Here is a 115,343-nt window from a genome sequence, read left to right as displayed (position 1 = left end):
CGCACCGAACTCTTCCGGGAGCTTTCGCATACACAATCCCCGGGCACATTGTTTATCGCATGCTCGGACAGCCGCATCATCCCGGAACTGGTGACGCAACAGGAGCCCGGTGGGATGTTCGTCATTCGCAATGCCGGCAACATAGTTCCGTCATTCGGGGCTGAACCCGGTGGCGTCAGTGCGTCCGTCGAATACGCCGTTTCCGTACTTGGCGTGCAGGACATTGTGGTCTGCGGGCACTCCAATTGCGGTGCCATGACGGCGATCGCCTGCGACCATGATCTTGGCGGCCTTCCGGCAGTCAGCAATTGGCTGAAATATGCCGATGCCGCAAAGGCGGTAAACGGTTGCCGGCACTATCATTGCGAACACGATAAGATCGACGCCTTGGCCCACGACAACGTCATCGTTCAACTCGCCAATCTTCGCACGCATCCCTCCGTTGCCGTCGCCATGAGCAAAGGCGAACTGCGGCTGCACGGATGGGTCTATGACATCGAGAGCGGTCAGATAGACGCGCTTGATGGAGCCACAGGGATATTCGTTCCACTTGCGGACAATCCCGAGGCAAACGCCTACCCGAGCGGTGCGCCGCTCAGCTCGTCTCATTGAGCGGGCATCGGCAATCGGGTGTGATTTGATCTCCAGTTAGAAAGGAAAACTGAAATGCTGCAATCCCAACACAACCAGACCGTTCGCGGGGACCTTGCCGACAAGGCTGTCGCCAACAAAACAAAGAAAAACCTCTCCTGGGCTCAGCTGGCCGAGGGAACAGGTCTCTCGGAAGCTTTTGTCACAGCAGCGCTTTTGGGACAGCACCCCCTCCCGGCAGACATCGCCGAAAAGGTGGGGAAACAGCTCGACTTCGATGCCGACGATATCCTGAACCTGCAGACCATTCCCGTTCGCGGCAGTCTCGGTGGCGCCGTGCCTACCGATCCGACGATCTATCGGTTCTACGAAATGATCCAAGTCTATGGCACGACCCTGAAAGCCCTGGTTCACGAAAAGCTTGGCGACGGCATCATCAGCGCGATCAACTTCAAGCTGAGCGTCGAGAAGATCGACGATCCCGACGGCGGGCACCGCGCCGTTATTACGCTAAACGGCAAGTATCTCCCCACCAAGCCATACTGATGATTGAACTCGCCCTCGACTGTCGCTGGGTATTGCGACAGTCGAGGGCGATTGCGATCAGCACGCCGTCGTCTTGCATTTCCTCCGCCATTTCGACGAGCAGCCCTGTGAGAAGAGTTTTCAGCAACCGACGCTATACGTCTTCCTCGATGACCAATTCCGCGACCGCATCGGATTTCAGTATTGGATGCGGTCGCTAGATATGCCCAAGGCAATGCCCTTTGCATTAATCTGCAGCGGGGAAATCAAGCGTAGTATCATTGATGCGGTTGAATAGATTGGTGAAAGCAATGCTTGCTACCGCCATCGTGGCGTCGACGAGCTGCGGATCCGTAACGCCGGCCTCCTTGACTGCCGCCACAACATCAGCCGGAACTGTGCCGCTGGTCTTGAGCAGGTATAGGACAAACTTCGCCAATGCGTCATTTCGCACATCGCCCGACGGCTGTGCCTGGCGCAGCGCCAAAATCGCTTCGCGGCTCAAGCCGAACTTTTTTCCCAGCAGCGTGTGGGCGGCCAGGCAATAGTCGCAGCCGGTGGTCTGGCTGACGACCAGTTTGATGACTTCGATATCGACAGGGCTCAAGCTGCTCTTTTTGAGCGAAGCTTCCAGATTCAAGACCGCTTCCAGGGCAACCGGGCTATTGCCGCCAATTCCAATGTATGAATTCGGCACCTTGCCAACCGCACTTTTTACGGCGCTGAACAATTCGGCTGCCCTGCCAGTGGCTTCGGACAGCGCTATAGTATGGAGACGAGCCATGATAATTTCCTTTTATGCTACATCAGTGGGGAGGATTTGCGTCAGCCTGTTTGTTGACAGGAGAAGACTTGCGGTTATTCGCCACTCACCGTTTTGGCGATCAACGTCTCCGCTTTAGAAAAGCGTGCCAGTTGGTCATTGGTGAGGACCGTCGCATTTGTGATTGCGGCCGCAGGATGATAAGCGACCATGGTCCTTCCGCTGCTGTCTTCTCGTACCAGTACGCGCAGCGGTAGATCCAAAGCTAACGTCGGTGTTATCAACATCAGCGGCGTCCCTGATTGCGGGCTGCCATAGATGAGAACAATGGTCCGTGGCATGCTCAGGCCCGCTTGTGTCGCGGCGCCGCTGTGATCGATGCGCGCGAATATCTTCAAGCTGGCTTTCTCGAACGCATCGCTCAGACGATCCAGTGTGGTCGTGAAATCATAGGCGCTAGCCATTTCCACTATGCCCGCAGGACGTTCAATCATGGGCGTACCCCAAGCCGACAATTAAGTCTTTCATATCGATGCCTTTTTCGGACTAGAAAACCTTGCACCGCCACGATTATAATGTCGAATATCGCCTTCTTATGGGCCCTATAAGTACACGTTATGGAAGAACGCCTCGCACGATATTTAATCTCGGTGGTCGAACAAGGTAGCTTCACGCGGGCGGCCGAAAAGCTGCACGTTTCACAGCCCGCGCTGTCGCAACAGATTCGCCATCTCGAAGAACGCCTCGGCGTGAAACTTCTTGACAGATCCGGCAAAACAGTTGTCGCGACGGACATTGGCAAGGCCTATATCGGTCACGCCGCTCGGGCTCTGCGAGAGTTCGATGCCGGCAAGCGCGCTGTTCACGATGTCAGAAATTTGGACAGAGGCGACTTGCGACTGGCTTTTACACCGACGTTCGCCACCTACCTGATAGGGCCTCTGACCCACCTCTTCCTGAGCACCTATCCCAATATCACAATGACAGTAGACGTGCTGGCGCAAATGGATATTGAGGCGGGATTGATGCACGACCGTTTCGATCTAGGGATCGCTCCCAGCCATCCGGAGAGTGCCGAAATTTCCGGCACCTCCGTTGGCGAAGAACATCTCAACTGTGTTGTAAGCCCTGACCATCCCTGTGCCGATCTTCTATCGATCAATTCGGAGGTGCTCTCGACATTGAAGCTCGCGCTGTTTGATCGATCCTTCGCAACCCGCTTGTTCATCGACAAACATTTCCGCGCCAATCGATTGCAGGCGAAGATATCCGTTGAATCAAATTCCCTGGAAGCGCTGATGTCGCTGGTAAGCTACGGTGTATATGCGACGATCTTGCCGGCATTTGCTGGGAACCGGATTGCTGGGACACGATCGATACCCCTATCACCAGCGATCGCAACAAGACCCATCTGTCTGCTGAAACGCGCCGACGGATACCATTCTTTTGCAAGCATTGCATTCGAACAGATGTTCAACTCAACGGATTGGGCGTTGCCATCAACAAAATAGGCCGAGCCCGATAGCTTCAAGCTGGCTTGAAGGGAAAGGCGCCGCGGCTGCTGCTTTGCGACGTTGTCACGTTGTTGGCGTCTCTTTCATGCTACCCCTGCAAGCGGCGCAAAAGCACGCCCAGCCGCTCTTCTGACGGGCAATCCTCAAGGCCCAGCCGAATTGGGATACCGCCTCCGCCGCGGTTCCTCACCTCGCTCGGGCTGTCGCCAAACGCTCGCTTGAACGCGCGGCTAAACTCCGCGCCGTCACTGAAACCGCATTCTTCTGCGATCTGGAATATCAGGCGCCGATCCTTTGGATCCGCGAGCGCTGCATAGGCACTGAGCAGCCGGCGGTGCTGAATATAGTGCATCACTCCGCCAAAGGGCTCGAAGAGGTTGTAAAGCCGCGTGCGCGAGATACCGAGCTCCCGTCGCACCAACTCAGACCCAAGTTTCGGATCGAGCAACCGGTTCCGCACCAGCTGCCGCGCCCTTTCGAGAAGCACATTGGCGATCGGACCCTCGGCCGCTTCGATATGGTCGGCGGATGGCGACACGCACGCAAGGATCATCGCGCGTGTGGCTGCCGCGAGGCCAGGCAGATCGGCCTGGGTGAGCATCGGCAAACGGTTCGCCACATCAACAAGGTAGTCGGAGAACAATCGTCCCATGCCGGTGCTCAACGTGGAAAATTCCGCCGAGCCCAGCGTGGCCGCGGTTTCCAGGGAGAGGTCCCGCGGCACAAAGAGGATGAGCATCTCGCTCCTGTCGACAACGCCGGTAAAGCAGCCACCAAGGGAATGGATCTGAACCTCACCGGGACCCGCGGCAAACGCACTTCTTGCGGCATCAGTCCGGATCTGTCCGGACAGCAAAACAGTCATTGTCCAGTGATCGACCGGATCCCGCCGAACATGCCCCGGCAGGCTGGAAAATTCGAGGCTGTCAGTACCGATTTGGGCAAGGACAAGGCTGCCGAGATCCCAAAGCTTCTGTCGGCCCCCGAAGTCGGTTGTCGTTGGTTCGATCTCGGTTAGTTCAAGCATGGCAGCGAAGCTATTGCGCCACGCGGCAAACTGGTCCGATCGCGCCAGCCCCTCGGTCGAAAATTCAAAGGATGGCAAATACGATGCCCTCCCCATGACCGGCATCGCGCCCGCTGCTTCGTAAGCCGAGGTTTCGAGCCTCACATCGTCGAGTTGCCTCTCACGCAACGTGGCATGCGTCAGGACATCTTCGGTTGTCATCGCATCACCTCCAGTAGGCCGATGGCAGCACACGATCGGCCGGCTTCTGTGCTGGGGTCGTTGAGTAAGCGATTTGTTTTCCGCAGGTGTCTGAAGCGACCTTTCTTTTGCCCGGGGCAGATATTATTCCACCGGGGACCCCTCAGCAGTCGGCTCAGTATGTTACGACGTGCCCTCTCCGGCAGTCGCTTTGCCTCCTACCCGCAATTTAACCTTTTCGACCGCTCTTCTCAACTGTCAGATGCAGGCACGCTTATTAGCATCGCCCTACCGGAAACCTGGATACTGACAGTCGCGCCAAAATCGATCACTCGCGCGCCCGCAGGTCCCTGTTTCACGATCGGCTTCGGCGCGAAGATCGATTGTGCGGCATAGGGCAAAGTGAGTACGGGGATCCCGGTCAATGTCAGCGCCGCGGCCACCATCAGTGCTGTCCAGGCCACCAGCAGGCCGTGGCGGCGACGCGGCAAGTGGGCGGCGACGACCGGTCTACCGGCCTGCTGATACGAACGGCCGCACCCTCAGAAGCGCCAGATCAACGGCACGATGAACACGGCGACGACAAAGAACCAGATCAGCAGCGGCAATCCGAGCTTCCAATAATCGTTGAAGGCATAGCCGCCCGGTCCCATCACCATCAGGTTGGTCGGCGTTGCTATCGGAGTGAGGAACGCCGCTGCCGCTGCCACTGCGGTGCTCATGAGCACCGGACGCGGGGAAATGCCCATGGCCGTCGCTGCCGCCACGCCGATGGGGATGACGATCAGGGCAGTTGCAGTGTTACTGATCAGTTGCCCCATGACCGCCGTCAGGACGAACAATCCGGCGAGCAATGCGACAGGGCCGGCATCACCGACGAAGTTCACAAGGTGCTCCGCCATCAGCTTTGCAGCCCCTGTTTCCACCATGGCGGTGGAAAGCGGCATCATCGCGCCAACGAGGATCACGGTCGTCCAGCCGACGGCGCGATAGGCTTGCTCGACGCTCATGATGCCTGACAGGATGATCGCACCGGCGGCGAGTAGGCCGGCCACCGCTGGCGGCACAATGCCCGTGGCGAGAAGCAGAACCATCGCAAGCAGGATAATAACCGCCTGGCGCGCGCCCGGCCCCATCGGAACCGCCTGGCGGCGGACCAGCTCCGGCGAATTGACGACCAGGACGTCCGGATCGTTGAGGTGAACGTCGAGCGCTTTCCATGTTCCCTGCAACAGCATCGTATCGCCTGCCTGCAAGACGATTCCGCCAGCATCTTTGGTTGCGCCGCTGGGTTCAATTCCGGCCCCAGCGCGCTGTACCGCCAAAATGATCAGATCGCCGCTTTCGGTGACCATACCGGGAAAAACCGTCTCGCCAATGAGGCCCGAGCGCGGTGGGATGACGACTTCGGCAAGCCCTGAGCTGCGATTGAACAGCGTTTCCTCGCCCTGCCCGGCCGCCTTGTCGTTGCGGAATGCGAGGTGCATCTCCGCCGCAAACGCGGCAGCGGATTCCGCATCACCAAGAACCAGAAGATGATCTCCCTCGGCAATGAGTGGCCTGCGCAGCGGGCCGGCCGTCTCGCCCTCCTGAATGGCGACAAGCTGTAACCCTGGATGTGCGGAGAGATCTACCCCGGATGACGACAGACCCACTAAGGGCGAGCTTGCGCGCACGCGCATCTGGTAGATGCCACTCGAAAGGCCGTATTGCTCGACAAGTGTCTTGGCGTGGCGGCTAAAATCGGCAGGCATGGTCGCGCCATTACGCTCGGGAAGCAGCCGCTTTCCAAACAGAATGATGATGGCCATAGTGCCCGCCAGAAGTGGAACACCGGCAAGTGCAAATTCGAAGAAGCCGAAACCACCGACGCCCGCGTCGATGCCTGCCTCCGATACCAGCACGTTCACCGGCGTTCCCGTCAGCGCCAGCATCGAACCTGCATGTGCGGAAAAGACCAGCGGCATGAGCAGCTGCGACGAGTTGCGCCGGAGGCGAACGGCGATGACGACCACGACGGGCAGAAGCGCCGCGACAGCGCCGTTGACGCTGATGAGCGCAGTGAGAAGGGAGACGAGCGCCATCGTCAGGAAGAGAAGGCGCGTACGGCTTTCTTCGCCCGCGCCGCGGATGAGCAGTTGTCCGGCCCAGGCAGTCACGCCGGTGATCTCGAGCCCCGCGCTGACGACAAAGAGCGACGCGATAAAGATGACTGCGGGATCACCGAAGCCACCGAGCGCCTGGCCAAGCGTGAGGACGCCACTCGCCCATAGCGCCAACGCAGTCAGCATTGCCACAAAGACGACCGGCAGCTTGTTCCAGACGAACAGAACGACGGCAGCGGCGATGATGGAGGCTGTGTATGCTATGGGACTCAACCGCTCCGCTCCTCATTTGGTCCACTCGGACCGTCCAACCACACAGCCGCGCTGACCACGCAACGTCGCCTTACCCCACGCTTCCGGTGAACTCGCCGCGATCGCTCACCCGACTGCGCGCCTGAGGCGCCCAGGTCGCAAATGGATCGCAGGGGCCAGAAGACAAGCGGCCCCGCGAGGCAGCTAGTCGTCCATAGTCGCCATAAGGATGCCCAAGCGGCAGCCCTTCTCGTACTCCTTGAGATTCACATATTCCTTGATGGTATGAATTTCGGCCTGACCGGAACCGATGGTGATGGTGGGCACGCCGTGTTTGTCGAGCCAATTGGCGTCCAGGCCACCATTGGAGAAGATGTAGACAGGCTCGATGCCGAGAATCCCCAGCGCCCTGGCGGCGCGCTTCACGACCGGCGTGTCCTTGCCCAGTTCGAACGGCGGATAGGACGCCTTGTGGCTGAATTTCACCTCGGCCATGTCGCCCCGATCGTCCTTCACCTCGCTCCGGGCCTTGGCGAAGGCTTCCTTGTAGCCATTGGCGATTTTCGTCGCGAAAGCCGCTTCGGGGCTGCGCGCCTCCCCCTTGAGGAAAGCGTAATCCGTCACGACGTTGGTGGCGTCGCCGGCAGGCTTGTTGTCCTTGCCGCCGAAGATGCCGATATTGCTCGTGCCCCGGCCGTCCGGTTTGACCACCTTGCCGAACCAGCCGCTATGCTTCGCCTCGGCCAGCGCCATTGCACCGACCAGCGTGGCCGAGATGCCCTTCTCCGGTGCAACGCCCGCATGCGACGCCCTTCCCGTGATTTCGGCTTCCCAATTCTCCTGCCCGACCGCGCCAACGATCAGGTCCGAAGCCATTTGGCCATCGACATTGATGCACATCACCGCACCGTTGAGTTCGGCGGGATTGAGTTCCCGTGAGCCATGCAGCCCGCTCTCTTCGCGCACCGTGAACAGCAGGGTGATCGGCGGATGTGGCAGCTTGTGCTTGATGAGGGTCTCGGCGACAACCACAAGAAGGGCGACGCCGGTGCGGGCATCGCCGCCAAGCGCGGTCGTACCATCCGAGACGATCCGGTCGCCCTCGCGCCGCGGCTTGGCGCCAGCACAAAGCGGCACGGTGTCGAGATGCGTCGAAAAGAGCAACCGGGGTCCGGGTCGCGTTCCCGCAATATCCACGATCAGATTGCCCGTTTCGGTCGGTAGCGGAATGCGTTTGTTGACGTCGTCAAACCGAATGGCAGACTCCGGCACGCCGATTTTCTTCAGAGCGTCGGATACGGCAAGGCCGATGTTCTTTTCCTGTCCGGTGACGCCCTCCACCGAGAGGAACCGCATCAGATGTTCTTCCGCCGCGGCGACGTCGAGAGGAATAGAGTTGGTGCTCATGATGTCCATCCGATCATACGAGTGATTATTCGTTCAGGCTTGCAGCATCGACCGTCACAGGCCCCACGGCAGACCGAGGGCCTTCCAGACCGCAAAGAGACCGGTCCACAGCACGAAGATCAGCACGACATAGGGAAGCATCAGAGAAACGATCGTGCCGACACCCGCGGACTTGTCGTATTTCTGGGCGAAACCGACGACGAGCGCGAAGTATGCGTTGAGCGGGGTGATCGCATTCATCGGCGAGTCGCCGACGCGATATGCGGCCAAGACGGCTTCCGGCTCCACGCCGAGTTTCATCAGCAGCGGCACGAAGACGGGAGCGAAGATCGCCCATTTCGCAATCGCCCCGGTCAGCAGCAGGTCGATGATCGCAACCACGACGATGAAGCCGATCAGCAGCGGCAGCGCGCCGACATTAGCGGCCTGCAGCATGCCCGAAAGGCTGAGTGCCATGACTGTGCCGATATTGGTGTAGGTGAAATAGGCGACGAACTGGCTGAGAACGAAGAACAGGAAGATGGTGCCGCCCATGTTCTTGATCGACTTTTCGATCGCAGCGATCACTTCAGCAAGGGTTCTCATTGTGCCGGCACCAATGCCGTAGGTCCATCCCGTCACCAGGAAGACCAGCATGATGAGCGCGATCAGGCCGTTCATGAAGGGCGAATTGCCGATCAGCTCGCCGGTATCAGGATTACGAAGCGGTGCGCCGCTTGGGATGGTCAAAAGGAGGAAGACCACCAGAAGACCGATGAGTCCGTAGAGGGCGAACCGCAATCCGCGAGATTCCCGATCGGAGAGCGTCGCGCCCTGACTCTGAACACCGCCTTCCGCCGTTTGAGGATTATACTCTCCCAGCCGCGGCGCGATCATCCGGTCGGTAATGAGAGCGATCAAGACCGTCAGGAACAGCACCGACGCGATGGAAAACCAGACGTTGGACGCCAAGCCGATCGACCGCGCGGGGTCGACGAGATGGGCCGCGTCATTTGTGAATTCGACGAGGACGGCATCGAGCGGTTTGATCAGCATGTTGACCGTGAAGGCGCCCGCCACGGCAGCGAAGCCGAGTGCCAGACCGGCAAGCGGATGCCGCCCGACGGCCAGATAGGCGACGCCGGCAAGGGGTATCAGCACCAGATAACCTGCGTCAGCCGCTATACTTGCGAGAATACCGACAAACGCCAGGATATAGGTCAGCGCCCAGCGCGGCGAGACAACGACGAGCTTGTGGATCAGTGCCGTAACCAGGCCGGATTCCTCAGCGACGCCTGCGCCGATCATGGCGGCGATCATCAAGCCCACCGCTGTGAAACTCATGAAATTGGGAACGAGCGATGAATACAGAAAGCGGAGGCCCTCCACGCTCAGCAAGCTGTTTATCGCCGTCGACGCCCGCTCGATCTCATGCGTGTCCGGATTGATCCGCTCGAAGCTGACCGCCGCTCCAAAAGCGCCAAGCACGGCCGACAGGACGATGACAATGCCGATGAGAATCAGGAAGATGACCACAGGATGGGGAACCATGTTTCCCACCTTCTCGACGCCGTCGAGAAATCTCTGCATCGCGGTCTTTGGTGCGACATTGGCAGTGGCCATGTCTTCCTCCGTAGTGCCAAAGGGTGCGCCCCGGGAGGACGCCGGAATTGAAGTTCGCTTGGGTGCGCGTTCCTGACGGTGGTTGAACCCCGAATTGGCATAACCCTCAGTGCGCAGCCTAATGTTTTCTCCGGCCACCCAGGATGCCCCCGGCCCGGAGGCTATCATTCAACACCAATCACTTCTCAGAGGAGCGGACGACAGGAGTCGTGAAGAAAATATCCGCGTCGCACAACCCATGTGAACGACCACTGGTTTAGGCCGCTGGCCGCGGAACACATCACTCGTGATTGCGCGACGCGCCGGTTCAGCGTGGGCAGGGCGCGACATACTGACGACCGTTACGATCTCGGAACCGGCATTGCCCGGGCCGACCGGCGACATTACCGATGACAGCCCCGGACGCGCCGCCGATCGCCGCGCCAACGGCCGCACCTCGGACATTGTTCGCGACAGCGCCGCCAACGACTGCGCCAGTTGCAGCACCGATGCCGGCGCCCTGTTGAGTCGGCGTGCAACTCGCAAGCGCGAAAGCCGCCAGAAAGCACAGCATCAACTCCTTCATCGCTCCCCCCTATGTGACGCTCAACAGATCTGAACGTCGCAGAAAAGCCCATGTACAGCATCGTCTAAATATAATGTCGCTGAAGACTGCCTGTGATCAGCATAGAATCCCGAAACCAAGCTCTGGGTTCAAAATTTCGAAGCGCAACTGCAGCAAGGAAATCTTCAAGGGCCTGATTCGTAAACTGTTCGCCGGGGCTGGACTACGCCGCTTCGGGTGTACAGCGATCAGCGTGCGGTTTTGCCCTTTCGTTTGTGAAAGAGTCCACGTTTGCTCAGGCTTCCCGGCAGCATTCCGGATGCGCACAATCGAGGAGCGCATTCAGTTCTGGCCTGTCTCCCGGAACCGCTGCGCGAAGACTGACTTCAGGCGGTTGATTTCGGCAGGTTGCCAGCCTGTCGGGTCTGTCACCGCCAGCCACGCATCGATGTAATGTTCCGGCGCGTAGACGTGGCCGTATCCCATCGGCGAGGTTGTCGCGATCATCGCGTCGAAGGCGAGCTGCAGCATCGTGACGACCGGGAACCAGCGCAAGCTCGGCGACACGTCGGGTCCCCGTGGGGATTTCAGCCAATCCGGCATTCGATAGAACGAACGGACATCGAAGAATGTCACTGCATCGCTGGCGTATTGCAGGAAAACAATTCTGATCGGCCCCCAGGCCGCGCCGGGAATGTTCAACGCGTTTTCCTGATTGGTGAATCGGATAATCGAACCGTCACGAAACCGCGGCAGCCAAGCAGGCGAACCGGGGTTTCGATTTGCCGTCACGAATGCCCATGTCCCGCTCGGAAAGGGCGGCCCGCTCCACAACGCGCCCTGGAACGGATCGGCAATGACGTCGTAAAGATTGGCCGAGAGTTGTGAATTCATGGCTCCGAGACTGAGGCCGTGCAGATAGAGCCTTGGGCGGTGGTCGTGCGGGAGCGTTGTCCAGTAGCCATAGACTTCCCTGAACAAGGCGTGGGCCGCATCCGCGCCGTAGCCTGGCTCGACCATCAGCGACAACCAGCTTGCGAGGTAGGAATATTGCAGTGCGACGCTCGCGACGTCGCCGCGATTGAGATATTCGACGGTATCGATGGCAGCCGGATCGACCCAGCCGGTTCCCGTCGGAACGATTACGATCAGAATGGAGCGGTCGAAAGCACCATCCCTCTTCAGCTCCGCCAGCGCCAGCTTGGCTCGCTCTTCCGCTGTTTCGGCGGAGTTCAAACCAACATAAACTCGGATCGGCTCGGTCGCCTTCGTGTTCAGGAATCCACCGATCTCGTCACCGGTCGGGCCGGAGGAGATGAAATGCCGGCCCTGTCGCCCAAGCTGCCTCCAATCGATGAGCGACGCCGCACTGCCCGTCTTTGCCGGATCGGTCGGCATCGGCATGTCGTCGTCGATCAAGGCGTCGAGCTCGCGGAACGAGGTGTCTGCCATCCGAAGGCCGGCCCTGAACAGCACGCCTTCAGCCACGGACCAAAAAAGGATGATGGCCAGGAATGTGCCGACTGCGATGGCAATCCGCCTTGGGACGAAGCGCTGCAGCCACTTGTAAGAGAAAAGGAACGTGTACTTGAACAGACGGCCGACGACCACGAGCGCACAGAAGACCGCGAGAGCTACGGCGATCAGCTTGACCGGATCGGCCGAGGTGACGGGGTCGAGCCCCATGAGGTCCCGGACCGAGTTCTGCCAGGAAGACGCCTGCCAGAGGAAGAGCGTTGCAATCCCGATGCAGAAAACTGCGGCGACTACCTGCCACGTTCGCCCGAAGCCAACCCGCGACGGAAGGATCTCGAGATAGGCCCAAAGCCAAACGAGGAACACGCCGATGGCGTAGCCGAAGGCTGCGCAGCTTCCCGAAAGAGCGCCCTGGATAAGAGGAGACCGTGGCATCAGGCTCGGCGTCAGCGATAGGCAGAAGAAGAGCGTGCCTACAATCAAGCCTGTCGTCGAAAACGATCGGGTGAGTGCCAGAAGGTATCGTTTCAATCGGCACTCTCCTCGCTGGAGCGTCGCTGGCCCGCGACCGCGAAAACGGCCTGCCCCGCCGCGCTCTGGCCTATATCGAGCGGCTTCCGGCTAGCATGACAACGTTTCCATCGAGATCAAGTTTTATGTTGCTTTAGATGTTCATCACGGAACCCATGATTGCACTTCCGGCTGCTCAGGCGCTTTTCAAAAGAGGCATCTATGTTGATCCGAAGGGGCCGACATTATGCCTGTGCAATCTCAACGAGGATTGAAGAGAATAGCGGACAACGTCCTCAACCTGCTTGGTGGTCGCCGCTCGCTTTTAAAGCTAGACTTTGCAAGGAATGGAATGTCCTTCTCGAAATGCAGTAAGCTACTGCTGCATCTTGTCGTTACCGATTGCCATAAAATACCGGAGTTGTTGAACTGCGGTATTTATCTAAACTGCTACAAGCACCTGATTTTCATCTCGGGATTTTCTCCTATTTGGACGTTGGGAGAGTCGGCGCAGGGGGTAAGGCTATCGGCATGAGGTCGGCGGTTGCTTGATTCCGACGATCTCAAGGGCCGAAATCTAGGCGGGACGAGGCGTGCATGGCGACAGCAATTGCCATTCTCGGCGGCGTCGGGCTGTTCCTGCTCGGCATGACCGTCATGACCGACGACCTGAAGGCATTGGCGGGATCCGCGCTGCGCACCGTCCTCGGCAAGGCGGCGTCGACGCCACTTTCGGGTGCCTTCTGGGGCGCTATCGTCACGCTGCTCGTGCAGTCGTCGAGCGCGGTGACGATGACGACGATCGGCCTCGTCAGTGCCGGGCTTCTGACCTTTCCGCAGGGGCTCGGCCTCGTGTTCGGCGCCAATGTCGGTACGACGGGAACGGGCTGGCTGGTGGCGTTGATCGGCGTGCGCGTCTCGCTTTCGGCCTATGCGCTGCCGATGATCTTCATTGGCGCGCTGGCCAAGTTGCTGGGGGGCGGACGGATCGCGGCGGCGGGCGGCGCCGTCGCAGGCTTCGCGCTGGTGCTCTACGGGCTGACGACGCTCCAGCAGGGCATGGGAGGCCTTGCGGAGAGCCTGCATCCGTCTGACCTGCCTGCGGTGCTAGGCGCGCCGGGGGTTGGCTGGATCTCAGGGTCCGTCGGCCTCATGACCCTGATCGTCGCAGGCTTGGCGATGACCGCGGTCATGCAGTCCTCGACGGCTGCCATCGCGGTCACCATTTCGGCTTTCTACGCCGGGGCGATAAGCCTGGAGCAGGGCGCGGCCCTGATCATCGGCCAGAACATCGGGACAGCGACCAGCTCCGCATTGGCGGCAATCGGCGCGAGTGCCACGGCGAAGCGCCTCGCCCTCGCCTACGTATTGTTCAAGGTCATAGCGGCGCTCATCGCGATTATCGCTTTTCCGCTGACGGCGCAGCTGATGAGGGCTTTCGCGGCATCGGTCGACGGGATGACGCTCCTTGCCGCCTACCATACGGCCTATAACGTCGTGGGGGTCGCGGTGCTCCTTCCGGCGACGCAGTGGTTCACCCGTATCGTAGAGCGGCTCCTGCCCTCCAAGCAGACGGCGCTTCAGAGCGCGCTCGATCCGAGCGCGCTCGCCAGTCCGGTGATCGCGGTGGAGACCGCCCGGCGTGTCGTGGCGGACGTCCTCACGACAACCGCTGCCTCGGTTTCCGGGGCGCTTTCGGCGGGGGCCGGCCCCACAGCGCAGAGCATTGCGGCCACCGCCGCGCTCGAAGAGGTGCGGGACTTTCTTTCCGAATTGAAGGAGCCGCCCGAGACGGAGGCCGAACGGTTCCGCATGACGAGCACGCTGCATGCGCTCGATCACGTCTCGCGCCTCGTGGAAGTCGTGGCGGAAAGTGGGCTCTCAGGACAACCGGCCGGAGTCCCCCATGACCTTCGGGCCGCCGAACTGTGCAGACAGGCCATGCGCGCGGCACAGGCCGTTGCCGGCTCCATAACATCGGAAGCCGCCCTCGGCCCGCAGGCCGCATCCATCGGCTGGAACGTTTCGTCCGAGGTGGAGGCGGCGCTTGCCGAGGTAGAGGGCGCATCGAGGAAACTCGACGCGCTGCAGCGGGATCATCACGCCGTGACCCTCGCCTCGGTCGCCGCGGGAAAGTTGACCGCCGCGGAGGCGTTCACGCGGATCGACGGCGCCCGGCGGCTCGATCGGATCACATATCATGCCTGGCGTTCGGCGGCGCATCTCCTCGGCCGCGGTACGCATCACAATCTGAACCCGTGGCACCAACCCGAGAGCACCGTGAGCGAAGGCAACGATGATGAGCCCAGCTGAGACTGCAGCTTCAGGCCGAGCCCCGGGGCTTTAATTTCAGATTACCGGCAGCCGCCATGGCAGAGAATAGCAAACAGTAATCTGTTGACAGTTTTCAATTCTTCGCTACATTTTCGCTAACCAATTCTCAGATACGCGGAGTCCGATGTCTGCGAACACTCGGGAGGTGTGATGGCGTTCTTGAAATTGCAGGGCCTTACCAAGAGCTACGGTTCCTTCTTGGCTGTAAAAGGCGTCGATCTGTCCGTCGAAAAGGGAAAGCTTGTTTGCCTGCTGGGGCCGTCGGGCTGCGGCAAGACGACGACGTTGAGGCTGGTTGCCGGCTTCGTTCCGGCCACCGGGGGCGAGATTCACGTCGGGGGAAAGACCGTTTCGTCCGCGAAGTCGACGGTGCCGCCGGAGGGGCGGAACATGTCGATGATCTTCCAGAGTTACGCACTATGGCCGCATATGACGGTCTTTGAGAACGTGGCGTATGGCCTTACCCTGCGCCGACTGTCGAAAGCACAGATCGCCGAAAGCGTGCGGACAATTCTGTCAGCAACGCAGCTCCTTGCACTGGAAAGCCGCTACCCGGGAGAACTGTCCGGCGGCCAGCAGCAACGCGTGTCGCTGGCGCGCGCTCTGGTCATCAAGCCGGAGATCCTGTTGCTCGACGAGCCGCTATCGAACCTCGACGCCAATCTCCGCGAGGAGATGCGGTTCGAGATCCGCCGGCTGCACGACGAGTTCCGCTACACCACCGTCTATGTGACCCATGATCAGGCGGAAGCCATGACGACGGCTGACATGATCGTCGTCATGAATGACGGCCGTATCGAACAGGCGGGGTCGCCGGAGGACATCTATGAGCGGCCGGCAACCGAGTTCGTCGCTCGTTTCATCGGCGGAACCAATATCCTGACGGGGACGCGCCGTGACGGCGACACCGTTGGCTGCGACGGTGGTCTGGTCTTGCGCTGCGGCAGCGGCAGTCCTGCGCACGAGGGGAGAACGGCCGTTTCGATCCGCCACCACGACATCGAACTGTCATCGGTGCGGCCCGCCGGAGAGACCAATGTGACGGTCGGTACCGTCACGCGCCAAATCTATCTCGGTTCGCACCGAGACTATCTCGTTTCGATTGCTGGTGGAGAAGTGGTGCGCACCGTCGCGCCGGTCAACGTTGCGATCCCGGTCGGCCAGGAGGTTTGGCTGACGTTTCCACCAGAGAAATGCCGGGCGCTCGCGTCGTAAAAAAGGGAGGAAGTAGATAATGTGGAAGAAAGCATTCGCAGGGGCGCTTTTCGCCTCGGCATTGATGGCGTCGTCCGTCGCCTTCGCCGAGGCACCTGCCCCTTACGCCGTGACGCCGGAGCTCGAAGCCGCGGCCAAGGCCGAGGGCAAGGTGGTATTCTACACCGCAACCGACGTGGCGGTCGCCGAGAAGCTCGCCGAACTGTTCAAGACCAAATATCCAGACATAGCGGTTCAGGTGGAGCGCGCCGGCTCCGAGCGCGTATTCCAGCGCATCGGCCAGGAATATTCGACCGGGATCTACAATGCCGATGTCATCGAGACGTCGGATGCAGTGCATTTCGAGTATTTCAAGCGGCAGGGCTGGCTTGCGCCCATGGTTCCGCAGGAAGTGGCCGATAAATGGCCGGCGGATGAGCGTGATCCGGACGGCAATTTTGCCGCCTACCGTGCGCATCTGTCGGTCATGGCCTATCGAAGCGACCTGCTCAAGGAAGAAGAAGTCCCGAAGTCCTGGAAAGACCTTCTCGACCCGCGCTTCAAGGACAAGATGGTGAAGGCACATCCGGGCTATAGCGGCACGATCATGACTTCAACCTTCGTGCTCAGTCAGTTGCTCGGCTGGGACTATTTCGAAAAGCTCGGCACGCAGAACATCATGCAGGTACAGTCGTCGACCGAGCCTCCGAAGAAGCTTGCCCAGGGAGAACGTGTGCTTGAGGTTGACGGCAACGAATACAACATCTTCCGCCTGATCGACGAAGGCAAGCCGATCAAGATCGTCTATCCCGAGGAAGGCACGCCGCTTGCCGTCGGCAATGCAGCAGTCTTGAAGCAGGCGCCCAACCCGAACGCAGCCAAGCTTTTCTACGCGTTCCTGTTCTCGCTGGAAGCGCAGCAACTCAACAGCGACTTCGGCGGCCTGCGGTCGTTCCATCCAGACGTCAAGGAAAAGGCTGACCGCACTCCGCTGTCGAAAATCAAGATCCTGCATTCCGACCCCGCCAAGCTCGAGCCTGAAATCCAGGCGATCAAAGCCAACTACGAAAAGTATTTTGGGACGTAAGCCATCATGACCAGTAACGCTCAGGTTCAGGGTCGGCGCCGCGGCATCGACCTTTCGTGGCCCACCTTCGCACTGCTGACTCTCATCCTGAGCGTCCTGGTTCTGTTGCCATTGTTCTGGCTGGCCTATTACAGTTTCCGCAGCGATACCGACGGCTCTGCAACCCTCGACAACTTCGTCACCCTGGTTGCGGATCCGACTCTGCTGCGGTCCTACGGGTTGGCGTTCGGCATGGCGCTTGCCGTCGGCATCCTCGCCTGCCTGATCGCAACGCCGATGGCCTGGCTGGTTGCCAGAACCGATCTGCCGGGACGGCGCATTATCCGCATGCTGGTGACGGCATCCTTCGTCACGCCGCCGTTCCTCGGCGCCATCGCGTATGAAATCCTCGCCGCACCGAATAGCGGCATCGTCAACATTGTTTATCGACGCATTTTCGGCCTCGATTCCTCGGCCTATCTCGTCAACATCTACACCTTCGGCGGTCTCGTTTTTGCGATTGCCTGCTTCACCTTCCCATACGTCTTCACGCTCGTGGCCAACGCCCTCGACCGCGTACCGTCGGATCTCGAAGATGCGTCTTCGATCCTCGGTGGAAAATCAATGACGACGCTGCGGAGGGTGACCATCCCGCTGGTGTTGCCGGCTATGCTGGCCGGAACGCTGATCGCCATACTCCAAGCACTGACGATGTTCGGTTCGCCGGCGATCCTGGCGTTGCCGGCCGGCTTCCATGTCATCACGACCAAGATCTGGAGCCTCTTTCAGTTTCCGCCGCGCCTCGGGGTGGCTGCTGCAGCCGCCCTGCCGCTGCTGATCATTACCATCCTTCTTTTGCGGACCCAGAAGGCGATTCTCGGGCGCAAGGGTTATACCGTGCTTGGCGGCAAGAGCGGAACGCCGCGGATCACCAAGCTCGGACCCTGGACGTGGGTCGCCACCCTCTTCGTCTTCTGCATCCTCAGCCTGACGATCATCCTGCCCTACCTGGCGATCCTGAAGACGGCGTTCACGGGGACGGTGGGCGATCCTATCAATTTCAGCACACTGACATTGCGCCATTGGCGGTTCGTGCTCTTCGAATTTTCGGCGACGCGGCTAGCGCTTTGGAATACCTTCCTGCTCGGCTTCCTGACGGCCACCGCCGTCACGGCGATCGCGCTGATCGTCTCCTATCTGGTGATCCGCCGCTCGTTGCCCAATTCCAGCTTTCTCGGCGTTCTCGCCACGGCGCCGGTTGCAATTCCCGGGATCGTGCTCGGTGTCGGGCTTTTCCTCAGCTATGCCAATCCGACGTTTCAGCTCTACGGGACGATCTGGATCCTGCTGATAGCCTTCATGACGATCGAACTTCCGGCAGGCTACCAGCAAATGTCGTCCGCCTTCTCCGGCGTTCATCCCGAATTGGAGGAGGCCGGGCGGATCGTCGGCGCCTCGCGGCTGAGAACGCTATGGGACATCACCGCGCCGCTGCTTCGCACGAGCGTCGTGGCCGCATGGTGTTTCGTCTTCGTCGGTACGATCCGCGAGCTTTCCGCGACAATTCTCCTGACCACGGCCAACACCAAGCTCGTTTCAGTGATCATCTACGATCTGAACGAGAGCGGCGATCTCGGGGCAATATGTGTTCTCGGCATTATTCTCCTTGCGGCATCATTTGCCGTTGTTTTTGTCGCCAACCGGGTTCCTGTTCTCGGCGGTTCACAGATGAATGCGCGGGGTTGAACGATTTGCGGGTTCCTTTAAAGACTGCAGGTCCCGGTTGTCGGCAGGATCGCCAACGACGGGAATTGCTGATAAATGGAAGTCGTAGGAGCAGGCCGGCAGGCTGCAGCGCCTACTCCTTCTCTATGGACCCTTAACGATGGCCTGCTCATGTCGGACTTAACAAACCTACCGCCCAATCTATCCGCGATCGATTTCCTTCGCACTCGTTCGCTGGCGAACGTAGTCCAGGCCGAAATCGAGCGGATGATCATCGATGGCGAACTGAAGCCGAACGAGCGCGTGAATGAAAACGGCCTGTCGCAGCGCCTGGGTGTGAGCCGCGGGCCGATCCGCGAAGCCTGCAGCGCACTGGCCGCGATGGGTCTCATCGAGATCATCCCGAACCGCGGCTTCTTTATTCGCGCCTTGACCAACGACGAGGCCCAGGATCTTTCAGAAGCGCGCGCCGGCGTCTTCGGCTGCATGGCGATGATGCTTGCCGAGCGGATTACCGATGCGCAGATTGCCGTTCTGCGGGCGCTGTTGCAACGCATGGATGAAATCGTCGAGCTCGGCGATGTGCATATCTATTATCCCGTCAACCTCGAATTCCATAAGCAGATCGCTCACATGGCGGGAAACAATCGCCTGGAACTCATGTACCAGAGTTTCGTCCGCGAGCTGCACATACAGCGCTACCGCGCGCTTTCGAGCCATGACGTGCTGCAGATCTCCAACCAGGAACATCGAGCGATCGTCGACGCGCTCGAGGCTCGCGACCCTGTTCGCAGCCTGATCGCCGCCCGCACTCATATCCTCAACGGGATCGTCCGGACCCGCCAAGCCGGTCCTTGATGAGCCACGCGTCCGGCCGCGTTTTTTAATTCAATCCCAGCCACGTTGCGCGCTTCGCGCATCGAATATCCTTGCCCAGTTTTGTAAACGAAAAACTGTTGACAATTGACAATTGCCAACGCACTGTCGCCGGAGAACTACTCTTCTAGAAATGCGACAGGAGGAATTGGGATGGACCAGAACAAAGCGGCGGATGTGGCACTGACGAAATATGTTGCCGAATTCGTGGTTGGTACGAAGTTCGAGGAGCTTTCGGCAGAGGTCGTGGCGCTCGGCAAGAAATCGATACTTGACGGCTTCGGTCTGGCTCTTTCTGGTTCCGTTGCCAAAAGCGGTGAACTGGTCCGTCGCCATCTCGACGATCTCGGCCTTGCGAGAGGCACTGCGACCGTCATCGGCGGCGGCCGCAAGATCGCGCCTCGCTTTGCTGCATTTGCCAACGGGGTTGGGATCCACGCCGATGATTACGACGACACGCAGCTCGCTGTCGCCAAGGACCGAGTCTATGGCCTGCTGACGCATCCGACGGCTCCGGCGCTGCCGGCAGCATTCGCAATGGGAGAGGTGCTCAAATCCTCGGGCAAGGATTTCTTGCTGGCCTATCATCTGGGCGTTGAAGTCGAGTGCAAGGTTGCCGAGGCGATCGCGCCGCGCCACTACCAGACAGGCTTCCATGCGACCGCTACCTGCGGGACGTTCGCTGCGGCCGCCGCCAGCGCACGGCTGATGGGCCTTGATGTCGACACCACCTTACGGGCGTTGTCCATTGCCGGTAGCCAGTCCGCCGGCTTGCGCGAAAACTTCGGGACGATGACGAAACCTTTCCATGCCGGGCGTTCATCGGAAAGCGGCGTCGCCGCGGCGCAGTTTGCCTCCTACGGCTGGACAGCCACGCCGCGCATCCTCGAGGCGCCCCGCGGATTCTTCGCGGCTGCGGGTGGTGGCTATGACCAGAATGCCATCTTGGGCAAGCTCGGGGCTCCCTGGACTTTCGCCAATCCCGGCATTTCTATCAAGCCGCATCCATCGGGCTCGCTGACGCATCCCGGCATGACGGAAATGCTACGGTTGATCAAGGAGAACGGCATCCGGGCCGAGGAGGTGAAACGCGTCCGCGTCGGCACCAATTCCAACATGCCCAACGCGCTGATCCATCATCGTCCCAAGGATGAACTACAGGCAAAATTCTCCATGGAATTCTGCATGGCGATCCTGCTGCTCGAAGGCCGTGCCGGCCTCAACGAATTCACCGACGCAGCCGTCGAACGCGAAGATGTACGCGCAATGATCGAGAAGGTTGATTTCGTCATCGACGACGAGGCGGAAGCAGCGGGCTACCACCTGATGACGACGCTGATCGATATCGAGCTCAACGATGGTCGCAAGATCTCCGGTCGCGCCGATTTCGGCAAGGGCAGCCCGGCATTCCCGATGAGCTACGACGAAGTGGCCGACAAATTCCGCGAGAATGCAGAATTCGCCGGCATGGCCAAGAGCAAGGCAAACGAGATCGTCGAACTGGTCCGCAGGCTCGAGGCGTTGCCGTCCCTCGACGAGTTGTCGGCCCGCCTGATCTCCGTCGCTTGACGCGATCGACATCGCGATGCCGAATTCGGAACTATCAGGCAGCGGCAGCGACTCATATGTCTTCGGCCGCACCATTATACGGATCGGTCTGGCAATCCTGATCGGCATCGCGGGCGCTTTCGTCGCCAAAGGCATCGCGATGCCTCTTCCCTATCTGCTTGGTCCGCTGCTGGCTTGTGGCATGGCGGCGATTTTGGGGGCTCCCATTGCGCCGCTTCCCTATGGACGGGAACTCGGCCAGGTTGCCGTGGGCCTGGCGATCGGGCTCCGTTTCGTGCCGGCTGTACTTGTCGCCACTGCAACGCTGTTGCCGTTTATGTTGCTTTCGACTGTTCTGATCATCGCCGCCACCATGGTCGCGGCTCTGATGATCCGCATGCTCGCCGGAATCGACGGCAAAACCGCGTTCTTCGCGACCGCCGCCGCCGGTCTTGCCGAGATGGCGGTCGTCGCGCACCAGAAGAACGCCGACAGCGACACTGTCGCCGTCGTCCATCTTATCAGGGTCACCTCGATCGTCACGATCGTTCCGTTCCTTGTGACGCTGTTCGGCGAGGATGGAGGCATTCAGCCGGTGACGATCCCGTTCCACGCCGACGCCGCGCCGCTGATCGCCCTCTTTGTTGTCGCTGCCGTTGCGGCATTTCTGGCGCGGCGGTTGAAACTGCCGAACACCTGGCTTCTTGTGCCGGCGATCATCGCGGGCATCGTTTCAGGGTTCGGTTTCGGCCCCTTCACCATTCCGTCGATCGTTCTCACCATCGCCCAGATCGTCATCGGCATCTGGCTCGGATGCCGTTTCCGGCGCTCGTTGCTTGGGCAATTGTCGAGGGTGACGATGTCGGCACTCGTCACCACGACCTTCCTACTGGCGATCGCCACCGGCATCGCCTGGGTGCTTTCCGCCGCCACCGGCCTCTCCTTCGTGACCAGCCTGCTCGCCGTCGCCCCGGCCGGTGTCACCGAAATGGTGCTGACAGCGGCAGCGATGCATCTCGATGGCGCCACCGTCACCGCTTTCCAGATCACCAGGATCGCCGTCGTCATGACGACGATCCTGTTCACCCTTCGGATATTCGAAGCTCTTTCGCGCCGTATCGACGCCTCCTGCAACTGAAAGGACTGCTCTTATGACACACCATCTCGTGATCGGGATTCTGAACGGCGATGATATCGGCCTGGAAATCGTGCCGGCCGCCGTCGAGGTCACCCAGGCTGCCGCAGCCATGACCGGCCTCAAAATCGACTGGCGACCGATGCCGATCGGCAGGACGGCGCTCGATACGATCGGTTCGACCTTTCCGGAGGGTACGATGGAGACGCTCGCCAAGATGGACGGCTTCATCCTCGGCCCGATCGGCCATCAGGCCTATCCTAAGGTACCGGGTGCCATCAATCCGCACCCGATCATGCGCAAGGGCTTCAACCTCTTTGCCAATGTCCGGCCAACGAAATCCTTTCCGGGCCTCGGTGCGATCCATGAAGGCATCGACCTGGTGATCGTGCGCGAAAACAACGAGGGCTTCCAGCCGGACCGCAACGTCGTGGCCGGCTCGGGCGAATTCCGCCCGACGGAGGACGTGACGATCTCGGTGCGGGTCATTACCCGGCTTGGGTCATCGCGCGTCGCGCGCGCAGCGTTCGAGATTGCCCAGCAGCGCAGGAAGCGGCTGACGCTGGTTCACAAGGACACCGTCTTCAAACTCGGTTGCGGCATGTTCGTCGAAGAATGCCACCGCGTGGCGCAGGAATTCCCGGATGTCACCGTCGACGAGGTCATCGTCGATACGATGGCAATGCGTCTTATCCGCGACCCGCAGAGTTTCGACGTCATCGTGACCACCAATATGTTCGGCGATATCCTGACGGACGAAGCGGCCGGCCTCGTCGGCGGTCTCGGCATGGCGCCGGGCCTTTGCATCGGCGACGGCAATCTGGCAATGGCCCAGGCGACCCATGGCTCCGCGCCCGATATCGCCGGCAAGGGCATCGCCAATCCCTTTGCGATGATTGAGTCAGCCCGCATGATGATCGAGTGGCTGGGCCATAACCGCAAGATCCCTCAAGCTGTCGAGGCAGCATCGATCATGCAGAAGGCGATCGCGACGGCGCTTTCAAACCCCGCGACCCGCACACGCGATATCAAGGGAACCGCTGGCACCGCCGGAATGACGCAGGGGATCATTGCAGCCCTCGGCTGACGCGTCTTGCTGATGCGTCTTCCATCGGCTGGCATTACCGACGGAAGACGCGACATTCATCAACCGGCCGGCAGCGGATCCCGTCCATTGAAGAACTTCCAGAATGCATCGTAGATGAGATCGGGCCGCTGTTCGGCGGGATAGTGCCCGGTGGGCACGGCCCAGCCTCGCAGATCAGGTGCCCAGGGCTTCCACGCGTCGAGCGGCGCAAAATGGCGGCCGCAATGGCTGTTGGAGCCCCAGAGAACCAGCACCGGGCAATCGATCGTCCGCTTCCCGTAGTCGGCCGTATCCATGGCCAGGTCGACGCTGACGGTGGCGCGATAATCCTCGCACACTGCATGGATCTGTTCCGGCGTCGTGCAGCGCTTGTATTCCGCCATCGCTTCTGGGCTGAAGATCTCGAGGCCGACGCCTTTCTTGTTGAGCTTGTAGTCGATGTAATAGCTGAGGTCGGCCGTCAGCAGTTTTTCCGGGAATGGCGCCTTCTGGGCCATGAAGAACCAGTGGTAGGCTTCCAGCCCCCAACCCAGCGTCACATTGGTGAGCGCATGATGCGTGGGGACGATGTCGAGGGCTACCAAACGGTCGATCCGCTCGGCGAAATCGAGGGCCATGCGGAAGGCTACCCGGGCGCCGCGATCATGTCCGGCAACTTGGAACCGCTCGAAGCCGAAATGCGACATGACGGCTGCGTTATCCTCACCCATGGCCCGGAACGAGTAGCCGGAATGATCCTCGCTGCCGTCAGGCTTCGAACTGTCGCCATAGCCGCGCAGGTCGGGTGCGACGACGGTGAAGCTCCTGGCAAGCGCAGGCGCGATCTTGTGCCAGCTCACATGGGTCAGCGGATTGCCGTGGAGCAGAAGCAGCGGTGGCCCCTCCCCGCCGATCGCCACGTTGATCTCGGCGCCGGCGGTCCGCACGCGCTCATATCGGAACCCATGCATCAATTTGCCCTTCTCTTCGAAGAACGAAGGCATTTCAGATATCGGCCTATTCGGGGGCAACCGCATCATATTCTCCTCTTGTCTAACGTCGACGAAACCGGAAATCATAAGATCATGTCACGCTCATTTTGGTAAACTGTCAACAATTTATAATTGACAATCTTGGGAAATCCCGGCATGCGAATAACAAATGCACCATCAGTGCAAGGAGTTGGTCAATGAAGACGTATGACATCGCAGCCATTCCCGGCGACGGAATCGGAAAGGAAGTGGTCGCTGCGGGACTTCGCGTCCTTGAGGCGTGCGCTGCCCGCGACGCTCACTTCGAACTGAGGGTCGAGAATTTCCCTTGGGGCTCCGATTACTACAAAGCCAATGGCGTCCTGATGCCCGAGGGCGGCATCGAGCGCCTGAAAGCCTTCGACGCGATCTATTTCGGTGCGGTCGGCGCCCCCGATGTGCCCGATCATCTGACGCTCTGGGGATTGCGCCTCGCCATCTGCCAGCCATTCGATCAATATGCCAATGTCCGTCCAACCCGTATCCTGCCCGGCATCCAAAGCCCCCTCCGGGACGTTACGGCCGACGATCTCGACTGGGTCATCGTCCGCGAAAATTCGGAAGGTGAATATGCCGGCCAGGGCGGCCGGTCGCATCGTGGCCTGCCGGAGGAAGTGGCAACCGAAGTCTCGATCTTCACCCGCGCCGGCGTCCGCCGCATCATGCGTTTTGCCTTCGAACTGGCGCAATCGCGTCCGCGCAAGCTTCTGACCGTCGTCACCAAGTCGAATGCCCAGCGCCACGGCATGGTGCTCTGGGACGAGATCGCCCGTGAGGTCGCCGCCGATTATCCCGATGTCACCTGGGACAAGATGCTCGTCGACGCCATGACGGTCCGCATGACGCTGCAGCCGCAATCGATCGATACGATCGTTGCGACAAACCTTCATGCCGACATTCTCTCCGACCTGGCGGCTGCGCTCGCTGGCTCGATCGGCATCGCGCCGACGGCGAACCTTAATCCGGAACGAAAGTTTCCCTCGATGTTCGAACCCATTCACGGTTCCGCCTTTGACATCACCGGCAAGGGTATTGCCAATCCCGTCGGCACCTTCTGGTCGGCGGTGATGATGCTGGAGCATCTCGGCGAACCGGCGGCGGCGGCGCGGGTGATGCGCGCCATCGAACGCGTCACCGCCGATCCGTCGCTGCACACGCCGGACCTCAAGGGCACCGCCACGACCGAGATGGTGACGGACGCCGTGTGCGCCACCATCCTCGGCGACAATGAATGAGGAGACCGACATGCCGTCCAATCGTCTGAAGATCGCCGTCATTGCCGGCGACGGCATCGGCAAGGAAGTAATGCCCGAGGGTTTGCGCGTCCTCGAAGCGGCCGCTGACAAATGCGGGATCGATCTCGCGTTTGACCACTTCGACTTCGCCTCCTGTGATTATTACGCCGCGCATGGGCGGATGATGCCGGAGGATTGGAAGGCGCAGATCGGCGGGCACGACGCGATCTTCTTCGGAGCCGTCGGGTGGCCGGAAACCGTGCCGGACCATATCTCGCTCTGGGGCTCGCTTCTGCAGTTCCGCCGCGAGTTCGACCAGTATGTGAACCTACGCCCCGTGCGCCTGATGCCCGGGGTTCCATCGCCGCTCGCCGGCCGCAAACCGGGCGATATCGACTTCTTCGTCGTGCGCGAAAACACCGAAGGCGAGTATTCCTCGATCGGCGGCAAGATGTATCCCGGCACCGAGCGCGAAATCGTCGTGCAGGAAACCGTGATGAGCCGCGTCGGCGTCGACCGGATCCTGCGTTACGCCTTCGAGCTTGCCCGGAGCCGGGGCAAGAAACATCTCACCTCTGCCACGAAGTCGAATGGCATTTCGATTACCATGCCTTATTGGGATGAGCGCGTCGAGGAGATGGCGAAGGCCTATCCGGATGTTCGCTCAGACAAATATCACATCGACATTCTGTGCGCGCATTTCGTGCTCAATCCGGATCGCTTCGACGTCGTCGTCGCCTCCAATCTTTTCGGCGACATCCTCTCCGATCTCGGTCCCGCCTGCACCGGCACGATCGGCATAGCGCCCTCAGGCAACATCAATCCGGAGCGCAATTTTCCGTCGCTGTTCGAGCCGGTCCACGGCTCCGCGCCCGACATTGCCGGCAAAGGAATTGCAAATCCCATCGGGCAGGTCTGGGCCGGAGCGATGATGCTCGACCACCTCGGCCATCCCGAGGCAGCGGCAGCCATCGTCTCTTCGATCGAGACCGTGCTCACCAATCCCGCTTCGAGGACCAGAGATCTTGGCGGCAGCGCCGACACGGTGACCTGCGGCAAAGCCATTGCCGAAGCGCTCCTGGCGACATCCCTTCCCGCTCCTCAAACGTCGAGGCAATCATGAGCGCAGAGCTTCCCGTCATCGCCCTCACCCCAGGCGATTGCACCGGCATCGGGCCGGAGCAGACAGCCCGTATTCTTCACGACGGCCGGATGCTGGAGACTGCCCGTATCGTCGTGGTCGGCGATATCAGGGTGCTCGACCTCGGCATGCGGCAGGCCGGTGTGCGCCTTGAATACCGGCGCTATGACAGCCCCGCGGCCATCGACTGGTCGGACAAGACCATACCGATCATCGACCTGAACAATACCGATCCCTCTCTCTATCCGCCGGGTGTCGGCAGCGCCGAGTCGGGCCGCGTTACCGGCGAAACCCTGGCGCGGGCGATTGATTTTGCAAAGGCCGGAGAGGTCGACGCAATTTCCTTCGCACCGCTGAACAAGCGTGCGATGTACGACGGCGGATGGCGTTTTCCGGATGAGCACAAGATGTTCGCCCACCTGCTTGGCCATCGCGGCTATTTCAGCGAGATGAACGTGCTCGACAATCAATGGATGTCGCGTGTCACGTCGCATGTGCCGCTACGACAGGCTGTGGATCAGATCGACCGTGCGGCGATCGAGAATGCCATCCAATTGTCGGTGTCGATGATGCGCAAGGCCGGCATCGTTTCGCCTCGCCTCGCCGTCGCTGCCCTCAACCCGCATGCCGGAGAAAACGGACTGTTCGGAATGGAGGAGATCGAGATCATCCGCCCGGCGGTCAAGGCCATGGCTGCCAAGGGGTTCAATTGCGAAGGGCCGTTCCCATCAGACACCGTCTACCTGAAAGCATTCGCCGGCGATTATGATGGCGTGCTTGCCATGTACCACGACCAGGGCCAGATCGCCACGAAGATGCGTGGCTTCAACCGCGGCGTCACGGTGACCGCCGGGCTCGACACCATCTTCACCACGCCGGCGCACGGCACGGCCTTCGACATCGTCGGCAAGGGCATTGCCGATACGGGTGCATTCGAGAACGCCATCAGGCTGGCAAGCAGGCTCGTCCAATTCAAGCGGCTCGCCGCCTAGAAGCCCAGGAGATTGGGCGCGGCCGATGCTGCGGCTGCACCCAAGCCGCCGAGGATCAGCAAGATCAAGACCGGGAATTTCGGGATCCAATAGAGGATCGCGCCGGCGAGGCTGGCGATCACCACCGCGGGCATGCCGCCATCGGCCACGCGGAACAGCGAGATCACGCCGGCGATGATCAGGCCGACGCCGACAGGCGCCAAACCCTCGCGCATGGCGCGATGCCATTTTTTCTGACGATGTGTATTCGTCAAACGAAACACGGTGTAGCAAAGCAGCGACGACGGCACGAAAAGCGCCAACGATGCCACCAGCGCTCCGAGCCAGCCCGCAACCTTCCATCCGATGACTGTTGCCAACATCATCCCCGGCCCGGGCGCCGCCCTTGAGACCGCGAAGAAATGGATGAAATCGGATGCGCTAATCCAGCCGTGCACATTGACCGTCTCGTTCTGGACGCCGGCGATGATGGCACCGCCGCCGCCAATCGAGGTCAATGAAAACGGGATGAAAACCAGGGCCAGGCCGATGAGCAGATCGTCACGCATGTCAGCTCCTCCGCCAGGCCATGGCGACGCTGATCGGCGCGATGGCAAGCGCCACCGGTAGCAGCGGCCACTGAAGCACGCCGACCAAAAGGGCGGTCACACCAATGATGGCCACCGACGGCGGAAACCGCATGGCGCGGCGAACACCGTGAACGCACATCATCAGCAGCAGACCGATTGCTGCAAAGGCGACACCATCGGAAATGACTGGCAGCAGTGCATAGCCGGCAAACAGATCGAACAGTCTATAAAGCGCAACGACCGCGAAAAACGGACCGACGAGGAAACCAACGACGCATACGGCGGCGCCCAACGGTCCGCGCAATTGCTCGCCGATGCAAATCACCAGGTTGACGACATTGGCTCCGGGCAGCATCTGCGAAATCGCCAGACTGCTCGAAAAATCCTCTTGGTCAATCCATCGTTTGCGGAGCACGAATGCCTGATAGATCCATCCCGAAAGGCCGCCGCCGAAACTCAAAACGCCAATCCTGAAGCAAAGGAAAAACAGAGCAGCAAGGCTTGGCCGCGGAGAGGAGAAGGTTGGCTCGGATAAAGACATCGGGCAATGTCCGTCACTAATAGGTTGGGACGCAGGACGCGGTCATCGTTCGGAGAACGGCCGGCGGCCGCCATGGTCCGTCTTCCGACCGAGTCTCGCTTCGGTCTTCAGGGCAGGAACGCCCCCCCATTCACATGCAGGGTCTGTCCGGTCGTGAAGCGAGCATTGGCGCGGGCGAGATAGCGGACCGCCGCGGCGACCTCCTCCGGCGTGCCGCGACGCCCGACCAGCGTGCGCGTCGTCTGGTGGTGCGTCGGCTCGGCGCCTGTCGACGTATGCTGGCGGTTGGTGTCGATCATCCCGGGGGAGACGAGGTTGACGGTCACGCCACGCGGACCGAGCTCGTGGGCGAGCGCCTTCGTCAGTCCGTCGAGCCCCGCTTTTGCCGAGATGACATGGGCACGATGCAGTGCGCCCATGTATGCGGTGAGGCCGCCGATATTGACGATCGTCCCCTGCTTGCTTGTCAGCAGATGCGGGATAGCCGCACGGCTCATGAGGAAGGCGCCGTCAAGGGTGACGCCCATCACTTCGCGCCAGTCGGCAAAGGAAAGCGCCTCGACCGGTGCCTCGCGGCGGATGGCAGCATTGTTGACCAGAATATCGAGGCCACCCAAAGTCTCGACCGTCTGGCTGACCAGCCGCGCGGCATCCTCCTCCTGCGACACGTCGCCTAGCAATACCGTCGCCGGGCTGCCCGCCGCCTCTATTTCGCGCGCCACCGCTTCCGCGGCCGCCCGATCCGACCGGGCAACAATCGCAATTGCGGATCCTGCTTCCGCGAGCGACAGGGCAATCGCCCTGCCTATATTGCGCGAGGCGCCGGTGATGAGGGCCACGCGGCCTTTCAGTTCACGATTTTCCCGCATCGCGCCGCTCATGCTCTTGCCGCCGAAAGATCGACACGACCGCCGTCCGCGAGCCGGTCGAGCCCCTTGCGCAGAGCCTCGATCGCACCACCTGAAAAGCCGCCGAAGCGGAGATTGGCCTCGAATTTCGACAGCAGTTCGCTGTCGGGCAGAGGCTCTTGGGCGCCGCCACGCATATGAGGCTGGTGGAATTCGCGCACGGTCCCGTCTTTCAAAACTGCCTTGAGATGTCCGGTAAAATTGCGCGGATAAGGATCGTTCGGATCGATCTCATAGGAGACCTTTGCCGCCAGAGCCCTGACCGCAGGGTCTCTCACCCGCTCGTCGGTGAATTGGCCAAGGCCTGCTTCTCCGTCGATGAAGCCGACGGCCAGGCAAAAAGGCGTCGAGAATTTGCCGGCGTAACCGTTCGGCGGCCGATGTTTTTCAGCAAGCGGCTCCCAGAGGCGGTGAACGGTGCCCTCCCCCACATTGCAGGTTATGGATACGATGTCCTCGGCCTTTACACCCGAGGCCGCCAGCTTCTTGGCACAATCGATGAACGGCTGCGTCATCGTCCCGCAGGCATAGGGTTTGAAGGCGAGGGTTTCGAGAATCCAGTCCTCCCCAAGACCATCCAGCAACCGGCTGAAATCCGGGACCTTCGAAGGCGCAAAGGCTTTATATATGCCATTGACGCCTTCAAATACCGTCAGTGGACCAATGAAGCCGCCTTCGGCCATCAACGCGGCCCGGAGGCCTGCCTGTGCCGCGGCGCCGGCGTGCAGACGCTTTGTCGAACTACCGTCAGCCAGATATTCGATGATGCCGGAGGCAAGGCTTCCGGAGATGCCGAGCGCCCGTGCGATCGTCGTCGCGTCGAGGCCGAGTGCCGCGCCGACGGCGGCGGCGGCGGCCGGTGCACCGAAAATGGCGGTCGGGTGAAAGCTTGCCTTGTGTGTCGCCTGCGGCGCGACCAGGCTCATGCGGCACATGAGTTCGGTGCCGACAGCAATGCCGCGCATGACGGCGCGGCCATCGAGGCCGCGTTTTTCGGCGATCGCCAGGACCGCCGAGACGATGACTGCGCCCGCATGAATCGGCCCCCCTTCGAAGGTGTCGTCGTAGTCCTCGCCATGCGCGGCAGTCCCGTTGACGAGAGCGGCGTCATATAAACCAAGTCCCTTGCTATGACCGAAGGCCGTGCAGGAGCCCTCGTCGACGGCACTGCAAAGAGCCGCCCGGACATAGTCCGTATCGCGCGCAGCGATCGCAAGTGCGATGACATCGAAGACGAGGCGACTGCAGACGGCAGCTGCCGCAGCCGAAGGGGATGACGTGGCTGCAAAGGCCGCGAGCCTGCTTGCCACAGGCGTCGATGTCGGAGCGGCTACATTCATGAATGGGCTTCCTCTAGTTTGCTCTTGCGGACATCACGAAGTTCGCGGCCGAGCGAGAAGATGACGAAGATAAGGGCGAGGGACAACAGGCAGACGGCGATCGGGTCCTGCAGGAAGATCATCAGGTCGCCGCCAGACAGCACCAGCGAGCGCCGGTAGCTGGACTCGACCATGTGGCCGAGGACGACGCCGAGGATCATCGGCAGGACCGGGAAGCGCGTGAGCCGCATCAGGTAGCCAACCAGCCCGAGCACCAGCGCAATCCCAAGGTCGAACAGGCTGTTGTTGAGCGTGAAAATGCCCGACAGGATCAGCGCGAAGATGAAGCCCGAGCGATAGTGCCTGGGTCGGTTCACCAGCCAGATGCAGGCCGGCAGGATGAGGATACCGATGCCGATCTGGGCGATGATGGCGATGAACGAGCCGACATAGATGCTATCGATCACCTGAGCGCTCTGTTCGAAAAGGCGCGGGCCGGGAATGAGGCCGTGCATCAGCAACCCGCCCAGCAGAACGGCAGTGGAATTGGAGCTCGGAATGCCGAAGCTCAAGAGCGGAATGAGCGCGGTGCTTGCGACGGTATTGTTGGCCGCTTCCGGGGCAGCGACGCCCTCTTCCGATCCCTTGCCGAACAACTGCGGCGTTTTCGACCAGCGCCTCGCCTCGTTATACGACATGAAGGCGGCGATGGAGCCCCCGCCGCCCGGCGTCAGACCTTCGAACAGTCCGAGCACGCAGCCGATGAATTGCGAACGCTTGAGCTGGTTCATCACCGAAAGGCTCGGCAGCTTGATCTTGATGCTGGCATTCAGCTTCGTCCCGGCAATCGAGCCCGATTGGCTCATCAGTTCGGTGAGTGCAAAGAGACCAACCATGACGAGGACCGGTTCGATACCGCCGAGCAAGTCAGGAATATCGAAGGTAAAGCGCGTGACGCCGGAGATAGGGTCCGTTCCGACGGTCGAAATCATCAGACCGACGGTGGCGGCCGAAAGTCCCTTGATGAGCGATCCGCCGCTCATGGAGGCGATGACGCTGAGGCCGAGGATGCCGAGACCGAAGTAGGACGCCGGCGTGAAGGCGAGCGCCAGCCAGGATAGCGGCTCGGTTAGCAAGATGAGCATGGCGAGCCCAAACAGGCTGCCGACGACGCCGGACATCAGAGAGATGCCAAGGGCCTCGCCTGCGCGGCCTTGGCGGTTCATCTCGTAGCCGTCGATGACGGTTGCGGCGGAAGAATTGGTGCCGGGCGTCCTGATCAGGATCGCCGGGATCGAGCCGCCATATTCGGCGCCGATGTAGACGCAGGCCAACAGCGCAATCGCCTGGGCCGGGTCCATCGTATAGGTGAATGGCAGTACGAGCGCCATGGTGATGGAGGCCGAGATACCCGGCAGTGCGCCGCCAAGAATACCCCAGGTGAGGCCGGCGATGGCGACAAAAACGAGCGGCGTTTCCGTCAAAAGGTGGATGATGTCCCAGAGTGTGGTCATCAGAACAATCCTTGAAAAATCAAGCCCATCGGCTGGTGGACCCCGAGCAATTTGACGAATACCGCCCAATAGAAGACGCCGCCGCCGATCGCCGCTGCGACGACCACCCAGGTTCGAGGCGCACCTTCGTAGAGAGCGACGGCCCCGATCATCAGCGCCGTGGCGATGATGTAACCAACGAAGGGCAGCAGGAAGATATAGGCCGCCCCAAACAGCAGGAAGCCGATGGCGCGCGGCAGACGGGCGTTGTCGTCCTCGTCGTCGGAGCCCGCCGCCGCGGCTGTCCGCAACCGGGCAACCAGCAGCGCCCGGGCGATGAGGATGACGGCCAGAATCGCGAGGATGACGGATAGGACCTGCGGCAGACCGCCGGCACCCACCTCATCTGACAAAGTGCTGTCGGCGATCTGCGTTGACCATGTGTAGTAAGTGCCGGCGATCGCAAGCAACACTACGCCGCTGATAAGATCTTTGTTCATGAGATAGCCCTCAGGTAAAAAATTGGGCCGGCGAGCCGGCCCATGCCTGTTACTTGATGGCGCCCGTCGACTTCAGGAACTCTTCTGTCGTGGTGGCAAAATTGTCGACGAAACCGGAATATTCCTTGTGCCCGATCAGCTGCGGCACCAGCACTTCGGCTGTATAGGCCTTCTGATAGTCGGGATCGGCGAGGAGATTTTTCACAGCCTCATCCCAGATCGCTGCCGTTGCGTCAGGAATGCCTTTCGGGCCGGCAAGGCCGCGGAACTTCACGAGCGTGACGTCGAAGCCCAGTTCCTTGACCGTGGGGACATCCGGCTTTGCCGCAATACGCTCCGGATTGAACGTGGCAAGCAGGGTGATCTTACCGGCATCGAGCTGCGAGCGGACCTCTTGAATTTCGCCGATGCCGATATCAAGCGTGCCGTTGAGCACATTCAACATCATGTCGCCGCCGCCCTCATGGGTGACGATGGCTGGCGTCACGCCAGCCGCACGCTTCAGCTGCTCTGCAGCCTGACGTTCCAGCGAAGCCGGATTGGCGGCGCCCCAGCGGCCACGTTCCTTCTTGGCATGATCAATGACATCCTGCAGGGTCTTGTAGGGACCGTCTGTCCGCGTATAGATCACCTCGCTGTCGAGGAAGATGTTTACCAGCGGCTGCATGTCCTTGTAGGTGCTCTGCGGCTTGCTCATCAGCGAGGTGTAGATGTAGGTCGGCGTCGTCGCGTAGAAGACGCTGCCGTCGGCGTCGGCCGAGGCCACACGGGCCATCGCCTTGGCGCCGCTACCGCCCTGGATATTTTCGACGACGAAGGTGGCGTCGATGTATTTGCCGAGGTATTTCGTCATCTCGCGTAGGAAAACGTCGCTGCCGCCGCCCGGGCTCGAATGCGTGACCAAGGTCACAACCTTGGCCGGATAAGGCAGCGGGTCCGCCTGAGCCGAGGTGCCGCACAGAAGGCCCATCGCGGCCATTCCAAATGCCGCTTTTCCGAGCAATTTCATAAATTTCATGTCCTCTCTCCCCTTTTAAATGCCGTTTCTCCCGTAACGGCGCTCCCTCTAGTCTTAGTTATTCCGCGGTGAACTCCTCACGACATGGCTTGTCGCATCGTCACCGCTGATCAGTGATATGAGACGACCGATATCGGCACCGGCATCGATGCCGCGCATCAGCGCCAGCAACTCGTCCTGGGCGCCGGTATTGATGACGCCTTCGGCGCACATGCGGAACTTGCCATCGAGTTCGGCATCGCTGACCGGATTGGAAGGCCCGCCGCGGTAACGCTCGTCCGCCCATTGCACAAGCGTCCGCCCATCCTTGGTGAGCACCTCGATGCGCGAGCGGATCTTGTCGTAGCCGAGAGCATCGATCTCGAGATCGTTGATGACGTCTGTGCGCGCCTGCAGATCCTGCATCGCCTCTCCGGAAACAAATGCGTCCTCGAATTCGTGATGACTGGCGCGGCGGCACAGCACGATCATGGCGAGCAAGGCCGGCATCGAGAATTTCGCCTGCAGATGGTTGCGAGCAATCGGATAGCGGATCGGCTCGATGATATTCTTGCCGGCAAAGAAACGGATACGGTCGACCTCTTCGGCCTTCAGATCGTGATCGAGAACCAGCTTCAGCATGGCATCCATCGACTGATGTGTAAGAATGCCGGAGGGATAAGGCTTGACGCTGACACCCGGAGTGACAATCGTCAGCGGCGCACCGAAGCCTGCCTTTGCCTTTTCGGCATCGAAACCCTCGCCCATTACGGAAAAGAAACCCCAGGTTCCATCAAGCGCTGCCGGATCGGCCTCGAAACCGCGCGAGGCCAGCAACGCGGCGGTGATACCGTTTTCGCAGGCACGGCCGACATGCAGCGGCTTCGTCATCGTGCCGAAATTGACGCGGATGCCTGCAGCAAAGCTCGCTGCCAATCCGAGCGCGTGAGCGAGCTTGTCCCCTTTCAGGCGTAGGAGTTTGGCCGCCGCGGCGGCGGCGCCGAACGTGCCGACGGTACCGCTTGTATGGTGGCCGCGGCGATAGTGGCGCGGCGTCATCCATTCGGAAATCTTGCACTCGACCTCGAAGCCCACCTGGAAGGCGAGCATGAGGTCGCGGCCATCGACATTGCCGAGCGTGCTGCCGACCATCAACGCTGCCGTGAGCGGTGGAACGGAGGGGTGCGTCAGCAACCCGTAGACATGGTTCGGATCGTGTGAAACTTGTGTATCGTCCCAGTCATGGGCGTGTCCGGCGGTGCCCCAGACGCGGCCGGCAAGCGCCGCCGGCACCCTTGTCGCACCGGCGCCCGGCAGTGGCGCGTCGCCGCGCCCGCCTTGGGAAAGTGCATCTTCGATAAGGATCCGCACCGACGGCTCGCGGCTGCCTGCGAGATAGAGCCCGAAGGTATCGACCATGCAACGGCGGCCGATGACGAGGGCTTCACCCGGCAAATCAGCATAGGTCGTGCGCTCGATGAAACGTATGGCCTGGGCCGTAATGTCGGATATGGTATTCACGCGTTCAGGTCTCCTGGTTCTCTATTTTAGATTCGGGGCCGTTGACATCAGCCGCTCTTTAGCCGCCTCGACATGTCGCGCATGGGCGAGAGACGCCCTCGCCGGATCGCGCGCAGCGACGGCGTCGACCATGGCGTGGTGCTCCTGATGCGACGCATGCATCGAATCGCCGAGCATCAGGTTGCGGGCGCGGTAGAGCCGGAGTTGCTTGACCAACGTCATATATTGCTGGGCCAGCGTCGGATTGCCGGCGCTGACGACGATGAACTCGTGAAAGACAAAGTTGATCTTGACGTATGCTTCGAAATCGTTAGCGGCGACGGCCGTATCCATCTCGGCGATGAAGGCCCTGAGCTGATCCACTCCCTCATCGGTGATACGCTCGGCCAAAAGTTTTCCGGCAAGGCCGAAAAGCACGGCACGGACATCATAGATATCGCGGGCCTGAGCCGCAGTCAGACGCCGAACGAAGAAACCGCGATTTGGTACCTGCTCAACAAGTCCGGACGAATCCAGGGAGCGCAACGCTTCTCGCACCGGGCCGCGGCTGATGCCGAAGCGTAACGCCAGCTCCTTCTCGTTGACGTGATCTCCAGGCGCAAATTCGCCACCGAGAATGACACGCTCGATTTCCTGCTCAAGCAACGTCGGCAGAGAGTTAGATCGAAGAATGTCGATTGCATTCAGTGTCATTTTGGCCATCCCTTTACAGCCGTGTAGTATGCCGAATGTCAATTGTCAACAATTGTAGTGTGGTGACTGCAGGGGCGGTGTCACGTTCAAGGTCGCCGAGCGGCTTGGTATCCATTGAGTCAAGATGTCGAGCCCCGTCAAGGAGCGGTTTCGTCGAACCAATCGCATGATCAACCCTGGTTCGGTTGCGCCGCTTGGAAAGGAGAGCCGCATCGCGCAGACTTGGCACTGATTGCGGAATCCGGCGCATGCAATATTGCTCTGGCGCCGCGAGAAATCCTGCGCGAGCATCCTCTCTAGTTAAGGTGCAAGCCTATGGAGAGGCTGCTGCGCTCGGAGACTTCCGACCGTTTCAAACTCTTCCCACGAGGTAGCGGCAGGAGCGGCGGCGCCACCGAAGGCATAGACGATCTTCCCGCGCATTTCACGAACGTCGGATTCTACGGTCTGGCGGCGTTCACTGCGCGCCGCCTCGGTTGGCGGCTTGGAGCGGTCGATGGAAAAGCGAGCGAGAAGCGCCTTGAGGCCGGCAGCTTCCCGGGCAAGCGTGTGCCTTGCGGCCGTCGATTGCTCCACCATGGCCGCATTCTGTTGCGTTCCCTGATCGATGGAATTAACGGCATTGTTGATTTCGCTCAAGCCAACCGACTGCTCTCGCATCGCCTCGACGATCGCTGCTACATGCCGATTGATTTCCTCGACCTCGGCGGCAATACGGTCGAGCGAGGCACCGGTCTTGTCGACGAGCTCGACACCTGTGCGGACCCTGTTCGCCGGAAGCCGAAATCATCTTCCTCGCGGCGCAATGTCATCGTCTCCCCGTCAACTCCCAGTTTCTGCAGATCGATCATTTTGCAAGCTGCTTTCGAGCTCACTACGAAAGCGCGGATCGTCGACTGTAGCGTGACAAGCCGGGGCGCATGCTGGCGACGGCGGGCAAGTTTTCCCAGTCGACCAGCATGACCGTTTCCTCAGACGCTCGCGATCAGCCCGCCGTCGACACGGATAACGGAGCCCGTCAGATAGGAAGCGCGGCTGCTCGCCATGAAGGCGACCACGTCGGCATATTCCTGCGGATCGCCATAGCGACCGACTGGGATCGACGCGGTGCTGGCCGCCGAGACATCCTCGACCGATTTGCCCTCGCGCTTGGCCTTCTGCTCGTCGAGGAAGGTGATGCGCTGGGTCGCGACCCGGCCGGGCAGGACGATGTTGACGGTCACGCCGTCCCGGCCGACTTCACCGGCAAGGGTTTTCGACCATCCAAGAAGCGACATGCGCAGGGAATTCGAAAGGCCGAGGTTGGGGATCGGCGCAACCACGCCCGAGGAGGTGGAGGTAATGATGCGGCCCCACTTCTTCTCCCGCATCTTCGGCAGCACCGCGTCGCTGATCGCGATCACCGACAGCACCATGCTGTCGAAATACTTACGCCAGCTTTCGACGCTCTGGCCGGATACCAGCGTCGGCGGCGGGCCGCCGGTGATGTTGACCAGAACGTCGACCGAACCCAGCTGCTGTTCGATGGCGGCAAGATTGGGTTCGATGGCGCCAAGGTTGGCCAGATCCCATTCGAGCGCCATTGCCGACCCGCCGTTCGTGCCGATGTCGGCAACGGTCTTTTCGGCGGCTTGCCTGTTGATATCGGCAACGGCGACCAGCGCCTGTTCCCCGGCAAGCGTCTTTGCGATCGCACCGCCAAGGCCGCCGCCGGCCCCCAGCACGAGGGCCGTCTTGCCCTTCAATCCAAGATCCATGGTCTGTTTCCTTTCGGTTGCTGTACACTTCGTATCCGGCGTGATGCGTCACCCGGCCATCCATCCGCCATCGACCATCAGGTTGACGCCGGTGATGTAGCTCGCCATGTCGCTGGCGAGGAAAACGGCCGCACCCGCCACGTCCTTCGGCTCGCCGAGCCGCGGCCAGGGCGTGCGCCGGCGCGAATAATCGAGCGCACCGGGATCGTTGGCGACACCGGGCTTGCCGGTGACGATTTTCCCCGGTGCAATCGCATTGCAGACGATCAGATCGGCGGCATGGTCGACGGCGATCTGGCGCGTCATCTGAACAATCGCGCCCTTGCTCACGCCGTAAGGAAAGTCGCCGGGACTGGCGACCATGCCGTGCTGTGAGGAAATGTTGATGATCCTGCCGCGGGTTTCGCCGATCGGCTCCTGCGCCAGGAACTGTTGGGCAGCGCGTTTGCAGCAGTAGAAAAAGCCGGTGACATTGACGGCAATGATGCGGTCCCACTGCTGCGGCGAGGTGTCGATAAGATTTGTCGACGTATAGATCGCGGCATTGTTGACCATCACGTCCAGCCGGCCGTACCGCGCGACGGTTTCTGAGATCAGTGCGTCGACGTCGCTCCAGCTCGATATGTCGGCCTTGATGAAAGTTCCCTCGCCGCCACTTGCGCGTATGCTCTCAAGCGTCGTTTCTCCCCCTTCGATCGGCGTCTCCGTCACGTCGGCGATGACGACGGTTGCGCCCTCTCGCGCATAACGCAGGGCGATCGCCCGACCAAGACCCGAGCTCGCGCCGGTCACGATAGCTATCTTGTCAGCAAGCATGGTCATTGTCTTTCCTTCAATCGGCACTGCGGACCACTTGGCCGCGGTTAGGCAATGCGAGCACGCCGTCGCTAACGATGCGCTCGCCGCGCAGGAAGACATCCGTCAGCTTGCCGGGGATGCGCCAGTCGTCGAACGGCGTGTAGGTGGCACGGGAGGCTTGTTCGGCATTGCTTATGACCGTCGAACCATTGAGGTCGACGAAGAGGATATCGGCGTCACAGCCGACGGCGAGTGAGCCCTTGGAACCCAGTCCGAAGCGCCGCGCCGGAGCGTAGGAACACATGCGCACAAGTGCGGACGGGCTGATCACCCGCTCGCCAAGCAGCTTGAACATGACCGGCAAAAGCGTTTGCAGACCTGGCATTCCGCCGGGGATATCGGCAAACGCAGCGTAATGAGCCGCCTTTTCCTTTGCACTATGCGGCGCGTGGTCGGTGGCCATGATATCAATAAGACCCTCCGACAGCGCCGCACGCAGCGCCTGGACGTCTTCACGGTCCCGCAGCGGTGGCGAGCCTTTAAGATTGGCGCCGACCGCGGCATAGTCAGCCGCTGTAAAGAACAGATTCTGTGGTGTCGTTTCGACCGTCACATCGGCCATGTCCCGCAGCCGCCGCCACGTTTCGACCCCGAGCCGCGAATTGATTTGCCGGACATGAACGCGAGCGCCGGTTTCGGCGGCAGCCAGCACCGCGCGCGAAATGCCGCCGGCTTCGGCGAGAGGCGGCCGGCTCGAAAGAAAAGCGCCGATATCTCCTGCGCGATCGCGCGACGCGCTGCCAAGCAGGATTGATTGGTCACCCGGTGAGATGCCGATGGTCGTGTTGTAACTCGCGAGACGGCGCAATGTCTGCGTTACGGCGTCGAGGCTGTCGAACATGAACTCTGCCGGTACGTCGGCGGTGAACAGCTCGAGCGACACCGGCGCGAGTTTGAGGAGTTCATCCAGCCCCTCAAGAGATTTCGATATGACGGCCTGAAACCCGACATCGACATGCAGGCGGCCTTCGGCGATAGCTATCTTCTCCGATAACTGAGCAGCCGTTGCTGTCCAGGGATCGTCCGTCGGCATATCGAGAATCGTGGTCACGCCGCCAAGAGCGGCAGCACGGGTACCGCTTTCGAAATCCTCCTTGTGCGTCAAACCCGGTTCCCGCAGATGCGCATGGGCGTCGACAAGTCCCGGCAACAGGTGCCGTCCGGTTGCGTCTACGAAGGATCGCGCCATCGGGCTATCGCCCGGAGTAAAGAGAGCGGCAATGCGGCCGTCATTGATCCCGATATCAGCCCTTCTCTCGCCATCAGCATTTACGACGATGCCGCCGATAATAACTGTATCGAACATGTGCCCTCCCGCTGGCCTACCAGAGACCCGCAAGACGCGGTTCTTCGTGGGTGACCACCTCGATGAGCGCGGCTTGGCCGGTCTCGACCTTCTGCAGAGCGCGCCGCAATGCCGGGCGCAGATGCTCCGGTTGCGTCACGCATTCGCCATAGCCGCCGAGCGCCTCGGCGATCGGCGCATAGCCCCCGGTCACACGGTTGGCGCCATACTTGGTCGTTGCAACGGGCATGCTTTTCGCGTAACCGCCGAGCACGTTGTTGCGCAACAAGATCGTTAGGACCGGCAGGTTGCAGCGCACCGCCGTTTCGAAATCGATGCCGACCATGCCGAAGGCCGACTCGCCCATCAGGTTCACGACCGTCGCCTCCGGCCGGGCGAGTTTCGCGCCGATAGCAAAACCGAGGCCGCTACCCAACTGGGTCGTCTTACCCCAGCCGATATAGCTGCCGGGGACGCTTGCCACATAGAAGGGGCAGAACTGATCACGCGGATTGCCAGCATCATGGGTGACGATCGACCTCTTCGGATCGACCGCCTGCATGATCTCCCAGACTACGCGATAGGGCGAGATCGGCGCCGTATCGGCCGTCAGCAGAGGCATCCATTTGGCCATGAAAGCAGCCCGCACTGCCGCGATTTCGCCTGCGATCTGCGGACGTTCGGGCAGCGGCAATCGATTGGCCCTTATGTGGCCGATCATCTGCTTTAAGACTGATCGGATATCGCCGACGATGCCCTGCGCGATCGGGTAGTCCTTGCCGAGATCGGCATCGTCGAGCGTGACCTGCAGGATGACCTTATCGTCCGGGATCGGCAGGATGTAATAGGAGCGCGTTAGACTGCTGCCGAGCGCCAGCACGACGTCGGCTCTTTCGAGGAAACGATCGACAGTTGCCGGCCGCGCGCGGCCCGCCGTTCCGAGCGCCAGCGCATGGTCTTCCGGAAAGCCGCTCTTGCCGTTCGGCGTCGTCATGACCGGGATATTCAGCAGTTCGGCAAACTCGACCAGTTCTTGAGTGGCGGACGCGGACAGGACGCCCTGCCCCGCCAGGACCACAGGATTTCTGGCGGTGAGAAGTGTCGCGACCAGCTCCGCGATTTCACCATTGTCTGCCTGTGGCACGCTGCGGCGCGGCCGCTGGTGAAGCGACGGTGAGGCGTGAAGCGTTTCGGTAAGCAGGTCGACCGGCAGTTCGAGCAGGACAGGGGCCGGCTTGCCGTTTCTGACGCGAGAGATCGCCGCGTGCATCAGTTTCGGCAGGTCGTCCACCCTGGTTGCCGCTTCGCACCATTTGGTGATGTGGGTGAAGTTGCGGCGGGACTCGAAGTTCGGTGCCACGGCCTCCGAGCCGCGCGGATAGCCCGTCGGCAGGAAGAGCATCGGCACACCGTCGTTGAACGCCTGGGCAATCCCGGCAAAGGAGCTCTCAGCACCCGGACCATATTGCACGGTCACGACGGCCAGCTCCTTTCCGGCCGTCGCACGCGCATATCCTTCCGCGATGTTGATCGCGACGCGTTGCGTGCGGGCTATGATCGGCGGAATATCCATCTCGGCGGAGGCATCGAAGAGCTCGCTTGCCGGAAAGCCGATGATCTGCTTGACGCCCTCTTGCTTCAACACGCCGGCGACATATTGAGCGCCGCTCATGCCTTGCATCTGAGTGTGCAACCGTTCTTCCGGCTCTGCTTGCGTGCCTTCAGCCATGGCGAGAAAAGCCCTCGTGGTTTGCCAGCCAGTGACGGGCAATGTCCTCGCGGCGCATGAAGGCCGCGCCCGGAGTCTTCTTCACGTGCTCGATGACCTCGCGGAGGCCGGAGGCGCGGTTGGGCTGGCCCATCCAGCGGGCATGCACGCCGATGGTCAGCATGCGCCCGCCGGTCTCGTCGGCCTCACCGATCATGTAGTCGATTGCCGAACGGCAATCCTCGGCAAAGTCGCGCGGATTGCTGTAGCCGGGTGCGATCAGATAGCGGCTGTCGTTCAGGGTCTTCGAATAGGGCACGACGAGAAGCTTCGTACCATCGTGATCGAGGAAGTAGGGAAGGTCGTCATTGCATGGGTCGGAATAGTAGAGGAAGCCGCCTTCTTTCACGATCAGATCGCGGGTGTTGACGCTCGGAAACGAGCGGCAGTTCCAGCCAAGGGGCCGCTTGCCGGTCAGCTTCTTGTAAAGTGCGATCGCTTCATGAAGCTGACGCTCCTCCTCCTCGCGGGGCATCGTCGAATATTCGCTCCAGCGAAGACCATGGCCGAGAAGATCGTGACCGCGTGCGTTCATCCATTCGATGACCGTTGGATTTCTTTCGAGCGCAACAGCGCAAGCTGAGATCGTCACCGGAATGTCGTAGCGATCAAACAACCGCGCCAGGCGCCACACGCCGGCGCGGCTGCCATATTCGAAATGCGTCTCGGTGCCGAGGTCGCGTACCGGAGGGCTGTTCGGGATATTGTATTCGCCCCAATTGTCGTTCCGGCCGTCTTCGAGCCAGGAATATTCCGAGCCTTCCTCGTAATTCAGCACGAGGTTGATGGCGAGCTTGGCCCCACCCGGCCAGGTAATCACCGGCGGCTTCGGGCCGTAGCCCACAAAATCGCGCAATTGATCTTTTGTGACAGCGGTCATCACTTTCCCTCGCTTTGAAGTTCGTTTTCGATGATCCAATCCATGTAGTCGTGGAAGGACTGCCTGGCGCTGCGCGGCCGCCAGCTCGTGTCCCGCTCGATTCGAGCGATGTCGTAGGCGCCCCACATGCCGTCCTTCAGCGAAACGTCCTGAATGATATTGGCGGTCTCTGCCGGGCTGACTTCAATTTTCAGGCCGGGCGCACGTTCCATCGCCCATTCAATGACATCGCCTATGGTGGACGTTTCGCCGCTTCCGATATTGTAGTGGCGGTAGCGAAGGCGCTCCGCGAACAGGAGCGCGATGATCGCTTCGGCGACATCGGTCGAACTCAGGTAATCGCCGACGGGCTCCAGGCTGTTCGGCCGGATGGTCTCACCGGCAAGGGCCATATGGGCGACCCGGTTGGGGACATGCCGGAGATTGCGGCTTCCCGTCACGCGGTCCATTGGTCCGTAGACCGAGGCGAGCCTGACCGATGCCGCCGACAGGCCGAACAGATCGGCATAACGGTTGACCACCATCTCGGCGGCAAATTTGGAAATCCCGTAAAGCGTCAGCGGTGCGACGTAGCCATCTTCCGGCAGGGGCTCTCCCGTCCAGTCCGGACCGTGATGACGGTAGATCGCACCGGAACTCACGTAGACGATGCGCTTCAGATTGGCCTGCCGACGCGCCCATTCGAGGATGTGCACCGTGCCCATGAGATTGACGTCGACGATCCGAGCGGGATCCTCGGCCTCCGGCTGACGCTTCGCTTCAGCCGGACTTCCCCGCGAGATCGGGGTAATGGTCGCACCATGCACGATGTATCGGATGTCGTAGCTGTCGAGCGCGTCTGCCCATTGGCTCGGATCGCAGATATCGCCGGTAATTACCGAGAGGCGGTCACGAACTGGCGCGAAATAGCGTTCCGCCATGGCATCCAGACCGGCGCGATCCAGGATGACGACGCGCGCCTTGGGATCGCGGTCAAGCCATGCCCGGGCAAGGACGCTCATAACGAAGCCGGTGCCGCCGGTGACGAGAAGGGTCATCTTAAAATCCATCAAAGATTTCAACAACAAATATCAGCGTGTCGCGTAGCCGCCGTCGGCCAGCAGATCGGTACCGGTCACGAACGAGGCGTCTGACGACAGAAGGAAGGTAGCGGCGGCAGCGATTTCGTCGGGCTTGGCGATGCGCCCCAGCAAATGCGCCGGCCCGAGACTGACATTGGCCGTATCGAGATCGGGCCATCGCTGCAGCAGCCTCGGGGTTGCGACAGCGCCCGGAGAGAGACTGTTGACGCGAATGCCATCGGCCGCGTGATCAACCGCCATGGCTTTGGCCAGATGCACGAGGCCTGCTTTGGCGGCGCAATAAGCGACGGCCTTTCCGACCGCCACATGCGCAAATTGTGATGCGATGAAGACAACCGAACCGCCGCCAGCGGCAACCATTGCCGGAAGCGCATGCTTGCTGGCCAGAAAAGCGCCGGTCATGCTGACGTCGACCTCGAGCCGCCACTGCTGTTCAGGCAGACTGATGACGGTGCCATCGAACGATGGCGCGGCCGCATTGTGCACCAGACCATCAAGGCGACCGAACCGCACCAACCCGGCCTCTACTGCGGTGTGAACCGACCAGCTGTCAATGACATCGCATCGAATGCCGATCGCCGCTGATCCCAATTCCTCGGCGAGTGCCGTGGCTCCCTCAAGAGAGTGATCGGCGCAGATTACGGACGCTCCCTCCCCCACACAGCGGCGCGCGATCGCTGAACCGATGCCGCTTGCCGCGCCGGTTAGGAAAACAACCTTGCCTTCGAGGCGTGACGCGAGCGCAGTCATGATGCGAGAACCTTTGAAAGCCCCTGTTGCGGCGGGAACGGCCGCTGGCGCGCGATAAATTGACCGCGGCCGGGTTCGGCAAGAATCTTGCCGTCGTCCCAGACGACGTCGCCGCGGGCGATTGTCATGATCGGCCAGCCCTTCACGACCTGCCCTTCATAAGGCGTGTAGTCAGTCGCGTGATGCAGCAGCGAATTGCTGATGGTCACGCTGCGGTCCGGGTCCCAGATCGCGATATCGGCATCTGCGCCGATAGCGATTCTGCCTTTGCGAGGATAGAGACCGAACAGCCTCGCCGGGGCGCCTGCCGTCAGGTCCGCGAACTTCTGCAGTGAGATCAGGCCGCCGTTGACGCCGGCTGAAAACAGCAAGGCAAGACGCGTCTCGATCCCAGGGATGCCGTTCGGGATTCGATGGAAGGGCGTCCCCGGACCGCCGGCGATCTTGTCGGCATAGCGCCAGGGCGAGTGATCCGAGGTGAAAACCTCGAGCGTACCGTCGAGAATGCCCGCCCAGATCGCCGGCTGGTTGGACTTGTCGCGCGGAGGCGGCGTGCAGACGCATTTGGAGCCGGACAGATCGTGCGTGTCGATGTCTTCGGCCGAGAGGAAGAGATATTGCGGGCAGGTCTCGGCGTAGATAGGCAGCCCACGCGCCTTGGCGCGGCGGATTTCCTCGACGGCGCCGGCCGCCGCCACATGGCTGACGAGGATCGGGGTCTCGATCAGCTCGGAGAGGCTGATCGCCCGGAAGGTTGCCTCACGGTCTCCGATTTCCGAATGCGCCTTCTCGTGATAGCGAAGCTGGGTCTTGCGAGCGGCGATGAACTTTTCAGTCAGCCAGCGAATACAAGCATCGTTCTCGGCATGGACCATGACCATTGCGCCTTGCGAGCGGGCGAGGTCGAGGACATTGAGCACCTCATAATCATCGAGCTTCAGACCGTCATAGCTCAGGTAGATCTTGATCGAGGTACAGCCTTCCGCGATCAGGCCAGGAATTTCGTCGCGCAGCACCTCGGCCGAGGGATCGCCGACGATCAGGTGGAAGCCATAGTCGATACGCGCCTTTGGGCGGGCGCGTTCATGGTAGTCCTCGACGATTTCTCTGAGCGACTGACCGCGCATCTGCATGGCAAAGGGCACGACGGTCGTCGTACCGCCGCAGAGCGCCGACAGGGTCCCGGTATTGAAATCATCCGCTGTTGATTTGCCTTCCCATGGCTGCTGGTCCATGTGGCAATGGCTGTCCACACCGCCCGGCAGCACCAAGCGGCCCTCTGCGGAGACCTCGCGCTGGCCTTTCGGCAGGTTCGGTTCAAGGGTGGCGATCACACCGTTTCGAATGCCGACGTCGATCTGCTTCGTGGCGTCAGGGAGAACGACGCGGCCCCCTCGAATGACCAGGTCATACGGCTGCTGCGAATTCATTCGGTTCCTCCCGAAGCGAGGCATGGTTTCACGCCGGCAGAGGAACGGCGCAGAAGATTGAAGCAGGCAGCAAGGGCAACCAGAAATGCGCTGCTGCCGAGAAGGATGAAGAGGGCTTGCGGGGCAAATATATCCATGAGGCCAGCCGCAGCGCCGGGCGTCATGATGTTGCCGATCGAGTAGAGCAGGAGCAGACTGCCGGATGCGGAAACCATGTGCCGGCTGTCGAGCTGGGAATTGGCATAGGCGATGCCGACAGGGTAGATCGTCAGCGCGATCGCGCCGTAGGCGAAAAACAATGCATAAAGAAGGCCTTGCGATCGCATGCCGAGCAAGGCGATCGTCGCGCAAAGGCATGCTGTTGCCAGTCCCTGCAAAAGCAGCAGCAGGCGACGATCCATTCTGTCGGACAGCCATCCTGCAGGTGCCTGGGCCAACATGCCGCCCATACTAAAGGCGGTGACGAGTGTCACGGCGGACGCCGCCTCGAGGCCGACCCGCTCGCCATAGATGGGCGTCATCGTATAGACGTTCATATTCGTCATGCCCGACTGAAACACGCAGACGACGGTGACCGGGGCGAGACGCACCAGTTGCCAGATGCCATATCGATCCGTCGAGGTCGTGCTTGCACCCTCGATCGGCGCGGGAAGAGGCAGAGCCGGCCAGCAACCGCCAAGGAAGCGGGCGTAGAAGAATCCCGAGAGGATCACCCCAAGCGCGATCAGGAAAAGATAGGGCGAACGCGGACCGGCTGCCTCGACGAACAACTGGCCGAACAAGACGGCAAGCGACGTCATCAGCATGTAGAGCGAGAAAAAGGCGCCTCGATTGCGTTGGTCGGCATAGAGGTTGATCCAGCTCTCGGAAATGACGAAAAGCGTTGCGATGGCAAAGCCGTTGATCAACCGAAGGCAAAACCAGAGCGGCATCGCAGGGGTCAGCATGTATCCGCATGTTGCGAAGGCTGCGAGCAATGCCATCGACAGGAAAGCGCGCTCATGCCCGAGGCGAGACACCAGAAAGCGGGCCGAAAGGCATCCTGCCAGGAAGCCAACCGGGAAAGCCGTCAGCAGCAGCTGGACAATACGGACGCTGATCGACGGATCGCTCAAGTGAAGTGAAACCGTCGTGGTCAGGAGTGCGTTGCCCGTGCCGATGACACAGATACTCGCCATTATGGGAATGATTGCCCGAAAGCGCGCGGCCGTGTGCCATGCTTCAGCGATCGACCTGCCGAATCCACGCATCGGTTAGGCCTTCCCGACCGGTGCAAGAACTGATGGACGTGCTGCGAGCTCGGCTGCCTCAATATGGCAGGCGATTTCGTGCGTTTCGGACATCCTTCGAACCGGCGGGGGTACGGTGTCGCAAATGGTTCCAACTTTGCGATGACACCGCGTGGAGAACCGGCAGCCAGCCGGCACGTTCACCGGGCTTGGAGTCTCGCCAGTCAGGCGAATCCGTTCCCGCGGCGCCTCGTCCGGATGCGGACTGCGGATCGCCGACAGCAGAGCTTCCGTGTAGGGATGCGCCCCTTCACCGAAGACTTCCTCCACCCTGCCCTGTTCCATGATCTTGCCCAGATACATGACGACGACCTTGTCGGCGACGTGGCGCACGAGGGCGAGGTCATGGCTGATGAACAGCATCGTGGCGTGCTTGTCATGCTGGATATCAAGCAAAAGGGTTACGACAGCTGCCTGCACCGAAACGTCCAGTGCCGAAACGGGTTCGTCGGCGACGATCAGCGACGGATCCGCGGCAAACGCTCGCGCGATTGCAATGCGCTGCTTTTGCCCGCCGGAGAGCTGGTTGGGCTTTCGGTCAGCGACTGCCGGTGACAGGCGCACCATTTCCAGGAGCTCGCGAACACGTTGCTCGATTTCCGCCTTCCCCTTGCGGATGCCGAATTTCTTGATCGAACGGCGAATGGAGAACGCAGCCGAATGGGAGGGATTGAGCGTGCTGTCAGGGTTCTGGAAAATCATCTGAATCTGCTGCAGCAACGGCCGGGGCCGATCGCGCGCCTGCAGCTCGGCGATGTTTTCGCCGGCCATGCGGATCTCGCCCGATGTCGCCCGGTCGAGACCGGTCACGATGCGGGCGAGCGTGGACTTGCCGCAGCCGGATTCGCCGACCAATGCAACGATCTCAGCTTTCCCGGCCTCGAAGGAAACTGACTCATTGGCCTTGACTGTCTTCTGATAGCCGATCGGATAGACCTTGCTGACGTCGGACAGCGAGATCGCGGTTGCTTTCGGTCGGAGATCGGACGCGGCCGGCGCCAAGGTTTGCACAGGGTCGGAAAGCTCCTGCCACCGTGCGCAACGGACCAGGTGATCCTCAGCCGCCGGCTCGAGGGCAAGGCCGGGCCGATCGCAGAGACCTGCGGCGAAGCTTGCGCAGCGCGGCGCAAAAAGACAGCCTTCCGGCCGTTCGGACGGCAGAGGAATATGACCGGGAATGGCAGCGAGGGTGCGGCTGCGCTTGTCGCCAGTGATATCGGGAATGCAATCGATCAGGCCGCGCGTATAAGGATGCTTCGGCCGACGAAAGACCTCGCCGGTCGTCCCCTCTTCAACCATTTCGCCTGAATACATGATCCCAAGGCGATCACAGCTCTCGGCAATGAGACCGAGATTGTGCGAGATGAACAGGAGGCTCGTCGAATAGCGCTGTCTCAGTTCGGCGATGAGATCGATCACGGCTGCTTCGACGGTCACATCAAGCCCGGTCGTGGGCTCGTCGAGCAACAGCAGGGATGGCTTGGCGAGCAACGCCATGGCAATGACCACACGCTGCTGCTGGCCGCCCGAAAGCTGGTGCGGGTAACGCTTCAGCATATCGCCGGGGTCGGGCAGGCGCACGTCGCCCAGCATGGCTTCCGCCATCGCCATCGCTTCCTGCTTGGTCGCTCCAAGGTGAAGGAGGGGCACTTCGGCAAGCTGTGCGCCGATCGTCTTCACGGGGTTGAGCGCGCTCATCGGATCCTGATAGACCATGGCGATCTGCCGTCCCCGGATCGACCGCAATTCCTTAGCCGATGCGCCGACGAGCTCCTTGCCGTTGAAGCGGATGCTGCCGTTGGCGATCACGCCCGTGTTGCCGAGATAGCCCATGATCGCCATGGCCGTCGTGCTCTTTCCGCAGCCCGACTCGCCGACCAGGCCATAGCTCTCACCCGCCTTGACACTGAAAGACAAATCCGGAATGGCGACCACCGTCTCGGCCTTACCGCGGAACTCGATCCGCAGGTTCTTGATGTCGAGAACAGGCGCACGGTCGATCATAGGCGTGACGGACATGGCCGCTCCTTGACGATTTGACGCTATAACATTCATGGCTTCCATGCCTCACGCATACCGTCGGCCAGCAGGTTGAAGCCGAGAACCAGGGTCACGAGCGCAAACGACGGGATGAGGGACATGTGCGGCCAGACATTGAGAACCGTCACGCTCTCCTTCACCATGCCGCCCCAATCCGGGTTCGGTGGCGGCAGGCCGAGGCCGAGGAAGCCGAGGATACCGATCGTGATGATAGTGTATCCAATGCGCAGGCAGGCATCGACGATGAGCAGGCTACGGCAATTCGGCAGCAGCTCGACGATCATGATGTAGAGCGTGCTCTCGGCCCTTAACTTTGCCGCCGCGACGTATTCCTGCTCCTTCAGTCCGAGCACCAGTCCGCGTGTAATACGGCCGATTCCCGGCGCTGAGGCGATTGTCGTCGCTATGACGATATTGAGCACGGACGGACCGATATTGGCGATCAGAATGACGTAAATGACCAGAACCGGAAATGCCAGGATGATGTCCGAGAAGCGGCTGATCAGCACGTCGATCCAACCGCCATAGTAGCCGGCGACCATGCCCATCGTGATGCCGACGACCATGGCGACGGCGACCGACAGTGGTGCGACGGATAGGACCGTGCGGGCGCCGAAGATGAGACGTGAAAGCACGTCGCGGCCCAAGACATCCGTGCCCAGCCAATGCGCGGCGGACGGATAAGGATTGGCCATTGCCATGACGTCCGAGTCCGTCGGCGACGGGAGCGGAAGGATGGGCGCAAGCAGGGCCGCCAAGACCCAGAACAGGACGAGCGAAAGGCCAACGACTGCGGTGCGCGAATGGAAAATGCGCATCCAGTTGGGGCGAGCGGCGCGTTTCGGCGGTGCAACTACGGCTTCCGCAATATTGTCTTGAACAGCCATAATCTATCTCACCCGGATACGTGGATCGAGCAGCATGTAGCCAAGGTCGCCGAGGAGCTGCGTGATGACGGCGATAGCAACGGTGATCAGCGTGGCGGCCTCGAGGGTCGCGATGTCGCCGAAGAGGCTCGCATCGAGGATGAGGCGGCCGAAGCCGGGATAGGCGAAGACGAGCTCTGTGACGACGACACCGCTGATCAGAAAGTTGATCTGCAGCAGAAGCACGGTGAACGGCGCGATCATCGCGTTGCGAAGCGCGTGCCCGAGCACCATGCGGCGGGTACTCATGCCCTTCAGGACCGCGGTCCTGATATAAGGCCGCTCCATAACGCCGATCATCGAGACGCGGATCATGCGGGCCACATAGCCGAAGTCGTAGATGACGAGGACCGCGACAGGCAGCACGAACTGATAGGGAACGGCCCAACCGCCATCGTTGTTCAGGGGACTGGTGCCGGGAAGAACCGGCCAGAGGATCACGAAGAGAGTGACCAGGAAGACGCCTGACGCGAATTCGGGAATGGACGTGAACGTGATGCAGATGACTGACAGTGTCCGGTCGAGCGCGCCGCCCTCCTTCAGCCCTGAGAGGATGCCGAAGATGATCGACAGCGGCACGATCAGCAGAAATGCCAGTCCAGCGAGGATAGCGGTATTTCCGAGGCGGTCCCAGATCACGTCGTTGACCGGCAGCTTGTTCAGCGTCGAATAGCCGAAATTGCCGAAATACTGCGCGCCGCGGGAATCCTTGAAGTTCAAACCGGTGCTCGGATCCTGCAGCGGATCCGGGATGGCGCCGACCAGTACGCCAAGCCAGCGTGCGTAGCGCACCGGCAAAGGATCATTTGCCTTCAATTTTTCGGTAAGAAGGTCGACCTGCTGCTGGGTCGCGAAAGGACCGAGCGATTTGCGCGCGACGCTGCCTGGAGTGAATTCACAGACGGCGAAGACGAGAAACGACGCACAGAGCATCGTCACCAACATCATCACCAGTCGTTTAAGGAGGAATTTCGCCATAGCCGGAGGAATCCGAATGTCTAGGCACAGCACCCGACCACGCGAACGCGGCCGGGCGCCGGCTGGGAGATTACGCCGAGATCGCGTACTGATGCGCGAAGATGTACTGCGAAGGGTGCAGCTCGAAGCCCTTGACCTTCTTGTCCATGACCGTCGAGAAGACGCGCCAGAAGGGCTGAACGATCGGACCGTCGTCCTGCATGATCGCCTCGATCTTCGCCATGACCTTGCTGCGCTCCTTCGGATCCAGGATGCCTTCTGCTTCCGTGAGCAGCTTGTCGAACTCCGGATTGGAATAATTCGACTCGTTCCAGGCCGCGTTGGAGCGATAAGCAAGCGCCAGGGTCATGATCGCCAGCGGGCGATGGCCCCAGGCCGTCAAGCTGAAGGGAGCGGTCGTCCAGACTTCCCAATACTGGGCGCTTGGAAGCGCCTTGATATTGATCTTGACTCCGATGTCCTTGAACTGCTCGGCAAGCACCTGCGCCGTATTGAGCTCCCAGATCGGGTCCGGACGAGTGACCATGTCAAACTCGAAGCCGTCCGGGTAACCAGCATCAGCAAGCAGCTTCTTTGCCTTTTCGATGTCCCGCGGATATTTGGGAAGAGCTGCATATTCGGGATGCGACGGGGCAACGTGGTGATCTTCGGCCGGAATGCCGGCGCCCAGAAGCGCAGTCTGGATGACCTTGTTACGATCAATCGCATAACGCATTGCCTGGCGCACGCGCTTGTCCTTGAACTGCTCGATTTCCGGATGCATGCGGGCTACGACAGTCTGGGTCGTTTCGACCTTATAGACCGTGACATGCGGGAAGTTTTGCATCGAATTGATCTGGACGGCGTCGGCTTCTGACAGGCCATCGACCTGCTTGGAGGCGATCGCCGCGATACCGGCGCCCGGGTTGTCGCCAAGGTCAACATATTCGAAGGTTTCAAGATAGGGACCCGTGCCCCAATAATCCGTGCGGGCTTTGTATTTCGCGCCCTTGCCGACAACATATTCCGTCAGAGTGAACGGGCCTGTGCCGTTGGCATCCGGGCCGAAGGTTCCGTTTTCAGCCGGGTCGATAATAGCCATCGGGTAATGATAGAGATGCTCGGGGACCGCGATCTGCGGCGTGGAACAGTTGAGACGAACGGTGTAGTCGTCAACCTTCTCGATGGCGTTGTCCGCCCAGAGCTTGCTCGACTTCTTCGGATTGCCCTTCTCATCCTTTTCGCCCGTTTCGTATTCCTGGACGAGATAGCCGGTAAAGAGGCCAAGCATCGAGGAGCCGATCGCGGGATCACACACGCGCTTCAGGTTCCAGATAACGTCGTCAGCCGTCAGAGGCTTGCCTTTGCGCCATTTGACGTCCTTCCGGACATGCAGCGTCCAGGTCTTCAGGTCGTCGCTGACTTCCCACTTTTCGAGGAGATGAGGATGGGTGATGTTGTTGCGGTCGGTAAATGTCAGATATTCGCAGACCTGACGAATAACGTTCGACTTCTCTGCAAAGTCGGCGAGATGAGGGTCTTTGATTTCCATGCAGCGCATGCCGATGCGCAGGTTGCCGCCCTTCGGCATATCGTCAGCTTTCGCCGCGGTATCGGACATCGGGACGCCTGCCAGGGCGTAGGCTGCACCCGCGGAAACGCCGAGAAGAGTGGCCTTGCGGAGAAATTCGCGGCGGCCGATCGAGCCGTTCGACATCTGGTCTACGAGCGTGGGAATGTAGGAATGCTGCTTCTTATCCAAGTTAGTGGTCTCCTAGTTCGTGCATAACTGTTCCAATTTTTATTGGTGGGACCGGATCGGTGATTGCTTCACCGGGCGCGGTCACAGCGGACTTTGTGTCCGTCAGCCGTTCCGTCTTTTGGAAAAGTAAAACGGCACGAACCTCTGTCATATGCATCGACTCGACATCCTTTGTGCGCGAATCGACATTGTTCAGGCTCCGAGCATCTCCCGCCGTTTCTCTTCCTTTCTGGTCGCCGCGGGACTTTCGCGAAACCGCTCGCGATAGAACCGGCTGAAATGAGAGGCAGACTGATATCCGCAGATTTCGGCGATTTGGCTGATTGCCAGTTCCGTGTAGACAAGCAGCTCGCGCGCACGCTGCATTCGCAATTCAATGTAAAACTTTGAAGGGCTTTTCCCGAGATTGGAATGAAACAGGCGCTCCAGCTGTCGAAGCGAAAGCGCCACACTGTCAGCAAGATCGGAAATCTCGACCGGCTCGCCCAGACTGCCTTCCATGCGTCGGATCACGAAGGCCAGCTTGGTATTCTTTATGCCGAATCTGTCCTCAGGCGACATGCGCTGCACGTCATCCTGCCTGCGGATGCGCGCATGGTTGAACTGATCGGAGATCAACGATGCAAGCTCGCGACCTTCAACGGCCGCGATAAGGTAGAGCATCATGTCGAGGGTGACGGTGCCGCCAGATGATGTGAGAAAGCGGCCATCGATGGCGAAAATGTCATCGGTGGCCAGGCAGTTGGGAAACTCGCTGCGGAAGCTTGCAAGCGATTCCCAGTGGACCGCGCAGCGACGCCCCTCGAGCAGGCCGGCTTTTGCCAGGAAGAACACGGCGGTGCTGACCGCACCGAGGACGCAGCCTTCGGAATAAATTCGGCGCAGCCAGGCGAAGACATTGGTGTCGTACGCGTCGGCATAATTGATCCCGGCGCAGAGGATGATGATGTCACATCGTGGCGCCCGGGCGATCGGCGCATCGGCATCGAAGCCAAGTCCGCTGCTCGACTTCACGTGAGCACCGTCGGCCGAAAGCACGACCCACTCGAATGCCTTTCTCTTTGTCAGCCGGTTGCCTTGGCGAAGCGAGTCCAGTGCGGCAGCGAAGGTCATCAGGGGAAAGTCGGGAACGAGATAAAAACCGATGCGGATCGGCCGGCGGCTTTGTGCCAGCTGTTTCAGGCTATAGGTTTGCTCAGGCATCTAGAGATTCCAAACTTCTGCGCGGCCGAATTGCCAAAGATCTGCTGGCGGATGCGTCGGCCTCTTTGTTTGCCGCAGCATAGGAGCCCGGCTTATCTGTGACCATCACACGAGCGCAAAGCCATCGCCAGTGCATAATTTGCGGATGAACCGCGGTGTTGCTGGCACCGCCGCTAAGCGCCGGAGAGAACAAAGTTTCCAGTAGTTTTGTACAAAATAGTCTTTGTTTTGAGTGGAATAGCTCTTGTCGCAAACTGGACTGGCCGGTACCTTTATCCCACTGTTTTTCCGCCACCACTACCATCTGCCAGAGGAGCAACGCCTCCCGTTAATTATGGAACGATCGCTCTATAACGAGGGGGCAGGCCTGCGAGAGTTGGCATCGAGACGCGCGATGGGATGCGCATAGGCCAGCCGCTACAGAGATCGTTTGCCACTACCGCCGTCCGCCTATCCCGACGCGCAAAGGTCGCCGTGTAGCGCACTGAATGCCGTATGTTTCGATCCCGATTTTAGCGAAACAGCAGCAGCGAGAGCAGGCAGGATGCGCGGCTACAGTGTCCTGCCGCAAAGGCATCAGAATTGGGTGTTCGTCGTCTGTGTGATCGACGACCCTGTCAACCAGCGCGGGCGAGAGGCCTGCCTAACGGGGATGAAAAGATGAACGATGGCCATAACAATAGTTCACAAGAAGGCACCACTCGTAGGGATGTGCTCCTGGGTGCCGGTACTGTGGCCGCCGCAATGGGATTTCAGGCGGGGTCCTCAAATGCAGCTGAAACAGCACAGGCCACTGCTACCCCGCAACCGATTCCGCCGGCCGACAAGGTGGATCTGGTTCACAAGAGAGCTCCTGTCAACGGCGTGCGACTGCATTATGTGACCGTGGGAACGGGTCCCGTTGTTTTATGCATGCATGGTTGGCCGCAGAACCACCGGGAGTTCCTTCCGATCATGGAGGCGTTCGCTGACAGATATACGTTCATCGCGCCTGACCTTCGCGGCTATGCAGATAGTGACAAGCCCTTTGACGGATACGAACCTGAAACCATCGCACGAGATATGATGGAATTGGTGGATGTGGAAAACGTGCAGAAATTTCACATCCTGAGTCATGATCTCGGAGGGCCGCCTTCCGTTGCGCTCGCCTATTTGGCGTCGGATCGAGCCCTTTCTTTGTCGACCATTGAAACACCGTTTTTCGGCCTGAGTTTCCCAGGTTACGTGGACCCGCGGGTTCCCTACTGGCATCTTGGCATGCACATGAACATGGACGTAACGCGATTTCTGGTCGAAGGTCGTGAAGAGCAGTATCTTCGGCATTTCTTCCGGGACTTCGCATACAACCCGGCAGCAATTCCAGAAGTTGAAGTGCAACGCTATGTAATGCAGATGCGCCAGCCAGGGAATCTCCGAGCCAGCTTGAACCATTATGGATACATTCCGCAAATGGCCGCGCAGACAGCCGAATTGACGAAGAAGAAACTTACTGTCCCAATGTTGGCATGGGGAGGCAGCAGTTCGTTTGGATCGCATTGTATTGACAGTGCAAAAGCAATTGCGACCTCTGCTCAAGGCGGCGTCATTGATGAATGCGGTCACTGGGTTTTTGAGGAAAAACCCCAATTCATCCGCGACGAACTCGAGAAATTCTGGGGGTCTATAAAATAGACGGCACACGGGCTGCGAGGCATTTTCTGATCAGGTAAAGGAATGAAGGAACTTCCTTCTCCGCTGCCGGCATCGGGATGCCTCCGCCATTTGCGCGGTCCGTCTCAACAATAAAACACCGTCTTTACCGGCGGCACGAGCGGCATCGGCCTCGAAACCGCTCGTTCGCCGAAGGTGCTGACGTCGCTGCGACAGACAGCAGCACCGCCGGTGGCTCCGTCTATTTAGTCAATTTTTTAAAGAAAATGCACAAAGGAACCACACCGTGACTCGTTCTTTCCGTCAGATCTCGCTTGGTCTTGTTCTTTCTGCGGGAGCGCTGGTCGTGCCGCTGATCGCAAGCACCCCGGCCGCTGCCGAGGTCAAGCCCTTCCCCGCCAGTTTCTCCGCGCAACAGATGCCGGTTACCGGCGGCACGCAATATGTCCGCATCGGCGGTCAAGGGCCCGCCGTTCTGCTGCTGCATGGTTTCGGCGACACGGGCGACATGTGGGAGCCGCTGGCCGAGGTCCTGGTCAAGGACCATACGGTGATCATTCCCGATCTGCGCGGCATGGGCCTGTCGTCGCACCCGGAAACCGGATACGAAAAGGTGGCACAAGCGCGTGACATTGCCGCCATTCTGGACCAATTAAAGGTTCAAAAGGTTGCACTAGTCACCCATGACATCGGCAACATGGTTGGCTACGCACTCGCGGCCCAGTATCCCGACCGTGTCACCAAATGGGTCGTTATGGACGCGCCGCTTCCTGGGCTCGGCACCTGGTATGTGCAACTGACCAATCCCAAGCTCTGGCATTTCAACTTCCGCGGTCCCGACACCGAACGCCTCGTGGCGGGTCGCGAGCGTATTCTGCTTGATCGCTTCTACAATGAGTTGTCGGCCAACCCCGCTGCGATCGACGACCAGACTCGCGACCACTACGCGGAGCTCTATGCTCGCCCCGGGGCGATCCATAATGCCTTCAGCGGACAATTCGCTGCTTTCACGCAAGATGGGGACGACAACAAGGAGCTGTTTGCCAAGCTAGGCAAATTGCCCATGCCAGTACTGGCGATCGGCGGCGATCATTCCTTCGGGGCATCCATTCAGTCCGAACTCGCGTCCGTTGCCAGCAATGTCCAGGGCGCTATCATAACCAATTCCGGTCACTGGATTATGGAGGAACAGCCCCAGCAGGCAATCGGCGTCATCGTTCCTTTTATCGAAAAGGAATAAGGTCGCGTCTTTCGCAAGCTGGAATGTCCTGATCCGCAAAGGAAGGATGTCACTCTTCCTCGTCTAGGTGACGGGGGAGAGTGCGCCGACCGAGCTATTGGGGGTTGTCGCCCCGGCGACCACGTTGTTGTAGCGAACCGTCTAAAGCTTTTGCTGATGCCGCCAGCTACCGGGAGTTATTCCGTATATCTGCTTGAATACTCTCGAAAAATGCGCCTGATCCGCAAAGTCGCACGCAGCGGCGATTTCGGCAATCGGCTGATTGCCCATGAGCATGCTTAGCGAACGCTGCGCACGATGCTCGAGCAGCCAGCGGTGTGGCGTTCGTCCCGCGGCACACTTGAATGCCTTTATAAAATAGCTGAGCGACAGGCCGCAGTGCGCGGCGACTTCGGTGACACGAACATCTCGTCCGGAGTTATCAGAAAGATAGGAGGTAGCCGCATTCAGCTGGCGCGCGGACAGTCCTTTTCGCCTCTGCATCGGCACATCCATGCCGCCGTAGTGCGATGCTATGTGCGTCTGTAGTGCCAGCATGACGTAATCTACAAACAGGCGGTCCGTCGGAGCCCCTCTTTCAAGGGCTGGCGCCAGCGCCTGCGCCAACGACCGCACGACGGGATCATCGAGTCCGCGATCATGCGTGTGGGCGGCGAAGCTCGGCTTGCCTTGCTCCCGCGCAAAATCCTCCAGAACCGATCTCGGGATACTGAAACGGACATTCTCAAAAGCAGAACCGTGCATTGCAACGCCAATCCTCTGTCAGGTCAGTGATTGCAGCAAAGACGTCTGAATGTGCGCTATAGTACATCAGATGCTTGCCACGGCATAGAGAGTGCCGCCCGAAATCGCGAGCCGGGTTATGGCCCAACAACCATCTGCTGGACAGCGCCTCGGTCGCCAAAGGGTCTTAGTGATGGCGTTATGGAACGACCGGACCACAATTGTCAACGGCAAGGTAACTAATCCATAGGTGTCGGTCTGCTCGGGCATTCCCTGCTCTCGCCCTTAAGAGCTCCTACGCTTTGAGACTTTAAGTTACGTGACGAAACAATTGCGCCAAGACCGGCCGTATTCCCCACTGACGGCTGTCTGTTTCGCCCGCAGTCCACAATTTGATTAAGCCAATATCCGTCGGCGATGCAGCCTTTCCGGATCGGCGCGCCATGCTAAAGCGGCCGCGCCGAATGGCACAGTTTTATCCTAATGAGAAACATTTCGCTCAATCGATTCCGTCCGAGTTTGACTAAGCTCACTGCTTTCTATCGAAGGGGATTGACCATGCCGACCAACGCTACTCCCACCCCCGGTTCGACGTTGATTTCACCGAAGGACCACACGCTGCTCATGATCGATTTCCAGTCGCAGATGTCGTTTGCGACGAAGTCGATCGATGCCATCATGCTTCGCAACAATGCCGCCCTGGTTGCCCACGCCGCTGCCGGTTTCGGCGTCTCGACAATCCTGACAACCGTTGCCGAGAAGACCTTCTCGGGGCCGATGTTCGACGAGATCACGAGCCCCTTCCCGCAGCAGAAGCTGTTCGACCGAACCTCTATGAATACCTGGGAAGACGCTGCGGTCATCGAAGAGGTTAATCGCATCGGTAAGAATCGTTTGGTCTTCTGTGGTCTGTGGACGTCGGTGTGTATTGTGGGGCCGACGCTGTCGGCACTCGACCAAGGTTTCGAGGTGTACATGATCACGGACGCCTGTGGCGATGTATCCGCGGAGGCTCACGAGCGCGCTATCGAACGGATGGCTCAAGCGGGCGTGCGGCCGATGACGTCGCTGCAATACCTGTTGGAGCTGCAGCGTGATTGGGCACGCACCGAGACCTACGAGATGACGACCGGCATTGCCAAGAAGTTTGGCGGCGCCTACGGCCTCGGCATCATCTATGCCAAGACCATGTTCGGCGTCTCCGAAGGACACTAATCCTCCCGAAATAGGTAGCTCGCCGCCCGCCCAGACTTTCTGAATGGTTCCTTGGATCGGAACCGCTCTAAGGAGAAAACCATGCAGAAGCCAAATACAGCCAGGTCGTGCGTATTATAGGAGATACAGCGCTTTAGACGGCGGGCGCGATTTTGTTGCGCATCGGAGGAAGTTCCCATGAAAGTCTACCTGCTCTCGCTAGGCGCCGGTCTGCTGGTCGGGGTGGTTTACAGTCTGCTGAACGTTCGGTCGCCGGCGCCGCCGGTAATCGCACTCGTCGGTTTGTTTGGCATTCTCATCGGAGAGCAAGCGGTGCCCTTGGCGAAGCGCGTGTTCTCGGGTGAACCGCTCAGCATATCCTGGTTCAACGCACACTGCATGCCACATGTATTCGGCGAGCTTCCAACCGGCGCGGGCCGCAAGCAGGCACAGGCCGGTCGCCAATCCGGGGAGACCGGTTGATGCCAATCCGTAGGGGTTATCGTGTTCGAGCTGGCCATGTCGCCGGAGCATTCGTGCTGGTCGCCCTTTATGATCTCCGGAAGCGACTGGTTTGAGGTGATGCGGAGACTATGACGAAGAACATGGAAACAGCCCCGCAAGCTCCTGCGCAAGGCGGCTTTGGCCCGCTCCGCCAGCCGGTTTTCGCCGTGCTTTGGGCAGCGAGTGTTTTGGGAAACACCGGTACCTTTATCCGTGACGTTGCCAGTTCGTGGCTGGTGACGGACCTTTCGGACTCGCCCGCCGCCGTCGCCATGGTGCAGGCAGCAGGTACCTTGCCTATCTTCTTGCTCGCCATACCGGCGGGCGTCATGTCCGATATTCTGGACCGACGCAAATTCTTGATCGTCATTCAACTTGGACTTGCAGCAGTCAGCGCAACGCTGGTGGCATTGTCATATAGCGGACTACTATCCGTCAGCTCTCTCGTCGCGCTGACATTTATGGGCGGCATCGGAGCCGCGCTGATGGGCCCGACATGGCAGTCCATCGTCCCGGAGCTTGTTCCACGGGAGTCCCTGAAAAGCGCTGTCGCCTTGAACTCGCTGGGTGTCAATATTGCGCGGTCTATCGGGCCTGCGGCCGGTGGCTTTCTGCTTGCTGCATTCGGCGCGGCGTTGACTTACGGCATTGATGTTCTCAGCTACATATTCGTCATCGCCGCTCTCATCTGGTGGCCCCGGCCCCGGGATGCGGACGATGCATTGTCGGAACGCTTCTTTGGCGCATTTCGCGCCGGCTTGCGTTACACGCGGGCGAGCCGTGAACTCCACATCGTGCTTTTGCGCGCAGCGATTTTCTTCGCCTTCTCCAGCTCCATCTGGACGTTGCTACCACTATTGGCCCGCAACAATCTTGGGGGAGACGCAAGGTTCTACGGGTTTCTGCTTGGCGCGGTAGGGGTAGGCGCAATAGCTGGTGCATTCCTGTTGCCGACATTGCGCCGGCGTTTCGACAATGACGGTCTGCTGCTGCGTGCGGCGATAGTGACCTCGATCGTCATGATGATCTTGTCGTTCGCTCCACCGCAATGGATTGCCATTCTCGTCCTGGTCGTACTTGGAGGGGCGTGGATCGTCGCGCTCACGACCTTGAATGGTGCGGCCCAGGCTATCCTTCCGAATTGGGTACGCGGCCGTGCGCTCGCGGTCTATTTGACGGTTTTTAACGGCGCAATGGCGGCCGGTAGTATCGGATGGGGTGCGGTGGCGCAAGCCGTCGGCATTTCAACCACCCTTCAAGTAGGTGCTGTCGGGCTCTTCCTCATTGGGATAGTCCTCAATCGGATCAAGCTTCCCGCGGGCGAAGCCGACCTCGTGCCTTCCAACCACTGGCCCGAACCTTTGACGGCCGAACCCGTCGAGCATGACCGGGGGCCTGTCTTGATCCTGATCGAATATAGGGTGCACAAGGAGCAGCAGGCCGAGTTCCTGAAATTTCTTGCTCAACTCTCTGCTGAGCGCAGACGCGACGGCGCCTACAACTGGGGAGTGACCGAAGACGCGGCCGATCCTGAGAAAATCGTGGAATGGTTTCTGGTGGAATCCTGGGTCGAGCACTTGCGCCAGCACAAACGCGTTTCCAAAGCCGATGCCGATCTTCAGCAGGAGACACTGAAATATCACGTCGGCCCCGAGAAACCCGTTGTCCGGCATCTCCTGTCAACGGACGCCCGTCGAAATCTCACTCCGGAAAATAACTCGCAAAAGCCGTGAGCGGGGCGGGACTGACCGAGCGCTCGCAGACTTGGCCGGTGCAATCGCTCCGAAGACGAGATCAGGACTCCGGCCAAGCCATCATCGAGAGTGTCACGAATTTATGCAGTTGTTCGCGAGCCACACCTGCCTTGGCTTGAACTGCCATTCCCTGCACAAGCGTAACAATGAAGTTCGCAGCCTCCACAGGAGTGGCGTTGGGAAGCATGGGGCCTTTCCCGAGGGTTCGCTCGAACGCTTCGGCGAGCTTTCTCTGCAGGCCAAAGCGATTTTCGATCAGGCCTTTCTGCACAGCTTCTCCCTCATTTGAACAGGCCAGAGCTCCGTTCGTCTCGAAGCAGCCTCGCGGATGGGAGGGCTCTGTATGCATCTCGGCCTGACCTCTGAGGTACGCTTCGGCGATTGCGCGGGGGGTCGGTTGGGATAAGGCGTCGTCAATGAAACGAAGGTGGTCCCGCTTGTAGATCGCGTTCGCTTTCCAGAACAGATTTTCCTTGTTAGTGAAGGCTTTGTAGATACTCGACTTCGTAAGGCCCGTGGCTTCCATGAGATCATAAACCGAGGCGCCTTCGTAACCCTTTTTCCAGAAGACCATCATGGCTTTCTGGAGCACCTCGTTCTCGTCGAATTCCCTAGGTCTAGCCATTTTTCCGTTTCAGACTTGTCTTATTTGATATGTGTTCGCCACTTTCCAGCGGCGCTGATCATTACCGCCTACTATGTAAGATCGCGAATATCAAATGCAAGCTATGGTAGGCTCTTCACGGCACCAAGAGTTTCACCCCGCTACCTCTGCGACGTCCCGTGGGAGGTCATTCTCAGCCCCGAATATCGCAAAAGCCCGGAATTTCGCGAAGCGATAGACCCACGATGCCTCGCTTCTCTCCGCCCACCGCAGGTTAAACAGCGATCGACGGGATGACATCGGATCCGATTTCGTCGATCACCTCAGCTACGCCGCGCCGGCCAGGTGCAAGATTGAACATCACGTGGTGCACCCCGGCTTCACGCATCGCCGACAATATCCGTACGAGCTCCGTTCTGCCACACCGATAGCCAAGCTCGATGGTCGTTGCAGGGGCAGCCGCATCATCGAGGAGGTCCAGGTTCATCGATTGGCTGAAGCTCCGAAAGCCGCCCCCCGATTTCGCAATCGCGGCGTGCCACAACGCGATCCGATCTTTTTGGACCGGGAGGAGCTCGCGATGGTAGGTCGCCCAACCAGTGGCATTCCTGGCAATCCATTCCAGCGACTGGGACGCCGATCCGACAGCGAGCATCGGGACTTGTACAGCGGGCCGAGGACGAAGAGCGAATTCGCTGAGCGGCGAGAGTCCTTCATCCAACAGGGTCTGGTTCGGGCCGAGCGCGGCCGACAATGATGCCCAGTTTTGCCTGAACAGCTCTTTCCGGTTCTCGAAGTCGCGGCCGAAGGCACGGAATTCAGATGGGCGATCCCCCGAGCCCAAGCCAAGCACGAAGCGGTTGTTTGATAGCGACTGGAGTGACAGCGCAGCCTTTGCGATATGCAGCGGGTGACGCAGCGTAAGGACGACAGCTCCGGTTACCAATTGGATCCGCGAGGTCGACGCAGCGATTGCGCCCAGCAGTACGAAGGGGTCCGAGTGACCAACGGGGTCTGGGTACTCGTCATTGTTCAAGGGGACGTCCCTCACCCAGATAGCCTCAAATCCGGCTTGCTCTGCCCGGCGAACAAAATCCAACTGCACCTGAAAGTCGATATCCTCAGGTAAGCGCGGCTGAAGCGGGAGCACGAGACCGAGGCTTAAGCGGTCGGCAGCAAAGAGCATTCCGGTTTTCCCTAAAATCAGTCAGACGCCCGGCGGGCGTCTGACAACACACATTATCCTGATGCGGGATCGGCGCCCAAAGTCAACGCGCCAAGCTTGGCGCTGTCTGGGTTTGCATCCTATTCGCCAGCGAAGCGATGCCAAGTGCTGCAACCGCCATTGCGATTGCTGCGTAGGGGGTAGCTGTAAGGCCCGGGCCGACCAGCGACTGCCCACCAACGAAAGAGCCGCTGGAAATGCCGAGATTGAACGCGGCGATATTCATGCCGGAAGCAGTCGCGACCGCATCCGGGGCAACCAATCGAGCGACCTTGACCACGCCATCCTGCATGATCGGCGGGATGGCAAATGCGAAAATGCCCCAGATAGCGATCACTGCGAGGATACCAATCTCACTCCGCATGACGATCGCGATTAACGCGAACGACACAATCAAGCCGATCAGAGTGGCTACCATTGCTTTGCCGGTGCCGATGGTGTCGGTCAGTTTGCCGCCGGCAAAGTTTCCGACCACGGTGGCAGCTCCGAACAGCATCAGCGCAATGTTGACGGTCCCGTCGCCGACTTTCGTAATGTCGGTGAGGATGGCGGCAAGAAACGTGAAGATCACGAACGTTCCGCCGAACGATATTGCGGTCAACAGATACATCATTGCCAGACGCTTATTGCCCAGTAGCCTCATCTGAGCAACGAAGCTCGTGAATGGCGACGGCGGTATATCTCTGGGGACGAAAAGGAACAGAGAGCCCAGCGCCATGACACCCATGGCCGTAACCAGGAAGAACGGCATTCTCCAATCAAAACTTTGTCCGATCCAGGAGCCGAGCGGGACACCGACCACCATGGCGACAGTCAGCCCGCCCATCATCAGTGCAACCGCCGAACCCGACTTCTCTTTTGGTACAAGTGAGGTGGCAACGGCAGCACCGACGCCGAAAAACACTCCATGCGAGACAGCCATCACGATTCGCGCGGCGAGCAGCGAGTGATAGTTCGGCGCCAGCGCTGCCGCGAGATTGCAGGCCGTGAAAATCACCATCAGTGCAAGAATAAGCGGGCGACGCGGGATTCTACCCGTGAGAGCCGAGAAGACCGGCGTGCCGACCGTGATGGCCAGTGCGTACAGGCTGACCAGTAATCCCGCCGCCGGCAGCGAGACGGCAAGATCATCGGCGATCCCGGGAATGAGCCCAACGATGACGAACTCCGTGGTGCCAATGGCGAAAGTGGACGCCGCCAGCGCGTATATGGCAAGTGGCATAGCAGCCTCCTATTTGACCAGCGCGGCCGCAGCCGCCTGCGCAACGATTTCGTCGTCATCGACGGATCCACCGGAGACACCAATAGCGCCCAATGTGTTGCCATCCTTGTCTTTGAGCACAACGCCGCCGCCGAAGCCGATCAGGCCGCCATTGCTGTGTTCAAGTGTATATGCCGCCGCACCCGGATAGAGATTCGGACCGAGAACCGCCGAGTCGACGGTGAAAAGTGCCGCCGTCTTAGCCTTGCGATGAGCCACGTCTATCGCGCCAAGGAAGGTCCCATCCATGCGCGCGAACGCGACCAGATGAGCGCTGTCGTCGACAACGCTGATACTCATTGGCGGAAGGCCGCGCTCCTCAGTGGCTGCTTTAGCGGCAGCAATCACGGTTTCCGCAGCCGAGAGTGTAATCTTCACATCATTCTCCTTGCTTCTCCTCGCTGGAGCGTCAATCCGTCTTTCGGCTTCAGCTTCGTCTTGGAAGATTCTGTTGTTGGCGGAGCAATTTCCCGCCGCCGAGTTGCTCAGTTTCAAGCCATATGGACCGGACGGTCCATAATTACAAGAGACGCTCATTGAAATTGTAAACCGTTCGGTCTATAACGCGAAGTCATAGGAATGGGCCGCAGGATTCGACAAGCAGACGGCCTTGAGAAATGCGATGTTCCTATTTGCGAATGGCTGGTCCGACGAACCCTCGATCGCGCGGCCGGGTGATGCAGAGGCGGTCAGGGTAGCGCGATGAAGAAGCTCACCCTCTGGCCCCTTCACTTCCACGACGTTCGATGATGCTGGGATTTTGCCCGCGACCCTTTTCCATCTCCCAAATCACTCACCTGAAGGATATTAATGAGCGATACGCTGAAAAAGCTCTCCTGGGACAACCTTCGCATCGTGAAGGTGATCGGTGAGGTGGGAAGCCTGTCGGCCGCGGCTTCCGCTCTGGGCGTGAACAACTCGACAATGTTTCGCAAACTTACCCAGATCGAGGAAAGTCTGGGGGTGGCCCTGTTTGACCGGCGTCGCACCGGCTATGTGCCGACGCTTGCAGGGGCCGAAGTGATCACGCTCGCGCAACGGCTCGAGCTCGACATTGTGAGGGTGACGCGTCGCGTATCGGGCTTTGAACAGGAGCAGGCCGGCGACCTGCGCGTGACGACCAGCGATTCGCTTGCATTGCATCTCGCACCGATCATTGCGGACTTTAATGCGTGCCATCCCCTCGTCCGGGTCGAGATGATCGTCTGCAACGCTTCGCTGAACCTTGCACGAGGAGAGTCCGATGTTGCCGTCAGGGCAACCGACGTGCCGCCGGAGAACCTCTTCGGCAGGAAGGTCGCCAGGATCGGCTGGGCGCCCTATGGTCGCCGATGTGACTTCACGGAAGGCTGGCCTCATCCTCATGAGCTCTATCGCCGCATTTGGGTTTCATACAGCGGCGGGCTATCGAATCTGAAGGCTTACAAGCTAGTTGAGGCTCATGTGCCGCAGCAAAACATCGCCTGCCGGTTCGACTCGGTCGTGGGCATTGCGGCGGCCATCTCGGCAGGCATCGGCGCCGGATATCTACCGTGTATGCTGGGGGACCTCACTCCGGACCTTATGCGTATCGGACCGGTCGATCCGTGCCTGGCGGATGACCTGTGGCTCTTGACCCATCCTGACATCAGGAGGTCGGGCCGGATCTACGCCTTCATGACGCATTGCGCAGCCGCGATCAGCCGGCAGCGCGCCTTTATCGCGGGACAGCAAGAATCTCCTGTGGAGCCCTGGTGCTCGCACGAAGGAGCCTAGTCCCAAACCCGCTGCTTCTGCTCTCCGGCGCAAAGCTGGGCGGGACCGTGCGATCACGGTCGTTTGGAGGTAATGAGGATGTCTGCTGTCGCGTGCAAACTCAATTTGCAATCGCGCAAGACCTCTCTCGCCGAAATGCATCTGGCGTGACCGGCGGGCAAAAACTTAACCTTCGTTCGCCATCGCCTCGAAAGCTGCCGTCCTCCTAGCTTTCTACAGGTTGGTAGAAGTCAAACTCACGAACAGATTGCAGAGAAAGGAAGAATTATGGCGAACCCCTCAAGGAGCAAATCAAGTGTCCTGCCGACAGGTGGCGGTGCAGCACTGATTGATGCCTCCGATTCCGTCATACTGTTGCTCGACCATCAGGCCGGTCTGTTCCAGACCGTCAAGGATATCCCGGTCGCGGACCTGCGGAGGAACGTCGAGATGATCGCCAAATTGGCGGCGTTGCTGAAGATCCCGGTCATCACGACTGCATCCGAGCCAAACGGGCCGAATGGCCCGCTGATGCCGGAGATCCATGAATATGCGCCGCATGCGGTCTATGTGCCGCGCAAGGGCGAAGTCAACGCCTGGGATAACGAGGACTTTGTCCAAACGGTGCGTTCCACCGGGCGCAAGACGCTAATCATGGCAGGTGTCTGGACCAACGTCTGCGTGATGTTCCCGGCGCTGGACGCAACGGCCGCCGGCTACGACGTCTATGCAGTGATCGACGCTTCCGGCGACCCGAGCGAGTTGGCGTCGCGGACGACATTGGCTCGTTTCGTTCAAGGCGGCGTTATCCCGACGTCGACGAATGCGCTGCTGTCCGAGCTTCACCGCACGTGGCGGCGCCCCGAGGCGGCTGAACTTGCAAAGCTGTATGGTCTGGTCGCACCCAATTACGCCGCCGTGGCAGAGAGCTACCAGAAGGCTCAGGAAGTCGCCAAGCAGCCAAAATGACAACGGCCTTTGGTCGGACGCCGCACGCGGGCGCATGGAGGTGCCGATCCACGGTACTTCCGTGCGCCTGCGTATTTCCTCGAATGGATTGGCGGCAACATGGCACCGCAGCATGAGGCGACATCATGAAAATTTATCTGCTTTCCCTTGGTGCCGGTCTGCTCGTCGGGATCGTCTATAACCTGTTGAACGTCCGATCGCCCGCGCCGCCAGTGGTGGCGCTACTCGGCTTGCTCGGCATCCTGATCGGCGAGCAGATCATCTCTGTAGGTAAGCAACTGCTGTCGGGACAGGCTTTCCAGGTAGCCTGGTAGCAGGAGCAGGCTACTGATTGCGCGGCAGGATGCTTGATCGCGGCACCTTGCCGCGACCAAGCGAGAATGTCGCCAATCAGGCGAGATCGAAGCGATCGGCGTTCATGACCTTGTTCCAGGCCGCGACGAAGTCCTTGACGAACTTCTCCTTGGCGTCGGACTGGGCATAGATCTCGGCGAAGGCGCGAAGCTGCGAGTGCGAGCCGAAGATCAGGTCGGCGCGGGTGCCGGTCCACTTGAGTTCGTTCGTCTTGCGGACGCGTCCTTCGTAGACGCCGTCCTTGCCGGTGAGCGGAACCCACTGCGTCCGCATGTCGAGCAGGTTGACGAAGAAGTCGTTCGTCAGCGTCTCAGGCTTGTCGGTGAAGACCCCATGCTCCGGCTGACCGGCCTTCAGCACCCGCAAGCCGCCGACGAGCACCGTCATTTCCGGTCCGGTCAGCGTAAGCAGCTGGGCGCGATCGACCAGTGCCTCTTCCTGCTGCATGAACTGCATCCTGCCGCTGTTGACATAGTTGCGGAATCCATCGGCACGCGGTTCGAGCGGAGCGAAGGAATGCGCGTCGGTCTGCGCCTCAGAGGCATCCATCCGGCCCGGCTTGAATGCTACCGCAACATTATGACCGGCCGCCTTCGCCGCCTTTTCGACACCGGCAGCGCCTGCAAGGACGATCAGGTCGGCGAGCGAGATCTTCTTGCCGCCGCTCTGGGCAGCGTTGAAGTCCTTCTGGATGCCTTCCAGAACACCGAGAACCTTGGCAAGCTGTGCCGGCTGATTGACGTCCCAATCCTTCTGCGGCGCGAGCCGGATGCGCGCGCCATTGGCGCCACCGCGCTTGTCGGAGCCGCGGAAGGTCGAAGCAGAAGCCCACGCGGTCGAGACCAGTTCCTGTACCGAAAGACCGGTCGCGAGCACCTTGGCCTTCAGGTCGGCGATGTCCTTGTCATCGACGAGCGGATGATCGACGGCCGGAACGACATCCTGCCAGATGAGGTCTTCAGCCGGTACTTCCGGACCCAGATAACGGACCTTCGGACCCATGTCGCGGTGCGTCAGCTTGAACCAGGCGCGGGCGAAAGCGTCGGCGAAGTCAGCCGGATTTTCGAGGAAGCGGCGAGAGATCTTTTCGTAGATCGGATCGAAGCGCAGCGACAGGTCGGTGGTCAGCATGGTGGGGAGATGCTTTTTCGAAGCATCATAGGCATCCGGAATGGAAGCATCGGCGGTCTTGGCTTGCCACTGATGTGCGCCCGCCGGGCTCTTCGTCAGTTCCCATTCGTATTTGAACAGGTTTTCGAGGAAGTAGTTGCTCCACCGGGTCGGCGTCTGCGACCAGGTAACCTCCAGGCCGGCGGTGATAGAATCCTTGCCGACACCGGTGCCGAAGGTGCTCTTCCAGCCAAGGCCCTGATCTTCGATCGCGCCGCCTTCCGGCTCTGCACCGATAAACGACGGATCGCCGGCGCCATGCGTCTTGCCGAAGGTATGACCGCCGGCGATCAGCGCCACAGTCTCCTCGTCGTTCATCGCCATCCGGGCGAAGGTTTCGCGGATATCATGCGCAGCCGCGACCGGATCGGGATTGCCGTTCGGACCCTCGGGATTGACGTAGATCAGGCCCATCTGCACGGCGCCGAGCGGTTCGGCGAGCTGCCGTTCGCCGCTATAGCGCTCGTCGCCGAGCCAGGTGCCTTCCGGACCCCAGAAGAGCTCCTCCGGCTCCCAGCTATCGACGCGGCCGCCGGCAAAGCCGAAAGTCTTGAAGCCCATGGATTCGAGGGCAACGTTGCCGGTGAGGATCATCAGGTCGGCCCAGGAAATCCTGTTGCCGTATTTCTGCTTGATCGGCCAGAGCAGGCGGCGGGCCTTGTCGAGGTTGGCGTTGTCCGGCCAGCTGTTCAGCGGGGCGAAACGCTGCTGACCGCCACCGGCGCCGCCACGGCCGTCGGTGATGCGGTACGTACCGGCGCTGTGCCAGGCCATGCGGATGAAAAGGCCGCCATAGTGGCCGAAGTCGGCCGGCCACCAATCCTGCGAATCGGTCATCAGCGCATGAAGATCTTTCTTCACAGCATCGAGATCGAGCTTTTTAAACTCTTCGGCGTAGTCGAACGCCTTGTCCATCGGATCGGCGACGCCGGACTTCTGGTGAAGAATCTGAACGTTGAGCTGGTTCGGCCACCAATCCCGGTTCGCTCTGCCGCGCGGCGTATGGGCGACGGGACATTTGCCGGCGTTTTCGCTAGGTTTCGTATCCATAGCTCTCTCCTTGATTGCTCATGTCTGCATTCGGACGGGGAATGTTGCGAAGTTCGCATCAGGATTATCGGCTCACTTGAGTTTAAGCCTCAGCTCACCGTCAGACCAGAAACGAAATAGACGGCTATCCTCCCTAGGCTCCCTCATACCGGAAGAACCGTGCAAATTTAAGTTGGATTTACTGATCACCGCAATAAGCTGGGCTTATGAACTTCCGGTGAGATGCCAAAAGAAATTCTTATGTCATCCTACCCCATTCGTGTCGCCGGCGGCCTAACCAATCCGGCAACGGAAATGGAACCTTAGCATCCGCCCAATGTTCGGAGTGCAGCCAATACGGAACCCCATCTGAAGTTCCAATGTCTGAATTCTGAAGAAGCTTCGGCTCCTTCGTGTCATGGGAGATTGATATGCCGCTAGTACTGACGAGTGCCGCCTTCGTGGACGGCGCCCCCATTCCCGTCAGGCACACACGGCTTGGCGAGAATATCGCGCCACCGCTGTCGTGGACCGGAGCGCCTGCCGATACCAAAAGCTTTGCCCTCATCCTCGAAGATCCCGACGCGCCTCGCGGAACGTTTCGCCACTGGGGCGTCTACAATGTAGCCGCTGAGCCCAGCGGATTGTCCGAGAGCTCCGACGCAGCGCCGGGTGGCGGACCACGCTTTTGCAAGAATGATTTCGGCAACGCGCGATACGACGGACCGCAGCCGCCGAAAGGACACGGCGTCCACCATTATCATTTCAGCCTTGCCGCGTTGAATGTTCCAAGCCTCTCACTCCCCTCGTCGCCCGGAATAGAGGCGATGTGGAAAGAGGCGAAGAAACACGCCATCGCGAACGCCTCCTTGATTGGCACTTTTGAACTGGCTTAGCGGCGCTCCGCCTAAGATGCGGACCGCACATGCGAAATTATCCCGAAACCAGGGAAGCGACCATTTCCCGGCTCGTTGGCATGCACTCACCGGCGCACAGCGAGATCCCTTACATGCTTCCGAACTACCAAGCTTGAGGATCGTTCCTTCAAGAAGTGAGACGATACGATGGTTCTTATGGTTCAGCCGCGGCTGGTCAACGGCGCCTTTGGCGACCCAAGCCTGTTCCTTGACTTTAGCTTTGGAAGGCGGGCCATCCTGTTTGATCTTGGCGATATCAGAAACCTGTCGGCGCGTGAGACCCTTCGTGTGCGGCATGTATTCATCTCTCACATGCACGTAGACCACTTCATTGGCTTTGATGAACTGCTGAGGCTTTTTCTCCATAAGGAGGTCAATCTCCATCTCTACGGACCTCCGGGTCTGATCCGCGCCGTCCAGGCGAAACTTGGCGGCTATACCTGGAACTTGCTCAACCAGACGTCTCCTGACTTCAGACTGCACGCGTGGGAATGGAGCCCTGAAGGCTTCTGCAGCCGGCAAAGCTTCCACGCGCGCTGCCGATTTGAGGCAGGAAAGGCGCGTCAGGAAGCGCTGCGGTCGAAAGTCCTGCTCGAGGAACCGGACTTCTATGTGGAAGTGGAAATGCTTGATCACGGTATTCCATCTTTGGCGTTTGCCTTTCAGGAGAGGCTTAAGGTGAATGTCCACAAGTCCAAGCTCGATGCACTTGGCCTCCCGGTGGGGCCTTGGCTCTCCACGGCAAAGAAGCTTGTCCGCTCGGGCGCTCCAGGCGACACGGTTGTTGTCGTCGACCCGGAAAGAGAAGTGGCGCTGGCGGACCTGATCGTCGCGCAAGCGCTCGTATCTGATCCTGGTGAGCGTGTGGCTTATGCCACTGATTTTGCCTATACCGATGAAAACGTCGAGCGCGTCGTACGGTTGGCACAGCGTTCGGACTATTTCTTCATCGAAAGCACGTTCCTCGATGCGGATGCAGCCATTGCTTCATCAAGGCGCCACTTGACCGCTCACCAGGCTGGCGAGATCGCCGCGAGGACGTTTGCAAAACGCGCCGTTCCGATGCATTTTTCGCCACGTTATCTCGGCCGGGAGGAGGAGTTGCTGGCGGAGTTCGAGCAGGGACGGAACTCCCGGCGATCGCGGCAGAATTGACGCGGCATCTTAGTGTATGATCGCCGGCAAGACGAAGGCTACTGACGGTGGCGGCGATGAAGAACGCGCTTTCGGCATCTGATGCTTCTGCACTCGTTGCGGCTGCTGTTGACTGGTTGGTCGATAGCGGGCTTGGCGGCCGCGACGTGCGGGAGCTTGTCGAAGGCTTGGCGCACCGCCTCAATACGGGCGGTGCTGCGGTCGACCGGGCCGGATGCTCGATTCTGACCCTCCACCCACAAATCGTTTCGCAAGAGGTCACCTGGTGCTCGGACGATGACAGCGCAACCACAAAATACTACACGCCAAAGCTGATGGAAGACCTAGACACCCGACGCGGTCCGTATTTCGAGCTTGCCTTGAACCGGCTGAGGTACAAGCGCTTTCTTCTTGGTGAAGGCGTGGACGACGACATGTCATTGCTCACGCGGCTTCGAGCCGAAGGCTACACCGAATATTTCGGTTTCTTCCATGCAACCGGCGGTGCCGCGGCGTTATCGCCATTTGCACGCCGGGTTGGTCTTGTTCCTTGCGTCGTGGGTTCCTTCGCCACCCGTCGCCCCGGCGGCTTTGGCGAGACCGAAATCGAGTGCTTCAAGTCTGTTTCCACGACATTGGCCCTGGCAGCAAAAGCGCGGTCAACCTTTGAGACGGGCTCTCGTCTCCTCGACATCTATATAGGCCGCTCCTGCGGGTCTCAGGTGCTTGACGGACGCATCACGCGTGGCGACTCGGAGCGCATTACTTGCGGCATCTGGTTCTGCGACCTGCGCCAGTCCTCCCGACTCGTCAGCCAATTGGGCCTGGACGATTACATTAGCCTTCTCAATCGATATTTCGACATCACTGTCGGGACGGTCATGGGCGCAGGCGGTGAGGTCTTGAAGTTCATCGGCGATGCCGTCATGGGCATCTTTCGCTCGGATCACCCGGAGAGCGACCTCGATATGCGTGAACGTGCGCTCGCCGCCTCGCTGAATACCCTGAGGATATTCGCGCCCTGAATGCAGCCGGCCGACCTCTGGACGTCGGCATTGCCCTGCACGTCGGAGAAGTCATGTATGGCAATGTGGGTACTGACGAGCGGCTGGACTTCACCGTCATCGGCCGCGCGGTCAACGAGGCGGCGCGGCTTCAGGGGCTAACCAAGCAACTGGGACAGCCGGTGCTGGCTTCGGCGTCGTTTGCCGAACCGTTTCTCGAACGCTTTGACTTCGCCGGAGCGCATGCGGTCGCAGGCTTCGATCACATGCTGAAAACCTATGTTCCACGCAGCTGCGCAGCAAGCCCTCCTGACGTGCAAGCGCGAAGTCCAGAGCCTCCCCTTATGATCTGGATCGCGACTAAGAAACGACCGTAATAACCGCCGGACGGAAGCAGGCCACGCCCGTAGCTTTGCGGCTGGCGACGATGGGATGACGCCGACCCGGACAATTGTCATCCCGCGCGAATTGCCGAGTTGCCTCAGCTCTCACCAAGTTCGAATACATGGTGATGGATGCGCCCCTCGAACATTTCGAGCAGGCCCTTGGTCATCTCCCGGCTCTCGTAGCGCACGGGAGATTCCAGTGCCGCCGCCAGCGTCTCGCGGCTTTCGTACATCGTCGACAGAACCATCGAATAAGACGGAGCGCCCTCGTCGCGCTCAAGGGCGTAAAGTACGCGCACTTCCTTCACGCCCGGAAAAGCTCGCCACATGGGCATCAGCTTCTCGGCGACATAGAGCTTGAAGGCCTCTTCCTGGCCGGCATGGATCGTGCCCTCGAAAAGGGCTTGGCGGATGATCATTGTGGAACTCCGATTCATTTTTGTCCGACGCAATTCCGGACGGAAAAACGTTTCACGCTTTTCCTGGGATTGCTCAGTTGACGGTCGTCGGCGGCTTTTCGCCGGCGAAATGCGCGGCGATGTTGGCGAGCACCAGCTCGCCCATGGCGACACGGGTCTCGACCGTGGCGCTCGCCTGATGCGGCATCAGCACCGTATTGGGCGCGGTGAAGAAATCCTCGCGGATCTTCGGCTCATTGACGAAGACATCGAGGCCGGCGCCGGCAATCGTGCCGTCGTTGAGGGCGGCAAGCAGCGCATCCTCGTCGACCACGGAGCCGCGCGCGATGTTGATCAGTACGCCCGTTTTTCCGAGTGCCTTCAGCATGTCGGCGCTGACGATGTTCTGGGTGGCGGCACTCGCGGCGATCGTCAGCACGAGGATATCGCTGTCTTCCGCCAGGGCTACCGGCGAGGCACAGACTTTCCAGGCGACGTCGGTGATCGGCGAACGGTTCCAGTAGCGCACATCCATGCCGAAAGCCTCGGCACGGCGGCCGAATGCCTTGCCGATCTGGCCGAGGCCGAGAATACCGACCCGCTTGCCCTTGGGGCTGTGGCCGAGCGGAAACGGCTCCCTGCCCCACTTGCCGTCGCGTACGAAGCTGTCGCCCTTGGCGACGTGACGGAGCACGGCGAGCGTGAGCGCGATGCCGAGATCGGCGACATCGTCGGTAAGCACGCCCGGCGTGGTCGTGACGTCGACATTGCGGCTGCGGGCGAATTTCAGGTCCACCTTGTCGGTGCCGACGCCGTTGATGGCGATGACGCCGAGCGACGGCAGCTTTTCGAACCACTCGTTGGAAAGGCCGGTGCCGCCGCCGGTCGCGACCGCGCGGATGTTCGGGAGCGCTGCCTCCAGCGCCGCCTTGCCGTCCGGATCATACATGCGATGAACCGTATAGGCATCGTCGAGCTTGTCCTCGATCAGCTTCATCATCGGTTCGACGAGCAGAATGTCTGGCTTCACGTCCGGAACTCCGTATGTTTTGAATAGTTTCAGCTCAGGAAATCTGGCCCAGGAAGGTCTTGAGGCGCTCGTTCTTCGGATTGCCGAAGAATTCGGCCGGAGTGCCCACTTCGAGGATCTCGCCGCGGTCCATGAAGATCACCCGGTCGGCGACTTGGCGTGCGAAGCCCATCTCATGGGTGACGCAGAGCATGGTCATGCCTTCCTTGGCGAGGTCGATCATCGTGTCGAGCACCTCCTTGACCATTTCCGGGTCGAGCGCCGAAGTGGGCTCGTCGAAGAGCATGATCTTCGGGTTCATGCACAGCGCACGGGCAATCGCCACGCGCTGCTGCTGGCCGCCGGAAAGCTGCGCCGGGTATTTTTCCGCCTGCTCGGGAATGCGCACCCGCTCCAGGAATTTGCGGGCGGTCTTTTCCGCCTCGGCCTTCGAGATGCCGCGCACCTTCATCGGCGCCAGGGTGCAGTTTTCCAGCACCGTCATATGCGGGAAGAGGTTGAACTGCTGGAAGACCATGCCGGTCTCTTGCCGCACGATATCGACATTCTTGCCGCCGGCGGTCAGATCATGGCCGTCGACGACGATCCTGCCCTTCTGGATCGTCTCGAGCTGGTTGATGCAGCGGATCAGCGTCGACTTGCCGGAACCGGAAGGACCGCAGATGACGATCCGCTCCCCCCGGTTAACCGAAAGCTCGATGTCCTTCAGCGCGTGGAAGCCGCCATACCATTTGTCGACGCCCTCCATGCGCACGGCCAGATCGGAAGCTCCCCGCACGCCGGCGCCCAATGCGTTTGCTTTAGCCTCAGTCATGCGAGGAACTCCCTTCGATACTTACTTCTTTGCAGTCGCCACGAAGTCCGGCAGCGGAGCATCCAGCCACTTCTGGTGGATATCGTTGAGTTCGCCGTCTGCCTTGACCTTGTCGATGAAGGCGTTCACCGCCGCCAGCAGTTCGGTCGAACCCTTGCGAACGGCAATGCCCTGAACTTGCTGGCTGAGCTGAAGCTTCTGCTCGAAGTGGCCCGGAGCGGCCTTTTCGATCTGGGCGGCGACGACGTTGGAGACGCCGATCAGTTCGACCTGCCCCGAGAGGAGAGCCTGCACAGCGCTGGCATCGTCATCGAAGCGCTGAATCTTGGCATCCTTCGGCGCGATTTTGGTTACCGCAGTGTCCTGCGTCGACGCGCGCGCCACGCCGATCGTCTTGCCGGAGAGGTCTTCCGGCTTGGAAACCTTTGCGTCGCTCGCGCCGAAAACGCCGATGGAAATGCCGGCATAGGGCTGCGAGAAGTCGACGCTCTTGGCGCGCTCCTCGGTGATCCCGAGCGAGGCGACGAGCAGGTCGACCTGGTTGCTCTGCAGGTAGGGAATGCGGTTCGGACCGGTGACCGGCACGATCTGCACCTTCACGCCCCATTCCTTGCCGAGCAGCTTGGCGACGTCGGCGTCATAACCGTCGGGTTCGTTAGCAGTGTTCATGATGCCGAAGGGCGGGAAGTCGACCAGCATGCCGATCTTCACGGTCCCCGCGGACTTGATGCTTTCGACGGTCTGAGCGGCGGCCGTTGAGGCCATGGCGCCGACCATCAGGCCCGCGCCAATCGCGGCCATCATCATGCGTCTCGAAATATTCATGTTCCTTCCCTTTCAGTTATGCCGGGTTAACCTCCCTCCGGCGCGGGCCCGTTAGCGTGTCGTCGCGCGGGAGAATCTCAATTCCATACGGCGTGCCAGAACGGAGAGCGGCCAGCACAGCACGAAATAGACCGCAGCCACCGTGGAAAAGACCAGGAAAGGGCTGAAGGTCGCGTTGTTGATGATCTGGCCCTGACGGGTCAACTCGGTAAAGCCAATGATCGCCGCAAGCGATGTGCCCTTGATGAGCTGCACGAGGAAGCCAACCGTCGGCGCGACAGCGATCTTCGTCGCCTGCGGCAGGATCACGTACCGCATGCGGTTGTAATAGCGCAGGCCGAGTGCGGTGGCAGCCTCCCGCTGACCTGATGGCACCGCCTCGATGCAGCCGCGCCAGATTTCACCGAGGAACGCACTGGCATGCAGCGTGAAGGCGAAGGCAGCCGCAATCCAGGGATTGATGCCGAAACCCAGGATATTGAGGCCGAAGAAGACCAGGAAGAGCTGCATCAGCAACGGCGTGCCCTGGAAGATGCGGATGAAGCCGGTTGCAATGAGGCGCGGCCATTTCGTGTCGGAAACGCGCACGAGCGCGATGAACAGGCCGCCGATGCCGCCGCCCGCGAAGGCGATCGCCGAGAGCGCGATCGTCCATTGCGCCGCAATGACGATGATCCAGAATTCATTGATACCGAAAGGTCTGATAAGAGGCATTGGTCAGTCTCCCCTTACCGGCTCAGCGGATATTTGAAGGCGGCCTTCTCGATCGCCGAGAAGATCGTCGAGAAACCCACGGACATGCCGAGGTAAATCAGCGTGACGACGATGTAGACCTCGAAGCTCGCAAAGGTCGCCGACTGCAGGTCATTGCCGGCGGCGGCGAGGTCATCGGCCGAGATCGCCGAGACGACGCTGGAGGTCAGCATCAGATAGATGAACTGGCTGGTGAGCGATGGATAGACCGTGCGCAGCGCGGGCTTCATGATGATGTAGCGGAAGACCTGCAGCTTCGAGAGGCCGAGCGCCGTGCCCGCCTCGACTTGGCCCTTCTGGATGGATTCGATGCCCGCACGGATGATCTCGGTGCCATAAGCGCCGAAATTCACGACGAGCGCGAGAAGTGCTGCGCTGTTTGGCGTGAGCCGCAGGCCGAGCGACGGAAGGCCGAAGAAGATGAAGAAGATCTGCACGAGGAAGGGCGTGTTGCGGATGATCTCCACATAGGCGTCGATCAGCCAGCGCAGCGGCCCAATCCCGGATGTCTTGCCCCAGGCGCAGAAGATCGAAAGGATCAGTCCGAGGATCATCGCCGCGCAGGAAAGCTGAATCGTCAGCCAGGCGCCGAGCAGCAGCTGGTCGAGGCCCGCAAGCACAGGCGCGAAATTGAACTCGTACATGCCGGGAGCTCCTCCCCAAATTACCGAAACGGACGTCGCGCCTCCCCGCGGTCCTGCACTTAGATCGATCTAAAATGTTTCTTCACGGGCGTCAACCCGCAAATGATCGTCCAATTTTCAGCCAGGCCGGCCGCAGGACTGGCGAATGTGCAGGGTAGTGTCGTTCACCACGCGGCGTGGAGGCAAGTCCGGATTGCCGATACGCTCGACAAGGAGGCGCGCCGCCATTTCGCCGATGGCCACGGGGCCGGTCGCGACCGACGTGAGCTTTGGCCGGATGGCCTCCGCGTCCGCCACATCGTCGAAGCCAACCAGGGAAAGATCGCGGCCGATTGTCAGCCCGCGGTCATGAAGGCCGGCCGAGAGGCCTAGCGCCACGATATGATTGAAGCAGATCACCGCCGTTGGCCGTGTTGCCTGATCGAAAAGAAGGTGGGTCGCGTTGGCAATTTCGCCGAGTTGCGTTGGAAAATGGATGAGGATGCGGGGATCGAGATTCCGTGACAGCATGGCGTCGCGGAATCCGTCCACGCGTTCCTGATAAGCCGAGTGGATCGGACCAAGGACGGCAAAGGCGATCTTCTCGTGACCGAGCGACGCCAGGTAGTCTACCGCCTGGCGCATGCCCGCGGCGTAATCGACTCCGACATAATCCAGGCCGAGGGAAATATGGCGCAAGACCTGCACGACCGGCATGCCCCAATCGGCTATCTGATCTGAGAGCGCGGATTCCGTGCGTGCGGCCGGGCAGAGAATGACCCCATCGACGCCATGTTCGCGCATGCGTCGCAGGAGCATTTCCTGCCGTTCGACCTGATCCCCGCTGTTGGCGAGGATCACCACCTTGCCGGTCGCGCCGATGACTTCCTCGATGCCTGATAGGAGCTCTGCAAAGAAGGGATTGGTGAGGTTCGGGACGATGGCACCGATGATCTGGCTGCGTTCGACGCGCAGGCGTGCCGCGCCGATATTGTAGACATACCCCAAGTCTCGCATCGCCTGCTCGACGCGCATGCGCGTCTCGCTGCCGACCAGCGGGCTCTTGCGAAGGACAAGCGACGCGGTCGCGCGGGAGACGTTTGCCTGTCGCGCGACATCGACGAGCGTGACGCGAGTCTTTTTTCGTTCTTCAAAGGACATTGAGTACCGATGCGAAAGGGAGTGTGTGGAGAGAACTATAGTCGACAACGGAAGTCGGGCAAACGCTACCGCAGGTCTGGCACGCTTCATTGGTCACAGGCGACAGGCTCGGTTGACGGTCTACCCTCTGTGGGGGCGAACATCAAATAGCCAATCGTGTCAAGCGGAAGACGATCTCGACTGGCGGGAGAACCGCGTCGAAGCTGAACGGTCGAGCGCATTGGGACGAAGTTCAGCTGACGACATGGCGATCCTCGGAAAGCGGCGACGACCTGCATGTGATGGCATTGCAGGTGCGGCACTGCCGTTGTACTTTAGGCACCTGACATATGCGCAAAGTGCTCAGTGTATAGCCGGAGCCAAAGTCCGGTCGCGTTTCAACAGCCGAACGAATAGGCGCGGATATGGAGCTCATCGTCGCCCTTGGCCTGATCGTCTTCAAGGTCGCGCTGCTGATTGCGCTCCTGCTGCTGCTGCCCTTGCCGCTCACCTGGCTGGAACGCAAGATCGCCGGACACATGCAGCAGCGGCTGGGGCCGATGCGCGTCGGCTGGCACGGGCTGTTGCAGCCGGTGGCGGACGGCATCAAGCTCCTGACCAAAGAGGACCACATCCCGGCCGAGGCCGACCGCTTCCTCTTCAAACTCGCACCGATCCTGGCGCTCGCGCCGCCTTTTGTCGTGTTCGTGGCGATCCCCTTCGGCGAAAGCGTCTCGGTACTCGGCAACGAAATCACGCTTTACGTCTCCAACATGAATGTGGGGCTGCTTTTCGTCTTCGCGGTGATCGGGATCGAGGTCTATGGCGTCATCTTCGGCGGCTGGGCGGCCAACAGCAAATACGCTGTTCTGGGCAGCCTCAGAACCTGCGCGCAGATGATAAGCTACGAAATCCCGATGGGTTTCGCTGTTATCGGCGTGGTCATGCTGGCTCAATCCATGAGCCTGCTTGATATCGTGCGCGCGCAATCCGAGGTCTGGAACATCGTCTACCAACCGGTCGGCTTCTTCGTGTTCTTCGTCGCCGGACTGGCGGAGGCACAGCGCATTCCCTTCGACCTGGCGGAAGCCGAAGGCGATCTGGGGGCCGGGTTCCATACCGAATACAGCGGTATCCGCTTTGCATTCTTCATGATCAGCGAATATGCCATCGTATTGCTGGTGTCGGTCCTCGTGGTGATCCTGTTCTTCGGCGGCTGGAACGGCGCATTGATCCCCCTGCCACCCCTCCTCTGGTTCGCGCTCAAGGTCGCGTTCTTCGTCTATTTGTTCATGTGGTTTCGCTTCACCTTCCCGCGCTATCGCTACGACCAGCTGATGGCGATCGGATGGAAAGTCTTGCTTCCTTTGTCGATGGCGAACATAATCATCACTGGTCTTGTTTTCTTTTAGGGGCCGCATTGGCTCCGTAGTGGGGCGGCAATGTCGCACGCGCGGGACAGTATTGGAACATGGATCGGCTGGGCGTTCTTCGCCGATCTGGCGAGCGGTTTGGCTTTGACCTTCGGCTACATGTTCTCCAGACCCGTGACCATGCAATATCCGGACAAGGAAAAGTGGTTGCCCTACTCGCGTTACCGCGGGCATCACTTCCTGAAGCGCGACGAAGCCGGCGAGATCAAATGCGTGGCCTGCGAACTCTGCGCGCGGATTTGTCCCTGCGACTGCATCGAAGTCGTCCCGTACGAGGACGAGAACGGCAAACGTCACCCGATCAAATTCGAGATCGACACGGCGCGGTGCCTGTTCTGCGGGCTGTGCGAGGACGCCTGCCCGGCGGACGCGATCGCGCTTGGCCAGCAGTACGAATTCTCGAGTTTCTCCTCGCAGGACCTGGTGATCGGGCGTGACGATCTTCTCGATAAACCGGGCAAGGCGACGACCGGGGGAGGTGTTGTGGCTGCGCGCCTGAACGTCGAACAGAACGTTGTGGTCGAGGCGGGCGAGCCGCAGGGGTACAATTGGTGGCGTAATATTCGACGAACGTGAACGCGCTAACCGTCATGCCGGAGCGCGCAGAGAGGAGGCTCGTATGCATGTGTGCCAGATCTTGAATAGCAAGTCTCCCGAGATCATCTCGGTCACACCGGACCACACAATGGTGGAGGTCCTGAGGTTGTTTCGCGAAAACAACATCGGCTTCGTTATCGTCGGCCGTTTCCCCGGGGAATGCTTGGGCACGGTGTCGGAGCGCGACTGCTGCAATGCGGTCGCTGAGTACGGAAGCGAAGCGCCCATAATGCGTGTCAGCGACATGATGAACCGCAGTGTGGCGACCTGCTCGACAGAGGATTTGCTGCCTCTTGTGATGGCGATCATGACCGAGCGGCGTACGCGCCATGTGCTGGTCATGGATGGCGACGACATTGCCGGCATCGTCAGCATCGGCGACGTGGTCAAGTACAGGCTCGATGAAGCGATGCGCAACGAGCAGGACCTGCAGGATTACATCTGCGGGGTCAGCTATCACTGACGAGACTCGCCGAGCTAGGGTGAGCCACCGGCGCTGCCTTGGCCAAAGTTCTCGGCCCCCAGTCCGAGCCCTGCTGCGGTGGAGGTTCCGAAGGCCGCGTGCGCCTTCTCAACCTCCACCGGACATGGGTATTCGCCCCGCCGCATCAGGCTGTTGAGACGCAAAGCTCGGTAGTTTTCGGGAACGAACACAAGGCCGCTGGGAAAGCGCTTGTTGACCTTGAGCTGCGCAGTCAGCTCGCCCTGGTCGGATCGCACGACCACCTGATCGCCATCCGAAAGACCCAGCTGCGCAGCATCCTCTGCGCCCATCTCCACATAGGGATCGTCCGCGACCGTATTCAGGATCTCCGAGTGTTCGGAAAGATATCCGTTGTGGAACAAGCAGTTGCCGGTGACGAGCATGAACCGGCCGGTTGCAATGGGCGCAGGCGCTAGCGCGAAGAACCCGCCAGTCGGCGGCGCAAGGGCGGCTTTGGTAAACGCTCCGTCGGCACCAAGCCCATCCTGCGTCAGTCCCTCGTACGCCGGAACAAACCGGGCAATCTCGTCGAAAATCTCGCGTTGAATCGATGGCCGCAACGACTGGTCCCGAAGGGCCGTGACGAAGTCGAAGATCGCCAGGTTGCTCCGCGCCTCGGCGACGGGCTCACGGAACTTGCAGACCTTCTGGATCCGGCCTTCGTTGTTGGTGAAAGTACCGGATTCCTCGCCATAACTCGCGGCGGGCAGCACCACATCGGCCAGGCCCGCCGTATCCGTGAGGAATGCGTCCTGCACCATCAGGAGATCGGCGGCGCGAAGCGCCCGCTCGGCGAACTTCCGGTCGGGATAGGACATCAGCGGATCGCTTCCGGCGATATAGAGCGTGCCCATTCGCCCCCGATCACAGAGTTCCAGCATGCCGTCGAAATCCGCGCCTGGTTCAGACGGGATCTCGGCGCCCCAGACCTGTTCGAAAATTGCGCGCGCCGCATCGTCGGCGACCGCCCGCAGCCCCGGTAGAGCTGCCGGTAGAACGCCCATATCCCAGGCACCCAGCTGGTTGGCGCGGTCAAAGAGGAACTGCAGCGCCAGTTCCTTGTTGAGTGCGCGAAGAACCTGCACGAGGTTGCTGAGCTGCCGCAATGTCTCGCGCGCCAACGGCGACCTCAGGAGATCGGCGCTGACAAGCACGCTGACGCTCCGGCCCTCCAGCAGCGCCGCGGCCAGGCGGGACGGTTCGTCGCCGCCGGTGGCCACTGCTGGCCCGCCCATTGTCGCGCCGATGCCCACAAGCACCTCGTCCGGCAAGTCCTTGCTGGCCGCCACGATGCCAGCCACCGCCGCAAGGCTCGCAGCCTCACCGCCCGGCAGAACGCGAACGACCGCCCGGGCATCGGCGTCCAGGCGGGATGGGCGTGCCGAGAGCATGAGCAATCCCGTCTGCCGCCGCCGCGCGGCGTCGCGCAACAGATATTCGGTCACCGGGTTTTCCTCGGTCACGTTGCCGCCGATGACGAGCACGCAGTCGTTGCCGATGACCTCCGCCAGCGGCGCGCGGCTGTAGAAGCCCTTCACCAGTGGACCGAGCGCATCGAACGGCGTCGACCAGCGCGACGAGCAGTCGATGTTGTTGGTCCGGAATACCGTCCGCATCATTTTCTGAAACTGGTAGAGCATCTCGTTGGGAAGGCGCGGCGAGGCCAGCCCGCCCGCAGCCTTTCCCTCGACCGCCGACAGACGCCGCTGCAGGTAGTCCCCCGCTTCTTCCCAGGAAACCGCAACGAGGGCGCCATCGCGACGGACCATCGGTCGCTTGATCCTGTCCGGGCTCGCGACGAAATCGAGGCCGAAGCGCCCTCGCACGCAGAGCGTTTCGCGGTTGAGCCCCTCATCCCACTTCGAGCGCACGCGCATGAACTCGCCCTTGCGCGTGCCGACCGTCAGTTGGCATCCCGTACCGCAATGTGGGCAGACCGTATCGGTCTCGGCCAGATCCCAGGGGCGCGCCTTGTAGCGATAAGGGAAGCTCATCAGCGCGCCGACCGGGCAGACTTCGACGCAATTGCCGCACTGGTCGCAACTCGCAAGACTGCCCTCGAAGCCGGTAACGGCGGTATCCATGCCTTTCTCGACCGTACCCAAGGCAACCGCGCCGACCACCTCCTCGCACATCCGCACGCATCGCTGGCACTGGATGCAGCGGTTGACGTTCATGATGATGACCGGGCTGAGGCGGATGTCTTCGGAGTGGAACACACGTTTGGCATCGCGGAACCGGCTTTCGCGGGGGCCGTATGCCATCACCTGGTCCTGCAGCTCGCACTCGCCGCCCTTGTCGCAGATCGGGCAGTCGAGGGGGTGGTTGGCGAGCAGCATGTCGAGCATGGATGAGCGCGTTTCCTCGATCAGCGGCGTGTTCGTTCGCACCACCATGCCGTCCGTGACCGCGGTGGCGCAGGACGGCTGCAGCTTGCGCTGCCCCTCGATCTCGACCAGGCACATGCGGCATGAGGCCAGCGGCGGCAGCCGCTTCATGTAGCAGAAGGTCGGAATGTCGATGCCCAGACGTTCTGTCGCCTGCAGTATCGTAGAGCCCGCTTCCACTTCCAGCACTTGGTCATTGATCGTGACGCGAACCATGGCTTCCTCGCGGTCTTCTCCCGCACACCTCAGTGAAACGGGCACCTCCGCTCCTCGATATGGGCGACGAATTCATCATGGAAATGCTTAAGTGCGGCGCGCAGCCCCATAGCCGCGCCGTCGCCCAAAGCGCAGAACGTATTGCCGAAAATGCCCTTGCAGAGCGCATCCAGCTGCTCCAGATCACCCGGCTCCCCCTGCCCCGCCTCGACCCGGCGCAGCACTTTGACGGCCCAGTCCAGCCCTTCGCGGCATGGCGTGCATTTGCCGCAGGACTCGTGGTGGAAGAACTCGACGATCCGCGTCGCAACCTGGACCATGCAGGTCGAGTCGTCGATCACGATCACACCAGCCGAGCCGAGCATCGAGCCGGCGGCAGCCAGCGAGTCGAAATCCATCCCCACCTCGAGTCCGCTCTCCGGGATGACCGGTGCCGAGACCCCGCCCGGAATGACCGCCTTGATCTTCCGTCCGGGCAAGGCACCACCGGCGTGGTCCTCTACCAGTTCCCGCAGCGGTATGCCCATCGGCAACTCGTAGAGGCCGGGTTTGCGCACCTGTCCGCTGAGGCAGTAGAGCTTCGGCCCGGGGCTCCTGTCCGGGCCGATGTCCCGAAACCACTTTGCCCCCCGCATCACGATATGCGGCACGCAAGCGAGCGTCTCGACATTGTTGATCACCGTAGGGCTGGCGTAGAGCCCTTCGACCGCCGGAAACGGCGGTTTCAGGCGGGGCTGCGCTCGCTTGCCTTCAAGCGAGTCGAGCATCGCGGTCTCCTCGCCGCAGATATAGGCGCCGGCGCCGCAATGGATATGCACGTCAAATTCGAAATCAGAGCCGAGGATATTCCCTCCGAGGTAACCCCGTTCGTGAGCCTCGGCGATCGCCTGCTCCAGGCGGCGGATCGCCGTCACATACTCACCGCGGATGTAAACATACGCCGTCTTGGCGCCGATCGCGTAGGCGCTTATCGCCAACCCCTCGATGAGCTGGTGCGGGTCGCGCTCCATGATGATCCGGTCCTTGAAGGTGCCCGGCTCGCCTTCGTCGGCGTTGCAGCACAGATATTTCGGCTTGCCGGTCTGCTTCGGGACGAAGCTCCATTTCATGCCGGTCGGAAAACCGGCACCGCCGCGACCGCGCAGATTGGACTCTTTGACGAGGTTTATGAGCTCATCAGGCGTGTGCTCGCGCAACGCCTTCGCCAACGCCTGATAGCCGCCGCCAGCCTCATAGGCCGACAGCAAATGACCATCCGGCATGTCGATATTCTTGAGGAGAACCGGCTCGAACATGGCGCTACTCTCCCGGCCGTTGCGCGGAGGCGTGCTCAACGCCCGCTGCTTGCGGTGCTCTAGCCCGAAGGCTGTCCAGCAGTGCATCTACCTGCGCGACATCCAGATTGCCGTGATAGTCGTCGCCGACTTGCATTACCGGAGCCATCTCGCAGGCGCCGAGGCATTCGACGGTCGAAAGCGTGAACAGCCCATCCGGGGTGGTCTCGTCCTTGCTGATCGCCAGCATCGCTTCCAGATGCTTCAACAGCTCATCAGATCCGCACAGCATGCAGGAAACGTTGTCACAGAGCTGCAGGTGGAACAGGCCCACGGGTTCGGTATGGAAGAGCGTGTAAAAGGTCGCCAGCTCGTAAACCCAGATCCGCTCGACGCCGAGAATGTCGGCGACCTCCTCCAACACCGGGCCCGGCAGATAACCATGTTCCTTCTGCGCGATCAGAAGCGCGGGCATGATCGCCGAGCGCTGGTTAGGATACCGCGCCGCCGCCGCTTCGATCTTTTCGCGCATACTCATCGCGTCCAAATCCCCTGCTACTTGTCCACCTCCGCCATCACCGGATCGAGGCTGCCCAGCACGGCGATCATGTCGGCCAGGTAGCGTGCGTTGGTCACCCCATAGAGCGCCTGAAGATTGACGAAGGACGGGGCTCGCACCTTCATGCGGAACGGTTTCGGCGATCCATCGCTGATGATGTAGAACCCCAACTCGCCCTTCGGGGCCTCGATGGCTGAATAGACCTCGCCCTTGGGCACGTCGAAGCCATAGGCCGACAGGTCGAAATGCTGGATCAGCGCCTCCATCGAGCAATGCACGCGTTCCTTGTCCACCGGAAACGCGATCGTCGGCATGTCGATCTGGAACGGCCCTTCGGGCATCTGGTCGATGCATTGCTCTATGAGCCGCATACTTTCGCGCATCTCGTCGACCCGGCACCGCCAGCGCGCATAACAATCACCCTCCGTGCGGGTGATGACGTTGAAATCCAGCCGGTCGTAAATCTCGTAGGGTTCGTCGCGCCGGATGTCCCAGTCGACGCCCGAAGCGCGCAGGTTCGGGCCGCTGAGGCCGAGATCGATAGCGTCCTCGGGAGAGATCACACCGATCCCTTTCGTTCGGCTGAGAAACACCCGGTTGTTTTCGATCAATCGCTCGTAATCGCGGATCCGGTTCGGGAAGATGTCGCAGAACTCCCGGATCTTGGGGAAGAACTCCTGGGGCAGGTCCTCGCGCACACCGCCGACCCGACAGAAGGACGTGTGCATGCGCGCGCCGGTGATCATTTCCAAGAGGTCCATGATCATTTCACGCTCGCGCATGGCGTAAAGCAGCGCAGTCATGGCACCCAGATCCATCGGCAGCGCGCCGGTGATCAGGAGATGGCCGGAGATCCGCGCAAGCTCGGCCATCATCACGCGGATGTACTGCGCCCGGATCGGTGCTTCTATGCCAAGAAGTTTCTCCACCGCCAGTGCAAAGGCCAGGTTGTTCGAAGGCGGGCAAACGTAGTCGAGCCGGTCCGTCAGCGGAAAGATCTGCGTGTAAGTGAAGCTCTCGGCCAGTTTTTCGGTGCCGCGGTGAAGGTAGCCGATATGCGGGTCAACGCGCTCGACGTACTCCCCGTCCAATTCGAGAACGAGCCGGAGAACCCCATGGGTGCTGGGGTGCTGCGGGCCGAGATTGAGAAGCACTTCCTTGGTGTTGAGCGCTTCGCTTTCCGGTCTGCTGAGCTCGGTGACTTCGGTCATCTCAACTCCCGGGCATGCCTCCTTACGGAATGTCCCTGGTGGCGAGGTCCGGCTGCGTCGGCGGCGGGCCTTCGGCACCGAAGGGATTCAGTTTGTCCTTGTAGCCCCTTAAGGGGAAGTCCTTACGTTGGGGAAAGCCCTCGAAGCCCTCCCACATATAGATCCGGCGCAAATCGGGATGGCCCTCGAACCTTATCCCGTACATGTCCCAAGCTTCACGCTCATGCCAATTGGCGGTCCGCCAGACCCCTGTCACCGACGGGACGCGTGGCGGATCGCCAAGGCGGCACTTGATGCGAATGCGCCATTTGTTCGGCAGCGAATAGAGGTGGTACACGGCCTCATAGCGCGGTAGCTCGGGGTAATGATCGACGCCGCAGATGTCCGACAGAAAGTTGAACCGCAGCGCGGGGTGTTCCTTCAGAAACCGGCAGAACTCGACGATTGTCTCAGGTGGCACCGCAAAGGCATGAACACCGTGGCCGGTTCCCAGGTCCTCGATTGTTCCCTCGAAACGCTCCATGATCAGGGTGCGATTGAGAGACGGCTCCATGCTCATGACGCTGCAATCCGATCCAGAGGAGTTCCGGCTAACGCTCGGGATTTCTTGATTTTCTCCTGAAGCAGCAGGAAGCCGTGCATCAGCGCCTCGGGTCGAGGCGGGCAGCCGGGCACATGCACGTCCACCGGCACGAAGGTCTCCGACCCCTGCACCACGGCGTAGGTGTTGTAGACCCCGCCAGAGATCGCGCAGGTGCCCATTGCGATCACCCAGCGCGGCTCCGGCATCTGGTCATAAAGCCGCCGCACGACGGGGGCGAATTTCCGGGTCACGGTGCCGGCGATGATCATCACGTCGGACTGGCGCGGCGAAGGCCGGAACACCACGCCGAACCGGTCGAGATCGTAGCGCGCGCAACCGGCCGAGATCATCTCGATGGCGCAGCAGGCAATGCCAAAGGTCTCGGGCCACAGCGCCGACCTTCGGCTCCAGCTGATAATGCTGTCGGCCGTCGTGAACAGCACGCTGTCGCGGATCGCATTGTTTACGCCTCCCATTCCAGCGCTCCCTTCAGCCAGGCGTAGGCGAAGCCCACGATAAGCAGCAACATGAAGACGAACATCTCGACGTAACCGACCAGCCCGATCTCTCTCAGGACGACAGCCCAGGGAAAGAGGAACATCGCCTCGACATCGAAGACCACCAACAGGATCGCCAGCATGAAGAACTGCACCCTGAAGCGGCCGCCGGCGGCTTCGCCTGCAGGGTCCATGCCGCATTCATAGGGCATGTTCTTTGCGGGATAGGGATTGGAGGGGCGCAGCAACGAGGAGACAAACAGCGTCACCCCCGTCACCAGAAGAATTCCGGCGACCATGAAAAGAACCGGTAGGAATTCCATTGCGGTCATAATTCCAACGCCTCGCTCACCCACCGGGGGGCTTTGCTCGGGCTGCGATCGACCCCGCTCGGGGCCGGTATTGCGGTCGCCCCGGAAAGCGACTTCTGCAATCCTTTTCTTGCACTATCAGTGTATTCCGTCGGGCAGATCATTGCAAACCCAATAGATCAGCCACCAAGCACAGAATATTGAGCAAGCTTCAGAAACCACGACGGAAACAGGCCGATGCCGATGGTGCCGGCGGCCGTGAAGGCGAGCGTGACGCGGACCAGGGGTGTCAGCGCCGGCTCGAACGCCCTCTTCGGCTCGCGCATGTAGATCACCATGACGATGCGGATGTAGAAGTATGCCGCCGCGACGCTCAGCAACACTGCGATCACCGCCAGCAGGACGAAACCTCGCTCGACGAGTGCCACCAACACGTAGAACTTGGCGAAGAACCCCGCCGTCGGCGGAATACCCGCCAACGAGAACAGATAGAGCAGCATCAGAAGCGCCAGCCCGGGATGCGACTTGGCAAACCCTGCATAGTCTTCAATAATTTCGCCCGAGAAATTGCCGCTCCGCATCATGATGACCGCAGCGAAAATGCCGAGATTCATGAAGGCGTAGATCAGCAGGTAAAGCATCACGCTGGCAATCCCGTCCGCACTGCCGGCTACCACGCCGAAAAGAGCGAACCCGGCATGAGCAATGCTGGAATAGGCCAGAAGGCGCTTGAAGTTGTCCTGCACCAGCGCCACGAAACTGCCGAGCGCCATCGTCACCACCGCAATGACAGCGACGATGATCCAAACGTCCGAGGCCACGACCAGCGGGTTGAGGAACACCCGCAGGATCACTGCGAACCCCGCCGCCTTGGGGCCTACCGACATGAAAGCGGTAATCGTCGTCGGCGCGCCCTCATAGACGTCTGGCACCCACATGTGGAACGGCACCGCGCCGACCTTGAAGACCAGTCCGGCGACGATGAAGACCACCGCCAGCAATAATCCGGGATCGCGCGGATCGCCGGTCACCGCCGCAGCCATTCCGTCCAGTTGCGTCGTGCCGGTGAGCCCGTAGACCAGCGAAACGCCGTAAAGGAAAATTGCAGTCGAGACCGCCCCGAGGATGACGTATTTCAGCGCCGCTTCATTCGAGCGCCGTTCTTTCCGCAGGAAGCCGGTCAGCACATAGGTGCAGAGCACCAACAGCTCGAGTCCCACATAGATCGACATGAGATCGGTCGCCGAGGCCATGATCATCATTCCCGAAAGTGCAAAGAGCAGCAGGACATAGTATTCGCTGCTGCCGATCCCTTCGATGTCGGCATATTTTCGGGAAAGGAGGAATGTCAGGACGGTGGCGATGTAGAACACGAACTTGAAGAAGACCGCAAAACGGTCGATGACGAACATGCCCGTGTAGGCTGGCCGCACCTCGCCCGCCAGCATGAATGTCGCCAAGGCGGCGATCAGCACGACTGCGACGGACGCCCAGAGGAGGATATCTTCCTGCCCCTTCCGCACAAGCTGGCCCAGGATCAGCAGGATGCAGGCCCCCGTGACCACCACGATCTCGGGCAGGCTCGCAAGGACCGACTGGAAGAGCGCGGCAGCGGTCATTGGCCGCTCTCCTCGCCATGCACCTGCATCAGCAGATGCTTCGCCGAGGCGTCGATGATATTGAGAAAGGGGTTCGGATAAAGCCCGACCCAAAGCACGAAGATGGCCAGCGGCAGGATCGCGACCATTTCGCGTATGTTCACGTCGTGTATCTTGAACCGGGTGCTGACGCTCGCCGGACCAAGCGCAACGTTCCCATACATGCCAAGCAGATAGGCCGCGCTGAGCAACGCGCCCAAAACGGCGGCCGCGCCGACGGCCAGGTTGGCCGCAAACCCGCCTGAGAGCACGAGCAGCTCGCCCACGAACGAATTCGTTCCCGGCAGCGCCATCGATGACAGGGTAAACAGCGCGAGAAACGCGGTATAGACGGGTGCTGCCTTCATCAGCCCGCCGTATTCCGCCATGCTGCGCGTATGCGTCCGCTCGTAGATCAGGCCGACGAACAGGAACAACGCACCCGTCGTTACGCCGTGATTGAACATCTGCAGGATGCCGCCTTCGAGCCCGCGGAGGTTCAGCGCAAAAATCCCCAACGTCACGAAACCCATGTGGCTGATGCTGGAATAGGCCACCAGCTTCTTCAGGTCGTCCTGCGCAAGCGCAAGCAACCCGCCATAGACGATCGCAAGCGCCGAAAGCGCCAGCATCAGCGTCGAATAATACACCGACGCCTCCGGCAGCATCGGCAACGAGAACCGCAGGAACCCGTAGGCACCCATCTTGAGGAGAACTCCGGCGAGGATGATGCTACCCGCCGTCGGCGCCTGGACATGGGCGTCCGGCAGCCAGGTGTGGACCGGGACCATCGGCACCTTGACCGCAAAGGCGACCAGGAAGGAGAAGAAGAGCCACGACTGCACCGGGAACGGCAAATCCTGCGCCGTCAGGGCGAGAATGTCGAAGGTCTTGCCGCCGTTGAAATAGAGCACGATGACGCCGACAAGGAACAGGACGCTGCCCGCCAGCGTGTAGAGGAAGAACTTGAAAGCCGCATAGACCCGGCCGTCGCCGCCCCAGACGCCGATGATCAAGTACATCGGGATCAGCATCGCCTCCCAGAAGACATAAAACAGGAACAGGTCGAGCGCGCAGAAAACGCCGAGCATCAGCGCCTGCATGACGAGCAGACTGACCATGAACTCCTTCACCTTGCGGTCGATCGCGACCCATGAGGCGAGTACGCAGATCGAACCCAGCAGCGCTGTCAGGAACACAAAAAGTGCGCTGATTCCGTCAACGCCGAGCGCATAGCTGATCCCGAGCGCGGGCACCCACGGCCGTCTCTCGATGAACTGCATCGCGTGCGTCGTGGTGTCAAAGCCAGCCAGCATGGCGAGGCAGAGAGCGAGGTCGAGGATGGTGACACCCAACGCCGTCCACCGCACCGCATCGTCGCGGCGGAGCAGCATCAGAACCGCTGCCCCGGCGGCGGGCGTGAATACGATGAGGCTGAGGAGCGGGAAGCCCATTGCACCCCCTACCGCCACGCCACGGCGAAAACGGCGGTGGCCGCGATTACCCCGACGATCATCGCCAATACGTAGTGGGTCACGACGCCGGTCTGGAGTCGCCGCAGCGCGCCGCCGCCGCGCAGGATCGAGCGCGCAACGCCGTTCACCACGGCGTCCACCCCGGCGAGATCGATCCGCAGCCCAGCGCGTGCCGCCCCATGGAGGAGCGGCAGCGCCGCTGTCTCCGAGACATTGCTCACCGCCTGCTCGTAGCGCGCCAGCGGTCTTTCGGCGAGCCACATGAAGGCCCGCGCGCCCTTGCGATAGAACCAGTCGGTGTCGAGGCTGATCGTATTCTCTGGATCAAGCGCCCGGAGGAACAGCACGAAGCCCAGGGCGGTAAACATCAGCACGCCAAGGCTCTCGGTAATATGGACGCCCGTATAGGGTTCGAAGTCGACCGGATAGGGCAGAAGCGCATAGAGCGGCTGGGGAAATACCCCGATGGCGATGCAGAGCACCGCCGCCATGGCCATCGCAACCAGCATGTTGCGCGGCGGCTCCCGCGCCTCCAATTTCCGATCCGTGCCGAAAAACATGTAATAGGGAAGCTTGAGCCCGGTGTGCAGGAACGTTCCCGACGACGCCATTGTCAACGCCAGCACCACCAACGCTCGATGATCTGCTCCGGCAGCGGCAATCACCATCGACTTGGTAACGAAGCCCGAGAAGAATGGAAATGCCGAGATCGCGAAGGCGCCGACCATATAGAGCGCCACTGTCACCGGCATGGTCTTGTAGAGCCCGCCAAGCTCGGTGAGCTTGCGCCGCCCGGTGACGTAGATCACTGCCCCGGCTCCCATGAACAGGAGCGACTTGTACAGAATATGCGCGAAGGCATGGCTTGTGGCCCCGTTGACAGCCATCTCGGTCCCGATACCAATGCCCGCCACCATGTAACCCACCTGGCTGACGATGTGATAGGCGAGCAGCCGCCGGCAGTCGTTCTCCAGCACCGCATAGACGACGCCGTAGAGCGCCATGACGGTGCCGAGCCAGACAAGAAGCTCGGTTCCCGGAAACGCACGCGCCAGCACATAGACGGCGGTCTTGGTGGTGAAGGCGCTCATGAATACCGCCCCGGTGACGGTCGCTTCGGGATAAGCGTCGGTCAGCCACGCGTTGAGCGGCGGCACCGCGGCGTTGAGCAGGAACCCCGCAAGGATCAGGTAAGTGCCGGCGCCCATCGCCCCGATCGGGCCGAAGAGCAGCGAGCCTGTCGAAAGCCCATGGAGAATGATTCCGCCGAGCAAGACGACACCGCCCGTGACATGCACCATGAGATATCGGAACCCAGCACTGATCGCTTGCCGGCCGCCTTGGGCGAAAACCAGATAGGCAGAAGCAAACGCCATGGTTTCCCAGAACATGTACAGGGTCAGGTAGTCGCCGGCGAAGACCACGCCGAGCGCGCCGCCGACGTAGACGAAGGCAGCGACATGCTGGCCGGGACGAGGCAAGTGCAACGCGTAGACCGTTCCGATCAGCGCCATGATGGTGAAAACGGTGGCGAAGACGATGCTCAGTTTGTCGACCTTGGCGATCAGGATTTCCTGCCCGAGGAACTGCGCCGCTCCGTAGCTGCCCGGCTGCATCATAACCACCGCCAGCAGCGCCAGCGCCGGGATCAGCAGCAGATAGACCTTGCGGATCGTTCCGCTCAGGAAAGGGATCGGCAAGGCGCCAAGAATGAACAGCAGGGCCGGATGGGCGAAGTCAATCATAATAATCCTCGCGCCGCATGAGCCCGCCCTGATGGCCGAGGAATTTGGAAACAAAGATCAGCAGAACGCAGGATACGAAGCCATAGACCGCCGACCAGCCCGGCAGGCGATCCCACAGATATTCGGCGTGTTCGCGGGGGACCAGAAAGTCGGCGATGACGATCAGAACGAGCACCAGATAGAACAGCCGGCGCCGCTGGCTGGCATATTCTTCATCGCCGAAGAAATCGACCACGCGCTTGATCATCTGATAACTCCTTCCGCGAGGGCCAGGAAATAGTTTGGGAAAATACCCATCGACACCGACAGGATGGCGGTCGCGACGAGCGGGATCGTCATCATGGGAATTTCACGGATCGTCGCCGGGCTCTCCTCAGCCTCCGCCCTGAAAAAGGCGAGATAGCTTACCGGCAGGAAATAGGCAGCGTTGAGAACCGAACTCACCAGGAGCACGATCAGGAACGCGACGTCCCCTGCCTGCATCGAGCCCAACGTCAGATACCACTTGCTGACGAAGCCCGCCGTCGGCGGCACCCCGATCATGCTGAGCGAGCCGACGAAGAACGCCCCCATCGTCCAGGGCAGCCTGCGGCCGATGCCGGCCATATCGCTGATGTTCCGCTTGCCGGATGCGCAATAGATCGACCCGGCGCAGAAAAACAGGGTGATTTTTGAGAAGGCATGAGCCGCGATGTGGATGATCCCGCCGACCATCGCGGCCGGCGAGAGCAAAACCGCGCCCAGCACGATATACGAGAGCTGGCTGACCGTCGAATAGGCGAGCCTCGCCTTCAGGTCGTCCCGCGTCAGGGCGTAGACGGACGCCATCAGGATCGTGAACGAGGCCAGGTAGGCCGTGGCGATACCAAGATGCAGACTGCCCATCAGCCCCGTGCCGAAGACATGGAACACCACCCGCAGCACGCAGAACACACCCATCTTGACCACGGCCACCGCATGCAGGAGCGCGCTGACCGGTGTTGGGGCCACCATCGCGGCAGGCAGCCAGGCGTGCATCGGCATCACCGCGGCCTTGGCGAAGCCGAAGAGATAGCAGAAATAGACGACCGTCAGCAGCGGCGCTGAGGCATCGACGCCCGCCAACAGTCCCCCTGCCCTGAAGTCGAGCGACCCCGAGATCTGGTAAGTCAGTGCCAGCGCGGCGAGAAGCGCGCTTTTGGAGGCCCCCATCAGATAGACAAGGTATTTGCGGCTGCCCCTCCATGCCTCTTCATCCTCGTGGTGATAGACGAGCGGATAGGTCACGAGGCTGAGCATCTCGTAGAAGATCACCAGCGTGAAGAGATTGGCGGCGAAGGCGCCCCCCACGGCTGCCGCGAGACTGGCAGCGAAGCAGGCGAAGAACCGGGTCTGCGCATGCTCGTGCAAATGCCGCATGTAGCCGATGGAATAAATCGCCGCCACGATCCACAAGAGCGACGAGACGGTGGCAAACACCATGCCGAGCGCATCGACCCGGAAAGCGAAGGCAATCCCCGGCAGAATCTCGAACAAGCGCAGTTCGATCGTTCCCCCCGCCAGCACGGTGGGCGCCATCGAAACGACAATTGCGAACAAAACAACCGCGGCCAATGGCGAGACGAGATCGCGGACTCTGTCGCGATTGTTCAGAAGGAGAATCGCAATGGCCGCCAGACCTGCTACGGCGACGGCAAGCAGCGGCCGGATCGATATCACCGGGTCCGGGTCCAAGCCGCTATCCTTTCATCATCGTCACGTCGTCGACCTTGAGGGTGGACTTGTTCCTCACAAGAGCGACCAGGATACCAAGGGCGACGGCAACTTCCGCCGCGGTGATTGCGATGACGAAGATCGCGAAGATCTGGCCGCGAAAATCGTCGTAATAGTGCCCGAAAGCGATGAAGTTGATGTTGACCGAGTTGAGCAGAAGCTCCAGCGACATCAGCACAACCAGGATATTGCGCCTGAGCAGCACGCCCGCCGCCCCGATCACGAACAGGACCACTCCGAGCAAAATATACCACGAGAGCGGAACCATCAGTTCGACTCCTTCCGTGCCAGGACGATGGCGCCGACCAACGCAGCCAGCAGGATGACCGAGGCGGCTTCAAATGGCAGCAGGTAGTCGGCGAAAAGCGTGGTGCTGAGCTCTCTGAGCTGATCGCCACCACGCTTAGTGACGGGCTCCGCAACCGAAAAGCGGTTGCTCCAGAGCACCAGCACAAGCATCTCGATCCCAAGCAGCACCACCAGCACCAGAGCCGGCAGGTTGCCGCCCGGTAAGAACCGCTGCAACACCGCTTCGCGCACGTCGATCATCATGATCACGAACAGGAACAGGACCATGATCGCGCCGACATAGACGAAGATCTGGATCACCGCGAGCAACGGCGCTCCGAGCAAGACGAAGATTGCCGAGATTTGCAAGAAACACGCCATCAGACCCAACGCGCTGTGAACCGGATTGCGCGCCAGGACCAGCAGCAGGGCCGTGATCACGGACACCGTGGCGAACAGAAGAAAGAACCCCTGATCCATCGACGCCGAGCCTCCGACGCGGACTGTCACGCGGCGCGAGACGATCGGATCGAAATGCCGCCGCACTCACAAATTGTGCCCTAGTATCGGATTTTTCACAAGTCGTCGACGGAGCCAAACCGGAGCGGTACGGGCGTGCCGAGACCGCTCGCAGTTCGAACTTTCGCGAGCTGCGTGGCGGGGCCCCGGCCGGCGCCGGGTCAGGATCGGAAATTGGGCCCTTGATTAATTAAATCCATTGTGATTAATAAATGACATGACCTATGTGACCGGACTGAGCCAGAAAGACACTTACGCCCATAATCTCCGGGCGGTCTTCGAAGTTATTCGCGTTCACGGCCCAATGACGATCGCCGAAATTGCCCCGTATACCGGGCTGACGGTTCAAACGATCAGCAATCTCACCGGGGAACTCGATGCCGATGGTTTCATAAGGTCGCCTGGGCGCATCAAGTCGCGGCGCGGGCAGCCACCCAAGCAATTCACGGTGAACGAAAGCGCGCTTTGTTCGATCGGCGTGCATCTTGAACGCGGATACTATAGCGCTCTGCTAACCGACCTGTCGGGCCGGACGCTGCGCCGGGAAGCCTCGCAATTGCATGAGGCTACGCCCGAGGCAGCCCTTCTTGAGATCGCCGCTACCGTACGAAAGTTGCAGACTGAGGCCGGCTCGCCTGTTGCGGGCGTCGGCTTGGCGCTGCCCGGCCCGCTCTCGCTCGTTGAAGGCCGCGTCCGGTCGGTGCCCAACTACCCAGGCTGGGACGACGTCCCGGTGAGCGATATTCTTCGCGGCCACACTGGGCTGCCGGTATTCATCGAAAACGATGCCACGGCGGCGGCCATCGGAGAATTGCGTCATGGCGGCGCTCGAGGTTGTCAGGATTTTTTCTACATCTACTTCGGCACCAATCTGGGCGGCGGCATCATTTCCAATGGCGCAGCGATGCGCGGCGCGACCGCCAACGCCGGTGAGTTTGGCCGCCTTCTTGTCGGCAATATGGGTGGTCCGGAAGTAAACCATATCGTTTCATTCGCCGCCCTGAGGCGTGCGTTTCCAGGTATCACCAAGGATGAAGTGGCGCTGCGGCTCAATGCCGAGGATGCAGATCTGATCACTTGGCTGGAGAATGCCTGCGACGCGCTGCTCGCCCCGATCCATGCCGTGGAAAATCTTCTTGATCCCGAGCGGATCGTGCTCGGCGGCGAGTTTCCAGACTCTGTCTTCAGCTGGCTCGCAACACGTCTGGCGGAAAAGATCTCGAACGCCAGGCCAGCGGGCGCCCTACCCCCTCCGGCGATCGACGCTTCGTTCAGCGACGGAAAGGCTGCTGCGCTCGGCGCAGCCGCTCTGCCGGTACTTGCAGCGCTGTCTCTCGGCTCCTTGTCCTTGAAGGTGGCCAGTGAGACCGCGGCGTTGCCGCTCAAACAGCCGGCATTCTGGCAGGGCGGATAAAAAGGTCCAAAAAAACCAGTCGTTCGATTGGCTGACAAAGAAAGGGAACGTCATGATGACAAAGAATTCACTTGGACTTACGGCAGTTGCTCTGGTGGCTGCAGGAATTGCGATCGGTACGCCGGCTGCGGCAGAGCAAGTATCGCTCAACCTCGTGCTGGTTTCTCCGGCCGATCGCTGGGAACACATTCTGCCGTTGGCCGAGGCCGCATTTAAGAAGGCCAATCCCCAGGTCGATTTGAAGGTAAACGCTCAAATCCTGCCCTTTGGCGACAGGCTTACACGGCTTCGTGCCGCCGCAGCGGGCGGGACGCCGCTTGACATCGTTTCGCTCGACCAGCCTGAAGTCGGCGAGTTTGCCGCAGCCGGCTTCACCAAGGATCTCACCCCCTATATCGACCGCGACCTTGACGGGCTGAAGGACTGGCTTCCGGCCTATCGTGATGGAACGCTCTATGAGGGCAAATGGCACGCGATCTGGGCTTGGACCGACGCTCGCGTGCTCTGGTACTGGAAGGACCTTCTCAAGGAGGCCGGTGTCGACCCGCAGTCCATGACGACATGGGACGGGTATCTGGAGAGCTGCAAGAAGCTCGATGCTGCCCTTTCCAAGAAAGGCATCCAAGGCTGCCTGCTGATCGGCAAGCCTTGGGTTGCCGATTGGACCCTGCCCTATGTGTGGATGCACAACGGAGATATCGGGCAACTGGTCGATGAGGACGCCGCGAAGGACGCTGGGGCCAGCGAGGCTTGGGTTCCTTCCCTCGACAGCCAGGCGTGGATCGACGCGCTGAAATTCACCAAGGCGCAGGTCGACGCCGGCATCACGCCTTTCACCGAACATCAGTTTGGGCCGCAGTTCGCGTCGCGAAGCTTTGCGACGTCTCTTGAAGGGACGTGGGTCTATGGCTCGTTGGCCAATACCGGCGCAGACATGAGCAATGTCGGGGTGATTGCGGCGTTTCCGACCGAAAAGAAGGGCGAGCCGACCGCCACCATGGCCGGCGGCTGGACACTCGCAATCCCCGCGACGTCGGAGCATCCCGATGTCGCCTGGCAGTTCCTCAAAGCCATGCTGGACGTGAAGGTCATGGGCGACGCCGAAGTGAAGTTCGGTTATCTGCCCGTTCGCCAGTCCTTTGCCACGGATCTCGATAAAGACTTCGGCGCCTACTGGGACAAGGGTGGCGACAAGCGCTGGGATGAACTCAAGAAGCTCGCCCCCAGCGCCTATGGCCGCCCGAACTTCCCGAGCTGGTCCGGCGTCGGCACCACGATCAGCGAAACGGTGCAGAACGTCATGTTCAACGGGGCTGATCCAGCCGAGGCTGCCGCGAATGCGCAGCACCAGGTGCTGGAGGCGCTCGGTTGGCCGGAAGGCACCTCGGTTAAAGTGGCCGACGACAATAACGGCGCCTGCGAGAAAGGCGGCCGCCTGATCAATGCCGTGACTCCAATGCAAAAGGCAGCCGATAGCAATGGCTCCGGCGCCATTTGCACGGTCATCTCCAGCAACTGACCTGAAACTAAAGAGCCGGGCTGCCCACGGGCGCCCGGCTCTCGGAGGCGCCAATCATGCCGAGACCCAGCTCGACAAGCAATTCTCGTTTCGTCGCACTTTTGCTTGCTCCGGTCATTCTTTCGATGACCATCCTGTTCATCGTTCCGATCATTTGGAACATCTGGATCTCCATCCATAACGTCAGCTTTGCGACTTTCCATAAGGCTTGGAGTTTCGTCGGAGCGCAAAACTATGCGACTCTGCTGAATGACAACGTCTTTCCGAAGATCTTCCACAAGTCTGCTGTAACAACGCTGATCTTCACCTTGTCGAGCGTACTGGGGCAGTTTGCCGCCGGGTTTGGGCTGGCCCTCCTACTCCAGCGCCTCACATCATCGGCGCAGCTGTTCAGAGCCATCATCGTGCTGCCTTGGGTGCTCTCGGAACTGGTCGTGGCCTACATCTGGCTGTTCATGTATCAGCAGCACGGACCGTTGAATAACTTCCTCGGCATTTTTGGCATCGGGCCTATACAATGGCTCTCGAACTCAGCCTGGGCGATCTGGTCCGTCAGCCTCACCAACATCTGGTTCGGCACGCCATTTACCGTGCTGATGATGGGCGCGGCGCTGACGACGATCAACCCGGAGACCATCGAGGCTGCCCGGATGGACGGCGCCACCCCACGTCAGGTTCTGGTGCGGGTTACTTTGCCCCTGCTCAAGCCCTTCGTCGCCCTGAACCTCATCCTGATCACCATGTGGACGGTCAACGTGTTCGCCTTGCCACTGGCGATGACCCAGGGTGGGCCGGCCAATTCGACCACCACCATGTCTCTCTACATGTATCGGCAGGCCTTTGAGTTCGGCAATTTCTCGGTCGGTTCAAGCGTCGGAATAATGCTTTTCCTGCTGAACATCATCGGTGCGGTCATCTATTTGCGCACGCAAAGGAGCGCTCATGCGTAAGCTCGTCGGTTATGGGTTGCTGACGCTTGTCAGCCTGGTTGTAATTGTCCCGTTCGTCATGGTCGTGCTGGCCAGTATCAATCCTGCCGGCTTTCCGCAGATCCCCACGCACCCAACTGCTGCTCACTATGTGAGACTGCTGTCGAACCCGCAATTTGCTCGTGCGCTGATGAATTCGCTCATCGTCGCGGCAGGTGCGACCGTCCTTTCCGTTTTCATCTCGGCGACTGCCGGCTATGCGCTTTCCCGGTTCGAGTTTCGCGGGAAGGGGTTGCTGATGGGGGCCATTCTCGGTGTCTTCATGATCCCGGTCACCGTCAACACCATCCCCCTCTATCTCATGCTGCAGAAAATCGGCTGGCTGAACAGCTATCAGGGTCTGGTCCTGACCTATCAGGCGCTGATCCTGCCTCTCAACGTCTGGATCCTCAAGAACTTCTTCGACACCATTCCGAGCGAACTGGAAGAGGCGGCCATGATGGATGGCGCGGGCCGCTGGAAGACGTTCCGGCTTATCGTGCTGCCGTTGATCTGGCCGGGTATTGCGGTGGCTGTCATCTTCGCCGTGCGCTTTTCGTGGAACGAGTTCGTGTTTGCGGCCACATTCACGTCTTCCGCGACGATGCAGACCTGGCAAGGCGCGATGTACAACTTCCTCGGCTCGACCGGCTCCGATTGGGGGCCTCTGACTGCCGGCGTGATCATCGGCATGGTGCCGGTCGTCGTGCTCTATTGCATTTTCCAACGCCAGTTCATTTCTGGCCTGACACTTGGTGGGGTTAAATCCTGATGAATCGAACGAAAATGAACCTTGCGCTCCTCCAGATGAATTCCCGGCCACTCGACCGTGCCGCCAATCTGGAGCACATGGAGCGCCGCCTCGCCGCCATCGCAGGCAAGGCCGACTTTGCGGTGATGCCGGAATGCGCGGATGTTGGTTACGCGCCGGATACTGCCGGTTGGCTGGCCTCCGCGGAGCCCATCAGCGGCGGAAGCGTCAGAGCCTTGCGCGACATGGCGCGTAAACATTCGATCGCCCTTGCCTGCGGAGTTCTGGAGGCAGACGGACAGGTCGCCGGTGTCTATTACTCGTCGGTCGCCGTCATTGACGCCAGTGGCGAACTGATCGGCGTCTACCGGAAATCGCATCTTTATCCGCGTGAGCATCTGTGGTTTCGGGCCGGGGCCGAGTTGCCGGTGTTTGAAATCGCCGGTGCGCGGGTCGGGATTGCAATCTGCTTCGAGGCAGCGATCCCGCAATTGTTCAGCGAACTGGCAATGCGCGGCGCCGAACTGGTGATCAATCCTTCAGCTGTTCCGGTTGGTTACGACTATCTTCAGAATCTGCGCACCCCGGCCAGGGCCCAGGACAGTCAGATCTTCACGGCAGCGGTGAATCGCGCAGGGATCGAGGCAGACGTTCACTATTGCGGTGGTTCCCAGATCTGCGCGCCCACGGGCGAACTCCTTGGCAAGGCTGGACATGGCACCGAAGAGACTGTGATCGCCCGCCTGGATTTTGACCAGATCCTTCCCGCGCGCCTGCAGGAGCCGAGCTTCCGGGCGCTCAGGCCCGAACTCTACCAGTCGCTTCGACCAATCGATGCACAGTCGGCCAACGCGCCCCGGCGGGCGAACCCGTGAGCAGGTGAGCCTCGGGGACAGCCGCAAAACGATCTAGAAAGAGGTAAACCATGGGTGCAATCAGTCTCAGGGAAATTCGCAAGTCCTTCGGCTCCGTCGAAATCATCAAGGGTGTCGACCTCGACATCGACGATGGATCATTCGTGGTGTTTGTCGGTCCGTCCGGATGCGGCAAGTCGACCATGCTGCGGCTGATTGCAGGCCTCGAGGAAACGACCTCCGGCGAGATTGTCATCGGCGCCAAGAACGTGACGCGGACTGGGCCCGACAAGCGCGGCCTGGCCATGGTCTTTCAGTCTTACGCGTTGTATCCGCACCTGACCGTACGCGAGAACATGAGTTTCAGCCTGAGCATTGCAGGTGCCGACCGGCAAACTCAGGACAAGGCCGTCGCGACGTCGGCGGAAATCTTGCAGTTGGAGAAATTGCTGGAGCGCAAGCCCAAGGAACTCTCTGGCGGCCAGCGCCAGCGAGTAGCAATCGGGCGGGCCATCGTGCGCGAGCCGGTCGCCTTCCTGTTCGACGAACCCTTGTCGAACCTCGATGCGGCGCTGCGCGTGCAGATGCGGATGGAACTCGCGAGGCTTCATAAGCGGCTGGGCAAGACGATGATCTATGTCACCCACGATCAGGTGGAAGCGATGACGCTGGCCGACAAGATCGTCGTGTTCAACGGAGGTGCCATTCAGCAGCAAGGCGAGCCGCTCGAGCTTTACGATAAGCCATGCAATCTTTTCGTGGCGACGTTCATCGGCTCCCCGAAGATGAATATCATCGACTGCGCCCCTTTCACGAGCGAGCGGGCTGCCCGCCTCGTTCCGCAGGGCGCGAGCAATGTAAGCTTTCTCGGAATTCGCCCCGAACACATCCACCTCGCCGATCCCGGTTCCGCAGCCTTGGCGGGGACCGTCGGCGTCGCCGAACATCTGGGGAGCGACAGCTTCATCTATGTCGATATCGACGGCCTGAATGCGCCGGTCAACGTTCGTGTCACGGGGGGTGCTCGCATCAAGGCCGGCGAACAGGTCGGGCTGGAATTCAACACCTCAAACCTTCATCTGTTTGATCACAACGGTAACAGAGTGCCCTATCCGCGTTTTCCGCAGCAATAAGCAGGCCGCTTTCGGAAGTAGACCGCCGCTCATTTCGGCCGACCTCGGTGTGCTCGCGGTGCAGCCGGGTTTGGAATGCCAGGGCGCGCCTCGCATAGGACGCGGGGCATGCCGCCAATTTAGTTAGTTTCGCCAAGGAATTGAAATGAACGACTTCATCGCAAAGGCTCGCGCCATCCTGAAGACCAACGATCGTGGCGGATACACGGTGCCAACCGACCGCCTCTATCCTTTCCAATGGAACTGGGATTCTGCATTCGTCGCCATGGGTTTCGCTGGCTACGACGTGCTCCGCGCCTATCGCGAGCTTGAGCGTCTGGTGGAAGGACAGTGGGCGGACGGCATGATACCGCACATTGTTTTCCATGCACCGAGCGATACCTATTTCCCCGGCCCGGCCGTCTGGCGCACGTCCCACAGTGTGCCGACCTCCGGGATCACCCAGCCGCCGGTCTTTGGCATGGCCTTGAAACGCGTCCACGATGCGGCGGTTGCCAGTGGCCTTGAGAACGCCGTGCAGCGCTCGATGCCGCTGTTTGAGGCCGCCCTTGCCTGGCATCGCTGGTGGTATGCGGCCCGAGACCCGGAGGGCACCGGCCTCGTGGCCTTGCTGCACCCTTGGGAAAGCGGCAGCGACAATTCGCCTGCCTGGGACCTTGCCATGCAGCGGGTGCCGACCACGACCGAGACCGTGATCGTGCGCAAGGACACCGGCCATGTGGACGCCTCCATGCGGCCGCGCGACGAAGACTACAAACGCTTCATCCATTTGGTCGACACCTATGCGGCCTGTGGCTGGGACCCGGCCCGGCAATGGGAAGTCGCACCCTTCAAGATCGCCGAAGTCCAGACGACCGCCATACTCCTGAAATCCGGCGAGGAGCTCGTGGTACTGGCGCGCGCACTCGGCCGCACCGCTGAGGCAGAGGAGTTGCAGGCGATGAACAGCCGCTCCCGTGCTGCACTCCTGTCGCAATGGCGGCCGAAGCTGAGGCGTTTCGTCTCCCGTGATCTCGTTTCTGGCGAAGACATCGAAGCCCCAACCCAAGCCGGCTTCGTTCCGCTGCTCGCACTCGACCTCGATCGAGACATCCTAACGGCAGCCAGCGCCGAAATGACGCTCTGGTCGGATGGCATGCAAGTGGCCTTCCCTTCAACGCCGAAGACCTATTCAGGTTTCGAGGCTAAGCGCTACTGGCGGGGTCCCTCCTGGGCCATCATCAACTGGCTGCTGATCGACGGGTTGAACCGCAACGGCCTCACCGAGATGGCTGCCGAACTGCGCCGCTCCACCATAGGCGCTATCGAGAAGATCGGGTTTGCCGAATATTTCGATCCGATCACCGGCGAGGGTTGTGGTGGGCTCGATTTCTCCTGGACCGCTGCTGCTTACATGGAACTAAGCAAGGCGGCACCGTAACAAGGTGCTCGAACAGGCAGTGTGACCAGCGGCTATCTCTCTCGCCAAAAAGCCCCGCACGATGGCGGGGCCGTTAGGTGATGAAACACGGTACGCAGTATCTTAGGAGGCAGTATGCCCGCCCGTTTAGTACCGGACCTTGACGCCGTCATGACAGCCAACTCAAAAAGCGGTAAATCCGGCCTCCCTCATCACCCCTGACTTATGCTGTGGCTCCTGGAAAAATCTCAAAGCCGGTGTCGACGATGCACTTCGTTGCCGGACGCTCGAGGGTCTCGAATGCCTTCTCCACGGATGTGCGGCCAATCAGGAACCGATTGGATCGAACCGTCGAGAGAGGCTGAGGCAGCTCTCGGCCTATATCCAGGCCATTGAAGCCGAAGAGCGCGACATCTTCGGGAATGCGGAGACCGCTCCCAAGGCACTGGAACACGCCGCCAACCGCCATGTCATCGTTCGAATAGATGATGACATCGACTTTCGTGCTCTGCGCGCAAAGGCGCGCCGTCATCTCTCGTCCGACACTGACGGAACTTGGACCATCAGCCATTGCATGAGCAGCAATTCTGAGCCCGGCGTCGCCGAGAGCCTCGCAGATCCCCTCATAGCGAAGGCGCGCGCGCCGGTCCGCTTGCCAATCATGACCGACATAGCCGAACCGGCGATATCCGCGCTCCACCAGATGCTTTCCGATCGCGTAGCCCGCGCGTCTATGAGACATGCCGACCGCGACATCAATTGGCGTGGCGTCGATATCCATCATCTCGACCACACGCACATTGCTTTCGAAAAGCATGCGGTGCGTTGCCGGCGTGTGATCGAAGCCGGCGATCAGGATTGCCGCGGGCTTCCATGACAGCAAGCCTCGGACGATCGTTTCCTCCAAGTCGATGTCATAATCGGTGATGCTGATGACAGGCTGGTAGTCGCTGCCGCGAAGCGCGGCGTGGACGCCCTGCAGCACCTCCGGGAAGACGATGTTCGAAAGTGACGGCACGACCACCCCAACCAGATGGGAATCGAGCGAGGCAAGCGACCCGGCGATCCGGTTGGGCACGTAGCCGATCGCACGCACGGCCTCCATCACCCGCTCACGCGTTTCCTCGGCCACCGGCCCCTTGTTGCGCATGATGCGCGAAACCGTCGATTCGCCGACCCCTGCGCGTAAGGCTACGTCCTTGACGGTCACCTTGCTTTTCCTGGCCGGCAGACGCTGCTTCTGCTGCATCGCTTCTTCGTTCCCCCGCCCCTTGCAACTCAACGCCCCAACGTGACGCCAACTGCGGCTTATATCAAGACGCTCAGTTCGACGAGCAGCCAGGCGTTGAGACAGTCTTCGTTGAGCGGGGCACTTTCCAAAGAATGGAGAGCGGTTTGCCGCTCTCCATTCTTTCGGGGGTCAGTTGATCACGCGGATGACCTTCCGGGAGGAAGGCTCGACGATGACACGCTCGTGGTTGACGACAGCGTAGGCGTATTTCGGGTTCTCCGGGACGGGCGTGACCACCACAGTCTCAGGCAGCGGCTGGCCGACAATGACCTTCTCCCTGACGACGACAGACTCGCTCGGGATCGGCTGCTGCTGGACATAGGTCACAACCTGTTGTGGAGGGGGATCGATCATGGTTCCGACGATGGCGCCCGTAACGCCGCCAACAGCAGCTCCGACCGGCCCGCCAACGATGGCGCCGGTGACCGCGCCGCCGGCAGCCCCGTTGACTGTGGACGATTGTGCGTAGGCTGTGCCTGCAAGCAGGCCAAGCGAGGCTGCGGCGAAGGCAATCATTTTGATTTTCATGACATTCTCCTTGTCTTCGTTCTGCCCTGGCCGGCCTCCCCTGCGAGGAGCAGCGGCTGAGCTAGTTCGAAAACGCGAGCTGCATCAAGCTGTTCCGGCATCGGACTTCGGTCCGGCGAGTGGTCTGACCTTGGTCCTACGCGAACAAGATCAACCTCTGTTTGGACCTTGATCTCACCTGTCGACTGCATCGCGCAGGGCCATCGCGGCCTCGGTGCGGTTGGAGGCCTTGAGCTTCGCCAGGACCTGCGTCATGTGATGCTTGATAGTCTTCTCATGAAGGCCAAGGTTCAAAGCGATCTGCTTGTTGGTAAGGCCCTGAGCGACAAACTCAAGTACCTCCCGCTCGCGGCCCGTAAGAAGATCCAGCGCTTTCCGTTTGGGAGCCGAGGATCCGAACTGCCCCAAGATCAGGCGGGCCGACAGCGTCGGTGCAACATAGCACTTCCCGCGCGCCACCCCGCGAACGATGTCAGCCAGTGCTTTCGAGCCGACGCCCTTGAGCGCGTAACCCTTGGCGCCACTGCTGAGCGCCTTTGACACGTCATCGCTTGCTTCGGACACGGTCAGCATGACGATTTTCTGGTTCGGCACGCGATCAAGTATCAAAGGGATCGCATCGATGCCGCCGCCCGGCATGGAGATGTCCATCAGGATCACATCGGGTCGAAGCTCTTCGGAAATTCGGATGGCGTCGTCTTTGGTACCCCCTTCGCCGACGATAATGAAGCCCATCTCCCCAAGGCTTCTGGCTACTCCCGCCCTGAATAGAGGGTGGTCATCGATCACCGCTAGGCTCGTATCTTCCATCGGGCTTTCTCCAGCTCCCATCCGCGGAGCGACGTTTTGACCGTTGTACCTCTTGCGCATGTCTCCACCTCAACGAGCCCGCAGGCTCCCAATGCGATTTTCCAGACCCGCTAAACCGAGGCGGGCCGGCGAAGCTCCTGACATCGAAGCCATCTCCCCGAACCCTGCCCCCTTGTGATGTGCCTTGTTGAGCGTCTCCTGCACAAAAAAGCGCCAACGAGCAGCATCGTGGGGTAGACACGAAGCCGCCTGCGAGCAGAACTGCCTGGCGAGGGAGTGCGATAAGAAGCTCATCGACAATCACATGCTTATTAAAATGTCATCGCAATCCATCAGGCGGCCAGCCATAGAGCCGCGTTCGGTTGCGCGACTTACGGCGACGACGGAAGCCTGAATTGTCCTCCCACGGAAAGCTGCATTACAACGCCATGTGGCCTTGATTGTTCCAGACTTTGGACCCTATCTTTCCGGATCAGTTGGAATTTCTTCAGATGCCGAAGATTATCACGACGCAGTCGTACTGTATGCCCGTGGATTTTGTTGGTCTGTAGTCGTTCAATTGCCGAACGTTACTGCTTAGAATCTTGATATGCGTTCCCATATCGCCAATTGCCGTTCAACATACAGACGCCTCTCGTGAAGAGACTAAGCGCCGGACGAATGACAAAAATGGGCTGCCGTTTCATAAGCCGTCGTGACGACGCGGCCATGAAGCCTGTCGCACGGAGGCGGCAGGTCTCCAGCTCAATATGACGGCCGATGCGACATCGGCCCAAGTTATTGCTAGTTGCCCGGCTTATCGAGCCCGTTTTGCCGTGCGACGAAATCCGCGAGGTGAGGCACATAGTCTTCCGGTCCGCTGCCTCCGCCAGCCACTGCCGCGGCATAGGAATTTTTCACCGCACTCGCGAGCGGCGTGACGATGGTCGCGTCATTCGCCATCGATTCCAGATACTTTAGATCCTTGTAGGCGTTCGACAGCGTAAAGCGATGGGCATTCCGGTTGCCTTCGAGAGCGTAGCCCATGAAGGTCTGGTAAAATCCGCTATCCATGCGGCCGCCTCGAATGACGCTATCGAAGCGCTCGACGGAGATTCCAACCTTTCGGGAAAGGGCGAGCGCCTCCGCGAAGAGAGCGCCCATGCCAAGGGATATGAAGTTGTTGAGAAGTTTCATCCGGTGGCCGTCGGCAATGCCGCCGATGTGCACGATCTTCGCCGCCCAGGTGGAGATTACCGGCTGTATTCGCTGAAAAACCTCATCCTGGGCACCCACCATGCAGTCCAGCGTTCCCTCCCACGCCTCTTTCGGCGTGCGGCTCAGCGGCGCGTCCGCAAAGTGGACATTCTGCGCGGCAAGCATCTCCGCTAGGCGAATGGTGACCGTCGGATCTCCCGTCGAACAGTCGACAATGACCGTCCCGGCGACGAGCGCCGGCTTCATCTCCTCGATGACGGCGGAAACTTCCTTCGAGCCTGTGAGGCAGAGAAAGATCATCGTCGAATTCGCCGCCAGCTCGGTCAGCGATCTCGCTTCCGTAGCGCCTCGGGCAATCAGGTCCTCTACGGGCTTGCGATTGCGGTGAGCGATGACCGTAAGCGGAAAACCCTTTTCGACGATGTTCTTGGCAATACCGTGCCCCATCAGACCGATGCCGACAAAGCCGATTTTCTCCTGCATTTCAGCCATAGTGCTCTCCCGTAGGTGTGAAGTTCTGCCGCCCGCAGGGTCTTAGGGAAGGTTGAAGCGCTTCCGCAGGTCATCCACCTGCTCCGGCGTCAGCATCCTTTTTGCGTGATGCTGCAGCATGAGGAAAAGCTTTGCCGTCTCTTCCAGCTCTTCTGCAGCGAACTGAGCGTTTGCAAGCGTCGTCCCCGCGACGACCGGCCCGTGATTGGCCAGCAGCATGGCGTGATGGCGCCCGGCCAGCGACTTGACCGCCTCCGCGAGCGCCATGTCCCCCGGCGCGAAATAGGGAACCAGCGGCAGGCGCCCAACGCGCATGACGTAATAGGCCGTAAGCGGCGGCAGGACATCTTGCGGATCGATGTCGCGCAGAATGCTGACGGCGGTCGCATGGCTCGAATGGAGGTGGACAACTGCACCCGCATCGCTGCGCTCGCCATACATCGAAAAATGCAGGAATGATTCCTTGGTCGGCGCGTCACCGGATACAAGCCGGCCGGAAGCATCGAACAGGGATAGTCGCGTCGGATCAAGCGACCCCATAGAGGCATTTGTCGGCGTCATCAGCCACCCGCCGTCCGGCAGACGCACTGAAATGTTGCCGGTCGAGCCGGACGTCAGCCCGCGGTCGAAAAGCGATTGCCCCGTGCGGCATATCTCCTCGCGCAGACGATTGATCTCATGCATCGGACGTCTCCGTTTCAAGCAGCGTCCAGGCTTTCAGGAAAAAGTCCGGGGCGCCAAAATTGCCGGATTTCAGGGCAAGTGCAATGTCCGGCCCGCCGATGCTGCGGGTCCATGGCACGCCCGGATCGATTTCAGGGCCGATCGAAAGCGCCTTGACCCCGAGCGCATTGATCACGGCACCCGATGTCTCCCCGCCGGCAACGAGGAAGCGGGCAAAGCCATTCCCCAGAAGCCGCTGGGCAACCTCGGCTAGCGTCTGCTCGACAAGTGCCCCGGATTCATGACGTCCCATGGCTGCCTGGATTCCGAGAAGCTCCTCTGGGCTAGCGCTGGAATAGATAAGCGGCGGCCGGTCGGCAGCTTGCGAAATCGCCCAGTCGGCGATCTTGGCAGCAGTCTGGGTTCCGTCCGCAACCGTCGAAATATCAAGCCGACGAGCCGCAATGCCGGCATTGCGGGCCGCCTCTATCTGGCCGCGGGTTGCGAGCGAACAGGATCCGGCAAGGATAACCGCTCGCCCAGCCGGCGCGGTCAAGCGGGTCACCGCCTGCCTTGCCAGCAGTTTGCCTCTCTTTCTGAAATTCTCGGGCAATCCCATCGCGATGCCGGAGCCGCCCGTGACAAGCTTCATGCCGTCGCAGGCGGTGCCGATTGTACGCAGATCGGCATCCGACAGCGTGTCGACGATAAGGATCCGGTTGCCCTCCGCCCGATGCTGCGCAAACGCCGCCTTGATTGCCGCTTCTCCCTTGGCAATCACCGGCCAATCCACGAGACCGACCGATCGCTTCGTCTGCCGCTGCAGGACGCGGACGAGATCGGGATCACGCATGGGTGTCAAAGGATGGTCCTTCAGGGGACTTTCCGACAAAAGGCGATCGCCGACGAAAAGATGACCCTTGTAGACGGTTCGTCCGGCTGCGGGAAAGGATGGACAGGCGATCGTCAATTCGCCGCCGGTCAGATCCTGAAGCGCCTCTGCGACCGGCCCGATATTGCCGTCATCGGTGGAATCGAATGTCGAGCAGTATTTGAAAAGCAACTGCTCCGCACCGGCAGCGAGCAGTTTGCGGGCTGCCGCGACCGAAGCGCTGACAGCCTCTTCGGCAGGCGCCGTTCTGGATTTCAGCGCGACGACCACCGCGTCGGCGTCCTGAAAATCACTCCCCTCCTCCGGCACGCCGATCAATTGCACGGTTCTCATCCCTTCGCGGGACAGCATGAGGCAAAGATCGGTGGCCCCGGTAATATCGTCGGCTACTGCACCGATGAGCAAATCAGTTCTCCTCCTGTACGGGCCGGGTCGGATGCGCTTTCCCAACGCGGATAAACCTTCCGACCTCGACCAAAATAGATCTTGCAAACCGTTTTCGGGATAAGCTAACCATAGAGTGGCAGCGCTGTCATTACTTTTCCGTGCTCCGCAGGTCAAGCAATTGCCAGCTGCGCGGCAGTGAACGGAACAAGGGTCTGGAACATGAGCGAACGAGCGAGCTTGAAGGTCTGCGTCATAGGTCTAGGATCGATGGGCTTCGGTGTGGCCTCGTCGCTGCTGAGAAGCGGTTTCGAAACGAGCGGCTACGACATCAGCGCCGAGACGCTGGCGCGCTTCTCCGAGGCAGGCGGGCGGGCGGCCGCAAGCCCGGCCGAAGCAGCCGATGGTGCGGATGTCGTCGTAACGGTCGTGGTCAGCGGCGCCCAGACCGAAGCGGTCCTGTTCGGCGATGATGGCGCCGCGGGTGGAATGACGAAGGGCGGCACGATCCTTTCCTTTGCAACGATGCCGCCGCAGACCGCCGAGGATCTGGCGCGACGCGCAGCCGAACTTGGTCTCAGCTATATCGACGGACCGATCAGCGGCGGTGCGAAACGGGCCGCGGCCGGAGAGCTGACGGTGATGGCTTCCGGGCCTGCCGAGGCATTCAGCCATGCCCGTCCGGTGCTCGATGCAATCGCTACAAAGGTTTATGAACTTGGAGATCGGGCCGGCATCGGATCCTCTTTCAAGATCGTGAACCAGCTCCTTGCCGGCGTTCACATTGCCGCGGCCTGCGAGGCGATCACCTTCGCCAAGGCGCTCGGCCTCGATATCGACAAGGTCTATGAGGTGATTACCGCGTCTGCAGGCAATTCCTGGATGTTCGAGAACCGCGTTCCCCACATTCTCGAGGGCAATTACGCCCCTCATAGCGCAGTGGATATCTTCACGAAGGATCTCGGAATCGTTTCGGACCTCGGGCGCGGGCTGAAGTTTCCGCTGCCGATCACCTCCACGGCGCTTCAGATGTTTGTCATGACGGCTGCGGCCGGCATGGGTAAAGACGATGACGCCTCGATCGCAAGGCTCATCGCGAAGGTGACCGGCATTGATCTCCCCGGCGAACCAAAGGCGAGCTGATGCCGAAATTCGCTGCAAATCTCACGATGATGTTCAACGAAGTGGCGTTTCTCGATCGGTTTGCCGCTGCCGCCAAGGCTGGTTTTACCGCCGTCGAATTCCTGTTTCCTTACGACCATCCGCCAGAGGTCGTTGCGGCGCTGCTGAAGGAAAACGGCCTGACGCCGGCGCTTTTCAATCTGCCGCCCGGCAACTGGCAGGCAGGTGAACGCGGCCTGGCGTCGCTTAGCGGCAGGCAGGGCGAATTCCGGGCATCGGTGGATATCGCTCTAACGTATGCCCGAAGCACCGGCGTTCGCAGGCTGCATGTCATGGCCGGTCGGGCTTCACGCAAGGATCCGGCTGCGGTGGAGGCCTATCGCGATGCTGTGGCATTTGCCTGCGACCGGGCCGGCCAGGACGGCATCGATATCGTCATAGAACCGATCAACCCGCGGGACATGCCGGGATACTTTCTCGACGACTTCGACTTTGCGGCCGATCTGATCGATGCATTGAACAAGCCCAACCTCAAGCTTCAATTCGACATCTACCATCGCCAGATCATCCACGGCGACGTGCTGACAGGGCTTCGGCAGTTCATGCCGATCATCGGCCATGTGCAGATCGCTTCCGTGCCGCCGCGCAATGAGCCCGGAACGGGCGAGCTTGACGATTTGCGTGTTCTGAGGGAGCTGGATCTCCTCGGCTATACAGGCTTTGTCGGATGCGAATACCGTCCCGCCGGCGATACGGTCGCCGGCCTCGGCTGGCTTGACGCATTTCAAAAATAGGCGGGAAGTCGCCCATAAGCCTTTGAGTGCCGGATGCCGGACTCCTCTCGCGGTACTGATACAATCTCGAAAGCTTCGCACAGCTTTTAGGCAACAAGCGAAATATACGAGATGCGCTCCTCATCGGCCGCGCGTATGAGCGCCGCTCTGACAGATTCCGGCGGAATTTCATTGTGCAAGGCCCGGAGGCAAGCCCTGACTGCCGTAACATATTCTTCACCATCATCGCTTGGCCAATCGATGATGAGGATCTCCGCCGCGTCTCTTACGGTCCTGACAATCTTGTACTTTGCTCTACCCCTCATGACGAGCGTCAGAGCTGGAAACTGATCCGATGCGTGCAGTTTCATTACACTTGGCCCCCGTAGCGTAAGCATATTAGTAATTATGCAAATCCCGTTCCAATTGAGGCGACATCATGAATTCCGGCTCTCATCGCCCTTCTTCCACTCCTTTTCCGATCGGCAAAATTTAGCGCTATGGACTGCCTTGCGTATCAAGTTGCACCGGAGCGCGAGGGACGCTCGAGCGCAGAGACATCGAGGAAAGAGCTGCTCTTTGGCTGCGGGATTCTGCCAAATACGAGTATTACATACGAAAGATTGCGTATCTTATGCCCACCGCAATTATAGTAATGCTTCAAAATTGTTGATTTATTATTACAAATGGATAAATCTGAAATTGAATATGATCTTCTCATCTTTCATATCAATTTCGTGCTTACAGAATAATCCGCGGACGTACCAATCAGTCTTACAGCTAGGTATCGTGGATCCGCCTCAGCCCGCCATTTCAGGCGGGCTTCTTCTTGATGGGAAATGCGGCGCGTGATGCGTACGGACTTCGATCTGGTCTAAGTCGCAGATATTGTCGTTGACGGAGATGGACCAACTAATCAGTGGGAGCACGGAGGGGATGCTCGTTCCCAAACCCATACCTGCCGCTGCGATGGCTATCTGAACCTGCAAGGGATGCAGAGATGGGAAAGCAAATTAGGAAGTCATCACTCCGGCATAAGAAGACAACCTTCAGACGTCGCCCGCGCGCACCTATTTCAAAACGCGGCCCAAAACGGCTCGTTCGCCCGAAATGACGAGAGCATCCATCGACCCTGCCGCGTTCTGGCGATGATTGCACCGGCCGGTAAGAATCACCATTGAGTCCTGAACCGTACTAATCCTTTTGGGCTAGTTTGCCCGAACTAAGCCTTCTGGCAATGTGGCCTCGGAACAGGGCATAGGTCTGGGGTAATTCCAGTTCCACGCTGAAGGGTTTAGAAGGCAACCCCTGAGGTGCAGCTCGGGCTCGCTTTACTTTGTAAGGCGAGCCCTTGTTGTATTCCGCCGGCGAAAGCGTTGCGCGATTCAAAGGAATGGCGAACCGAGTGGAGATCAGCTTGAAGCAAGCTCTTACTGGCGCGTGGTACTAAAGATCAGAGCGGGAATTGGCGGTGCGGACAGTGCCCTATCACCCTCGGCCGCAATATTGGCGCGGTACCGACCCGTCGATTTCCCTTGGAACTTTGACGCCGCCGGATGGTTGAGCCTTGGTCGATAACAGAAGCAAAAAGGAGAATTCGATGCTTCTCAAGATCATAGCAACCACGGCTTTCGCGGTCGGTCTAGCGACCTCGGCTATGGCACAATCGGCGAGCGGCTCCGGCAGTGCCGGCGCTAGCGGCAGTGCAGGCGGCGCATCTGGCTCCGTAGGTGGCTCGGCAACCGGCGGAGTTGGGACTGGCTCGACCAACAGCGGCTCGATGAATAATAACACCGGCAACCCGGCAGTTATTGATCCCAACACTACCAACAGCACGACCAACAGCCCAACCAGGTCGCCCGATTCTTCCGACTGTACCCAAGCAGCAAACCCGAATACTAACACAAACAGCGGCACCGCTCGGACTATGGACAATCCAAACTGCCCGTAAGTTGCCTAGCTCTAGTCACTTGAAAGGACCGGTTCTATCCGGTCCTTTTCATAGGAATACACGAGCCCGGCTTTGAAACTCCGGCAGCCTGAGCCGAGGGAAAAGCTACGGCTCGCCTGCGGCGATAACGTCACTTACGCTTCACTCTTTGTACGATCGTTGGCCGCCTGCGCAATACGCGCGGCGCGTAGTCGCGCGGTTTTCTCCTCGCGCCTGCGCCGTTCTTCTTCGGCGGCTTCAACAGCGATTTTGTTGGTGTGTTCGAACGCCTCGATACGCTGCTGGACGGTTGGCGTTCTCCTGATTCTACTTACCATGATGCTCACATTCCACGCTTGGACATAGCTCCTACGACCCGGCGCAAAGAGACGGAGCGGCGAAGGTCGCAAAGCTTGGGCGATGGCCTCTAAATGAGGACTGAATTCCTATATTTCAAGGTGTCCAGGCGCATTGTCGTTCGGTGGGCTGAGACCTCCCGGCAAACCATATCTTGCCCCGCCGGCCCATCATATCCGGTGACTGGCCCGGCCCTCAATCAGCGCCTTCGCGGCTATCCAGAATATCGAGCCCGCGTTGGTATTTGCTGGCGTCGCGACCGATCTGCTCGCACTGCCACCGATTATCTTCAAGATCGGCGCGCTTGACCGGTCTCGCCAATGGGTTGGAAATCGCTCGCCGGACAAAATCCTCGTAGTCCTCATCCGGCCGCCGGGTCAGGGCGTCGACGGCGGAGAGGATTGCGCCGGGAAGGCCATCCTGCTTGAGGCGGTCAAGTGTCCAGCCGCGACCCTTCTCGACAACATCATGAAGGTAAGCGACGGTCTTTTCGTCGTCTCCGCTTACGGTCTCCGCTACACGGCGGGTATGGTCGAAAAACGGATTGCCGATTTTGTCGCTCTGCCCGTCGTGCGCTTCGGCGGCGATCGCAATAGCCTGGTCAAGATGGCGCATTTTGGCCGTTGCCCTTTCCGCGCTTCATCGGCGTTTTTCGCGGCTCCTTGGCGTTGGTGGCCGTGTCCGAACGCTGCTTGGATGCCGTGCTTGCCGGGCGGGTGGCGCCGCTCGCGCGAGCGCTCTTTGCTCGTCCGCCAGATTTGCTCGCTTGCTTCTCAGCCTTTTCCGTTGTGCGTTCGATCTCTTCGAACGCCTTTATCCAGTGGGACAAATCCTTTCCGTGCGGGCGCCCCTCCTGCTCCCAGATCTCGTAAGCGCGTCGACGTATCTGTGCCTCTCGATTGTCACCCATAGTTTCCTCCTGCCGCTCTCGTCTGATCGAGGTAGCGTGATTTGGCCGGAAGAAAAGCCGCAGCCCGTAGATTTTATTGTGCCGGTGCCGCAGCTGTTTGCGGCGCCAATCTCAGTAGGTAAGGATGAAGTCGGGACGACTGCGGGGAGAACCTTCTATGAAGACTTCGCCCGCGTTCGGCGTCGT

The 115,343-nt window shown here is 60.3% G+C and carries 108 protein-coding genes and 2 pseudogenes (2 of these 110 cut by a window edge); 38 read left to right on the top strand and 72 right to left on the bottom strand.

All coding sequences use genetic code 11. From position 1 onward, the window contains the following. Both HGP14_RS12325 and cynS read left to right on the top strand, forming a co-directional pair. On the top strand, window positions 1–612 hold the 3' portion of the coding sequence (locus HGP14_RS12325; RefSeq protein ID WP_168830110.1) for a carbonic anhydrase. The gene continues 54 nt to the left of window position 1, outside the view; 612 of the gene's 666 nt are visible here — the last part of the coding sequence; the start codon falls outside the window, past its left edge; the stop codon is at window positions 610–612. Window positions 613–666: 54 nt separating this feature from the next. After that, window positions 667–1,137 carry a cyanase gene (cynS, locus tag HGP14_RS12320; RefSeq protein WP_168830109.1) on the top strand — a complete coding sequence of 157 codons (471 nt, stop codon included), beginning with the start codon at window positions 667–669 and terminating at the stop codon, window positions 1,135–1,137. Window positions 1,138–1,363: 226 nt separating this feature from the next. On the opposite strand, the gene HGP14_RS12315 is transcribed toward cynS, so the two are convergent. Both HGP14_RS12315 and HGP14_RS12310 read right to left on the bottom strand, forming a co-directional pair. After that, the gene (locus tag HGP14_RS12315; protein WP_168830108.1) at window positions 1,364–1,900 is read right to left on the bottom strand and encodes a carboxymuconolactone decarboxylase family protein; all 537 of its coding nucleotides are present in this window, start codon (window positions 1,898–1,900) and stop codon (window positions 1,364–1,366) included. Between the two features lie 74 nt (window positions 1,901–1,974). Further along, window positions 1,975–2,373 (bottom strand): DUF302 domain-containing protein, encoded by a 399-nt coding sequence (locus HGP14_RS12310; protein WP_168830107.1) that lies wholly within the window; start codon window positions 2,371–2,373, stop codon window positions 1,975–1,977. A 123-nt stretch (window positions 2,374–2,496) separates the two neighbouring features. Between HGP14_RS12310 and cynR the strand changes: the two genes are divergently transcribed. Continuing rightward, window positions 2,497–3,390: a transcriptional regulator CynR gene (gene cynR / locus HGP14_RS12305; protein WP_168830106.1), complete on the top strand. Its 894-nt coding sequence runs from the start codon at window positions 2,497–2,499 to the stop codon at window positions 3,388–3,390. Between the two features lie 91 nt (window positions 3,391–3,481). Here cynR and HGP14_RS12300 read toward each other — a convergent pair whose 3' ends face one another. The 6 genes from HGP14_RS12300 to HGP14_RS12275 form a co-directional block, all read right to left on the bottom strand. Beyond that, window positions 3,482–4,621: a helix-turn-helix domain-containing protein gene (locus HGP14_RS12300; protein WP_168830105.1), complete on the bottom strand. Its 1,140-nt coding sequence runs from the start codon at window positions 4,619–4,621 to the stop codon at window positions 3,482–3,484. Window positions 4,622–5,142: 521 nt separating this feature from the next. Continuing rightward, window positions 5,143–6,978: an SLC13 family permease gene (locus HGP14_RS12295; RefSeq protein WP_168830104.1), complete on the bottom strand. Its 1,836-nt coding sequence runs from the start codon at window positions 6,976–6,978 to the stop codon at window positions 5,143–5,145. A gap of 183 nt (window positions 6,979–7,161) precedes the next feature. After that, window positions 7,162–8,364 carry a M20/M25/M40 family metallo-hydrolase gene (locus HGP14_RS12290; protein WP_409527072.1) on the bottom strand — a complete coding sequence of 401 codons (1,203 nt, stop codon included), beginning with the start codon at window positions 8,362–8,364 and terminating at the stop codon, window positions 7,162–7,164. Between the two features lie 54 nt (window positions 8,365–8,418). Then, complete coding sequence (locus HGP14_RS12285; protein WP_168830102.1) at window positions 8,419–9,966, bottom strand: AbgT family transporter; 1,548 nt, start codon at window positions 9,964–9,966, stop codon at window positions 8,419–8,421. Between the two features lie 307 nt (window positions 9,967–10,273). Then, entirely contained in the window at window positions 10,274–10,531 is a 258-nt protein-coding gene (locus tag HGP14_RS12280; protein WP_168830101.1) for a YMGG-like glycine zipper-containing protein, read from the bottom strand. 321 nt (window positions 10,532–10,852) lie between these two features. Next, complete coding sequence (locus tag HGP14_RS12275; protein WP_246704431.1) at window positions 10,853–12,517, bottom strand: alpha/beta-hydrolase family protein; 1,665 nt, start codon at window positions 12,515–12,517, stop codon at window positions 10,853–10,855. 576 nt (window positions 12,518–13,093) lie between these two features. On the opposite strand from HGP14_RS12275, the gene HGP14_RS12270 reads away from it, so the two are divergent. The 8 genes from HGP14_RS12270 (at window position 13,094) to HGP14_RS12235 (ending at window position 23,461) form a co-directional block, all read left to right on the top strand. Further along, entirely contained in the window at window positions 13,094–14,809 is a 1,716-nt protein-coding gene (locus HGP14_RS12270; protein ID WP_168830100.1) for a Na/Pi cotransporter family protein, read from the top strand. Window positions 14,810–14,980: 171 nt separating this feature from the next. Further along, entirely contained in the window at window positions 14,981–16,045 is a 1,065-nt protein-coding gene (locus tag HGP14_RS12265) for an ABC transporter ATP-binding protein (RefSeq protein ID WP_168830099.1), read from the top strand. Between the two features lie 19 nt (window positions 16,046–16,064). Further along, window positions 16,065–17,111, top strand: a complete 1,047-nt coding sequence (locus HGP14_RS12260; RefSeq protein WP_168830098.1) for an ABC transporter substrate-binding protein — start codon at window positions 16,065–16,067, stop codon at window positions 17,109–17,111. A gap of 6 nt (window positions 17,112–17,117) precedes the next feature. Beyond that, window positions 17,118–18,836 (top strand): ABC transporter permease, encoded by a 1,719-nt coding sequence (locus HGP14_RS12255; protein ID WP_168830097.1) that lies wholly within the window; start codon window positions 17,118–17,120, stop codon window positions 18,834–18,836. 150 nt (window positions 18,837–18,986) lie between these two features. Continuing rightward, on the top strand, window positions 18,987–19,673 hold the full coding sequence (locus HGP14_RS12250; protein ID WP_168830096.1) for an FCD domain-containing protein: 687 nt from the start codon (window positions 18,987–18,989) through the stop codon (window positions 19,671–19,673). Between the two features lie 171 nt (window positions 19,674–19,844). After that, window positions 19,845–21,260 (top strand): MmgE/PrpD family protein, encoded by a 1,416-nt coding sequence (locus HGP14_RS12245; RefSeq protein WP_168830095.1) that lies wholly within the window; start codon window positions 19,845–19,847, stop codon window positions 21,258–21,260. Window positions 21,261–21,276: 16 nt separating this feature from the next. Then, complete coding sequence (locus HGP14_RS12240; RefSeq protein WP_168830094.1) at window positions 21,277–22,377, top strand: AbrB family transcriptional regulator; 1,101 nt, start codon at window positions 21,277–21,279, stop codon at window positions 22,375–22,377. Between the two features lie 13 nt (window positions 22,378–22,390). Continuing rightward, window positions 22,391–23,461 (top strand): isocitrate/isopropylmalate dehydrogenase family protein, encoded by a 1,071-nt coding sequence (locus HGP14_RS12235; RefSeq protein WP_168830093.1) that lies wholly within the window; start codon window positions 22,391–22,393, stop codon window positions 23,459–23,461. 59 nt (window positions 23,462–23,520) lie between these two features. Here HGP14_RS12235 and HGP14_RS12230 read toward each other — a convergent pair whose 3' ends face one another. Continuing rightward, window positions 23,521–24,444 (bottom strand): alpha/beta fold hydrolase, encoded by a 924-nt coding sequence (locus tag HGP14_RS12230; protein ID WP_168830092.1) that lies wholly within the window; start codon window positions 24,442–24,444, stop codon window positions 23,521–23,523. A 185-nt stretch (window positions 24,445–24,629) separates the two neighbouring features. Here HGP14_RS12230 and HGP14_RS12225 point away from each other — a divergent pair, with 185 nt between their 5' ends. The 3 genes from HGP14_RS12225 to HGP14_RS12215 are packed head-to-tail and all read left to right on the top strand — an operon-like array spanning window position 24,630 to window position 27,839. Then, window positions 24,630–25,706: a tartrate dehydrogenase gene (locus HGP14_RS12225; RefSeq protein WP_168830091.1), complete on the top strand. Its 1,077-nt coding sequence runs from the start codon at window positions 24,630–24,632 to the stop codon at window positions 25,704–25,706. A 10-nt stretch (window positions 25,707–25,716) separates the two neighbouring features. After that, on the top strand, window positions 25,717–26,829 hold the full coding sequence (locus HGP14_RS12220) for a tartrate dehydrogenase (protein ID WP_168830090.1): 1,113 nt from the start codon (window positions 25,717–25,719) through the stop codon (window positions 26,827–26,829). Continuing rightward, the gene (locus tag HGP14_RS12215) at window positions 26,826–27,839 is read left to right on the top strand and encodes a PdxA family protein (protein ID WP_168830089.1); all 1,014 of its coding nucleotides are present in this window, start codon (window positions 26,826–26,828) and stop codon (window positions 27,837–27,839) included. The genes HGP14_RS12220 and HGP14_RS12215 overlap by 4 nt, the downstream gene beginning before the upstream one ends. On the opposite strand, the gene HGP14_RS12210 is transcribed toward HGP14_RS12215, so the two are convergent. The 25 genes and pseudogenes from HGP14_RS12210 to HGP14_RS12095 all read right to left on the bottom strand — a co-directional run bounded on the left by HGP14_RS12210 (window position 27,836) and on the right by HGP14_RS12095 (window position 54,367). Next, complete coding sequence (locus HGP14_RS12210; RefSeq protein WP_168830088.1) at window positions 27,836–28,387, bottom strand: chromate transporter; 552 nt, start codon at window positions 28,385–28,387, stop codon at window positions 27,836–27,838. The two genes, HGP14_RS12215 and HGP14_RS12210, sit on opposite strands and share 4 nt — an antisense overlap. A 1-nt stretch (window position 28,388) precedes the next feature. Next, window positions 28,389–28,949 (bottom strand): chromate transporter, encoded by a 561-nt coding sequence (locus HGP14_RS12205; RefSeq protein ID WP_281408085.1) that lies wholly within the window; start codon window positions 28,947–28,949, stop codon window positions 28,389–28,391. Window positions 28,950–29,056: 107 nt separating this feature from the next. After that, window positions 29,057–29,830: an SDR family NAD(P)-dependent oxidoreductase gene (locus HGP14_RS12200; RefSeq protein ID WP_246704430.1), complete on the bottom strand. Its 774-nt coding sequence runs from the start codon at window positions 29,828–29,830 to the stop codon at window positions 29,057–29,059. After that, window positions 29,827–31,197, bottom strand: coding sequence for an MmgE/PrpD family protein (locus HGP14_RS12195; protein WP_168830086.1), 1,371 nt, complete (start codon window positions 31,195–31,197; stop codon window positions 29,827–29,829). Before HGP14_RS12195 ends, HGP14_RS12200 begins: the two co-directional genes overlap by 4 nt. Continuing rightward, window positions 31,194–32,690 (bottom strand): tripartite tricarboxylate transporter permease, encoded by a 1,497-nt coding sequence (locus HGP14_RS12190; RefSeq protein ID WP_168830085.1) that lies wholly within the window; start codon window positions 32,688–32,690, stop codon window positions 31,194–31,196. The genes HGP14_RS12195 and HGP14_RS12190 overlap by 4 nt, the downstream gene beginning before the upstream one ends. Beyond that, window positions 32,690–33,169, bottom strand: a complete 480-nt coding sequence (locus HGP14_RS12185; RefSeq protein WP_168830084.1) for a tripartite tricarboxylate transporter TctB family protein — start codon at window positions 33,167–33,169, stop codon at window positions 32,690–32,692. Before HGP14_RS12185 ends, HGP14_RS12190 begins: the two co-directional genes overlap by 1 nt. 49 nt (window positions 33,170–33,218) lie before the next feature. Further along, window positions 33,219–34,187, bottom strand: coding sequence for a tripartite tricarboxylate transporter substrate binding protein (locus HGP14_RS12180; protein ID WP_205927128.1), 969 nt, complete (start codon window positions 34,185–34,187; stop codon window positions 33,219–33,221). Between the two features lie 54 nt (window positions 34,188–34,241). Continuing rightward, window positions 34,242–35,687, bottom strand: a complete 1,446-nt coding sequence (locus HGP14_RS36455) for an MmgE/PrpD family protein (protein ID WP_168830083.1) — start codon at window positions 35,685–35,687, stop codon at window positions 34,242–34,244. Between the two features lie 21 nt (window positions 35,688–35,708). Beyond that, entirely contained in the window at window positions 35,709–36,380 is a 672-nt protein-coding gene (locus HGP14_RS12170; RefSeq protein ID WP_168830082.1) for an FCD domain-containing protein, read from the bottom strand. Between the two features lie 300 nt (window positions 36,381–36,680). After that, entirely contained in the window at window positions 36,681–37,019 is a 339-nt protein-coding gene (locus HGP14_RS12165; protein WP_281408084.1) for a methyl-accepting chemotaxis protein, read from the bottom strand. Between the two features lie 21 nt (window positions 37,020–37,040). Continuing rightward, a pseudogene (locus HGP14_RS36200) lies at window positions 37,041–37,094 on the bottom strand (hypothetical protein); the annotation flags it as partial. A 257-nt stretch (window positions 37,095–37,351) separates the two neighbouring features. Next, window positions 37,352–38,137, bottom strand: a complete 786-nt coding sequence (locus tag HGP14_RS12160; RefSeq protein WP_168830081.1) for an SDR family oxidoreductase — start codon at window positions 38,135–38,137, stop codon at window positions 37,352–37,354. Window positions 38,138–38,185: 48 nt separating this feature from the next. Further along, window positions 38,186–38,959, bottom strand: a complete 774-nt coding sequence (locus HGP14_RS12155) for an SDR family NAD(P)-dependent oxidoreductase (RefSeq protein WP_168830080.1) — start codon at window positions 38,957–38,959, stop codon at window positions 38,186–38,188. A 10-nt stretch (window positions 38,960–38,969) separates the two neighbouring features. Next, window positions 38,970–40,301, bottom strand: a complete 1,332-nt coding sequence (locus tag HGP14_RS12150; protein WP_168830079.1) for a dihydroorotase — start codon at window positions 40,299–40,301, stop codon at window positions 38,970–38,972. Window positions 40,302–40,317: 16 nt separating this feature from the next. Continuing rightward, a complete protein-coding gene (locus tag HGP14_RS12145; RefSeq protein WP_168830078.1) occupies window positions 40,318–42,009 on the bottom strand; it encodes a thiamine pyrophosphate-requiring protein in 1,692 nt (563 codons plus the stop codon). Further along, window positions 42,002–42,928 (bottom strand): allantoinase PuuE, encoded by a 927-nt coding sequence (locus HGP14_RS12140; RefSeq protein ID WP_168830077.1) that lies wholly within the window; start codon window positions 42,926–42,928, stop codon window positions 42,002–42,004. Before HGP14_RS12140 ends, HGP14_RS12145 begins: the two co-directional genes overlap by 8 nt. After that, entirely contained in the window at window positions 42,928–43,965 is a 1,038-nt protein-coding gene (locus tag HGP14_RS12135) for an NAD(P)-dependent oxidoreductase (RefSeq protein WP_168830076.1), read from the bottom strand. Before HGP14_RS12135 ends, HGP14_RS12140 begins: the two co-directional genes overlap by 1 nt. Window positions 43,966–43,998: 33 nt before the next feature. Then, a complete protein-coding gene (locus HGP14_RS12130) occupies window positions 43,999–44,760 on the bottom strand; it encodes an SDR family NAD(P)-dependent oxidoreductase (protein WP_168830075.1) in 762 nt (253 codons plus the stop codon). Beyond that, window positions 44,757–46,190 (bottom strand): dihydropyrimidinase, encoded by a 1,434-nt coding sequence (gene hydA, locus HGP14_RS12125; protein WP_168830074.1) that lies wholly within the window; start codon window positions 46,188–46,190, stop codon window positions 44,757–44,759. Before hydA ends, HGP14_RS12130 begins: the two co-directional genes overlap by 4 nt. Then, window positions 46,187–47,440 carry an MFS transporter gene (locus tag HGP14_RS12120; protein WP_168830073.1) on the bottom strand — a complete coding sequence of 418 codons (1,254 nt, stop codon included), beginning with the start codon at window positions 47,438–47,440 and terminating at the stop codon, window positions 46,187–46,189. The genes hydA and HGP14_RS12120 overlap by 4 nt, the downstream gene beginning before the upstream one ends. 3 nt (window positions 47,441–47,443) lie before the next feature. Further along, window positions 47,444–49,534: an ABC transporter ATP-binding protein gene (locus HGP14_RS12115; RefSeq protein WP_168830072.1), complete on the bottom strand. Its 2,091-nt coding sequence runs from the start codon at window positions 49,532–49,534 to the stop codon at window positions 47,444–47,446. Beyond that, window positions 49,531–50,406 carry an ABC transporter permease gene (locus HGP14_RS12110; protein WP_168830071.1) on the bottom strand — a complete coding sequence of 292 codons (876 nt, stop codon included), beginning with the start codon at window positions 50,404–50,406 and terminating at the stop codon, window positions 49,531–49,533. Before HGP14_RS12110 ends, HGP14_RS12115 begins: the two co-directional genes overlap by 4 nt. Window positions 50,407–50,409: 3 nt before the next feature. Next, entirely contained in the window at window positions 50,410–51,423 is a 1,014-nt protein-coding gene (locus HGP14_RS12105) for an ABC transporter permease (RefSeq protein WP_168830070.1), read from the bottom strand. 70 nt (window positions 51,424–51,493) lie between these two features. Next, window positions 51,494–53,164, bottom strand: a complete 1,671-nt coding sequence (locus HGP14_RS12100) for an ABC transporter substrate-binding protein (protein ID WP_168830069.1) — start codon at window positions 53,162–53,164, stop codon at window positions 51,494–51,496. A gap of 192 nt (window positions 53,165–53,356) precedes the next feature. Continuing rightward, entirely contained in the window at window positions 53,357–54,367 is a 1,011-nt protein-coding gene (locus tag HGP14_RS12095) for a GlxA family transcriptional regulator (protein ID WP_168830068.1), read from the bottom strand. 660 nt (window positions 54,368–55,027) lie between these two features. Here HGP14_RS12095 and HGP14_RS12090 point away from each other — a divergent pair. Continuing rightward, window positions 55,028–56,038: an alpha/beta fold hydrolase gene (locus HGP14_RS12090; protein WP_168830067.1), complete on the top strand. Its 1,011-nt coding sequence runs from the start codon at window positions 55,028–55,030 to the stop codon at window positions 56,036–56,038. A gap of 265 nt (window positions 56,039–56,303) precedes the next feature. After that, window positions 56,304–57,257: an alpha/beta hydrolase gene (locus tag HGP14_RS12085; protein WP_312862127.1), complete on the top strand. Its 954-nt coding sequence runs from the start codon at window positions 56,304–56,306 to the stop codon at window positions 57,255–57,257. 141 nt (window positions 57,258–57,398) lie between these two features. Here HGP14_RS12085 and HGP14_RS12080 read toward each other — a convergent pair whose 3' ends face one another. Then, window positions 57,399–58,001: an AraC family transcriptional regulator gene (locus tag HGP14_RS12080; protein WP_168830066.1), complete on the bottom strand. Its 603-nt coding sequence runs from the start codon at window positions 57,999–58,001 to the stop codon at window positions 57,399–57,401. Between the two features lie 537 nt (window positions 58,002–58,538). Between HGP14_RS12080 and HGP14_RS12075 the strand changes: the two genes are divergently transcribed. From HGP14_RS12075 to HGP14_RS12065, 3 genes are all read left to right on the top strand, one after another. Then, complete coding sequence (locus HGP14_RS12075) at window positions 58,539–59,195, top strand: hydrolase (protein WP_168830065.1); 657 nt, start codon at window positions 58,539–58,541, stop codon at window positions 59,193–59,195. 177 nt (window positions 59,196–59,372) lie between these two features. Further along, entirely contained in the window at window positions 59,373–59,657 is a 285-nt protein-coding gene (locus HGP14_RS12070) for a XapX domain-containing protein (RefSeq protein WP_168830064.1), read from the top strand. Window positions 59,658–59,767: 110 nt separating this feature from the next. Beyond that, window positions 59,768–61,411 (top strand): MFS transporter, encoded by a 1,644-nt coding sequence (locus HGP14_RS12065; RefSeq protein ID WP_246704428.1) that lies wholly within the window; start codon window positions 59,768–59,770, stop codon window positions 61,409–61,411. 61 nt (window positions 61,412–61,472) lie between these two features. Here HGP14_RS12065 and HGP14_RS12060 read toward each other — a convergent pair whose 3' ends face one another. The 4 genes from HGP14_RS12060 to HGP14_RS12045 form a co-directional block, all read right to left on the bottom strand. Then, window positions 61,473–62,024, bottom strand: coding sequence for a TetR/AcrR family transcriptional regulator (locus HGP14_RS12060; RefSeq protein WP_205927127.1), 552 nt, complete (start codon window positions 62,022–62,024; stop codon window positions 61,473–61,475). 286 nt (window positions 62,025–62,310) lie between these two features. Further along, entirely contained in the window at window positions 62,311–63,222 is a 912-nt protein-coding gene (locus HGP14_RS12055; protein WP_168830062.1) for a TIGR03571 family LLM class oxidoreductase, read from the bottom strand. Between the two features lie 82 nt (window positions 63,223–63,304). Beyond that, a complete protein-coding gene (locus HGP14_RS12050; protein WP_168830061.1) occupies window positions 63,305–64,483 on the bottom strand; it encodes an MFS transporter in 1,179 nt (392 codons plus the stop codon). A 9-nt stretch (window positions 64,484–64,492) separates the two neighbouring features. Continuing rightward, window positions 64,493–64,900, bottom strand: coding sequence for a heme-binding protein (locus HGP14_RS12045; protein WP_312862126.1), 408 nt, complete (start codon window positions 64,898–64,900; stop codon window positions 64,493–64,495). Window positions 64,901–65,332: 432 nt separating this feature from the next. On the opposite strand from HGP14_RS12045, the gene HGP14_RS12040 reads away from it, so the two are divergent. The 3 genes and pseudogenes from HGP14_RS12040 to HGP14_RS12030 form a co-directional block, all read left to right on the top strand. Beyond that, window positions 65,333–66,277 (top strand): LysR family transcriptional regulator, encoded by a 945-nt coding sequence (locus HGP14_RS12040; RefSeq protein ID WP_168830060.1) that lies wholly within the window; start codon window positions 65,333–65,335, stop codon window positions 66,275–66,277. Window positions 66,278–66,544: 267 nt separating this feature from the next. Continuing rightward, entirely contained in the window at window positions 66,545–67,225 is a 681-nt protein-coding gene (locus HGP14_RS12035; RefSeq protein ID WP_168830059.1) for an isochorismatase family protein, read from the top strand. A gap of 125 nt (window positions 67,226–67,350) precedes the next feature. Then, window positions 67,351–67,536 (top strand): annotated as a pseudogene (locus HGP14_RS12030) (DUF1427 family protein); the annotation flags it as partial. Window positions 67,537–67,615: 79 nt separating this feature from the next. Here HGP14_RS12030 and katG read toward each other — a convergent pair. Beyond that, the gene (gene katG, locus HGP14_RS12025) at window positions 67,616–69,799 is read right to left on the bottom strand and encodes a catalase/peroxidase HPI (RefSeq protein WP_168830057.1); all 2,184 of its coding nucleotides are present in this window, start codon (window positions 69,797–69,799) and stop codon (window positions 67,616–67,618) included. 410 nt (window positions 69,800–70,209) lie between these two features. On the opposite strand from katG, the gene HGP14_RS12020 reads away from it, so the two are divergent. From HGP14_RS12020 to HGP14_RS12005, 4 genes are all read left to right on the top strand, one after another. Beyond that, window positions 70,210–70,674, top strand: coding sequence for a YbhB/YbcL family Raf kinase inhibitor-like protein (locus HGP14_RS12020; RefSeq protein WP_168830056.1), 465 nt, complete (start codon window positions 70,210–70,212; stop codon window positions 70,672–70,674). A gap of 168 nt (window positions 70,675–70,842) precedes the next feature. Further along, the gene (locus HGP14_RS12015) at window positions 70,843–71,850 is read left to right on the top strand and encodes an MBL fold metallo-hydrolase (RefSeq protein ID WP_168830055.1); all 1,008 of its coding nucleotides are present in this window, start codon (window positions 70,843–70,845) and stop codon (window positions 71,848–71,850) included. A gap of 56 nt (window positions 71,851–71,906) precedes the next feature. Further along, a complete protein-coding gene (locus HGP14_RS12010) occupies window positions 71,907–72,854 on the top strand; it encodes an adenylate/guanylate cyclase domain-containing protein (RefSeq protein WP_168830054.1) in 948 nt (315 codons plus the stop codon). A gap of 53 nt (window positions 72,855–72,907) precedes the next feature. Beyond that, a complete protein-coding gene (locus HGP14_RS12005; protein ID WP_246704427.1) occupies window positions 72,908–73,210 on the top strand; it encodes a hypothetical protein in 303 nt (100 codons plus the stop codon). Between the two features lie 104 nt (window positions 73,211–73,314). Here HGP14_RS12005 and HGP14_RS12000 read toward each other — a convergent pair whose 3' ends face one another. From HGP14_RS12000 to HGP14_RS11970, 7 genes are all read right to left on the bottom strand, one after another. Beyond that, window positions 73,315–73,638: a hypothetical protein gene (locus HGP14_RS12000; protein WP_168830053.1), complete on the bottom strand. Its 324-nt coding sequence runs from the start codon at window positions 73,636–73,638 to the stop codon at window positions 73,315–73,317. A 73-nt stretch (window positions 73,639–73,711) separates the two neighbouring features. Continuing rightward, complete coding sequence (locus HGP14_RS11995) at window positions 73,712–74,617, bottom strand: 2-hydroxyacid dehydrogenase (protein WP_168830304.1); 906 nt, start codon at window positions 74,615–74,617, stop codon at window positions 73,712–73,714. A gap of 64 nt (window positions 74,618–74,681) precedes the next feature. Next, a complete protein-coding gene (locus HGP14_RS11990; protein ID WP_168830052.1) occupies window positions 74,682–75,461 on the bottom strand; it encodes an amino acid ABC transporter ATP-binding protein in 780 nt (259 codons plus the stop codon). Between the two features lie 21 nt (window positions 75,462–75,482). Next, window positions 75,483–76,286, bottom strand: coding sequence for a transporter substrate-binding domain-containing protein (locus HGP14_RS11985; protein ID WP_168830051.1), 804 nt, complete (start codon window positions 76,284–76,286; stop codon window positions 75,483–75,485). A 51-nt stretch (window positions 76,287–76,337) separates the two neighbouring features. Then, entirely contained in the window at window positions 76,338–77,000 is a 663-nt protein-coding gene (locus tag HGP14_RS11980) for an amino acid ABC transporter permease (protein WP_205927125.1), read from the bottom strand. 14 nt (window positions 77,001–77,014) lie between these two features. Beyond that, window positions 77,015–77,683: an amino acid ABC transporter permease gene (locus tag HGP14_RS11975; protein ID WP_168830050.1), complete on the bottom strand. Its 669-nt coding sequence runs from the start codon at window positions 77,681–77,683 to the stop codon at window positions 77,015–77,017. A gap of 117 nt (window positions 77,684–77,800) precedes the next feature. Continuing rightward, window positions 77,801–78,823, bottom strand: a complete 1,023-nt coding sequence (locus HGP14_RS11970; RefSeq protein WP_168830049.1) for a LacI family DNA-binding transcriptional regulator — start codon at window positions 78,821–78,823, stop codon at window positions 77,801–77,803. Between the two features lie 404 nt (window positions 78,824–79,227). Between HGP14_RS11970 and nuoH the strand changes: the two genes are divergently transcribed. Genes nuoH through HGP14_RS11955 form a run of 3 tightly spaced genes read left to right on the top strand, consistent with a single transcriptional unit; the run spans window position 79,228 to window position 81,295 of the window. Then, a complete protein-coding gene (gene nuoH, locus HGP14_RS11965) occupies window positions 79,228–80,214 on the top strand; it encodes an NADH-quinone oxidoreductase subunit NuoH (protein ID WP_168830048.1) in 987 nt (328 codons plus the stop codon). A gap of 30 nt (window positions 80,215–80,244) precedes the next feature. Beyond that, a complete protein-coding gene (locus HGP14_RS11960) occupies window positions 80,245–80,811 on the top strand; it encodes an NADH-quinone oxidoreductase subunit I (RefSeq protein WP_168830047.1) in 567 nt (188 codons plus the stop codon). Window positions 80,812–80,854: 43 nt separating this feature from the next. After that, entirely contained in the window at window positions 80,855–81,295 is a 441-nt protein-coding gene (locus tag HGP14_RS11955) for a CBS domain-containing protein (RefSeq protein WP_168830046.1), read from the top strand. Window positions 81,296–81,309: 14 nt separating this feature from the next. Here the strand turns inward: HGP14_RS11955 and nuoG are convergent, their stop codons facing one another. The 14 genes from nuoG to HGP14_RS11885 form a co-directional block, all read right to left on the bottom strand. Beyond that, window positions 81,310–83,919, bottom strand: coding sequence for an NADH-quinone oxidoreductase subunit NuoG (gene nuoG / locus HGP14_RS11950; protein ID WP_168830302.1), 2,610 nt, complete (start codon window positions 83,917–83,919; stop codon window positions 81,310–81,312). Between the two features lie 29 nt (window positions 83,920–83,948). Next, a complete protein-coding gene (nuoF, locus tag HGP14_RS11945) occupies window positions 83,949–85,214 on the bottom strand; it encodes an NADH-quinone oxidoreductase subunit NuoF (protein WP_168830045.1) in 1,266 nt (421 codons plus the stop codon). Window positions 85,215–85,218: 4 nt separating this feature from the next. Continuing rightward, a complete protein-coding gene (gene nuoE, locus HGP14_RS11940) occupies window positions 85,219–85,731 on the bottom strand; it encodes an NADH-quinone oxidoreductase subunit NuoE (protein WP_168830044.1) in 513 nt (170 codons plus the stop codon). 17 nt (window positions 85,732–85,748) lie between these two features. Then, a complete protein-coding gene (gene nuoD / locus HGP14_RS11935) occupies window positions 85,749–86,963 on the bottom strand; it encodes an NADH dehydrogenase (quinone) subunit D (protein WP_168830043.1) in 1,215 nt (404 codons plus the stop codon). Window positions 86,964–86,985: 22 nt separating this feature from the next. Next, window positions 86,986–87,522, bottom strand: a complete 537-nt coding sequence (locus tag HGP14_RS11930) for an NADH-quinone oxidoreductase subunit C (RefSeq protein WP_168830042.1) — start codon at window positions 87,520–87,522, stop codon at window positions 86,986–86,988. Next, window positions 87,519–88,022, bottom strand: coding sequence for an NADH-quinone oxidoreductase subunit B family protein (locus tag HGP14_RS11925; protein WP_168830041.1), 504 nt, complete (start codon window positions 88,020–88,022; stop codon window positions 87,519–87,521). The genes HGP14_RS11930 and HGP14_RS11925 overlap by 4 nt, the downstream gene beginning before the upstream one ends. Continuing rightward, on the bottom strand, window positions 88,010–88,375 hold the full coding sequence (locus HGP14_RS11920; protein WP_168830040.1) for an NADH-quinone oxidoreductase subunit A: 366 nt from the start codon (window positions 88,373–88,375) through the stop codon (window positions 88,010–88,012). Before HGP14_RS11920 ends, HGP14_RS11925 begins: the two co-directional genes overlap by 13 nt. A gap of 158 nt (window positions 88,376–88,533) precedes the next feature. Beyond that, window positions 88,534–89,973 carry an NADH-quinone oxidoreductase subunit N gene (locus HGP14_RS11915; RefSeq protein WP_168830039.1) on the bottom strand — a complete coding sequence of 480 codons (1,440 nt, stop codon included), beginning with the start codon at window positions 89,971–89,973 and terminating at the stop codon, window positions 88,534–88,536. After that, window positions 89,970–91,445: an NADH-quinone oxidoreductase subunit M gene (locus tag HGP14_RS11910; protein ID WP_168830038.1), complete on the bottom strand. Its 1,476-nt coding sequence runs from the start codon at window positions 91,443–91,445 to the stop codon at window positions 89,970–89,972. Before HGP14_RS11910 ends, HGP14_RS11915 begins: the two co-directional genes overlap by 4 nt. An 8-nt stretch (window positions 91,446–91,453) precedes the next feature. Beyond that, the gene (locus HGP14_RS11905) at window positions 91,454–93,211 is read right to left on the bottom strand and encodes a Na(+)/H(+) antiporter subunit D (protein ID WP_168830037.1); all 1,758 of its coding nucleotides are present in this window, start codon (window positions 93,209–93,211) and stop codon (window positions 91,454–91,456) included. Further along, window positions 93,204–93,458 carry a hypothetical protein gene (locus HGP14_RS11900; protein ID WP_168830036.1) on the bottom strand — a complete coding sequence of 85 codons (255 nt, stop codon included), beginning with the start codon at window positions 93,456–93,458 and terminating at the stop codon, window positions 93,204–93,206. Before HGP14_RS11900 ends, HGP14_RS11905 begins: the two co-directional genes overlap by 8 nt. Continuing rightward, on the bottom strand, window positions 93,455–94,924 hold the full coding sequence (locus HGP14_RS11895) for a monovalent cation/H+ antiporter subunit D family protein (RefSeq protein ID WP_205927124.1): 1,470 nt from the start codon (window positions 94,922–94,924) through the stop codon (window positions 93,455–93,457). Before HGP14_RS11895 ends, HGP14_RS11900 begins: the two co-directional genes overlap by 4 nt. A 4-nt stretch (window positions 94,925–94,928) precedes the next feature. Then, window positions 94,929–95,231: an NADH-quinone oxidoreductase subunit NuoK gene (gene nuoK / locus HGP14_RS11890; RefSeq protein ID WP_168830035.1), complete on the bottom strand. Its 303-nt coding sequence runs from the start codon at window positions 95,229–95,231 to the stop codon at window positions 94,929–94,931. Continuing rightward, window positions 95,231–95,731 carry an NADH-quinone oxidoreductase subunit J gene (locus HGP14_RS11885; RefSeq protein WP_168830034.1) on the bottom strand — a complete coding sequence of 167 codons (501 nt, stop codon included), beginning with the start codon at window positions 95,729–95,731 and terminating at the stop codon, window positions 95,231–95,233. The genes nuoK and HGP14_RS11885 overlap by 1 nt, the downstream gene beginning before the upstream one ends. A 256-nt stretch (window positions 95,732–95,987) precedes the next feature. Here HGP14_RS11885 and HGP14_RS11880 point away from each other — a divergent pair, with 256 nt between their 5' ends. The 7 genes from HGP14_RS11880 (at window position 95,988) to HGP14_RS11850 (ending at window position 103,829) form a co-directional block, all read left to right on the top strand. After that, window positions 95,988–97,184, top strand: coding sequence for an ROK family transcriptional regulator (locus tag HGP14_RS11880; RefSeq protein WP_168830033.1), 1,197 nt, complete (start codon window positions 95,988–95,990; stop codon window positions 97,182–97,184). A 55-nt stretch (window positions 97,185–97,239) separates the two neighbouring features. Next, the gene (locus HGP14_RS11875) at window positions 97,240–98,703 is read left to right on the top strand and encodes an extracellular solute-binding protein (protein ID WP_168830032.1); all 1,464 of its coding nucleotides are present in this window, start codon (window positions 97,240–97,242) and stop codon (window positions 98,701–98,703) included. Window positions 98,704–98,828: 125 nt separating this feature from the next. Next, complete coding sequence (locus HGP14_RS11870) at window positions 98,829–99,653, top strand: carbohydrate ABC transporter permease (RefSeq protein ID WP_168830031.1); 825 nt, start codon at window positions 98,829–98,831, stop codon at window positions 99,651–99,653. Next, window positions 99,646–100,443 carry a carbohydrate ABC transporter permease gene (locus HGP14_RS11865; RefSeq protein ID WP_168830030.1) on the top strand — a complete coding sequence of 266 codons (798 nt, stop codon included), beginning with the start codon at window positions 99,646–99,648 and terminating at the stop codon, window positions 100,441–100,443. The genes HGP14_RS11870 and HGP14_RS11865 overlap by 8 nt, the downstream gene beginning before the upstream one ends. After that, window positions 100,443–101,297, top strand: a complete 855-nt coding sequence (locus tag HGP14_RS11860; RefSeq protein ID WP_168830029.1) for a carbon-nitrogen hydrolase family protein — start codon at window positions 100,443–100,445, stop codon at window positions 101,295–101,297. Before HGP14_RS11865 ends, HGP14_RS11860 begins: the two co-directional genes overlap by 1 nt. Window positions 101,298–101,347: 50 nt before the next feature. Next, window positions 101,348–102,409, top strand: a complete 1,062-nt coding sequence (locus HGP14_RS11855) for an ABC transporter ATP-binding protein (protein ID WP_168830028.1) — start codon at window positions 101,348–101,350, stop codon at window positions 102,407–102,409. 145 nt (window positions 102,410–102,554) lie between these two features. Further along, the gene (locus HGP14_RS11850; protein WP_168830027.1) at window positions 102,555–103,829 is read left to right on the top strand and encodes an MGH1-like glycoside hydrolase domain-containing protein; all 1,275 of its coding nucleotides are present in this window, start codon (window positions 102,555–102,557) and stop codon (window positions 103,827–103,829) included. A gap of 202 nt (window positions 103,830–104,031) precedes the next feature. Here the strand turns inward: HGP14_RS11850 and HGP14_RS11845 are convergent, their stop codons facing one another. The 6 genes from HGP14_RS11845 to otnK form a co-directional block, all read right to left on the bottom strand. After that, window positions 104,032–105,057 (bottom strand): LacI family DNA-binding transcriptional regulator, encoded by a 1,026-nt coding sequence (locus tag HGP14_RS11845; protein ID WP_168830026.1) that lies wholly within the window; start codon window positions 105,055–105,057, stop codon window positions 104,032–104,034. A 171-nt stretch (window positions 105,058–105,228) separates the two neighbouring features. Beyond that, a complete protein-coding gene (locus tag HGP14_RS11840) occupies window positions 105,229–105,627 on the bottom strand; it encodes a DUF1236 domain-containing protein (RefSeq protein ID WP_168830025.1) in 399 nt (132 codons plus the stop codon). Window positions 105,628–105,801: 174 nt separating this feature from the next. Then, window positions 105,802–106,437, bottom strand: a complete 636-nt coding sequence (locus tag HGP14_RS11835; RefSeq protein WP_168830024.1) for a response regulator transcription factor — start codon at window positions 106,435–106,437, stop codon at window positions 105,802–105,804. Window positions 106,438–107,220: 783 nt separating this feature from the next. Then, window positions 107,221–108,126: an NAD(P)-dependent oxidoreductase gene (locus HGP14_RS11830; RefSeq protein WP_168830023.1), complete on the bottom strand. Its 906-nt coding sequence runs from the start codon at window positions 108,124–108,126 to the stop codon at window positions 107,221–107,223. 42 nt (window positions 108,127–108,168) lie between these two features. Then, window positions 108,169–108,810: a 3-oxo-tetronate 4-phosphate decarboxylase gene (gene otnC, locus HGP14_RS11825; RefSeq protein WP_168830022.1), complete on the bottom strand. Its 642-nt coding sequence runs from the start codon at window positions 108,808–108,810 to the stop codon at window positions 108,169–108,171. Further along, window positions 108,803–110,086 (bottom strand): 3-oxo-tetronate kinase, encoded by a 1,284-nt coding sequence (gene otnK / locus HGP14_RS11820; RefSeq protein WP_168830021.1) that lies wholly within the window; start codon window positions 110,084–110,086, stop codon window positions 108,803–108,805. Before otnK ends, otnC begins: the two co-directional genes overlap by 8 nt. A 201-nt stretch (window positions 110,087–110,287) precedes the next feature. On the opposite strand from otnK, the gene ltnD reads away from it, so the two are divergent. Continuing rightward, window positions 110,288–111,208 carry an L-threonate dehydrogenase gene (gene ltnD, locus HGP14_RS11815; RefSeq protein WP_168830020.1) on the top strand — a complete coding sequence of 307 codons (921 nt, stop codon included), beginning with the start codon at window positions 110,288–110,290 and terminating at the stop codon, window positions 111,206–111,208. Continuing rightward, window positions 111,208–111,981, top strand: a complete 774-nt coding sequence (gene otnI, locus HGP14_RS11810; protein ID WP_168830019.1) for a 2-oxo-tetronate isomerase — start codon at window positions 111,208–111,210, stop codon at window positions 111,979–111,981. Before ltnD ends, otnI begins: the two co-directional genes overlap by 1 nt. An 86-nt stretch (window positions 111,982–112,067) precedes the next feature. Here otnI and HGP14_RS11805 read toward each other — a convergent pair whose 3' ends face one another. The 5 genes from HGP14_RS11805 to HGP14_RS11785 form a co-directional block, all read right to left on the bottom strand. Next, window positions 112,068–112,286 (bottom strand): DUF982 domain-containing protein, encoded by a 219-nt coding sequence (locus tag HGP14_RS11805; RefSeq protein ID WP_409527074.1) that lies wholly within the window; start codon window positions 112,284–112,286, stop codon window positions 112,068–112,070. A gap of 1,759 nt (window positions 112,287–114,045) precedes the next feature. Then, entirely contained in the window at window positions 114,046–114,228 is a 183-nt protein-coding gene (locus HGP14_RS11800) for a hypothetical protein (RefSeq protein WP_168830300.1), read from the bottom strand. A gap of 214 nt (window positions 114,229–114,442) precedes the next feature. Next, complete coding sequence (locus HGP14_RS11795; protein ID WP_168830017.1) at window positions 114,443–114,862, bottom strand: metal-dependent phosphohydrolase; 420 nt, start codon at window positions 114,860–114,862, stop codon at window positions 114,443–114,445. Next, window positions 114,849–115,157 (bottom strand): DUF2934 domain-containing protein, encoded by a 309-nt coding sequence (locus HGP14_RS11790; protein ID WP_168830016.1) that lies wholly within the window; start codon window positions 115,155–115,157, stop codon window positions 114,849–114,851. Before HGP14_RS11790 ends, HGP14_RS11795 begins: the two co-directional genes overlap by 14 nt. Before the next feature lie 155 nt (window positions 115,158–115,312). Next, a protein-coding gene (locus HGP14_RS11785; RefSeq protein ID WP_168830015.1) for a hypothetical protein crosses the window boundary here: on the bottom strand, window positions 115,313–115,343 show its final stretch. It continues 305 nt past the right edge of the window; only the last 31 of its 336 coding nucleotides appear in the window; its start codon lies beyond the right edge, outside the window; its stop codon occupies window positions 115,313–115,315.

The organism is Rhizobium sp. P32RR-XVIII, assembly GCF_012641395.1.
Classification (GTDB): Bacteria; Pseudomonadota; Alphaproteobacteria; order Rhizobiales; family Rhizobiaceae; genus Rhizobium.
This window is presented reverse-complemented; position numbering and strand designations above follow the sequence as displayed.

Coding starts and splice junctions, on each gene's coding strand:
- cynS (WP_168830109.1), top strand. CDS start 667: ATGCTGCAATCCCAACACAACCAGACCGTTCGCGGGGACCTTGCCGAC.
- HGP14_RS12315 (WP_168830108.1), bottom strand. CDS start 1,900: ATGGCTCGTCTCCATACTATAGCGCTGTCCGAAGCCACTGGCAGGGCA.
- HGP14_RS12310 (WP_168830107.1), bottom strand. CDS start 2,373: ATGATTGAACGTCCTGCGGGCATAGTGGAAATGGCTAGCGCCTATGAT.
- cynR (WP_168830106.1), top strand. CDS start 2,497: ATGGAAGAACGCCTCGCACGATATTTAATCTCGGTGGTCGAACAAGGT.
- HGP14_RS12300 (WP_168830105.1), bottom strand. CDS start 4,621: ATGACAACCGAAGATGTCCTGACGCATGCCACGTTGCGTGAGAGGCAA.
- HGP14_RS12290 (WP_409527072.1), bottom strand. CDS start 8,364: ATGAGCACCAACTCTATTCCTCTCGACGTCGCCGCGGCGGAAGAACAT.
- HGP14_RS12285 (WP_168830102.1), bottom strand. CDS start 9,966: ATGGCCACTGCCAATGTCGCACCAAAGACCGCGATGCAGAGATTTCTC.
- HGP14_RS12280 (WP_168830101.1), bottom strand. CDS start 10,531: ATGAAGGAGTTGATGCTGTGCTTTCTGGCGGCTTTCGCGCTTGCGAGT.
- HGP14_RS12270 (WP_168830100.1), top strand. CDS start 13,094: ATGGCGACAGCAATTGCCATTCTCGGCGGCGTCGGGCTGTTCCTGCTC.
- HGP14_RS12265 (WP_168830099.1), top strand. CDS start 14,981: ATGGCGTTCTTGAAATTGCAGGGCCTTACCAAGAGCTACGGTTCCTTC.
- HGP14_RS12260 (WP_168830098.1), top strand. CDS start 16,065: ATGTGGAAGAAAGCATTCGCAGGGGCGCTTTTCGCCTCGGCATTGATG.
- HGP14_RS12255 (WP_168830097.1), top strand. CDS start 17,118: ATGACCAGTAACGCTCAGGTTCAGGGTCGGCGCCGCGGCATCGACCTT.
- HGP14_RS12250 (WP_168830096.1), top strand. CDS start 18,987: ATGTCGGACTTAACAAACCTACCGCCCAATCTATCCGCGATCGATTTC.
- HGP14_RS12245 (WP_168830095.1), top strand. CDS start 19,845: ATGGACCAGAACAAAGCGGCGGATGTGGCACTGACGAAATATGTTGCC.
- HGP14_RS12240 (WP_168830094.1), top strand. CDS start 21,277: ATGCCGAATTCGGAACTATCAGGCAGCGGCAGCGACTCATATGTCTTC.
- HGP14_RS12235 (WP_168830093.1), top strand. CDS start 22,391: ATGACACACCATCTCGTGATCGGGATTCTGAACGGCGATGATATCGGC.
- HGP14_RS12230 (WP_168830092.1), bottom strand. CDS start 24,444: ATGCCTTCGTTCTTCGAAGAGAAGGGCAAATTGATGCATGGGTTCCGA.
- HGP14_RS12225 (WP_168830091.1), top strand. CDS start 24,630: ATGAAGACGTATGACATCGCAGCCATTCCCGGCGACGGAATCGGAAAG.
- HGP14_RS12220 (WP_168830090.1), top strand. CDS start 25,717: ATGCCGTCCAATCGTCTGAAGATCGCCGTCATTGCCGGCGACGGCATC.
- HGP14_RS12215 (WP_168830089.1), top strand. CDS start 26,826: ATGAGCGCAGAGCTTCCCGTCATCGCCCTCACCCCAGGCGATTGCACC.
- HGP14_RS12210 (WP_168830088.1), bottom strand. CDS start 28,387: ATGCGTGACGATCTGCTCATCGGCCTGGCCCTGGTTTTCATCCCGTTT.
- HGP14_RS12205 (WP_281408085.1), bottom strand. CDS start 28,949: ATGTCTTTATCCGAGCCAACCTTCTCCTCTCCGCGGCCAAGCCTTGCT.
- HGP14_RS12200 (WP_246704430.1), bottom strand. CDS start 29,830: ATGAGCGGCGCGATGCGGGAAAATCGTGAACTGAAAGGCCGCGTGGCC.
- HGP14_RS12195 (WP_168830086.1), bottom strand. CDS start 31,197: ATGAATGTAGCCGCTCCGACATCGACGCCTGTGGCAAGCAGGCTCGCG.
- HGP14_RS12190 (WP_168830085.1), bottom strand. CDS start 32,690: ATGACCACACTCTGGGACATCATCCACCTTTTGACGGAAACGCCGCTC.
- HGP14_RS12185 (WP_168830084.1), bottom strand. CDS start 33,169: ATGAACAAAGATCTTATCAGCGGCGTAGTGTTGCTTGCGATCGCCGGC.
- HGP14_RS12180 (WP_205927128.1), bottom strand. CDS start 34,187: ATGAAATTTATGAAATTGCTCGGAAAAGCGGCATTTGGAATGGCCGCG.
- HGP14_RS12170 (WP_168830082.1), bottom strand. CDS start 36,380: ATGACACTGAATGCAATCGACATTCTTCGATCTAACTCTCTGCCGACG.
- HGP14_RS12160 (WP_168830081.1), bottom strand. CDS start 38,137: ATGGATCTTGGATTGAAGGGCAAGACGGCCCTCGTGCTGGGGGCCGGC.
- HGP14_RS12155 (WP_168830080.1), bottom strand. CDS start 38,959: ATGACCATGCTTGCTGACAAGATAGCTATCGTGACCGGCGCGAGCTCG.
- HGP14_RS12150 (WP_168830079.1), bottom strand. CDS start 40,301: ATGTTCGATACAGTTATTATCGGCGGCATCGTCGTAAATGCTGATGGC.
- HGP14_RS12145 (WP_168830078.1), bottom strand. CDS start 42,009: ATGGCTGAAGGCACGCAAGCAGAGCCGGAAGAACGGTTGCACACTCAG.
- HGP14_RS12140 (WP_168830077.1), bottom strand. CDS start 42,928: ATGACCGCTGTCACAAAAGATCAATTGCGCGATTTTGTGGGCTACGGC.
- HGP14_RS12135 (WP_168830076.1), bottom strand. CDS start 43,965: ATGACCCTTCTCGTCACCGGCGGCACCGGCTTCGTTATGAGCGTCCTT.
- HGP14_RS12130 (WP_168830075.1), bottom strand. CDS start 44,760: ATGACTGCGCTCGCGTCACGCCTCGAAGGCAAGGTTGTTTTCCTAACC.
- hydA (WP_168830074.1), bottom strand. CDS start 46,190: ATGAATTCGCAGCAGCCGTATGACCTGGTCATTCGAGGGGGCCGCGTC.
- HGP14_RS12120 (WP_168830073.1), bottom strand. CDS start 47,440: ATGCGTGGATTCGGCAGGTCGATCGCTGAAGCATGGCACACGGCCGCG.
- HGP14_RS12115 (WP_168830072.1), bottom strand. CDS start 49,534: ATGAATGTTATAGCGTCAAATCGTCAAGGAGCGGCCATGTCCGTCACG.
- HGP14_RS12110 (WP_168830071.1), bottom strand. CDS start 50,406: ATGGCTGTTCAAGACAATATTGCGGAAGCCGTAGTTGCACCGCCGAAA.
- HGP14_RS12105 (WP_168830070.1), bottom strand. CDS start 51,423: ATGGCGAAATTCCTCCTTAAACGACTGGTGATGATGTTGGTGACGATG.
- HGP14_RS12095 (WP_168830068.1), bottom strand. CDS start 54,367: ATGCCTGAGCAAACCTATAGCCTGAAACAGCTGGCACAAAGCCGCCGG.
- HGP14_RS12090 (WP_168830067.1), top strand. CDS start 55,028: ATGAACGATGGCCATAACAATAGTTCACAAGAAGGCACCACTCGTAGG.
- HGP14_RS12080 (WP_168830066.1), bottom strand. CDS start 58,001: ATGCACGGTTCTGCTTTTGAGAATGTCCGTTTCAGTATCCCGAGATCG.
- HGP14_RS12075 (WP_168830065.1), top strand. CDS start 58,539: ATGCCGACCAACGCTACTCCCACCCCCGGTTCGACGTTGATTTCACCG.
- HGP14_RS12070 (WP_168830064.1), top strand. CDS start 59,373: ATGAAAGTCTACCTGCTCTCGCTAGGCGCCGGTCTGCTGGTCGGGGTG.
- HGP14_RS12065 (WP_246704428.1), top strand. CDS start 59,768: ATGACGAAGAACATGGAAACAGCCCCGCAAGCTCCTGCGCAAGGCGGC.
- HGP14_RS12055 (WP_168830062.1), bottom strand. CDS start 63,222: ATGCTCTTTGCTGCCGACCGCTTAAGCCTCGGTCTCGTGCTCCCGCTT.
- HGP14_RS12050 (WP_168830061.1), bottom strand. CDS start 64,483: ATGCCACTTGCCATATACGCGCTGGCGGCGTCCACTTTCGCCATTGGC.
- HGP14_RS12040 (WP_168830060.1), top strand. CDS start 65,333: ATGAGCGATACGCTGAAAAAGCTCTCCTGGGACAACCTTCGCATCGTG.
- HGP14_RS12035 (WP_168830059.1), top strand. CDS start 66,545: ATGGCGAACCCCTCAAGGAGCAAATCAAGTGTCCTGCCGACAGGTGGC.
- katG (WP_168830057.1), bottom strand. CDS start 69,799: ATGGATACGAAACCTAGCGAAAACGCCGGCAAATGTCCCGTCGCCCAT.
- HGP14_RS12020 (WP_168830056.1), top strand. CDS start 70,210: ATGCCGCTAGTACTGACGAGTGCCGCCTTCGTGGACGGCGCCCCCATT.
- HGP14_RS12015 (WP_168830055.1), top strand. CDS start 70,843: ATGGTTCTTATGGTTCAGCCGCGGCTGGTCAACGGCGCCTTTGGCGAC.
- HGP14_RS12010 (WP_168830054.1), top strand. CDS start 71,907: ATGAAGAACGCGCTTTCGGCATCTGATGCTTCTGCACTCGTTGCGGCT.
- HGP14_RS12005 (WP_246704427.1), top strand. CDS start 72,908: ATGTATGGCAATGTGGGTACTGACGAGCGGCTGGACTTCACCGTCATC.
- HGP14_RS12000 (WP_168830053.1), bottom strand. CDS start 73,638: ATGATCATCCGCCAAGCCCTTTTCGAGGGCACGATCCATGCCGGCCAG.
- HGP14_RS11995 (WP_168830304.1), bottom strand. CDS start 74,617: ATGATGAAGCTGATCGAGGACAAGCTCGACGATGCCTATACGGTTCAT.
- HGP14_RS11990 (WP_168830052.1), bottom strand. CDS start 75,461: ATGACTGAGGCTAAAGCAAACGCATTGGGCGCCGGCGTGCGGGGAGCT.
- HGP14_RS11985 (WP_168830051.1), bottom strand. CDS start 76,286: ATGAATATTTCGAGACGCATGATGATGGCCGCGATTGGCGCGGGCCTG.
- HGP14_RS11980 (WP_205927125.1), bottom strand. CDS start 77,000: ATGCCTCTTATCAGACCTTTCGGTATCAATGAATTCTGGATCATCGTC.
- HGP14_RS11975 (WP_168830050.1), bottom strand. CDS start 77,683: ATGTACGAGTTCAATTTCGCGCCTGTGCTTGCGGGCCTCGACCAGCTG.
- HGP14_RS11970 (WP_168830049.1), bottom strand. CDS start 78,823: ATGTCCTTTGAAGAACGAAAAAAGACTCGCGTCACGCTCGTCGATGTC.
- nuoH (WP_168830048.1), top strand. CDS start 79,228: ATGGAGCTCATCGTCGCCCTTGGCCTGATCGTCTTCAAGGTCGCGCTG.
- HGP14_RS11960 (WP_168830047.1), top strand. CDS start 80,245: ATGTCGCACGCGCGGGACAGTATTGGAACATGGATCGGCTGGGCGTTC.
- HGP14_RS11955 (WP_168830046.1), top strand. CDS start 80,855: ATGCATGTGTGCCAGATCTTGAATAGCAAGTCTCCCGAGATCATCTCG.
- nuoG (WP_168830302.1), bottom strand. CDS start 83,919: ATGGTTCGCGTCACGATCAATGACCAAGTGCTGGAAGTGGAAGCGGGC.
- nuoF (WP_168830045.1), bottom strand. CDS start 85,214: ATGTTCGAGCCGGTTCTCCTCAAGAATATCGACATGCCGGATGGTCAT.
- nuoE (WP_168830044.1), bottom strand. CDS start 85,731: ATGAGTATGCGCGAAAAGATCGAAGCGGCGGCGGCGCGGTATCCTAAC.
- nuoD (WP_168830043.1), bottom strand. CDS start 86,963: ATGACCGAAGTCACCGAGCTCAGCAGACCGGAAAGCGAAGCGCTCAAC.
- HGP14_RS11930 (WP_168830042.1), bottom strand. CDS start 87,522: ATGAGCATGGAGCCGTCTCTCAATCGCACCCTGATCATGGAGCGTTTC.
- HGP14_RS11925 (WP_168830041.1), bottom strand. CDS start 88,022: ATGGGAGGCGTAAACAATGCGATCCGCGACAGCGTGCTGTTCACGACG.
- HGP14_RS11920 (WP_168830040.1), bottom strand. CDS start 88,375: ATGACCGCAATGGAATTCCTACCGGTTCTTTTCATGGTCGCCGGAATT.
- HGP14_RS11915 (WP_168830039.1), bottom strand. CDS start 89,973: ATGACCGCTGCCGCGCTCTTCCAGTCGGTCCTTGCGAGCCTGCCCGAG.
- HGP14_RS11910 (WP_168830038.1), bottom strand. CDS start 91,445: ATGGGCTTCCCGCTCCTCAGCCTCATCGTATTCACGCCCGCCGCCGGG.
- HGP14_RS11905 (WP_168830037.1), bottom strand. CDS start 93,211: ATGATTGACTTCGCCCATCCGGCCCTGCTGTTCATTCTTGGCGCCTTG.
- HGP14_RS11900 (WP_168830036.1), bottom strand. CDS start 93,458: ATGATCAAGCGCGTGGTCGATTTCTTCGGCGATGAAGAATATGCCAGC.
- nuoK (WP_168830035.1), bottom strand. CDS start 95,231: ATGGTTCCGCTCTCGTGGTATATTTTGCTCGGAGTGGTCCTGTTCGTG.
- HGP14_RS11885 (WP_168830034.1), bottom strand. CDS start 95,731: ATGGATCAGGGGTTCTTTCTTCTGTTCGCCACGGTGTCCGTGATCACG.
- HGP14_RS11880 (WP_168830033.1), top strand. CDS start 95,988: ATGACCTATGTGACCGGACTGAGCCAGAAAGACACTTACGCCCATAAT.
- HGP14_RS11875 (WP_168830032.1), top strand. CDS start 97,240: ATGACAAAGAATTCACTTGGACTTACGGCAGTTGCTCTGGTGGCTGCA.
- HGP14_RS11870 (WP_168830031.1), top strand. CDS start 98,829: ATGACCATCCTGTTCATCGTTCCGATCATTTGGAACATCTGGATCTCC.
- HGP14_RS11865 (WP_168830030.1), top strand. CDS start 99,646: ATGCGTAAGCTCGTCGGTTATGGGTTGCTGACGCTTGTCAGCCTGGTT.
- HGP14_RS11860 (WP_168830029.1), top strand. CDS start 100,443: ATGAATCGAACGAAAATGAACCTTGCGCTCCTCCAGATGAATTCCCGG.
- HGP14_RS11855 (WP_168830028.1), top strand. CDS start 101,348: ATGGGTGCAATCAGTCTCAGGGAAATTCGCAAGTCCTTCGGCTCCGTC.
- HGP14_RS11850 (WP_168830027.1), top strand. CDS start 102,555: ATGAACGACTTCATCGCAAAGGCTCGCGCCATCCTGAAGACCAACGAT.
- HGP14_RS11845 (WP_168830026.1), bottom strand. CDS start 105,057: ATGCAGCAGAAGCAGCGTCTGCCGGCCAGGAAAAGCAAGGTGACCGTC.
- HGP14_RS11840 (WP_168830025.1), bottom strand. CDS start 105,627: ATGAAAATCAAAATGATTGCCTTCGCCGCAGCCTCGCTTGGCCTGCTT.
- HGP14_RS11835 (WP_168830024.1), bottom strand. CDS start 106,437: ATGGAAGATACGAGCCTAGCGGTGATCGATGACCACCCTCTATTCAGG.
- HGP14_RS11830 (WP_168830023.1), bottom strand. CDS start 108,126: ATGGCTGAAATGCAGGAGAAAATCGGCTTTGTCGGCATCGGTCTGATG.
- otnC (WP_168830022.1), bottom strand. CDS start 108,810: ATGCATGAGATCAATCGTCTGCGCGAGGAGATATGCCGCACGGGGCAA.
- ltnD (WP_168830020.1), top strand. CDS start 110,288: ATGAGCGAACGAGCGAGCTTGAAGGTCTGCGTCATAGGTCTAGGATCG.
- otnI (WP_168830019.1), top strand. CDS start 111,208: ATGCCGAAATTCGCTGCAAATCTCACGATGATGTTCAACGAAGTGGCG.
- HGP14_RS11805 (WP_409527074.1), bottom strand. CDS start 112,286: ATGAGGGGTAGAGCAAAGTACAAGATTGTCAGGACCGTAAGAGACGCG.
- HGP14_RS11800 (WP_168830300.1), bottom strand. CDS start 114,228: ATGGTAAGTAGAATCAGGAGAACGCCAACCGTCCAGCAGCGTATCGAG.
- HGP14_RS11795 (WP_168830017.1), bottom strand. CDS start 114,862: ATGCGCCATCTTGACCAGGCTATTGCGATCGCCGCCGAAGCGCACGAC.
- HGP14_RS11790 (WP_168830016.1), bottom strand. CDS start 115,157: ATGGGTGACAATCGAGAGGCACAGATACGTCGACGCGCTTACGAGATC.